The sequence below is a fragment of the Novipirellula rosea genome, assembly GCF_039541335.1.
In the GTDB taxonomy this organism is placed as follows: domain Bacteria; phylum Planctomycetota; class Planctomycetia; order Pirellulales; family Pirellulaceae; genus Novipirellula; species Novipirellula rosea.
Window position 1 is genome coordinate 1 of record NZ_BAABGA010000072.1, and the last position, 82,545, is coordinate 82,545.

The 82,545-nt window shown below is 54.8% G+C and carries 59 protein-coding genes; 19 read left to right on the plus strand and 40 right to left on the minus strand.

The window, feature by feature from the left end:
• Nucleotides 1-490 precede the first annotated feature (490 nt).
• The 4 genes from ABD971_RS25365 to ABD971_RS25380 form a co-directional block, all read right to left on the minus strand.
• Nucleotides 491-1,744: an MFS transporter gene (locus ABD971_RS25365; protein WP_345326685.1), complete on the minus strand. Its 1,254-nt coding sequence runs from the start codon at nucleotides 1,742-1,744 to the stop codon at nucleotides 491-493.
• A gap of 27 nt (nucleotides 1,745-1,771) precedes the next feature.
• Nucleotides 1,772-2,452, minus strand: coding sequence for an adenylyl-sulfate kinase (cysC, locus tag ABD971_RS25370; protein WP_345326686.1), 681 nt, complete (start codon nucleotides 2,450-2,452; stop codon nucleotides 1,772-1,774).
• Nucleotides 2,453-2,521: 69 nt separating this feature from the next.
• Nucleotides 2,522-3,307 carry an enoyl-CoA hydratase/isomerase family protein gene (locus tag ABD971_RS25375; RefSeq protein ID WP_339946933.1) on the minus strand — a complete coding sequence of 262 codons (786 nt, stop codon included), beginning with the start codon at nucleotides 3,305-3,307 and terminating at the stop codon, nucleotides 2,522-2,524.
• Nucleotides 3,308-3,558: 251 nt separating this feature from the next.
• Entirely contained in the window at nucleotides 3,559-5,652 is a 2,094-nt protein-coding gene (locus ABD971_RS25380) for a hypothetical protein (protein WP_339946934.1), read from the minus strand.
• Between the two features lie 1,224 nt (nucleotides 5,653-6,876).
• On the opposite strand from ABD971_RS25380, the gene ABD971_RS25385 reads away from it, so the two are divergent.
• Both ABD971_RS25385 and ABD971_RS25390 read left to right on the plus strand, forming a co-directional pair.
• Nucleotides 6,877-7,122, plus strand: a complete 246-nt coding sequence (locus tag ABD971_RS25385) for a hypothetical protein (RefSeq protein WP_345326687.1) — start codon at nucleotides 6,877-6,879, stop codon at nucleotides 7,120-7,122.
• A 566-nt stretch (nucleotides 7,123-7,688) separates the two neighbouring features.
• Nucleotides 7,689-9,512: a response regulator gene (locus ABD971_RS25390; protein WP_425571370.1), complete on the plus strand. Its 1,824-nt coding sequence runs from the start codon at nucleotides 7,689-7,691 to the stop codon at nucleotides 9,510-9,512.
• Nucleotides 9,513-9,527: 15 nt separating this feature from the next.
• Here the strand turns inward: ABD971_RS25390 and ABD971_RS25395 are convergent, their stop codons facing one another.
• The 5 genes from ABD971_RS25395 to ABD971_RS25415 form a co-directional block, all read right to left on the minus strand.
• Nucleotides 9,528-10,505, minus strand: a complete 978-nt coding sequence (locus ABD971_RS25395) for an alpha/beta hydrolase family protein (protein WP_345326688.1) — start codon at nucleotides 10,503-10,505, stop codon at nucleotides 9,528-9,530.
• A gap of 26 nt (nucleotides 10,506-10,531) precedes the next feature.
• Complete coding sequence (locus tag ABD971_RS25400; RefSeq protein WP_345326689.1) at nucleotides 10,532-12,373, minus strand: alkaline phosphatase D family protein; 1,842 nt, start codon at nucleotides 12,371-12,373, stop codon at nucleotides 10,532-10,534.
• A gap of 129 nt (nucleotides 12,374-12,502) precedes the next feature.
• Entirely contained in the window at nucleotides 12,503-13,630 is a 1,128-nt protein-coding gene (locus ABD971_RS25405) for an acetate/propionate family kinase (protein ID WP_345326690.1), read from the minus strand.
• On the minus strand, nucleotides 13,627-15,717 hold the full coding sequence (pta, locus tag ABD971_RS25410; protein ID WP_345326691.1) for a phosphate acetyltransferase: 2,091 nt from the start codon (nucleotides 15,715-15,717) through the stop codon (nucleotides 13,627-13,629). The genes ABD971_RS25405 and pta overlap by 4 nt, the downstream gene beginning before the upstream one ends.
• Before the next feature lie 65 nt (nucleotides 15,718-15,782).
• The gene (locus tag ABD971_RS25415) at nucleotides 15,783-16,859 is read right to left on the minus strand and encodes a Gfo/Idh/MocA family protein (protein WP_345326692.1); all 1,077 of its coding nucleotides are present in this window, start codon (nucleotides 16,857-16,859) and stop codon (nucleotides 15,783-15,785) included.
• Nucleotides 16,860-17,093: 234 nt separating this feature from the next.
• Here ABD971_RS25415 and ABD971_RS25420 point away from each other — a divergent pair, with 234 nt between their 5' ends.
• Complete coding sequence (locus ABD971_RS25420) at nucleotides 17,094-20,873, plus strand: glycoside hydrolase family 2 TIM barrel-domain containing protein (protein WP_345326693.1); 3,780 nt, start codon at nucleotides 17,094-17,096, stop codon at nucleotides 20,871-20,873.
• Nucleotides 20,874-20,951: 78 nt separating this feature from the next.
• Here ABD971_RS25420 and ABD971_RS25425 read toward each other — a convergent pair whose 3' ends face one another.
• The 5 genes from ABD971_RS25425 to ABD971_RS25445 form a co-directional block, all read right to left on the minus strand.
• A complete protein-coding gene (locus tag ABD971_RS25425; protein ID WP_339938553.1) occupies nucleotides 20,952-21,311 on the minus strand; it encodes a DUF2185 domain-containing protein in 360 nt (119 codons plus the stop codon).
• 146 nt (nucleotides 21,312-21,457) lie between these two features.
• Nucleotides 21,458-22,489, minus strand: a complete 1,032-nt coding sequence (locus tag ABD971_RS25430; RefSeq protein ID WP_345326694.1) for a methyltransferase — start codon at nucleotides 22,487-22,489, stop codon at nucleotides 21,458-21,460.
• A 107-nt stretch (nucleotides 22,490-22,596) separates the two neighbouring features.
• A complete protein-coding gene (locus ABD971_RS25435; RefSeq protein ID WP_345326695.1) occupies nucleotides 22,597-24,438 on the minus strand; it encodes an IRE (iron responsive element) in 1,842 nt (613 codons plus the stop codon).
• Nucleotides 24,435-26,330 carry an ABC transporter permease gene (locus ABD971_RS25440; RefSeq protein WP_345326696.1) on the minus strand — a complete coding sequence of 632 codons (1,896 nt, stop codon included), beginning with the start codon at nucleotides 26,328-26,330 and terminating at the stop codon, nucleotides 24,435-24,437. The genes ABD971_RS25435 and ABD971_RS25440 overlap by 4 nt, the downstream gene beginning before the upstream one ends.
• Nucleotides 26,327-27,304, minus strand: a complete 978-nt coding sequence (locus ABD971_RS25445; RefSeq protein WP_339938561.1) for an ABC transporter ATP-binding protein — start codon at nucleotides 27,302-27,304, stop codon at nucleotides 26,327-26,329. Before ABD971_RS25445 ends, ABD971_RS25440 begins: the two co-directional genes overlap by 4 nt.
• A 298-nt stretch (nucleotides 27,305-27,602) precedes the next feature.
• On the opposite strand from ABD971_RS25445, the gene ABD971_RS25450 reads away from it, so the two are divergent.
• Nucleotides 27,603-29,075 (plus strand): bifunctional folylpolyglutamate synthase/dihydrofolate synthase, encoded by a 1,473-nt coding sequence (locus tag ABD971_RS25450; RefSeq protein WP_345326697.1) that lies wholly within the window; start codon nucleotides 27,603-27,605, stop codon nucleotides 29,073-29,075.
• A gap of 15 nt (nucleotides 29,076-29,090) precedes the next feature.
• On the opposite strand, the gene ABD971_RS25455 is transcribed toward ABD971_RS25450, so the two are convergent.
• Nucleotides 29,091-29,606, minus strand: coding sequence for a hypothetical protein (locus ABD971_RS25455; RefSeq protein ID WP_339938564.1), 516 nt, complete (start codon nucleotides 29,604-29,606; stop codon nucleotides 29,091-29,093).
• A gap of 203 nt (nucleotides 29,607-29,809) precedes the next feature.
• Between ABD971_RS25455 and ABD971_RS25460 the strand changes: the two genes are divergently transcribed.
• Nucleotides 29,810-30,592: a 4'-phosphopantetheinyl transferase family protein gene (locus ABD971_RS25460; RefSeq protein WP_345326698.1), complete on the plus strand. Its 783-nt coding sequence runs from the start codon at nucleotides 29,810-29,812 to the stop codon at nucleotides 30,590-30,592.
• Between the two features lie 109 nt (nucleotides 30,593-30,701).
• Here ABD971_RS25460 and ABD971_RS25465 read toward each other — a convergent pair whose 3' ends face one another.
• From ABD971_RS25465 to ABD971_RS25500, 8 genes are all read right to left on the minus strand, one after another.
• Nucleotides 30,702-32,009: an amidohydrolase family protein gene (locus tag ABD971_RS25465; RefSeq protein ID WP_345326699.1), complete on the minus strand. Its 1,308-nt coding sequence runs from the start codon at nucleotides 32,007-32,009 to the stop codon at nucleotides 30,702-30,704.
• Entirely contained in the window at nucleotides 32,006-35,191 is a 3,186-nt protein-coding gene (locus ABD971_RS25470) for an amidohydrolase family protein (protein WP_345326700.1), read from the minus strand. The genes ABD971_RS25465 and ABD971_RS25470 overlap by 4 nt, the downstream gene beginning before the upstream one ends.
• Before the next feature lie 166 nt (nucleotides 35,192-35,357).
• On the minus strand, nucleotides 35,358-36,884 hold the full coding sequence (locus ABD971_RS25475; RefSeq protein ID WP_345326701.1) for a phospholipase D-like domain-containing protein: 1,527 nt from the start codon (nucleotides 36,882-36,884) through the stop codon (nucleotides 35,358-35,360).
• Between the two features lie 225 nt (nucleotides 36,885-37,109).
• Nucleotides 37,110-38,381 (minus strand): DNA-processing protein DprA, encoded by a 1,272-nt coding sequence (gene dprA, locus ABD971_RS25480; protein ID WP_345326702.1) that lies wholly within the window; start codon nucleotides 38,379-38,381, stop codon nucleotides 37,110-37,112.
• Nucleotides 38,382-38,439: 58 nt separating this feature from the next.
• Complete coding sequence (locus tag ABD971_RS25485; protein ID WP_345326703.1) at nucleotides 38,440-39,357, minus strand: DUF1559 family PulG-like putative transporter; 918 nt, start codon at nucleotides 39,355-39,357, stop codon at nucleotides 38,440-38,442.
• A 176-nt stretch (nucleotides 39,358-39,533) separates the two neighbouring features.
• On the minus strand, nucleotides 39,534-40,844 hold the full coding sequence (locus tag ABD971_RS25490) for a TCR/Tet family MFS transporter (RefSeq protein WP_345326704.1): 1,311 nt from the start codon (nucleotides 40,842-40,844) through the stop codon (nucleotides 39,534-39,536).
• A gap of 121 nt (nucleotides 40,845-40,965) precedes the next feature.
• Nucleotides 40,966-41,742: a hydroxypyruvate isomerase family protein gene (locus ABD971_RS25495; RefSeq protein ID WP_345326705.1), complete on the minus strand. Its 777-nt coding sequence runs from the start codon at nucleotides 41,740-41,742 to the stop codon at nucleotides 40,966-40,968.
• Between the two features lie 266 nt (nucleotides 41,743-42,008).
• Nucleotides 42,009-44,222 carry a protein kinase domain-containing protein gene (locus ABD971_RS25500; RefSeq protein ID WP_345326706.1) on the minus strand — a complete coding sequence of 738 codons (2,214 nt, stop codon included), beginning with the start codon at nucleotides 44,220-44,222 and terminating at the stop codon, nucleotides 42,009-42,011.
• Nucleotides 44,223-44,781: 559 nt separating this feature from the next.
• On the opposite strand from ABD971_RS25500, the gene ABD971_RS25505 reads away from it, so the two are divergent.
• The gene (locus ABD971_RS25505; RefSeq protein WP_345326707.1) at nucleotides 44,782-46,710 is read left to right on the plus strand and encodes a 3-keto-alpha-glucoside-1,2-lyase-like domain-containing protein; all 1,929 of its coding nucleotides are present in this window, start codon (nucleotides 44,782-44,784) and stop codon (nucleotides 46,708-46,710) included.
• A 197-nt stretch (nucleotides 46,711-46,907) separates the two neighbouring features.
• Here ABD971_RS25505 and bamJ read toward each other — a convergent pair whose 3' ends face one another.
• From bamJ to rplU, 3 genes are all read right to left on the minus strand, one after another.
• Nucleotides 46,908-47,564: a BamJ family beta-barrel-assembly machinery protein gene (gene bamJ / locus ABD971_RS25510; protein WP_339938586.1), complete on the minus strand. Its 657-nt coding sequence runs from the start codon at nucleotides 47,562-47,564 to the stop codon at nucleotides 46,908-46,910.
• A 199-nt stretch (nucleotides 47,565-47,763) separates the two neighbouring features.
• Nucleotides 47,764-48,792, minus strand: a complete 1,029-nt coding sequence (locus tag ABD971_RS25515) for a serine/threonine protein kinase (RefSeq protein ID WP_339938588.1) — start codon at nucleotides 48,790-48,792, stop codon at nucleotides 47,764-47,766.
• Between the two features lie 22 nt (nucleotides 48,793-48,814).
• The gene (gene rplU, locus ABD971_RS25520; protein ID WP_008706265.1) at nucleotides 48,815-49,126 is read right to left on the minus strand and encodes a 50S ribosomal protein L21; all 312 of its coding nucleotides are present in this window, start codon (nucleotides 49,124-49,126) and stop codon (nucleotides 48,815-48,817) included.
• A 377-nt stretch (nucleotides 49,127-49,503) separates the two neighbouring features.
• Between rplU and ABD971_RS25525 the strand changes: the two genes are divergently transcribed.
• Nucleotides 49,504-51,408: a sulfatase-like hydrolase/transferase gene (locus ABD971_RS25525; RefSeq protein WP_345326708.1), complete on the plus strand. Its 1,905-nt coding sequence runs from the start codon at nucleotides 49,504-49,506 to the stop codon at nucleotides 51,406-51,408.
• A gap of 30 nt (nucleotides 51,409-51,438) precedes the next feature.
• On the opposite strand, the gene ABD971_RS25530 is transcribed toward ABD971_RS25525, so the two are convergent.
• The 5 genes from ABD971_RS25530 to ABD971_RS25550 all read right to left on the minus strand — a co-directional run bounded on the left by ABD971_RS25530 (nucleotide 51,439) and on the right by ABD971_RS25550 (nucleotide 55,235).
• Nucleotides 51,439-51,789, minus strand: a complete 351-nt coding sequence (locus ABD971_RS25530) for a hypothetical protein (protein ID WP_339938595.1) — start codon at nucleotides 51,787-51,789, stop codon at nucleotides 51,439-51,441.
• A 201-nt stretch (nucleotides 51,790-51,990) separates the two neighbouring features.
• On the minus strand, nucleotides 51,991-52,683 hold the full coding sequence (locus tag ABD971_RS25535; protein ID WP_345326709.1) for an ABC transporter ATP-binding protein: 693 nt from the start codon (nucleotides 52,681-52,683) through the stop codon (nucleotides 51,991-51,993).
• Between the two features lie 33 nt (nucleotides 52,684-52,716).
• Entirely contained in the window at nucleotides 52,717-53,670 is a 954-nt protein-coding gene (locus tag ABD971_RS25540; protein ID WP_345326710.1) for a prenyltransferase/squalene oxidase repeat-containing protein, read from the minus strand.
• Nucleotides 53,667-54,260, minus strand: coding sequence for a thioredoxin family protein (locus ABD971_RS25545; protein ID WP_345326711.1), 594 nt, complete (start codon nucleotides 54,258-54,260; stop codon nucleotides 53,667-53,669). Before ABD971_RS25545 ends, ABD971_RS25540 begins: the two co-directional genes overlap by 4 nt.
• A 156-nt stretch (nucleotides 54,261-54,416) precedes the next feature.
• Nucleotides 54,417-55,235 carry an enoyl-ACP reductase FabI gene (locus ABD971_RS25550; protein WP_339938603.1) on the minus strand — a complete coding sequence of 273 codons (819 nt, stop codon included), beginning with the start codon at nucleotides 55,233-55,235 and terminating at the stop codon, nucleotides 54,417-54,419.
• A gap of 171 nt (nucleotides 55,236-55,406) precedes the next feature.
• On the opposite strand from ABD971_RS25550, the gene ABD971_RS25555 reads away from it, so the two are divergent.
• Both ABD971_RS25555 and ABD971_RS25560 read left to right on the plus strand, forming a co-directional pair.
• Nucleotides 55,407-57,434 carry a sigma-54-dependent Fis family transcriptional regulator gene (locus ABD971_RS25555; protein ID WP_339938605.1) on the plus strand — a complete coding sequence of 676 codons (2,028 nt, stop codon included), beginning with the start codon at nucleotides 55,407-55,409 and terminating at the stop codon, nucleotides 57,432-57,434.
• A gap of 186 nt (nucleotides 57,435-57,620) precedes the next feature.
• Entirely contained in the window at nucleotides 57,621-58,358 is a 738-nt protein-coding gene (locus ABD971_RS25560; protein WP_345326712.1) for an alpha/beta hydrolase, read from the plus strand.
• A gap of 46 nt (nucleotides 58,359-58,404) precedes the next feature.
• On the opposite strand, the gene ABD971_RS25565 is transcribed toward ABD971_RS25560, so the two are convergent.
• The gene (locus tag ABD971_RS25565) at nucleotides 58,405-59,040 is read right to left on the minus strand and encodes a hypothetical protein (RefSeq protein WP_345326713.1); all 636 of its coding nucleotides are present in this window, start codon (nucleotides 59,038-59,040) and stop codon (nucleotides 58,405-58,407) included.
• 345 nt (nucleotides 59,041-59,385) lie between these two features.
• On the opposite strand from ABD971_RS25565, the gene ABD971_RS25570 reads away from it, so the two are divergent.
• Nucleotides 59,386-59,952 carry a DinB family protein gene (locus ABD971_RS25570; protein WP_339938611.1) on the plus strand — a complete coding sequence of 189 codons (567 nt, stop codon included), beginning with the start codon at nucleotides 59,386-59,388 and terminating at the stop codon, nucleotides 59,950-59,952.
• Nucleotides 59,953-60,016: 64 nt separating this feature from the next.
• On the opposite strand, the gene ABD971_RS25575 is transcribed toward ABD971_RS25570, so the two are convergent.
• Complete coding sequence (locus tag ABD971_RS25575) at nucleotides 60,017-60,586, minus strand: hypothetical protein (RefSeq protein WP_345326714.1); 570 nt, start codon at nucleotides 60,584-60,586, stop codon at nucleotides 60,017-60,019.
• 35 nt (nucleotides 60,587-60,621) lie between these two features.
• Between ABD971_RS25575 and ABD971_RS25580 the strand changes: the two genes are divergently transcribed.
• The 4 genes from ABD971_RS25580 to ABD971_RS25595 are packed head-to-tail and all read left to right on the plus strand — an operon-like array spanning nucleotide 60,622 to nucleotide 64,066.
• Nucleotides 60,622-61,203, plus strand: a complete 582-nt coding sequence (locus ABD971_RS25580; protein WP_345326715.1) for a hypothetical protein — start codon at nucleotides 60,622-60,624, stop codon at nucleotides 61,201-61,203.
• 56 nt (nucleotides 61,204-61,259) lie between these two features.
• Complete coding sequence (locus ABD971_RS25585) at nucleotides 61,260-61,655, plus strand: DUF4112 domain-containing protein (protein WP_345326716.1); 396 nt, start codon at nucleotides 61,260-61,262, stop codon at nucleotides 61,653-61,655.
• 45 nt (nucleotides 61,656-61,700) lie between these two features.
• Entirely contained in the window at nucleotides 61,701-63,104 is a 1,404-nt protein-coding gene (locus ABD971_RS25590; RefSeq protein ID WP_339938619.1) for an ArsB/NhaD family transporter, read from the plus strand.
• Between the two features lie 14 nt (nucleotides 63,105-63,118).
• A complete protein-coding gene (locus tag ABD971_RS25595; RefSeq protein WP_339938622.1) occupies nucleotides 63,119-64,066 on the plus strand; it encodes a universal stress protein in 948 nt (315 codons plus the stop codon).
• A 58-nt stretch (nucleotides 64,067-64,124) separates the two neighbouring features.
• Here ABD971_RS25595 and ABD971_RS25600 read toward each other — a convergent pair whose 3' ends face one another.
• The 4 genes from ABD971_RS25600 to ABD971_RS25615 form a co-directional block, all read right to left on the minus strand.
• The gene (locus ABD971_RS25600; RefSeq protein WP_339938624.1) at nucleotides 64,125-65,105 is read right to left on the minus strand and encodes a type II secretion system F family protein; all 981 of its coding nucleotides are present in this window, start codon (nucleotides 65,103-65,105) and stop codon (nucleotides 64,125-64,127) included.
• Between the two features lie 113 nt (nucleotides 65,106-65,218).
• Complete coding sequence (locus ABD971_RS25605) at nucleotides 65,219-66,187, minus strand: type II secretion system F family protein (RefSeq protein ID WP_339938626.1); 969 nt, start codon at nucleotides 66,185-66,187, stop codon at nucleotides 65,219-65,221.
• A gap of 157 nt (nucleotides 66,188-66,344) precedes the next feature.
• Entirely contained in the window at nucleotides 66,345-67,664 is a 1,320-nt protein-coding gene (locus tag ABD971_RS25610) for a TadA family conjugal transfer-associated ATPase (protein ID WP_339938627.1), read from the minus strand.
• Between the two features lie 680 nt (nucleotides 67,665-68,344).
• Nucleotides 68,345-70,363 (minus strand): M13 family metallopeptidase, encoded by a 2,019-nt coding sequence (locus ABD971_RS25615; protein ID WP_425571371.1) that lies wholly within the window; start codon nucleotides 70,361-70,363, stop codon nucleotides 68,345-68,347.
• Between the two features lie 327 nt (nucleotides 70,364-70,690).
• Here ABD971_RS25615 and ABD971_RS25620 point away from each other — a divergent pair, with 327 nt between their 5' ends.
• Both ABD971_RS25620 and ABD971_RS25625 read left to right on the plus strand, forming a co-directional pair.
• Entirely contained in the window at nucleotides 70,691-71,341 is a 651-nt protein-coding gene (locus tag ABD971_RS25620; RefSeq protein ID WP_339938629.1) for a protein-L-isoaspartate(D-aspartate) O-methyltransferase, read from the plus strand.
• 422 nt (nucleotides 71,342-71,763) lie between these two features.
• On the plus strand, nucleotides 71,764-72,891 hold the full coding sequence (locus ABD971_RS25625) for a glycosyltransferase family 61 protein (RefSeq protein ID WP_345326717.1): 1,128 nt from the start codon (nucleotides 71,764-71,766) through the stop codon (nucleotides 72,889-72,891).
• Between the two features lie 161 nt (nucleotides 72,892-73,052).
• On the opposite strand, the gene ABD971_RS25630 is transcribed toward ABD971_RS25625, so the two are convergent.
• Nucleotides 73,053-73,592, minus strand: coding sequence for an AlkZ-related protein (locus ABD971_RS25630; protein WP_345326718.1), 540 nt, complete (start codon nucleotides 73,590-73,592; stop codon nucleotides 73,053-73,055).
• A gap of 539 nt (nucleotides 73,593-74,131) precedes the next feature.
• Between ABD971_RS25630 and ABD971_RS25635 the strand changes: the two genes are divergently transcribed.
• Together ABD971_RS25635 and ABD971_RS25640 are read left to right on the plus strand one after the other, a co-directional pair.
• Nucleotides 74,132-77,605 (plus strand): PVC-type heme-binding CxxCH protein, encoded by a 3,474-nt coding sequence (locus ABD971_RS25635; protein ID WP_425571372.1) that lies wholly within the window; start codon nucleotides 74,132-74,134, stop codon nucleotides 77,603-77,605.
• Between the two features lie 472 nt (nucleotides 77,606-78,077).
• Nucleotides 78,078-78,779 carry a transposase gene (locus tag ABD971_RS25640; protein ID WP_345326719.1) on the plus strand — a complete coding sequence of 234 codons (702 nt, stop codon included), beginning with the start codon at nucleotides 78,078-78,080 and terminating at the stop codon, nucleotides 78,777-78,779.
• Between the two features lie 191 nt (nucleotides 78,780-78,970).
• On the opposite strand, the gene ABD971_RS25645 is transcribed toward ABD971_RS25640, so the two are convergent.
• On the minus strand, nucleotides 78,971-80,155 hold the full coding sequence (locus tag ABD971_RS25645) for a hypothetical protein (protein WP_345326720.1): 1,185 nt from the start codon (nucleotides 80,153-80,155) through the stop codon (nucleotides 78,971-78,973).
• Between the two features lie 851 nt (nucleotides 80,156-81,006).
• Here ABD971_RS25645 and ABD971_RS25650 point away from each other — a divergent pair.
• Nucleotides 81,007-81,351 carry a hypothetical protein gene (locus ABD971_RS25650; protein WP_345326721.1) on the plus strand — a complete coding sequence of 115 codons (345 nt, stop codon included), beginning with the start codon at nucleotides 81,007-81,009 and terminating at the stop codon, nucleotides 81,349-81,351.
• Nucleotides 81,352-81,898: 547 nt separating this feature from the next.
• Here ABD971_RS25650 and ABD971_RS25655 read toward each other — a convergent pair.
• Nucleotides 81,899-82,545: transposase (locus ABD971_RS25655; protein WP_345326722.1), on the minus strand; the 647-nt coding region annotated here is incomplete at its 5' end.

An 82,545-nucleotide genomic window follows, 5' to 3' on the forward strand; every position in this document is an offset into this window, starting at 1 on the left:
CATCACAGCGAATCGACGTGAAAACCGGTCGAAACACCACAATGATCATATACTAGGGTCGGCCGCGATAGCGGCCGGGGAGGGCTATGAAACCATGCTTGCACCGTCCATCGCTAACACCCCGAGCCCCACCCAGCGTCGGCTGCCGCCGACTCTGACCTCCCCACAGGGGAGGTGAATTCTAATTTACCCTCCCTCCTGGGAGGGTCGTCCGCGGGGATGCGGCCGGGGAGGGTGGTGAAACCATGCTTGCACCGTCCGCCGCTAACACCCCGAGCCCCACCCAGAGCCGGCTACCGCCGACTCTGACCTCCCCACAGGGGAGGTGAATTCTAATTTACCCTCCCTCCTGGGAGGGCCGGCCGCAGGGATGCGGCCGGGGAGGGTGGTGAAACCATGCTTGCACGATCCACCACTAACACTCCGAGCCCCACCCAGAGCCGGCTACCGCCGACTCTGACCTCCCCACAGGGGAGGTTAATTCTTGTGCTCACGCTGGCTGTTTTTTGGCTGGAACGAGTAGCACAATCGCGGCGGACGAAATGACACAGAGAATCAGGATCGCCGCGGGGTATCCCAGGCGGACTTGCAGACTGCCTAGTAGCGAGGTGGACCAGGCCTCGCAAGCATTGGTGGCCGCCATAAATGCGGTGAATTGAGTAGCAGCCAACTTTGGCGACGTCAAATTCATCAGCCAATGATAAAGAGCCACTGTTAGCCAACCGATCGTGAAGGCCACTGCCGTCAAAAGCACGAGAATGTGAAATCCTTTTTGCCCCTCTAACCACCGATCCACGACCGCCAGCGAAACGATTGCGACCAGGTTGACGATCAAGGCGGTCGCGACAAATCGCGTCCCTTGCACGTGCCGCGAAATGCGTCCGGCAAAAAGAGAACCGACGATCATTGCGCCAATCATCGTCGTCGCCGTGAACTGACCGACCGCAAACTCGCTATAGCCATGATCGATCAACAACGGGCCCAGTACCGCTTCGAGCGATTTAAATGCGGCCGGGGCAAACAACGCGAACAGAAAGGCTCGTCCCATCCCTCCCGTCCGAATCGCGGTGAACAGCTCGCTCGCGAGCGTCCGCAGTCGCATGAAAAACGCAGTTTGCTTGGCACCATCCGCTTCCATCGCAAGAGCCGCGGCGAAACCGATGGAGCTCTCCCTTGCTCTCGTCAACGCGAGCGCCGAAACCATAATCAGAGCGATCAAAACGCCAACGACTCCGGCAAAGCCGATATAGCGTTCCAAAATTAACGACCCGCCCCCCATTGCCGCTCGCCCCACCATCACCCCGCACTGCATCCATCCATTCAGCGAGCCTCGCTCGATGGGCTGCGATTCATTCACACACAGCGCGTCGATAGAGATATCCTGCGTTGCAGCGGCAAAAGCATGGAACAATAGACACGCAGCAACCGCCGAAAACTGCTCACGAACATCCAACCACAGCAGAGGAAGCAGTGCAATCGCCATCACCGATTGGCTGGCGAGAATCCAGTGGCGAAAACCCCATCGCGGACCACGCAGCAGGTCGACCAGCGGCGCCCACAAGAATTTCAGCGTCCACGGCATGATCAACAACGCCATCAGCCATGTGATCTGATCCACCGGTATCTCCATCGCTCGCCAGCGAGTCGGCAATCCTAGCCAGATGAAGCCAATCGGAGCTCCTTCGCTCAGGTAGAGCAGTCCAAACAGTACTTTACGGCGTGGCGGCGTGGCGAGAAGATCCATGCGGTCGATTGTATCCGCCGCTTAACCTCAGCGGGCGGATGACGCGACGATGCCACGCCGAGTCAATTCAGCCAACACTTCGGCAGCCTGCTCGCTCGGCGTTGCCTCGGCGTGGCCGGCGAGATGGATTTCCGGCTGCTCAGGCGACTCGTACGGATCACTGATCCCGGTAAAGTTCTTGATCTCGCCAGCTCGCGCTTTTTTGTACAACCCTTTGGGATCGCGAGCTTCACAAATCTCAAGCGGAGTGTCGACGAACACTTCAAGAAAGTCCCCGACGGCTCCGCTCGCCTCGACGATCTTTCGCACTCGATCACGATCTCTGCGATAAGGACTGACAAACGCGGTTAATGTGATCAGCCCTGCGGATGCCATCAGTGCTGCGACCGAACCAATCCGGCGAATATTCTCTTCGCGGTCGATTGCACCAAAACCGAGTCCAAAGCGGTTGGCAAACTCCTCGCCGTGCTCTTCTTTCAAACCGCTCGGGGGCGCACATAAACCGTGGCGGATATTGTCGCCATCGAGCAAAATTGTCGCGCGTCCGAGCTGGTTCAGCTGATGTTCTAGCTCGTTGGCAACCGTACTTTTACCGCACCCGCTCAATCCAGTGAACCAAACAACGACGCCGCGCTGGCTAAGATTCGCTTCGCGTGCGGCGCGATCGACGGTCTGTTCGTGCCATACAATATCAGAGGGATTTGTCATTTGTCGCTAATGGTTTTCGTTTTAAATCGTGGGATGGTTAATCGGTAAGCTGAAGCCAGCCGAGGCGGTTCACCGCCATTCGGGGTCTCGTTTTTCTAGAAATGCGGCAACGCCTTCTTTAGCCGATTCGGTCGAGCACGCTGCTGCACTATAGGCCGTTCCGGCGGCGATTTGGCTAAGCAGCATTTCACCAACGCACTCGTTCAGCAGTCGCTTGGTTGCCTGCACCGCTTCGCGAGGCGCCTCGGCACACGCCGCAGCCAATTCGGACGCCGCCACCCAAATCTGAGCCGAGGGGACCGGCTTGGGACACATCCCCAAGCGATAGGCCTCGTCGGCATCGATCACTTGGCCGGTTAACAGCATCCGAGCCGCGGTGGCAGCCCCAAAGCGAAATGAAATCAACGCGCCCGTGGCACCGCTGACCAGACCACGACGGGTCGCTTCGGCACTGAGCGCGCCCCGCTCGGAAAGCACCAACAGATCGGCGGCGAGGGCAATTCCGAGCCCCGCCCCAATTGCGGCCCCATCGACCGCAGCAATCACAGGTTTTGGAAAGCGGAGAATTTGCTCGAGCAGCTCCGCATAACGTTGCCATAGTTTAAACAACTCGCCCTGAGACTCATCAACCGCCATCGCCGAGATCGCACTGAGCACGCTCAGGTCGATTCCGCTGCTGAAGTGCTCGCCACCGCCGGTGAGAATCACCGCACGAACTCGCTTTTCTTGGTGGAGGTCGGAAAATGCGGTCCGCAGATCTTCGATCAGCGTCGGGCTCAGCGTGTTATGCCGTGACGGGTGATCCATCAGTACCGTGGCGACGGCGCCGTGGATTTTGATTTCGACGTGTTGCATTGAATCGCTCTGAAGAAAAGAGCCATCAGGAATAAAAACAGGCAAGGCCTACGTTATCATCGCCGAACCGACCGCCGCGTGCTACCCGCGGCAAGCTCAGACGCTGCAGCCCCTCTGATCGATACGTTTCGCTCGAAAGAGAGAGCGGAAGCGTGAACGAAAAAACCCCGAAGAACTAGGTTCTCCGGGGCTCCTTCTGCTCTCACGCCTTGCGACGCTAGAGGTTTTCGTTAAGCAACTGGATCGATTGCTTAGTTACCACAGTTGACGCAACCAGCGCCTGTTGCCATGGGTGCAGGTGCTGCAACAGGACCTTCGCTGTAGACAGCGGAAGATGAACTGCCACCGCAATTGACGCAACCAGCTCCGGTCGAGTAGCCGGCTCCAGCACCGTATCCAGCGCCGTTACCGCCACCGTAAACAGGAACTTGAACCGTCGTAGGAACTTGACGGCAAACACGAACTTGAACTTCACGCATCGATTGCACAGGAACGCACACGGTGTAGGTTTCTGGCACTTCTTCCTGAACGGTGTCGTAAACGGTGACGTTGTACGAACGCGTACGAGTTTCAGGAACATTGACGGTGTAGTTAACTTCGCGAGTACGCTCTTGGTTTTCCAAGCGGGTACGGTTGACCGTGCGAGTGCGGGTCTCGGTGGTCATCGTCGTTTGAGGAACCGTACGGGTACGCGTTTCAAGACGAGTCTTGGTCACAGGCACCTTGCGAGTGCGAGTTTCCGTTTTCATGCGAGTCACAGGAACGCTACGAGTGCGAGTCTCGGTGCGGTAGCTCGTGACGTTGTATTCACGAGTACGTTCTTCTTGACGGCACTTTTGTACGGTGACCATACGAGTACGTTGCTCGTTGACCATTTCCGTGTAAGGAACTTGGCGAGTACGAGTTTCCATACGAGTGCGAGTCACAGGAACTTCGCGAGTGCGAGTCTCTTGACGGCATTTTGTGACCTGGATCGAACGAGTGCGTTGCTCGGTCGTGTACTTGGTCACATTGACCATACGAGTGCGAGTTTCGGCACGCATACGAGTCACAGGCACCATGCGAGTTTTGGTTTCGCAGGTGTAGCTAGTCGTCGTGTAGGTGTAAGGCACCTGAGTCGTTTGACGTTGGTAGGTCGTGTAAGGAACTTCGGTCGTCACAGGATTAGGAACGTAAACGCGACGGTAAGCGATTTGAGGACCGCATCCCGCACCGGCTGAAACGCCGCCGCCACCGCAACCGTTGTCACAACCGCTGTCACATGTCGAGACAGGCTTGCAGCAGCAGCACGATCCACAACCGTGATGGCCGTGACGATGACCGCCCAACAGGCCGCCACCGATGATTCCGCCACGGTGCGAATGTCCGCCACCGACTTGAACCGCTTGACATTGGTAGCTACCCATATCGCGGGTCACAGTTCGCATCGAGGTCACAGGAACGCACGTGCTAACAGTACGGTAAGCGGTGTGCGTTTGCTGAACAGGAACGCGAACTTGGTAAGTCTGAGCGACTTCTTCGGTGTAAGGAACCGAAACCGTATAGGTCTGCTCGACTTGCTCGGTGTGAGGAACCGAAACCGTGTAAGGCTGCTCGATGGTCTCGGTGTAAGGCACGTTAACGGTGTAGTTCTGAGTTACCGTTTCGGTGTAAGGAACACATACTTGATAGGAAACGTCACGCACCTTTTGTACTGGAACGCATACCGTGTAAGTCTGCTCCACTTGCTCGGTGTAAGGAACGTTAACCATGTACGTTTGGGTTTTAGTTTCAGTAACAGGAACTGAAACGTTATAAGTCTGGTCAACGTTCTCGGTATAAGGAACGTTCACAGTGTAGGTCTGTTCTACTTCTTCGGTATAAGGTACCGATACTTGGTAGCTTTGTTCGACCTGAGTCGTGACAGGCACCTGAACGGTGTATGGCACTTCTTCGGTGTATGGCACACTGACTTGGACGTTGTACGTTTCCGTACGAGTCTGAGTCTGAGGCACCATCACGGTGTACTCTTGTTGCTTCGTTTCAACGCGTGCAACTTGGCGAGTAACAGTTCGCATACGGGTCTGCGTTTGACGCTGGTACGTCGTTGTTGGAACCATGCGTGTTTCGGTCACATACTGTGAACGCATGACGGTTTGCGTTTGATACGAAACCGCAGGGCCACAAGCATCTGCACCGCCTGCGTAAACGGCGCCCGAGCCGCTACCCATGGCGACACCGCCACCTGAAACACATCCGGCGCCGCTCTCGCAGCCGCCACATGAACCACATCCTGCTTGGACATTTACTGCGAACACGAGCGTCGCAATCAGTCCAAATACATACTTAAGCATTTGAGCTTTCATCTTGGGGAACCCTCCAAATACGTCTCACAGCCTGTGAGGCAACAGAAGAAAAACGAGGAGCTTTAACGGCTGCGTAAAGTGGGCGAACCTATCGCCCTGAGACGTTGAATTTAAACTGTGCAATCCCACTGTCAACGATTACTTATTGAATAAAGGTCCCGAATCGTGAAATAGTATACTTACATACAAATATTGACATCAAATTGGGGTCACTGTGCCGCACACTTTGTCGTCTAAGCGAGCCAAAGAGTATGTGAAGCGATAACCTGCAATCCGATGCTAATAAGAATGTATGTGTGGGATTAATGTGCGATTCGATGGGCGGCGAAAAACGCTCGCAAAAGAAGGGGACCTAAGTGTTTATCGGGACGGTCTGAAATCGACCAAAGTGTTTGATTAGCTTCCAAGTTTAAATCGCACAAAACAGAACTCAATCCTTTTTTTAAAATCCTTTGCAATTTTAAAAACAAACGCTGTCGTTGAGGATTCTGTGTCATCGGTATCCGCCGTGTGAGACACGCGGTTTTGAACTGTTTGCCACTAGACTTCGGATGCCGCCAGGCATACGCATGTAGGGATCGACGAAGACCATTCACCGCCTCGTCATCATCAGGATGAATCGTCGATTGACAGACGATGTTTCCTGGTCCAGCCGACACTCGAACAACATCATGCATCGGTAGTTTTTTTGAGGCGGTCAGGAAGGTGGAGATCCAGTCGAGATTCGAGCGTGAAGCAATCCGCCAAGAGGTCTCTTTGGATCCCCATCGGTTTCCCTTTGCCGCGCTAAAGGGAGTCCGTCAAAGGTCGCGATGATGTGCTGCATTGGGGTCGGTCATGGATCAGCAGTATTGAACTGCATCACCGCGTCATCATGAGTAGGGCACGGTCATCGTGAGTAGGGCGAGACTGGTAGTGGGCCAATGCCGTCGCCGGCCGATCAAGCAAGACCTCCGCGAGCGTCGAAGATCCAGATGCCGATGGCGATACCCAAGAAAACCAGCCGGGCGAAAACCAGCTGCGTGAGAACCAGCCGGGCGGGACGTCGACCGGGCAGCAACCATTCGGGCAAGACGTCGATGGGGCGAGCCGGCCACGACAGCGGCGGACATCGCCGCCGCATTTTTTAATGAACTCAGTTCCCACGACGAGGCTCCGCAGTCGAGCCTCCGAGTTTAGCGCTGGCGACTTCGATGGAAGTGGCGTTAGTCCACGCCACTTCGGGTGAATCGGGATGACACATTTGCAGGCAGGCCATTGCTCGGGCTGCTATTGCTCGGGCCGCTATTGCTCGGGCCGCTATTGCTCGGGCCGCTATTGCTTGGGCCATTGCCGCTTGTTTCGATCAGTACCGATTTGCCAGCGGGCTGGGCGGGAAGCGGGCTGGGCGGGAAGCGGCGGGGGGGAACCGAGCAAGCGAATTGGCGGCCCAAGCAAATGGTCGGGCAAGTCGGACCAGGAGCCCATTGACGTGAAGCATCGCAAAACGCGTGATTTTCATCATTGGCGGGTGGCAGACCGCTTCACAATGAAGCGATTTAGCATCTTGTTCGGACGTGGACGGCGAAAAGTGTGCCGTAATGCCCACCGGGGGATATCTCTCTATGACAAAACGTCATCGATTCTTTATGATGCAATCCAGATAGTGAACGGCTAGGCAATATGAACACGTGAAGAGTTGCCAAACTCAGAATCGTGGTGGCGAGTTTTCGGGTAGCGTCCGTTTTCCGGTAACGGCCACGTCGAGCATGGGGGGCAATTTGAACGATTGCAAAAGTGGAGTGATCTGCCAGCTGAAAATGACTTTCAGTTGACAGGACGCACGGTAGTGGCTTTCCACGTGAGGTGATTTCGCGGATCATACGATTCCATCGATTAGTCCTTATGAAAAGCGAGACGCCGGATCCGTGAGCTTCGACTTCGCGTTCAAGCGAGTGGAGGTCGGAGCGATGATTCGGAAGACGAATCGCTTACGGTGCGTGTTGACGAACATATAATACAGTGCACGTTCATCTGAGTGGGTGAGGGAAAGATCGATGAATCGATCGACACAAACAACACAGAATCCAACCATGCCTCGCAAACTGATTTGTATTGGCGACCCAGACACACTTCCGGCGGACATCGTCGAGGGAGAGGTGGTGGTGGTTGATACGTCGGTGGCGGTGGTGGATCAGCTGGACGATCCCTCGATCGAAGGTGTTTGGATTGCCCGCGATCAATTGCCCAAGATCAGCGAACTGCGAGGCATTTCGCAAAGCGGCATCATGCTGCGAGATATGCCCGAGGGAGTGGCGTTACTCGATTCCGACTTGCGAGTGTTGTGGGCCAATCGCCGTTTAGTGGAATGGTCCGGCCGCAGCGAACCCTCGGTGGGTCTGAACTTCTACGAGATGTTGTCCAACCCCGAAATCATGGGGCCCGATTTCTGCCCGTTTCACACTGCACTTGCCACGGGCGACGAGAGCAATAGCACGCTGCACACCGAAGACAGCCGCTATTTTCAGGTTCATGCGGCGCCGATGGTGCATCCGGTCCATAGCCGCCAATTAGTGGTGACGGTCAGCGACATCACCGAAGAAATACTGCAGCAAAACAAGTTGGCAGCGATTCACCAGGCGGGACGTGAACTCGCCGATCTTCGCCCGACCGAAATCTTCATGATGGAAGTCGATGAGCGAATTGACTTGTTGAAGGAAAACATTCGCCATTACCTCAGCAACCTGCTGAACTTCAACATCATCGAAATCCGCTTGCTCGAACAAGCCACCGGGAACTTGATGCCGCTGCTGAGCGTCGGGATCGACCAAGACGCGGCGGATCGACAACTGATCGCTCATCCGCAAGGTAACGGGATTACTGGATACGTGGCCGCCAGTGGAGTCAGCTACATTTGCCACGACGTCGTCAACGATCCTTTGTTCATCCCCGGGGTAGCGGATTCACGCAGTTCGTTGACCGTGCCACTAATGCTGCATGACCAGGTTCTCGGAACAATCAATATCGAGAGTCCTGAGATCAATGCATTTGGCGATAGCGATCTGCAGTTCCTCGAAATCTTTGCTCGTGACATTGCGTTCGCGCTGAACACGCTGGAACTACTGGTTGCCCAAAAGGCCAATACCGCTCAGCAAAGCTGCGATGCGATTCACGGAGCGGTGGCTCTTCCGGTAGACGAAATCTTGAACGATGCCGTCAACGTGATGGAACAATACATCGGTCACAGCTCGGAGGTCGTCGATCGGTTAAAGCGGATTTTGCGAAATGCTCGCGACATCAAGCAAACGATCCAACAGATTGGCCAGCGGATGACGCCGCTCGAAGCGATTCCAGTCGGGGGCGAGTCGGCTCATCACGTCTCGCTACGCGGCAAGCGAATCTTGGTTGTCGATGCCGATGAACAGGTCCGCGAGGACGCGCATCAGCTGCTCGAACGCTACGGATGTATCGTCGAGACCGCCCACAAAGGTGATGAAGCCGTGTTGATGGTTCGCGGCAGCGATGATTCGACCATCTACGATGTGATTATCAGCGACATCAAGCTTCCCGATTACAGCGGGTATCAATTGATGCTGCGGCTGGGCAAAATCATGGACTATGTCCCGATGGTTTTGATGACGGGGTTTGGCTACGACCCAGGACACTCGATTGTCAAAGCACGTCAAAACGGGCTGCATGCCAAAGGCGTGCTGTTCAAACCGTTCCGCTTGGACCAATTGATCGACGTGGTCAAAACCATTCTCGATTTCAACGAAGAAATCAAAGCCAGCGGCGTCGTGCCTCCGAAACCCGTGGACATGGAAGAGCCAGCGGAGTCAAAACAACACTCCGATGGCAATCCTCCTTCGGATCCCAGCTAAAGCCCCCTCAGCGGCTCACTTCCACTGCCAATCATCGCTTGGTTTTAGCGTCCCGTCGGATTTGGGATTTTCCGATTCCAGCCACTTCTTCGCCTCGACGTCTTCGAGCAAATAGGCATTCCAGAACGCCAGACTAATTTTCTGGATCGCGGGATGATGATCTGGATCGCGATTGCGAGCGCGTAACCGTGGCGTGTCGCCAAAGGTGAAGTGATGACCTTCATCGAAAACCAACTGGAATTTATCTCCACTGGGAAGCGCCTTGAACACTTCTTGCCGTGATTCCGGCGTGGTTCGCGGATCGATCGGACTGTCGTCATGGGTGCCGGTCATGCACAACACGGGATAACGAATTTTGCCAAACGCATTCTCTGCCGAGATTCCCTTTGCCAAAGAAGGGCTCATCGCAAAAAAAGCATCGATGCGTGGCTCGTGATAATGATTGCGAGTGATAAAGCGGCGACCGGCAACCCCCAGCGTCGTCACGGCACCAAAACTATGTCCGCTCATCCCAATCCGATTCAAATCCAGCCTGCCGAATAATGGATGCTCGGCTTGCGTGTTCCATCGCTGCAATTGATCGATCACGAACGAAACATCGGTGTAGCGGTCGGTTGCGTTCTTGGCATTCGCCGAATCTTTTAACCTACTAAAACGCTGGCTTAATGATCCTGACTTTAGGATTTCAATATCGCTACCAGCATGCTGCATAAAGACACCGACGAATCCCCCCTTGGCCCAATGTTCGCCCAGATAACGATTGTTCTCGCGTGAACCGCCGAGTCCGTGCGAGAACAACACCACCGGCTGTGGGGCGTCTCGTTCTGCAACATAGATCCTGAGCGGAACCGTGCGATCACGCTGCTTGTCGATCGGATCGAATTCCATTTGTATCACAGTCGTGCTTTCCTTGGCGTGGACCATCGCAATCGGGGAGCTCGCCAACAGCAAGCACGCCAACCATCCTGCAAACCAATTCAATTCGAGTCTCATGGCAGAAATCTCTCTGAGTTGAAAAACTATCGATCAAGCGAGATGGCTTCGGCGTAATCAAGTTCACCGGTTCGACCATCATAGTACTGAAAGATCACCTGCGGATGCGGGTAGGCAACCAAGCGTTTGCCGCCCAGCTTCTTGGGCATGTTAAAGACATTGTTGATTTGCACGACACAAAAATGCGGGTACAGCCGCTGCAGCCGCGGCAAGTCGTCAAGAATATACGAGCTCCAGCGAATGTCACATTCGCGTGGCCCGAACTTGAATTTCCCCGTTGCCGGACGATCGCTTTCGTCGAGTTTTGGCACATGATTGACGCTGTTGTGCGGTCCGCAGCAAAACTCCCAAACGTTGTCCGTGACCTTGATTGCAAAGCTGTTGTGTAAGTCGCCGGTCATCACGAAGACCTTCTTGCCCATCTTTTCCCAGGCATCGATCAACAATTCACGCTCGTGGAAGAACCCGGTCCAAGCCTCTTCTTTATTTCCCGAAACCTCGTAACCGCCCGCCCCGCTGTGCGGGATCATGAAGGGAACGGTTGAAATCACAAAGAAGAAATCAGCATCACTCTCTTGCATGCTCCGCAGCAGCCATTCACGTTGCGGTAGCCCCAGGATTGAGACATCAGGTTTGTCACGCTGAGTGATATCGTGCATACCGCGATCGCCTCGGGTATCCAAAAGAAAGAATTCACAATTCGCGACGCGGAACTTTCCATAGCTTCGTCGACCGATTGAGTAACTAACGTTGCCGTCCACTTTCGCCGGCATGTGCAACCGCAACGTATGTGCATCGACGACTTCGCGAATCGAATAGACGTATGAATTTTTATGCCCCTCGTCGTTGTCGTACTGCATATCATCAGTGCCCGCTTCTTTGGTGCCCCAATGCACATGCAAACTCAACATTCGATCGAGCGGCAACGCGGTGAAATCAGTATGAGTATCGACCAACAAGTCGCTGCCGGCTTTCATCTCGGCTTTGCCAAAGTGAACGGGCTGCGAGTGCTCGACGGGATTCGCCCAACCGAGATAGTCGTACCAGGCCTGGGTGCCAATATCACGAAACACAGCCCGGCGATGCCGCTTGCCCGTTTCCGCGGCGCCCCAAATGTCGTTAATAAGTTCATGGTCATCAAACGTGAACAAGCTGGGCATGTTGCGGTGCCACGCCGCCATCTCAACGCCACGTTCCAAATACAGCTTGTAATTCTCCCACACACCCACGATGGTCGGCATCACATCGACAACGCTAGGCACCTGCTTGATGCCTTGGGTTAAACGCCAAGCTTCGACAGGATACTCTCGCTCTTCCTCGTAAAGCCAATCGCCATTCATCACGTGAAAATGGACTTTGTCGGCCCAGTCGCGGTTTAGCGTTTCGTAAGTAGGGGTGCGATGACCGATGCCATTGAGTGGATTTTGGTTCGCACACGATCCAATTTGAAAGCGAAAATTGAACAAGCCATCAGGATTGTGTTCTGGGTTGCGTGAATCGTCAGCACTTGGCAGCGTACGAAAAGAACCGGGAAGTCCGTGCGGCCGCTCGTTCACAACAATTTGGTAATAGTACTGTGTGTCCGCTTGCAGATCCGTCAACTCCACCACGCCGGTGTTGTCATTCTCGATGCGTGTTTGGGCAGCGGAGCTGATGTGATCCAAAGCATTTGCTGCGGTGCCGTACTGAACCCGAAACGAACCGGGATCCGAAGTCCGCCCCCAAACTTTGACACTGTGATCCGTCGACATCCCGAGCATCGGGCCATGCGTCAGCCGAATCGGGTCGCGTTCGGCCAGCGCGGTCGAGGCGTCGAATCCAGCAACAATGAGTGCGACCAAGAACAGAAAAGAGTGGGGGCGTAGCATGGTGTCCGGCGGTGCATGATGGAAAGAAGTGAACAGGAACGCTGCTCATCATCATACTCGCCCACACCTGTCTCGTGAGTTCCATTGGTCGCGGTCGGCCGCACAGCCCGCATCGACGCTCGCCGCAGACTACGAAAACAGGTGTTCGCAAACCTGTTTGGCGATCGCTTGCTCTTCATCGGTCGCTACCACCAACGTGCGAACGGTCGCGGAGGGATGTGACAGATCCAGGATCGACCGTTTGTCCCACGGCGATTCATTTACCCAGGTATCAATCACGATCCCCAGATGGGCCAGCGGTGCCGCAATCAGTTCACGTATTTCGGCAGCATTCTCACCAACGCCCGCGGTGAAGACCAAGGCATCGAGTCCGCCCAGAATTGCGAAATAGCCACCGACGTATTTCAAAATCCGGTGGACGTAGATCTCAATCGCTAGCGACGCAGTGGCATCGCCTTGGCTTCGACGGGTCAGGACCGTTCGCATATCCACATCACCGCAAAGTCCCAGCAAACCACTTTGTTTGTTGAGCAGGGCATCCGCTTCGTCCACCGACATGCCTGTTTGCCGCATCAGATAGAGCGGCACCGACGCATCGATGTCACCGGTCCGCGACGCCATGACCAACCCTTCCAACGGAGTCATCCCCATCGATGTATCGATCGCAACGCCATCGATTGACGCCGTCACGGAGGCGCCGCCGCCGAGATGCAGCGAAATGATACGTTTTGGCCGCGTTGCTGCATCAAGGTATTTGATGGCTTGTTCAGTCACGTATCGATGTGATGTGCCGTGCGCTCCGTAGCGACGCACGCCATGTTCAGTGTATGCCCATGTGGCGATCGCATAGCGGTAGGCTTTGGGCGGCAAACTCGCAAAATAAGCCGTATCGAAAACCAAGACCTGTGGGATCGGAAGTTTTAACGCTGTCATGGCTTCGATGACCGCCCGCGCCGACGGATTGTGCAGCGGCGCAAGGGTGTCGAGCGTTGCGAGTTCCACCAGCACATTTTCATCGACGACCGTCGGCACCGCAAATCGATCGCCTCCTTGGACCACGCGGTGACCGATTGCAGCCAGATCGAGATCCTTGTGCCGATCCAACGCGATCCGAGCGGCCGTCAGATGATCCGCCGCGTCACCGCCGACTTGACCGATGCGGTCGACCAGCCCCTCGGTCAATCGTTTTCCCGAGGCTGAATTGATACAGGCATATTTCAGCGTGGTGCTGCCCACGTTAAAGACAAGGATGTTCATGAGTCTTGAGCCTGAATCGCAGTGATGGCCACAGTATTGACGATATCGGCCACGGTACACCCTCGCGACAAATCGTTCACAGGTTTTCGCAACCCCTGCAGCACCGGACCAATTGCGACTGCACCGGCGGATCGCTGGACCGCCTTGTAGGTATTGTTGCCGGTATTGAGATCAGGAAAGATGAACACGGTCGCACGTCCGGCGACGGCACTGCTGGGCAATTTCGTGGCCGCCACGGCGGGATCGATCGCCGCGTCGTACTGCAACGGGCCTTCGACGAGCAGTTCGGGGCGTTTGCGTTTCAGGATCGCAGTCGCCTCGCGAACACGTTCAACATCTTCGCCATGCCCACTTTCGCCGGTCGAGTACGAGAGCATCGCGACACGTGGCTCGATGCCAAATTGCATCGCCGTGTTGGCACTGCTCGATGCGATTTCAGCGAGTTGATCCGCAGTCGGATTCGCAATCACCGCGCAGTCACCGTAAACCAACACGTCATGCTTTAGACACATCAAAAAGACGCTACTCACACAACCGACACCGTCACGCGTTTTGATGAATTCAAAAGCGGGACGAATCGTATTCGCGGTGGTATGGATCGATCCCGAGACCATCCCGCCAGCGAGTCCTTTTTCGACCATCATCGTGCCAAAATAACTGACTTCGAGCATGCGATCACTCGCGACGTCCATCGTCACCCCTTTGTGCTTTCGCATCGCAAAGTATTCACGAATAAAGGATTCGCGAAGCGGCGAATTTTTGGGATCAATGATCTCCACGCCCGTTTCGGGAATCGCAACCCCCACGTGACTTGCCGCAGCGCGAATCGCAACGGGGTCACCCAGCAAGACAATATCGGCAACATCACGGCGGCGAAGCACATCGACCGCTTGCAGAATGCGAGGCTCGCTTCCCTCGGGCAACACGATGCGCGCCCGCTTCTCGCGGGCACGTTGAATCAACGAGTATTCAAACAGCATCGGAGTGACGCGGTGCGTGTCGGGGGCCTGCAACCGCGTGGCAAGATCCTCGGCGTCGATGTACTGTTCGAACAGTCCGAGTGCGGAATCGATTTTTCGAGGCGAATGTTCGCCAATTTCCGCGCGAATCTTGGATGCTTCGGTTGCCGCGGTAAACGTATCGACCGATGTCAACAAAACAGGCATGCCGGACGTATTGCAAATTAGTTGCTGGACCGCCAGCGGTGGCAACATCCCGCCGGTTAACAAGATGCCTGCGGGCGAGGGCCCATTGGCGTCAAGAGAGGCCAGTGCACAGCCCGCCAAAATATCGCTGCGATCCCCCGGCGTGATCACCAAACTCGACGGGTACAAACGCTCGAGAAAGTCCGGCAACAACATTGCAGCGACTTTCAATCGAGTCACCTCGCGATCGAATGTTGTTTCATCACCACTGAATTTGGTCGCATTGAGTCCCACTTGGATCTCGCGAAGCGTCGGTTGACGTAGCAGCGGTTCTTCAGGAAGCATGTACAAGGGGGCTTGGGAAGCCGACGATGTCTTGTAGTAGGCCGACCGCAATTCCGATTCATTCGCAGCATCGATTTGGTTTAGCACCGTGGCAATCACCTGTCCGCCGCGGTCCGTAATACTGTCGTTACCAATGTAAATCGACTGCATACAGTCTTCGACACTTTTCCCACGCGCCGAATAGACAGGCATGATCGCGCAGCCAAGATTGACTGCGATATCCGAATTCAATTCAAATTCGATTTCTTGCGCCAATCCTTGAAAACTTGTCCCCTCGACAACCACAAAGTCACAGGTCTCTTGCAAGTGTTTGAATTGTTGTTGTATTCGTTGGATTAACGCGTCGTACCGATCTTCCGCCAACATCCGGCGTGCTTCGATTCGCGTCACCCCCGCCATCTCTTCCGGGGCCGTTGTGATCTGGTATCGCGATCGCATCAAGCGAATGCTCTGATCATCACTCGGGTGGGTGCGAACGACGGGACGAAAAAATTCCACGCGGTCAAAGCGACGCATCGCCAATTCCATCACGCCAAGGGCAACCATTCGCTTTCCGGTCGCGTTTTCATTCGTCGCAATATAGAGACTGTCGGGCATACCAAATTGCTGCGGGAAGAGAAATGCAAGGGGGATCTAAAACTGGAATTGCAATAAAGAACTGCCTAATCCAGCAGCGGCAGCGTTGCACGTGCTTTCGCGCTCTGCACGGCAGTATCGACGATTTGTTGACCGATCCGGCTGATTTCAGGACTCAACGGCCCCTCGACTTGCCCCCCGCGTGAAATCACATCCAGCATGTACTGAACTGGATTTTGTAGAGGCGGGGCCAATTTGTCGACTGCGACATCTTCACCGGCGGGGCAGGCTTCGGTTTGAACCCGAATCGTATCGGTATAGTCGTAGCTGGCTATCGTTCCTCGGGTTCCCACAATCACGAAGCCGCATTTGGGTTGCGGTTGATGTGTCCAGGGGTCGGTGAAGGTGCCCCAGCGGGTTTCGAACTTCGACAATCCCGTCTCGTAGCGTGCGATCGTGATACTGTGTTCATCGACCTCGAGTCCTTGGGGTTGATCCACCACACAGCTGACTTCGATTGGACGCCGACCATTCATGAACCACGTCCCCAGCGTGGTTCCGTAACCGGCGTAATCAAGCAGTGAACCGCCGCCATGGCTCTGTTTATAGAACCAACTTTTCGGCTTTTCGCGTTCGACTTCGCTGGCGGTGCGTTCCACTTTGTCAGCGCTGTGCCATAGCGGTCCACGGTTACCACCATAGTGATGCACTTCGAGCACATCACCAATCCTGCCTTCGTCGATCCAACGCTTGCTGGTGCGATGAGCGGGAACCCACGTCAACGGCCAATTGATCGCCAACCGACTTCCCGAGGCCTGCGTCGCCGCGATCATCCGGTCGGCTTCGGCGAGCGAGGCAGCGAATGGTTTTTCCACCATAATATCGCAGCCAAACGGAGCCACTTTTTCAACCCACTCGCCATGATGCGATGCGGCGGGACAGAGGATCACCAAGTCGGGCTTGGTTTGTTCAAGACACTGCACATGATCAGTGAAAATTTGATTCTCCGAAACGCTAAACGCCTTTGCCGCATCGGTCATTCGCTGAGGATCATCGTCGCACAATCCGACAATCTCGGCGTCAGGGTGCTCGTGCACCTGACGCAACAAATCACCCATATGAAAATGGTCAAAATTGATACCCGCGATTTTAAATCGAGCCATGTCCGAAACACTAACAGCAAGAGGGTGGGGGATGGAAAAAAATCGTGTCACCGGCGTCACCGTGAACGACGATCTATTGTAGCGTTTTGCAATGCCCTCAATGTGCGAGTGGATCGCAATTCCGTTAGACTGAACCAACCCCGAAAACGCACCGCGGCGTCCAAGCCGTCAACGATCTGCCGCTTCTGAGTTAAAAAGATTCTCCTGTCGCTGAAACCCCAGAGTGAGACCAAGATGCTTTCTGAAACGCAAGTCAACGGAGGCAACTCTCCGCGAACAAAACCTCTCGTTCGCTCGATCCTATTGGCCGCCTGTGTGGCCTGTCTTTGCTTTTGGAATACTCCGGCGATCGCAGAACCCCACGACTGGGAGAACGAACAGATTGTTTCGCGGAACAAGCAGCCGCCGCGTGCCACCTCGCTGCCGTTTGCCGATCGTGCGGGTGCGATACAGGCGACTCCACAGGCGACCCCTTATTTCCAAAGCCTCAATGGGATCTGGAAATTCAACTGGGTGAAACAACCGAGTGAGCGGCCTGCGGATTTTTTCCGCCCCGATTTTGACGTCCGGAACTGGGATGATTTGGCGGTACCGAGCAATTGGCAAATGCATGGATATGGCGTTCCGCTTTATACCAACATCCCCTATCCGTTTAAAAAAGATCCGCCTCGCGTGATGGGCGAGCCGCCCAAACACTTCACTAATTTTGAGCAACGCAATCCGGTCGGATCGTACCGCCGACAGTTTTCGATCCCAGACGATTGGAAGGATCGCCAAACGTTCCTGCAATTTGGCGGTGTCGACTCGGCGTTTTACCTGTGGGTCAATGGCGAAAAGGTTGGCTACAGCCAGGACAGTCGCACCCCTGCACTATTCAACATTTCGTCTTATCTAAAACCAGGCGACAACACATTGGCCGTGGAGGTCTATCGCTACAGCGACGGCAGCTATCTGGAAGATCAAGACTTTTGGCGACTCAGTGGAATCTTTCGCGATGTCTTTCTGTGGTCTGCAGCCCCGCTACAAGTACGTGACTTTTTTGTGCATACCGACTTGGACTCGGATTACAAAGACGCAAAATTGTCGGTGGATATCGAAATTGCCAATGCAAACGACACGAAGCAGAGCTTCACGGTCGAAGCCGAACTAATCGATGATCGCAATCAAACGGTCTTTAGCAATGTGATTGCGTCAGGAAAGGTTCCCGCCAACAGTTCAACGAACCGAACGTTAACGAAAGAAGTCATCGCGCCGAAGCTTTGGTCAGCAGAGAAACCCAACCTTTATCGATTGCTTTTGACGCTGCAGGATGACCAGGGAAAAGTCATCGAAGTGACGACCTCGCGAGTCGGTTTCCGCAAGGTCGAAATTAAACAAGGCCTACTGTATATCAACGGCAAATACGTCTACTTAAAAGGCGTCAATCGGCACGAACATGATCCCGACACGGGACACACGGTCTCGGTCGCCTCGATGATTGAAGACATCAAGTTGATGAAGCAGTTCAACATCAACGCAGTCCGCACCAGCCACTATCCCAATGACCCGCAGTGGTATGATCTGTGTGACCAATACGGATTGTATATGGTCGATGAAGCAAACATTGAATCGCATGGAATGGGTTACGGCGGTGAATCACTCGCCAAGGATCCCGCTTGGGGCAAAGCCCATATGGACCGCACAGTACGGATGGTCGAGCGTGACAAAAATCATCCGTCGGTAATCATTTGGTCGCTCGGTAACGAAGCCGGTAACGGCGTGAATTTCATGGCCGATTACGACTGGATCAAACAACGTGATCCATCGCGTCCGGTCCAGTACGAACGAGCGGGTTACCGTGACCGAAACACCGATATTCGTTGCCCGATGTACGCCGGCATCAACGAAATCGTCAAGTACGCATCAAACAATCCCGACCGTCCTCTGATCTTGTGTGAATACGCTCATGCGATGGGCAACAGCGTCGGCAATTTCCAAGATTACTGGGACGCGATCGAGTCTCACGATCACTTGCAAGGCGGTTTCATCTGGGACTGGGTTGACCAAGGCCTTCGTAAACCGATCCCCGCCACTTGGGTCGTGGCCGATCAACAGAATCCAGACCAAACCGCGAAAGTCCTCGGTGATGTCGATGCGGAAAAAGGAGTCACCGGAGCGGTCGTCGTCGACCGATCCGACGCCTTGCAGTTGACCCAAGCCCTGACACTCGAAGCGGTGTTTTACGGCAACCACGCGTCGGTCTATTGCCCGCTGATTTCCAAGGGCGACCATCAATACCTACTGCGGCTTGATGGCAGCGGGATCAACTTTACGCTGTACACCGATGCGTGGAAAGGATTGAGCGTTTCCTACGCGGACGCGAAGCTCAACAATGGTCTCAATCGCATCACGGCAACCTACGACGGCAACCACCAACGACTGTACGTCAACGGAAAACAAGTGGGTGAAAAGGCGTTACAAGGCAACGTCAGTCCAAGTGTTTTTAATGTCAACATTGGTCGCAACTCAGAAGTCATCAATCGCGTGACGTCGCTACCGATTCGTGAAGCGAAAATTTACGATCGAGCATTGTCGGCCGACGAAGTCGCGACCGTAAAGCAGCGGAGCACACAAGGACTCGTTTTGGACCTCGATCTAACGAAGACCCGCGAGCAGCCGCCACCAGCCAACAGCCCCGACACGTTCTTTGCCTACGGAGGTGATTTCGGAGACCAGCCTAACGATGGCAATTTTTGTATGAATGGACTTGTCCAACCCGATCGACGTCTCAATCCCCATATCTGGGAAGTCAAAAAGGTTCATCAAAACATCAAGGTGACTGCGGTCGATTTGGCCCAAGGCAAGTTCGAAGTCAAAAACAAGTTTCTATTCACCAATCTGAACGAATTTGTCGCTCATTGGGTGATCCGCCGTGATGGCGACGCCATTCGCTCTGGAACGCTCGACCGATTGAATATCGAGCCGCTAACAAGCCGACAAATTACGTTGCCTGTGGACGGATTGGACGACAAGATCGGTGAAAATCTATTGACGATTTCGTTTGAATTACCCGCCGCAGTCCCTTGGGCCGATGCCGGCCACCGGATCGCATGGGAGCAATTTGCGTTGCAGTCCCCGGCAGCGAACTCGACCACCGACGCAGTGGACGGCGAAAAAGTCGTGGTTGACCAAACCGAGACACAAGTGAAAGTGACTGCGAATCAAACCGTCGCCACGTTCAACGCAAACACCGGAGAACTAAGCTCGCTCGAGGTGGACGGACACAGCCTGATTACGGGGCCGCTAGTGCCTCAATTTTGGAAAGCCCCTAACGACAACCAATATCGCAATAACTACCTGATTCGGCTGGGCGAGTGGCGGAACGCGGCCGACAAACGGACGCTAACCAAGATGACCGTGCACGAAAAGAAAAACCAAGTCGAAATCGTCGCGGAATCCAGCCTGCCGGTCGGCAATGCTCGGTTGACGCTGCGATATGCAATTTTCCCGAGTGGCAACATCCACGTTGTCTCGGACTACGATCCTGGTAGCGGGAAACGGCCGCTGCTTCCGCGCTTTGGCATGCAAGTAAAATTGCCCCAAGCGATGGACCAAGTGAAGTGGTATGGCCGCGGCCCACAAGAGACATACTGGGATCGGAAAACCGGCGGCGAGATCGCCGTCTATCAGTCAAGCGTAGACAAGATGGTGCATCCGTATTGCCGGACTCAGGACGTGGGCAACCGAACCGATGTGCGCTGGATCACCCTCGTTGATAAATCAGGACGCGGACTGAAGTTCACAGGCGATCAACCCTTGAGCGTGAGTGCGTGGCCGTTCACGATCGAGGACGTCGAAGCTGCGTCTCATCCCCATCAATTACCACGTCGCGATTTCAATTTGATTAGCATCGACGCCAAACTGCAGGGAGTCGGCGGCGACAATTCCTGGGGAGCACGTACGCACGCCGAGTATACGATCCCTGGTGACAAACCGCTGCACTACGAGTTCACGATCTCGCCCATCACCCCCTAAGCATTGCCCATCATGCCCTAAGCATTTGCTGCGACCGCAGCAAAAGTGATGAAGTCGTACGCGAGGAAGTGGGGGTGATCAATCCTCGTCATCATCGTCGTCGTCGTCTTCCGAAACGGCAACAAACGCTCCGCTTTCTTCATCCCGCTCGAACGCAGAACCTTCGGGTGAATCAAGTAGCGGGATGATGTCCGGATCAAAGTTGGCGATTTCGTTGACGTCGTAGATGCCGGTATTGTTGGCGTCATCGAGGTACTTTTGAGATTCGACTCCCGCCAGGAATCGCCAGCCACTGTCTTCTTCAAAATCCGCTTCCTCGCGATACATGTACCCCACCGGATTTCCATCGACCGTGATGGCATCCGTAGCAAAACAACCTCCGAATCCCTCAGCGAGTGGTTGGATTTCGGCAGCGGAGAGGGCAAACTTTTTTTTCACGGCGGCAGCTTATCGAGATATTGGTGAATGACGTGGGGCACACGGCCCCGTTGCACTGAATCGTGCAATTCAATCTTTATTGTAGCGAAGCGGCGACGGGGGCCAAGTTTGGCTGGCACGAACATTGATTGCCCCGGCAGTTCCGCTTACTTATAGGCCACCGCCGCACTGGAAGGCCCCGCCAAGGGGATCACGTCAAAACGTTGAAACCCGACCTCCTCGCACCATTTGCGGAAGTCGGCTCCCGAATAGTCAAAAGCATCACCGAACTCGATCAACATGTTCAATGACATCAAGAGCCCGTGCACATTTTCTCGACGCGCATCATCGATCAACGCTTCGATGGCGATCAACGCACCGCCAGAGGGCAACGCGTCGTAAGCGGCACGAATCAAGTGCATTTTCTTGTCAAGATTCCAGTCGTGCAGGATCATGCCCATCGTCATCACGTCCGCATTGGGCAGCGGGTCATTGAAAAAGTCACCCCCAGCCGTATCAATCCGACCACTTAATCCTGATGCCGCAATATGCTTTCGAGCGATCGGTTGGACCGCAGGCAAATCAAAACTTGTGCACTGCAGATGCGAATGTTTCTTGGCGACCTCGATGCACAGCAATCCGCTCGCTCCCCCCACGTCACAGAGTGACTGGTAGTTCGAGAAATCAAACTTTTCAGCCAAGGCCTCAAAGTTGATCCGCGACAACCCCGTCATCGCGCCAATGAATTGTTCCAAGCGCGGAAGGTCCGAGTAGAGTTCCTCGAACATCCCTTTTTGACCGTGCTTGATTTCATTCTGTGGTTTCCCCGTCCGCAACGCTTCGGGAAGATCGTTCCAGAATTTGAACAACCGCGAATTCAGCATGACAAGGATACCGCCGATGTAACGGGGACTCGCCTCATCAAGAAACAACGCCCCTTCGGGCGTATTGAAATACGTTGACGTTGGGCCGTCGCCATCGCGAAAAAGAAACTTCATCGCCACCAAGGCGTCAAAAAAGTCGGCAATACCGCGTGGGTGTAATCCCAATTCGGCGCCAAGCTGAACGCCGGTGACGTGACGATCGCCGAGCTTGGTGAACACTCCCAACTCGACTGCCGTTAACAGCACTTTGGAGTGCCAAAAAGCAAACGCGGTTTGCAAGATCGCGGACGGATCCGCAGGGTGATTCGTGGTCAAAAGAGCGTCCCCCCCGATCCAAGCGGCCTCGTACAAGCGGTCTCGGTCAACAAGCGATCTCGGTCAACAAGCGGCCCCGAACGAAATGCGGATCCACTTCGAATCGATCACGAATCCTCAGCGGTCTCGAGCTCGGTTGGCGAATCGGTTTCGTCGGACGTCTCGACTTCCTTCACTTCTGCTTCTTCGACCTCCGCTTTTTCAACTTTAGAGACATCGTCGTCCTGCGACACCTCTTCGGTCTTGTCATCGCCGGACGACTCCGCCTTGCTTTCTTCTTCCTTCTTCATTTCGGCCGCTTCTTTCTCCTCAGCAGCCTTCTTCGCTTCGGCAGCCTTTTTCTCTTCGGCAGCCTTTTTCTCTTCGGCAGCTTTCTTCGCTTCAGCGGCTTTCTTGTCTTCGGCAGCTTTCATTTCCTCGGCCGCCTTTCGCTCTCGCTCACGCTCTTCGGCTTCCAATTCCTTCTTGCGTTGTTCGGCCTTTTCTTTCTGCGTGACCCGAATGTCCTCGTAGACTTCGGAGCTAACTTCGCGTCCACCGGCCATCATTTCGACAAACGCATTGAGCGGGAAATCCTCTGGCAATTCTTCGCTATCGATTGCAACCGAGTAACGTCGCACCGACTGCATCAAATCTTCGGCCGAGTCATCAATCGTCAGGATTGGATAATCGTCAAAGATCTCAGCCCAGATCGCAAACGCTTGCTCGTACAAGTCGATCGCCTTATCCAGTTCGGCAGCTTCGTTGGCCTTTTCGGCTTCATAGATCAAGCGACGTGCTCTAACCGTCCGCTCCTCTTGCTCCGCAAGCGACAACGTGTCCCAGTAGGGATAATTGATCTGTTTGCGGTAACCATCGGTCTTATTACGACGTTGTTCGAGGTCCGCGATTTCGCCGGCCAATTCGATCGCTTGCAATCGCACTTTGGGGTCGGCCAGTTTCGCCAGAGCCATAAAATCGGAATGTTCGTTCACTCCGGCGGCCGCATCGCCGACTGCCTTTTTGAACTCTTCGATTCGCAGTGCCTTTAGCCGGACGAGTTCATCCAGCTGTCCCAATTTGATCGTAAATGGCGATGTTGTTGGCACACTTCGCTCGCCGAATCGACGCCAACCTTCGGATGCCAATTGCCACGCATTCTGGGCTCGGTCATCCAACACGCCTTCTTCTTCGATCGATTCAGCGTGTTTGATTCGCCACTTTGGACCGGTTTCAAAGAAGTTCAGCGGGGTTTGACGACGAATTTTCACGCCTGAATCGACAATGTCATAACCGTGCATCAACCACAGACGTCCGACCAACCAATTGTCAGGTTTGAAGTACGGTCCACGAGCTTCGGGGCTATCGACTGCGATCCCTTGTTGCATCAATGATTCATGCAGCACTTCGTCTTCGGAGAACAATTTTCGGAACTGAGTCTTCTCGTCAGACATCCCCATCTTGTTGCCGTAGAACCATCCGGTGTACCAGACCAAACGGGGTGCATTTCGGTTCTGGCGAACTCCCTTGGAAAGAAACTCCGTTCCCTCACGCACCATTTCGTAGCGTTGACGGTAATCGTCGAACTCGGTCGAAACGTTATAGGCAAGATTGTGAGCTTGGTGCTCCCAAACTTTGTCAAAGTGCGGCTGCAGCAGTGCAATGTTATTGAGCGTCGCCTTCAGGCGGTCCCATTCATGCAGCACTTTGTAGTGATGAGCCTTGTTCCAAAGCAGCGTTGCCGCCACTCCGCGAAGCCCCAACGAAGCAAGCTTCATCGTTTCACTGGCCGGACTGATTTCGCCAAGGTCGCTTTCGGCGATGTTAAACTTATCCCGCATCTCGGTTAGTTGACCGCCGGTATCCCCGCTGCCACCGCTCGGTTGACCGAGCATGTACAAGGGGACCACCATGGCCAACAGGATGACGAGGTAAATAAGTTTGCGACTGAGGACAGTAGTTCGGTTCATGCCGCGATCTCACGCGATTTCAAGAAGAAGTAACTGACAACAAATGCCAAAATGCAATAGCCAAGCGTTGCGGCGGCATGGCGTGCCAACAACGCACCAAAGATATCGAAACCGCTAGCCGCATACTCCGCCGTGCTGACCATCTTGGGCAAGTTCGGCAGCGCCGTTGCGATCGCATCAAGCGTATAGACAATCCCCGCATCGACCGCCTTGATCACCTTGCCGGCCAACGCATCAACGTCCAACTGGGTCGTCATCGCATCCTGTTTCAGAATACGAACGACCGATTCAATCGGTCCTCCACCTCGCTCGATTCCCGAATCGATGTAGTAGCGGGTGTCGTAGACCTGTTCGGCCGAGAATCCCAACAACACGCACACGGCGGTCGCGACCATGGCCACAGGACCACTAAGGAACGTACTGAACATTACCCCAAATGCGATAATCATCGTCATCTGTAACCAGATCGAGATATAGGCCTTGGTCAAGTTCCAAGCAAAACTGTTCTCACCTGGACGCAGGTAAACGCCGCTCTTGGTGACCCCGAGGTACTGGCTACGGTCCAAACAACGGATTTGCACCATCATTTGACCGTTCTCGTCCACCAAATCGTCGAACACGTTCAACATTCGCGTTTCGTTGCCGTCGGTGCCTTCGATATTGAGCGGCAACAATTTTTCGTCAACAGTGTACTCGTCGACAATAAAGGTGATCGGGTTGCTGCTGATCGCTTTATCGGGATGTTTCATCGTGATCGAACCACGAATCCCGGTCACGATGTCGCCTTTGAACGAGCGATAGGCTCGAATCGACATATCCAGTGGCAGCCCATCGACATAACGCTCCGGCGTCACATCCGAAAACGTGAACTCGGCAACACCCAAGGTTCCGCCTTCGATGTAGCCATGTTCGGCGCGACGAGGGCCTTGGGTCACGCCGACCAAACGGGCGATCCCGGCACTCCCGTAACCCTCTTGGACCTTTTCATTACCGACGTCGATACCGGCGTCCTTTGCATCGCCTTGGCGATCGTAGAACTGGACCTCACCGTAGGATGGAATTCGAGCACGCAGGGCACCGGTCGCTGGCCCAATCGTGAACGTGCCGTCATCGGCTTGCGTGACCACATGACGGTGCCCACGAACCATGTCGGTAAGCCCCAGGCCTCCGGAATCAGGGTCGATCGAAAACGTGTGTTTGTGACCGCGAATGTAATCGGTTTCGCCTTCGAGTCGGCCATTGCTGAGTTCACGCACATCGGTCACCTCGAGGTGCGTGTGGCGCAAACCACGCGTGACGAACAAGTAGCTCGCCAATCCCATCGGAACCATCATCATGGTTCCCACGGCAACAAAGCCGAGCATCCGGCCGAGCACAATTTCGGTGGGACGCACCGGCTTGGTCACGATCGTATAGATCGTCTTGCTCTTGATGTCCGCAGGCAGCGAAAACGCACTGATGAACAACGCCAAGGCGAGGATCAGATAGTTCGTTGCGGTCAAAACAAAGCTGATGTAAAGCCGCGCGGGATCGTCGCTTTCAGGGTTCAAGTACCAACCGGCCAGCAACAATCCGACCACAAACAAACCGACCACGAACAAGACTTTCCGCCGAATCGCTTCTTTGAACGCCAACCGGGCCAGCGCCATGACGCGGCGTGCCGAGGTGCCAGGCAAGTCGAAACGAATCAGGTCGCGAACGGTGCGGGCGACCGCATAAAAACCTTCGCTCGGCCCATAGCGGGCAGCCGAGACCATGTATCCAACAATCAATCCCAGCAAAATCGCGAGCACGAACAACACGATGCCTTGCAGCAACGCACTTTCGAGGAACGCATTGGGACGGACAAGCCACTCATAAAATGACCAGAAATCCTCAGGTTGTAGCGTCATTGACCAGCTTCCTCCGTCACATCACTTTCGCTCGTCACGCGACGTGCTCCGGGACGATTTTCACTTTCACGAACAATGTTCAAGAACAGGTCTTCCATCGTTGTCGTCGGGTTGTCGATCGATTCGACCGTTCCGCCATGCCGTTTGATCACATCGGCAATCTCGGTCTTGGCCGCTTCGCTGAGTCCGCGAGCGTGAACTTCGGTGATGTCCTGGACCTTCAATAGATCGGAAACACGCCCGAGTTCCTTCAGCTCGCCCTGATGCAGAATCGCAACCCGGTCGCAAACGTCTTGAACGTCAGCAAGTTGGTGGCTACAGAGCAGAACGGTCTTGCCTTGGTCACGCAGGGCAAGGATCAAGTCCTTCATTTCGCGAGTCCCGATCGGGTCGAGCCCCGTGGTCGGTTCGTCCAGCAAAATCAGGTCGGGATCGTTGATCAGCGCCTGTGCCAAACCGACTCGTCGCGTCATCCCTTTACTGTATTCGCGAAGCTGGCGGTGTTTGGCGCCTTGCAGCCCGACCAACTTAATTAATTCGTCAACGCGTTTCTTTCGCTGAGCGCCCGACATATTGAACAGCCGGCCGTAGAAATCGAGTGTTTCCTCGGCGGTCAAAAATTTGTACAGGTACGATTCTTCGGGCAAATACCCGATTCGCTCGTTCTTGCTCGTCTCGGTCGCGTCCTTGTCAAACACCAGCACTCGGCCGCTGGTCGGGAACAACAACCCGAGGATCAGTTTGATCGTCGTCGATTTGCCGCTACCGTTGGGACCGAGCAGACCGAAAATTTCGCCACGGCGAACTTCGATATCGAGCGATTTGAGCGCGTGGACCTTCTTTCGGCCCCAAAAGTCGCGATAGATCTTGCTCAGGTTTCGGGTTTCAATGACCACCCCCGAATCGGTGTCCGCAGAACTATTCGGAGCGGGTTGGCCGGCAGACTCAGCGACCGCAGCAGCATCGGTATCCACGAGCAAACGCTTTCTGTGTTGAGAAGAAGAAAAATGGGATCGTAACGATTCGGAATCCCGGGGAATAAAATGCCGGGTTCCAAAGGTTTTTACGTTACGGCGTCGTCCTGGAAAGGGTTCGAATTTTTAACCATGGAATACTTTAGGTTTGTGTTGGACACTGCCAAAACCGCGATGGCGACGCATCACGGATTGCCAATCCGCTACTCGAAAGCCTAAAAAACACGCTCTGGCTTCGGAAGCCAGTGCCGCAGAGCCTCCGTCGGCTGCATCCCTCGTCTCGTGTCGTTTCACGTTCATGACTGCCCCTGGCTACCAAGACTCGCTCGATTTCCTGTACGAGCGGATCAATTACGAACGGATTTCGACAACGCCGGCGAGGTATCCATTTCGGCTGCGCCGCATGGTCGAATTGGCCCAGCGGATCGGATTGGGCGACCATGTCCACGCAAATTCGCCGATTCCCCCCATCCCGCTTGTCCATATCGCCGGCACGAAGGGCAAAGGATCGACTGCCGCCATGGTCGCCGGGATCCTCAGCAAAGCGGGCTATCGCACCGGGCTGTACACGTCGCCCCATCTGAACGAGCTGGAAGAGCGATTTCAGATCAATCATGTTCCTTGCACCGCCAACGAAATCGTCAGCTTGGTCGAGCGGATTCGCAGCGTGGTCGAGGAAATGGATCAAGAAGCGGGCTCGGGACCGACGTTTTTCGAGCTGACCACGGCCATGGCGATGCTGCATTTTCAGTCCCAGGCGTGTGATGCCGTCATTCTTGAGGTCGGACTCGGCGGACGACTCGACAGCACCAACGTGTTTTCATCGTCGGTGACTGCGATTACCAGCATCGGACTCGATCACCAACACGTGCTGGGCAACACGATCGCCGAGATCGCGGCCGAAAAAGCAGGGATCATCAAACCGAAAGTCCCTGTCGTCTCGAGCGTCGTCCGCCCCGAAGCGATCGAGGTCATCCGGCGGACGGCCGCAAACCAAAACGCCCCGCTGTACCAGCTAGGGGAAACCTACCAACCAGGGGAAACCACCGCCCCCGCCGGGGAGTCTCGTGCGGCCGCCGTGCAATCCGCCGGCGACTTTACCATTTCAATCGAGCCAAACTCCGATTGGGGATCCAAGCTCTGCTACCAAGGCCGCACCGCACCGCTTCGCGATTCCCACGAAGTGGCATTGGCGATGGAGGGCGACCACCAAGCTCGCAACGCCGCCGTGGCGATCGCTGTGGCCGACCTGTTAGCCGAGTCCGGGCTCTCGATCCCCGAAACCGCCTTTGCGTCGGGATTGGCCTCGTTGAACTGCACCGCACGGATCGAGCGTTTCAATTTAGACGATGGCGTGATCGCGATTGTCGATGCCGCTCATAACGAGGACTCCGTGGCGGCTTTGATCAAAACGATCAACGATCGTTTGCCCGACCGCGAAATCACGATTGTGTTTGGAACCAGCCGGGACAAGTCGGCCGAACCGATGCTGGCGGCTTTGGCCCCCAAGGCGAAGCATCTTGTGCTGACCAAATACAGCGGCAATCCTCGTTACCGCGAACCCGACGAGATGTTAGCGATGGTGCCCAAAACCGATTGTTCCAGCACTGATCGTCCTCACACGCATGTCATTCCCGATGCGATTGATGCGTGCCGACGTGGACGGGAACTAGCCAGTCCCGGCGGTGCCTTGGTGATCTGCGGCTCATTCTTTCTCGCCGCCGAAGCGCGAGAGTGGATCCTCGGACTGCAACGTCCTGGAACCGCCTAAATCACAAAGCGTGTGTTATTGATTTTGCGAGATCGGGCTGGCCCCGAGCATCAGCTCGACGTCACCGACGGGCATTTCGAGCTTCTCGCTGATCTCTTGAGCCGTCAGTCCCGAGTGACTTAGCGCGGCGATTCTCAACTGCGACACCGAGCGTGTCGCGGCAGCTGCATCGGTGCTGGAGCCTGAAGCTGCGGACTCTGCGGTCGCGAGCGTCTCGATCCGCTCGTCCACCTGTCGCAATAACGTCTGCACAACCGCGATGCGGGTATCGAGTTCGGCGGTCAATTCACGCTGCAGATCAAACATCGCGACTTGCCAGCGCTGAGTTTCCACGGGCGCATCGGAAAGGGGCGCCACAGGATCTTTGCGTTTCTGAATCGACTTGAGCTCCCGGTTCGCGGCTCGCGAATCCTGGGTGACCCGTTTTCGCAACGCGATCTGGCGGCGGGCTAGCACCCACCCCAACATCACGAACCCGGCCAACATCAATAGCTGAGCCTGCTGCATTTGGGCTAAAATAATCGTTTGCATTCTTCACCCAAGAAAACCGTGTTATCTAATTCAACCGACCCGAGATACGGTTATCATTAAATCGACCGCCACCCCCGGCCCTCATTGAACCTTTTCAATCGATTTCGTTTACGGCGACTTTAGCACTCCTTTCGCCTATCGCGGTTTTAACGAAAATAGTGGCCATGCTCCCCTCATCTCACTCCTCCGCTCGTCTCACTGCGATGTCCTCTGTGCGTGCTCCAGCGAACTGTTCAAACAACGAAGCGGTTGTTCGCGTTTGGCATGCGACGAGTTCGTCCGCACAACCAGGTCCGATCGAAACGTACTGCCATCAATGGCTCGATGAATCCGAGTGCGAGCGGGCCGACCGATTCCGCGTGATGACCAGCCGCAATCAACACATCGTCGGACGTGGAATGGCGAGACACCTGTTGGGCCAATCCGCAGGGTCAGCCAAAGTATCACCCAAGTCGATCGAGTTTTGTTGTCTGCAACATGGCAAACCCGCGGTCAAATCACCGGCGGAAATTTCGACCCCATTTAATATCGCGCACACCGATGGCTTGGTGTTGTGCGGGATCGGTCATGCGAAACATCAGCTGCTAGGAGTCGATGTGGAACGACTCGAGCGACGCACCGATCCCGAACTCGCAACACGCTATTTCTCGACGCCTGAAATCGAATACGTGCACTCGTTCTCTGACGCGACTCGCCGCAAATTGGCATTTTTGAAAGTATGGACGCTCAAAGAAGCGTTCATCAAAGCGATTGGCACGGGGCTGAACACGCCGCTGTCCGATTTTGCGTTCGAAAACATTGACGACGACACCCCCACGATCCGGATGCTCAATCCCGAACTGGAAAGCGAGCATCAATGGAAATTCTTCTCGTTCCATCCACGCGAATCCTTTATCGCCGCGATCGCAGTGGCAACGGAGGAATCAGCCGACCACCTCTCGATGCATCTAAATAACTTTGACGAAGTTGTGGCTGCGAATTCATAGCGTGCAAGCACAACGCTGTGAAGCATCTCGTAGCGAAACTCGCCAAGAGTTTCGGAAGGCATGCGTCATGGAACGAAAGTCTTGACGAGTTCCGCTACGCAGTGCTTCTCTAGCGACCGCGGTTGTATTTCTGGCGATACTTGTCGAACAACATCGTATGTCGACTCGACAAATCGACTTTGCGTCCTTGGATGTAGGCATCGATCACGTTGCTCTCGGTTTCCAAAATATCGCCGTCCGCGATGATCAACGTCGCATCTTTACCGGCCGTCAACGAGCCCACACGGTCGCTGACACCGAGAATCTCCGCCGGCGACAGCGTGATCGCGCGAACGGCATCCTCACGCGGCAACCCGTAGGCAACCGAGCACCCAGCGTGGTAGGGCAAGTTGCGAACATTCGACGCGCCGCCTGGATAGCCAGGCCCTTCGCCGCCGATGGCATACTTCACGCCCGCCGCATTTAAACGCTGCGGAAGTGTATAAGGATGATCAAAAGGGTCATGCCGACGTAGCGGCAAACGGAGCGTTCCGGCAATGATCACGGGAACATCATAACGCTTCAGCAAATCGGCACAGTCCGCAGCGTCGTACCCGCCATAGATCACCAGCTTCAATTTTCGACTTTGAGCATACGCGACAGCGGACTCGATCGAGTCGCGACGATCCGCGTGAACCATCAAAGGCAAACGACCCTCGATCACCGGCAAGAGGGCCTCGAGTCGAATATCCTCAGCGACTGGTCCCGCTTTGCGTTGTTTGGCATAGCGGACGGCTCGATCAAACCACTGGTCCAGTTCCTCTAACTTCTGATCACGCTTCTTAGCTTCCGCCTTGGGGTCGGCGTCGCTGACTTGGGTCGCTCCCCAAGAAACGCACATCGCGCTAGGCGCGGACAAATTCATCTCACTGGCGGTCCAACCATCCAATTGCATCACAGCGGATTGCCCTTGAAAAAACCGTCCGCCGGGAGCGACATGAGCCAACAACACTCCGCTGGCCCGCGCCACGGGGATCAGCTCGCTGTCGGGATTCACCGAGACCCACGAGCGAACGTTGGGATTCTTCTCGCCTCGTTCTGCATGGTCCACGGTGACATCAACTGCCGTGATCTCGCGCAGCCCCAGATCGGTCATCGCATCGAACAACCCCGGATAGACATGCTTTCCCTCGGCCTCGATGACTCGCGTTCCCTTTTCGACTTGGACGTTCTTTCCAAGCGCAACGATCCGTCCTTCGTCGAACAAAAGATCGCCCTCGTCGATCACATCGCCGTCGACCGGATGCAGCGTTGCACCGCGTATCAGGATCGGTCGTGATTGCTCGGCCCCGGGAATCTGGTCATTGGCTGGCAATTCGCGTCCGCCCGCCAAGCTTAACAACACAACGAAGCAACTTGTGATTTGCAAAATTCTCATTGTACACCTCCGGCGTTTCGCCCTGCGTTACAGAACACGTCGATCCGTGTCCAACGATCCTCTTCCTCGACTTTGTCTTCCTTTTCTTTTGCCTTTTCCTGCTTCGGTTCCTGCAAGGCGATTTGAATGATTCGCGAACGAAGCTCGCGATCGCGTTGTCTCAGCTCGCGATCTTGATCGACATCAAAGTAACGACGACCGTCGATCCAAGTCTGCTCGCAGCGTGACGTGGTCGACAGCGGACGTCCGCTCCAGACAACAAGGTCGGCATCTTTTCCGACTTCGATTGAACCGACACGGTCCTCGATGCGAAGCTGTTTCGCAGGATTTAAAGTCACAAATTTCAGTGCTTCCTGCTCAGGCACCCCGCCATACTTGGTGGCCTTGGCAGCTTCGGTGTTCAAGTGACGTCCGAGCTCAGGATCGTCGCTGTTGTACGAGACCACGATACCGGCATCGTGCATCAAGACGCCGTTGTAGGGGACCGCGTCATAAACTTCGAACTTGTACGCCCACCAATCGGCAAACGTGGACGCCATCGCGCCATGTTTGGCAATCCGGTCGGCGACCTTGTAGCCCTCCAGGATATGCTGCAGCGTTCCGATCCGGATGTTGAATTCTTCGAGCACATCAAGCGTGGCCACAATCTCGTCTTGCCGATAACTGTGGCAATGAATCCAACGATCGCCTCGTTGTATTTCGACAAGGGCATCAAGTTGTAAATCACGCCGCGGAGGCAATTGATTGCGGACGCCATTGTTCCAAGCGGTGTTGGCGGCTTCGTATTGCCGAGCGGCTAAAAATTGATCCCGCAAAATTTGCTCGACGCCCATTCGCGTATTCGGGTAACGCGAAGAGATGCGTTTGACATTTTCCCCCAAGGCGAACTTGATTCCAAGCGGAGCACCGTCAAATTTCAACTCTTGCATTGTCCCACCCCAACGCAACTTGATCACCTGGCTTTGTCCGCCGATCGGGTTCGCCGAACCGTGCAGCACATTGGCGGCAGTCACACCGCCGGCCAACTGCCGATAGATCGTGATGTCAGTGTTATCGATAAAGTCTTCGACACGCACTTCGGATGTTACCGCTTGCCCCGATTCGTTGATTCCGCCATCGGTCGCCATGTGCGAGTGACAATCGATCATCCCCGGAGTGATGTGTTTCCCCTTGGCGTCGATTTTCACACAGTTTTTAGGAACGGTTAGGTCTTGCCCAACTTCGGCAATCACGCCGTTTCGTACCAAGACGTCACAGGGACTGATGATCCCTTCGTCGCCACAGGTCCACACCGTCGCTCCGCGAAACATCACCAATGGCGGCTGCTCGGGTTGTTCCGTCAGCCCAAACGCGCCGAGCGGATAGACCAATTCAATCGGGTCGGATGTGGACGCGAGTTCTTGTTTTGCCTCGGGCGACTCTGTTTTCTTCGCGGGTTCCTTGGACGATCCCTTCGCCTCTTGCTTCGCTTCCTCAATGCGTTTCAGCGTCAATTTTTCCGATTGTCCGCTTGGGAAGAGAATCGTGGCCATCAGTCGAGGCGATTCCTGGTCATCTTCGTCAACCGTCAGCACGGTCAACTGCCAGACTCCCTGATCAAACCGATCCGATAACGAGTGAAGTTTGACCGAGGCCGAGACACGATCTCGTTGCCGAATCAACTTTTCGAGTTTGGCTTTTTTGTCGCTCTTCTTTTTTGCCAAGCGAAAATAGCCCGAGAATGACTTGTCATTTTTCTCGAACACCAACTCTGCCTTAACCTTCTTGCCATCGATCGCCAGCGTGGTGGCCCATTTACCCAACAAGGCATCGTCGCCCGCAGTCGTGTCCTCGCCGATTTTGTACTGAGCTCCGGCGACCCAGGTTTCAAGCACTTTGCTCGAAGCGTCCAGCAGGTCACCCTCGGTAATCACCAAATTGGCAAGCATCCCGGCTTTGACTTCTCCTACACGATCCTCAACCCCCAGAATCTTTGCCGGAGTGGTTGTGATTGCGGCCAGGGCAACGTCACGAGGCAGTCCTCGATCGACGGCCACACGAATTTGCTTCAGAAAGGTTCCCGGATCCTCTAGCCCATCGGTGGTCAAGGCGAATTGGATTCCGGCGGCGTCTAAGCGTTTGGGATTTTCGGGAGCGAAGTACCAATGCATCCAATCGCTGAGTGTTGAATCGTTGATCGAAGCGAGCGTCTCGGTCGCCAACACTTTGGGAAAATCGACGGGTAACAGAAAGGTCCGCCCGGTTGCCGCAATCTCGTCCAAACTGCGGTACTCGCGTCCCGAACCACGCAACAGGATATCGAGAGAGAATTCATCGGCGATCGCTTCGGCACGGATCGCCATCCGTTCATTGTCCGCATCGAACAAGAAACGCCCCTCGGCAATTTCGCGGGACAATCGCTCGAGTGCCAGCGACGGTTCGGGGCGATTCAAATTCGTATTCCGCTGGTAAACTCGATTGGCATCGCGATACCAAACCGCGTCATACAAGGCTTGCCGCAGCAGTGCTGTGGCCCCCATCGGTGAATTGGGATAGCTGTCCCGTTTCTTGCCGCGTGGCACGGTCAACGTGGCATGCTGGAAAGCATCGGCTTTGAGCAACCGCTGCGGATGATCGGCATCGGTCAGCAGCACCACACAACTGCGGCCTTTCAAAATGCCGCCACTCGGAGCGAGCAGTTGCGTGGTAATTCCCTGGCTGCGACGTTTGCCGTCGTCGGCTTGTTTGTCACCACTCACCCAAGCGGCATGGTACTCGGGCGTGATATTGCGGTTCCAATACCCCGTTCCCTCGACCGCTGGATTCTCAGGAAGATCCACCTCGTGAAATGCATCGATCAAGCCAGCGTAAATTCGCTTGCCCGAGACATCCACTCGTTTGGCACCCGCAGGAACTTCCAAATCGATTCCCACACGGACGATCGTCGTCCCCTGGATCAATAGCGACATAACCTTTGGCGTCGCACCGGGATGGGTGACAACCTCTGCCCCCACAAGCAACGTCGGCGATGGATCGGCTTGCCGTAATTGGTCAATCGGGCGTGTGCTGGCGGCACGCAGACCATCCCCCCCTTGAGCGGACAGCGAAGAGGGATCTGTAAACCCGCAACACAGCAACGCAAGTAAGCAGGCGAAGGGCAATGCTTGCCGCGGAGAGTTGTTTTTCAGACACGTGGAGATCATCTGCACCGCTTTCAGGACGCACAGCAGGAAACAAGGAACGAGCCCGACTGGGGGCTCGCGTCAATGTTAGTCGCTGAACAGAAAATCACCAGGGAGTTGGCAAACATCCCCCTTTGTCACCTTTCTCGATCCATCGAGCGGCAGGAAAAGATCCGTAACCGACGCTCTAAAGTTCCGATCCAAAGATCCGAGCGGCGGTACTAAAGAAACGGCGACGAAGCGAGTCAGGCTCTTTGCGATCATCACACTGGGACTCCATCGCGGTGTACCAATCCTCGAGCTGCTTGAGAACGCGAGGATCATGAATCGCCAGCAGCACTTCGTAGTTAAGAAAAAAGCTGCGCATGTCAAAGTTCGCCGACCCGATAAACGCGACCTCATCATCGACCAATACCGCCTTGGTATGCACGACGCCATCGTGGTACCGCAGCACACGGGCGCCCGCCTCATGCAAATCACGACTGTATTCGAATCGAGCATAATCCGCCGGCATCATGTCGCTCTCGTTGGGAAACATGATCCGAACATCGATATCGCGTCGACAAGCCATTTCGAGCGATCGCATTGCGATGGACGAAGGAATGAAGTAGGGGGTCACGATCCACACCCGCTTGGTGGCTCGTTGAATCGCCGTGATCAACAAGTCTTCCATGACTTCACCGGGCCCATCCGGACCAATCGGAATCACTTGGACACGGCTCCCACCGTCCTGTTCAGATTTCGCGGTTCCCGAATCCCCTTTTTCCAAGTCGCTTCTTTCCAAGTCGCTTCTTTTCGGGTCGTTCGTTTCCGAGTCGCTCTTTTTCGATGGCAACAACTTTGGTTCGCATTGCTTTGATTCAAAACAACCATGGCAGGGAGACTCTTCTTGCAGGTCCGCTTCATCGAGCGAATGATCTCGATTGACAAACCGCCAATCGGATTGAAACACCGCTTCGATTTGGCACGCGGCGGGCCCTGTGATTGCCACACACAGATCGACCCAAGTATCGTCATCGGGATTTTCAGTGATTTCGTACTGCACCAAGTTGGCTCCTCCGACAAGCGCTCGTTTGCCATCGGCGATCACCAGTTTTCGATGATTACGAAAATTCAAATAGGCAAACCGCGATAATCGCGAAACAGGCTTAAACGTCATCGCTTCGCCACCCGCATCACGAACGGTGTCGAGCATTTCGTCGGGCATCAAAAACGACCCCACGCCATCAACCAACAACTTCACGTCGACGCCATCTCGGGCTTTGGCCGCCAGCTTGTCCATAATTTTGTGACCCAGATCATCGTCCGCCATGATGAAGCTAAGGACGTGTAGCGACTCGGTCGCCGAGTCGATCAGCTCAAAAAGATGCTGGTACATTTCTTCGGGCTTGGCCAACAGCTTGACACAATTGCCAGGCGTCGAGGGGGCCAGTCCGCGACGAATACCAATGCTCGACAATCCACAGCGGTCGTGCACTTCGACACTTGGACAAGGTGGCATTTGCACGATGCCACGCAATTCGTGCTCGGCGGATATCTTTTTCCCGGCAAAGATCAGAAACAGGGGAAAGCCAAGCGGAGGACAGAGCAGGATAATCACGATCCAGCCAAACCGTCCGACATGCTTTCGCTCGTCATGACGCATCGCCGTCATGGCAACCAGCATCAACAAGGCACCAATAACCGATCCGACATACCACCCCACGTAGACCATCTTGTTCCCATTTGTGTTCGTTATTTATTGCCCAGTTCCAGCAGGGCGACAAAGACAAGGAGCAAAGGGCATGCCAGATGAAAGACGGGCAAATTACCGAATAAGGGGCTAATCAATGAATGATTCGCTGCCCCCCGGCGTTCGTTTTCGACCGGGCGGCTTGCACTGGACCGCTACAAAACTATCTAGTTTGTGGTGTCGCCGAGCGGGCGAGATTCACAGCGATTAGATTCGCGAGACGTATTGGCCACTCAATCGGCGGATCAGCGAACGCATTTCCAGAACGCTGATCGTGGCCATCACGCGGTGGGCGGGAAGTTCCGTTTTGACAATCACTTCATCGATCGGCGTACTCGATTCACCCACAGCCTCGAGCACCGCTCGCTCGAGTTCATTGAGCAGCAAATCAGCGCCACTGCGAATCGATTGGCCATCGCCCGCATCGATTGGGTTACACATCGGCCCAATCCCTTCGAGCACGTCTTCAATCGTTTGCACCAACTTGGCACCATCACGAATTAATTGATTACATCCGCGTGACATTCGACTGGTGACCGGACCGGGCAGTGCCAGTACCTCGCGATTCAACTCGCACGCCAAGCGGGCCGTGATCAGGGCGCCGCTACGATCCGGAGCCTCGATCACCAAGGTGGCCAGCGACATCCCGGCGATCAACCGGTTTCGCTGTGGAAACATGCCAGCGTGAGGTTTGGCATGGGGTGGATATTCGCTAATCACCGCCCCGGCAGCCGCAATCGTTTTGGCCAATCCCTTGTGCTCGCTCGGATAGATCTCGCCCAATCCGCTGCCGAGAACCGCGATCGTTCGGCCGCCACCGTTGAGTGCCCCTTCGTGGGCGGCCGAATCAATCCCGCGGGCCATCCCGCTGATCACGGTAATCCCCGCTCGTGCCATGGCATAACCAAACCGCTCGGCTTGCTTTAATCCATACGTCGTCGCGTGACGCGTCCCGACAATCGCGACAGCAAGCTCATCGGTCGCCACCAGGTTACCGCTGACAAACAGGATCGGCGGCGCGTCAGGAAGATCAAAAAGCGGTTGGGGATAATCTTCGTCCTCCGACGAGACGATCGTCACATCCTGCTCGGCACACCACTGGATGATCGCGTCGACATCAATATGGTGCGACGCGGTTCGGATCACGTGCACCAATTTGGGCCCGACCCCATGCACCGACGCCAGCTGAGCATCCGCGGCTTGCAGCGTTTTTTCCGCAGACCCAAATCGATCCAGCAGCCCCGTCAAGATCCGCGGCCCCACCCCGGGCAACATCGAAAGCCGCAGCATGGTCTTCGTTTCATCACTGACGACGCGAGATTGTCGCGGGGCTGCGTCCTGGACATCGTCGGCATAGGTCGCCGATAACGCCCCGTCGTCCTGGTGATCATCCGGATCGGGATCGTCAACTCGAATCGGAGCGTCGCCAGGTGTTCTCCCTTCACCCTCATCGGCGTTCAGCATGGGTTCGAATGCCATCAACACGCTCCTCGATCCACTTTGCCATTTTGCGATATCGTGTTTTGACCGCTAACGATTAGAAATCGGAGACGATTTCGTGTCCTTGATACGTAATCAGCGAAGCATAGATCTCCGCATCAATCTGTTCCGAAACAAAGTGGGTGCTGCCATCGGCGAGATTGATTTGCAGTCCACCTACGTGAAACGAATACGCTTCGTTATTGTTGGTCTTGTTGATCACATAAGGTCCCGAACAACTCAGCCCATCCGCCGAGAAACCGTGCATGGGAATATAGTTGCCGGGGTTAGCCCAACCGCCAAGTGAGGCTCGCGAGTTGCTGACATTCACATTGCCGCAGCCATTGTTATTGGTAGAGGGTCCAAGTCGCCCCATCACGAAATACTGGGGACGCCCCGCACACTCGACTAACAACATCGTGTTAGAGAGTCCGTCCAATACGTCACGAAATCGAGTGACTCGCGATGCATGGAACAGCCCTCGGCGATTGACTCGCGGTTTGACATAGCCTGCATCAACAATGTTTTTTGTTATCTCGCCATGAGGAACGTAATCGGTCGTTGCGGTATCCATTCCGGAACCAAGTCGATCGGGCTCGTGGTTATCAGGAGCAGAGGGACACAAATAGGTTTCTACGTGAGTGGCAATCGCATCTTTGTTGCGTACATCGTTCCAATTGACGCCAAAGTCGTAACTTTCGAACAGGGCGGTTTGCTCGACAAAGGGTAACAGCGACGCGGCCCAGGTATGGCTGCGAGGACTCGGTTGACTCTTGCGTGGCAATTGCTGATAGAGGGAATGATAGTTGTGTGACGCCAATCCGATCTGACGCAGATTATTGGAACAACTCATTCGCCGTGCTGCTTCGCGGGCGGACTGGACCGCTGGCAACAACAGTGCGACTAACACGCCGATGATCGCGATCACAACAAGCAGTTCGACCAACGTGAACCCGCTGCGAGACCGCGAACGCATGAACAGCCTAGGGAATGCCCCAACAAAGTTTCCGCAAACTGGACCTGTCGCGCGCACGTGTCACCCCCGTAACTGCGACAAATCCGAAGAAGAAAAGAGTCCACAAGCGACCTGCCGCCCATCCCCCGTGAAGCGTCAAGTATAAGGCGATCCAACGGGCAAAGTCGAGCAACAAATCAAGTTGCGTCGTAATTCGACTCGGTTATGACCGCTTCGGTTTTCGGAAAACGGTAAAAAACCTGGATTGCCACGACCAGCGAAATGGTGATCAACACCGCGCCGGCCAAAAATGGAGCTCCCGGAATCTCGACGGGAGCGGAATCGCCGGTGAAATAATTGAACAAGCCTGCGGTGAAAAAGATCGGGGCGATCACGTTTGTCAAACTGACTAATGACGTCAGCGCGCCTTGCACTTTGCCTTGATCCGAATCGCTTACCGTTCCCGAAATCAAACTTTGAATCGCCGGGCCTGCCAAACCACCGAACGAGCCGAAAATGATCAAACAGGGCATCATCCAGGCTTGATTGGCCAATCCGTATCCTGCAAACGCCACCGCTGAAATCAACGTCCCAAACAGCACTGCGTTGCGTTCGCCATAACGCTTGATAAAGGGACGGACCAAACCACCCTGAACGACAATCGCGGTAATGCCGACCAAGCCAAGTGCTTTGCCATTGGCCGCCGCATCCCAATCGAACTGGTATCCCGTGTACAGCACCCACACATTTTCCAAACCGCGTTGGGCAAGTGACTTGCACAGAAAGACGACCGTCAATCCGACCACAAACGGGTAAACCTTCAAATGGTTCAAAGTGCGGAATGGATTGCCATGAGACAACAAAAATTCACTGCGTCGTTCCTTGGGAAGCGACTCAGGCAAAACGAAGTAGCCATACAACCAATTCACCAGCGCAAGTGCCGCTGCCAAGAAAAACGGCCAGCGCAAATTGTAACTGCCGAGCAAGCCACCGAGCGCCGGACCGATCGTAAACCCGAGTCCGAACATCATCCCGACCAAACCAAAATTGCGAGCACGATTGGCGTCGGTCGAGATGTCGGCGATGTAGGCGTTTGCGGTCGTGATGCTAGCGCCCATCACTCCGGCCAGCAAACGGCCTACGAACAACCACCAAATATTGGGTGCAAAACCTTGAATCAGAAAATCGATACCGAGCCCAAACAGCGACACCAACAATATCGGACGCCGACCAAAGCGATCCGACAGCGCCCCAAGAATCGGCGCGAATAGAAACTGCATCAACGCATACATCGCGCCGATCACCCCGACATAAAAGCTAGCGCCGGACTCTTCCGCTCCGATCAATTCTTGGATCAACTCGGGCAACACAGGAATCACGATTCCGATGCCAAGAATATCAATAAACAGCGTCAGCAGGATAAAGGCGATCGCCGCTTTGCGTTTCGGATGCGGTAGCGGCGATCCGGGATCATCCGAATCTGACAAATCGTTTTTCAAGTCGCTCAATGAAGTCTCGTGGTTTTACAGAGGCTTACAATTGCCCCTTGAATGGATTCAATAAGTTTGTCGCGATGCCGTTTTTGACGATACAGGATTTAGCAATACAATCGCGTCAATCGGTCATGCTTTAGGATACAGCGGTGAACCAACGAGCGACGTCACGCAGCCCTTCGTTTGGATCGTGCTTGGGCCAATACTCGAGCCCCACGTAACCGTCGTACTCGCTTGATTGAATCGCGGCGAAAATTTGCTCGTAATTCAATTCGCCCACGGTCAACTCATGACGCCCTGGGTTTCCCGCGGCATGAAAGTGCCCAATCTTGTCGATATTCTGCATCAGATTATGGATGACGTGTCCCTCACTGATCTGTTGGTGATAGATGTCAAACACCACTTTCACACGCGAGCTGTTGACAGCATCGATAATTTCAAACGCTTCGTCACTGCGGACAAGATAGTACCCAGCATGATCGACCAATTCGTTCAGCGGCTCGATCACAAGCGTGACGCCAGCCGCTTCGAGCATCGGGGCGGCCGCCTTTAATCCATCGATCAGCGATTGGTGCTGCTCTTGACGCGACACGCCGGGGCGAAAGTCGCCGACCTGTGAAATCAACACGGGACAATCAAGCTGTTTCGCTGCCGCGATCGATGCTTCGAGCCCGGCCAAATATTCGCTGCGTTTTTCGGGATCCACCAACGAAATAAACTTGGTGCAGCAGGCCGAAATCGACATGCCATTGGCGTCGCGGTGTTGGATCAATTCGTCGAGATTTTTCTCCCACCAACACCAGAACTCAAACGCCTTGATTCCCGCATCGGCCACGGACTTGACCGCGTCACCCAACGGAACATTCTCGAAAACGGCGTCGATACAGACAGAGGGTTTCAGTTGGTTTGGCATGAATCCGAATTACCTAATTTTGAATTTCAAAGTCGACGATTGGGGGGCGACTCCCGAATGCGACTCGCTTTGCGGCCGCTGAAACCCGCGGCTCGCGTTGGGGGGCAACCGCGTCGGGAGACAATCGAGCTCCGCTCTAAATCCACTTGCGACGCGACATCCCCCTGTTTTCATTCCAACAAGGGCTTTCAAAACATCGTGGCTAGCGGGCGAGTGAATCGCCAGAGTCTACACGAATGCCGACAGCACGCACGAGGGTGCAGCCACTAGGGGGTGGGCAACTCGACGACCAATTTCGGAGCTTCGGCCGGATCGCGTTCGCGGCTGGAAAACGCCAACAAGCTGTTATCCGCCTGCCCGCCAGCGAGAATCAGCGTCACGGAGCGGCTCTTAGCACTCCGCAAAAACTCGGTCAGCACTTCACCTCCGATCGACACCAGACGATCATTGCGGTTCTCCTTGGCGGTCAATTTCGCCTCGGCCAACACAGGCAGCGAGTCCAATCCCCGCTTGGAATACGAGTTCCCCCATGTCAACGCAAAGCGACCCGATTCTTGCCAGCGCTCGGCCGCCGGCGTGTCCACGCCATACAAACGCAACGTTGCATCGGAAGGCCACTCGTCGCTGGGTAGCGTGAGCACCAATTTTGCATCCTGTATCTTACTTCGATCCTTTCCGATCGCCGCGAGATCAAATCGCATGTAGGCATGTTCCAGCTCGGCGCCATTTCGCGTCTGCACCGCAACGCCTGGATTTGTCCCCATCGGATCGCCGCCCCCGGCACCACGACGGACTGACGAATCGGCTCCGTTGCCATCAGCAGAACTGATGGTGATCGCGTTGACGGGAATCGAGGACGACTTGGGTTCGGGAACGGCTGCCGCGGCAGGCACCACATTTTTCATTGAAGCCGAATCGGGTGGCACGTCCGCCAACTTCTCGCGCATGGTCTCCTGTTTGGGAGAGTCTGGTTTCGTGACCGGCGCCGACGACTGCGGCGCCGCGACTTCGGCCTTCGCTGGCGGCTTGGCCGACGGTTGCTTTGCCCTGTTCTGGTTATTGCTGTTCTGGTTATTGCCGTTCCGGTTGCCGCCGCCCGCTTTCTTGTTGTTTTTTTTCGCAGACGCCTCTTTTTTCGCAGGAGGCGAGTCGACTTTTTGGACCGCAGGCTTGGCGTCGTTGGGCTTTGGCTTTGCTGCAGCAGACGCCGCTGGCACGGCGGACTGGGCGACCGGTGATGGGGCACTCGATCCGCTTCCAACGAACACATAGATCGCCACCACGATCAACAGCAATGCCAAGACGGCGATGGCAATGAACGGCCCCACCAGCTTCCAGTCAATATTAGTTTCGGCGGGCGCCGTTTTCGCAGCGGGTCGCTTCGCCGCCGCACTCAGCGGACCTTGGGTCGCCGGGGCGGTCATCGGACTTGGCATCGCCGCCGGAGTCGCTGGCATCGAGGGAAAGGCAAACGGATCGGGAACCTCCTCGGTGACCACTTCGATCGAACTATCACCAAAGATATCGTCGTTCTGTTTTTTGCTGACGACTTCGCTCAAGCCAAGCTGCAATTTATTGATCGCTTGCGCCACTTCGGATTTGGCATGACACTCGACCTCGACACGCTGCAATTCTTCGAGCAACAAGCTTGCCGACGCAGGCCGCTCACGGGCCTCTTTCGCCAACAAACGATGGACCAAGTCCGCAAGCGGTGCGGGGATCTCGGGGTTCAGTTCGCGGATGGGCTTGGGTTTGTGCGATAAAATCGCGACCAATTGCCCCGAGACCGACGAAGACGCAAGCGGCAATCGTCCGGTACACAACTCGTACAAGACCACCCCGAGACTGTACAGATCGCTTCGATCATCCAAGGGATCCGTCCGCGCCTGTTCAGGCGACAAGTACCCCGGCGTGCCGATCACCGAACCAGTACCAGCAAGCCGATCCACCGGAGTCTGTGCGAGTGCCAGACCGAAATCGAGAATCTTGATGCGATCGTTTCCCTCTTCGATCCAAATATTCGCGGGCTTGATATCGCGATGGACAATTTGCTTGGCGTGGGCAGCGGCTAGCCCGCGAGTGATCTGTTTGGCGAAGTCGAGTATTTTTTCGAAACCCAGCTGCGTCTTGTTCAAGTTCAGTGCTTCGAGCGTCTGCCCTTTAAGCAATTCCATTGCCATAAACGGGGTGCCGTTGCGTTCGCCGACTTCAAAGATCACCACGACATTGTCGTGATGAACCGCCGCCATCGCACGAGCTTCTTCGATAAATCGAGCCCGGCTGTTAGGGGTCGCCGCGATCTTTTTGTTCATCACCTTCAAGGCGACGGTGCGTTTCAGACGCGTGTCCTCGGCGCGGAAAACGTATCCCATTCCCCCCTTACCCAACTCACTGATCACTCGATACGAACCGAGCATCCCCAGATCATCCGGTTGCGATGCAGGAGCGAGAAAGTCGTAGACTTGCTGAGTCGTTTTCATAAATTCGCGGTAGGAACGATAAGTTTCTTGTATCCATCCGGGCGGGTTAGTTTAACACGCAAAGCAGTAAATGTGTGCAGGGGACCGGAAAACCCCAGTCTAAATCCCCCGCAAATCGCTTGCTCTGATAAATCGAGGCAATCGGCAGCATCGCAGCATCCTGTCTGACCAGGGCGAGCTGCCACTCCTAGTTTACATTCCATTTCAGAAATTCAGAATGCAAACGACATGCCAGCTCCAACTCGCGTCACGGAGGCGGGGGACCGAAACCAAAGAATTCAACGTAGTGATCCCTCGACATGTTGTCGACGCTGCCCTGGCCAACGATACTGTGAAACCTCCTTGAGCGGCAAAAACCCCCTCAACGGGACACCGATTGACGCTCCAGCTACGGTTCCTCCGCGTAAGGACGGTTCCACTGCGTTCTCGTTCGCCAGTCACTCTCGCTTGCCTGTTTCGCATCCGAGCCTTGCCCCGCATCCACCCGTGGCCTGAAAACCAACCTTGTCCTGACACCTTACCTGTACCTCTTTCCATTCCCTTCACCCCAAGTATCAAGATGAAAAAGCGGCTTAGCCTCACAATCGCCAGCCTTTGCCTGGCATGGCTCCCCTTCGGTTCGCGGCCTGCGGACGCCTTGGATTCCAACCCCACCGACAACGCCAACCAATTGACCGAGTCCGAGAAACGCAGCGGGTGGGAACTGCTGTTTGATGGATCGAGCACCGACGGATGGCGAAACTACAAACGCGATGGCGTTTCGGATGGCTGGAAGGTCGAAGACGGAGCCTTGATCCGTCACAGCAAGGGTGCTGGAGACCTGATCACCGAGGAAAAATTCGACACGTTCGAGCTTTCGCTGCAATACAAGATCAGCAAAGAGGGCAACAGTGGGCTGATGTTCCATGTTGTCGAAGGCGATGGACGCCCGTACTACACCGGCCCCGAAATTCAGATCCAAGACAACAAGGACGGGCACGATCCGCAAAAGGCGGGCTGGCTGTACCAACTCTACAAACCCGGCAATGCTCCTGGCGAAGACACTCCGATTGACGCCACCCGCCCGGCTGGCCAATGGAATGAACTGTACTTGCGTATCGCTAACGACCAGTGCAGCGTCTGCATGAACGGCGTGCGATATTACAACTTCAAACTCGGCGACAAGACCTGGAAGGACCGTGTAGCCGCAAGCAAGTTCGCCAAGTGGGAGGGCTTCGGCGAAGCGGGCAAAGGCCATCTCTGTCTGCAGGACCACGGCGACGTGGTGGCGTACCGCAATATCAAGGTCCGTCGACTCACGGATGGCCAACCTGTCAAGCAACCGATCGACGGAAAACTTGGCATGAAGAGCGTCTTGGCATTCCCAAATTTGCAGTGGGATCAATGGGAAGCCGTCGACGACGCCGGCCAAGTTCGCCCCTTGCGTTTGATCGAACTGACCTATGCCAAAGATATGCCAGAGCGGCTTTACACCATCTCGCAACGTGGCATGATCTGGACGTTCGAAAACAAGCCAGACGTCACCGAGTCCCAGCTCGTGCTGGATTTGCGTGACAAAGTTTACGACTGGCAAAAACGAGGCGCAAACGAACAAGGGCTGCTGGGGCTCGCGATGCACCCCGAGTTCAAAACGAACCAAAAGTTCTATGTCTACTACTCGTTGGCGGATGCAAAAAAGTCGATCATTTCTTGCTTCACAATGTCCAAGGACAATCCCCATCAAGCCGATCCTGAATCCGAAGTGGTGTTGATGGAGATCGACCAACCGTTCCAAAATCACAATGGTGGCAGCATCGAATTTGGTCCTGATGGCTTTTTGTATATCGGACTCGGCGACGGCGGACTTCGCAACGATCCGCACTCCGCCGGCCAAGATCTCGGCAAGATTCTCGGCAAGATCCTACGGATCGATGTCGACAACGCGGGCAACGGCAAAGCCTATGCGATCCCCGCAGACAACCCGTTCGTGAAAACCTCGGGCGCGTTGCCGGAAATCTATGCCTATGGACTTCGCAATCCATGGCGAATCGCGTTTGACCCCGCCTCGGGTCGCCTGTGGGCCGGCGATGTCGGGCAAGAATTGTGGGAAGAAGTCGACGTGATCACCAAAGGCGGCAACTATGGCTGGAGCAGCCGAGAAGGAACGCATCCGTTTGGCAACCAACCGGTTCCCGAAAGTGGCAGCGAACCGATCGAGCCGGTATGGGAATACGATCACGAGATCGGCAAATCGATCACGGGAGGCCGTGTTTATCGCAGTGATCGCAATGCGGATCTGAAGGGCAAGTACATCTACGCCGACTACGTCACCGGCAGCGTATGGGCATTGTCGTACGATCCGGAAACGGGCAAAGCAACCCGCAACGATCAAGTCCTTCCCGACAGCATCCCGGTGCTGGCGTTCGGGCAAGATGCAGCGGGCGAGGTCTATTACCTGACCAACAGCGTCCGCGGCGAGTGCATCTACCGCTTCGACGCAGCCAAGTAAGCAACACTTTAGCCCCGTGCCTGCGTCGAGGGGAACGGCCTGAGAGGCCCAGGATGCGAAGCAAATAACCTAGCGTAGTGGATCTTGCTAAAGATCCTGCATGCGGGATCTTTAGCAAGATCCACTACGAAGAGGCTTATGTTACGAAAAAAGCCGAGTCGTTTGACTCGGCTTTCACGCGTGCGGGCTGCTTACGACTACAGAATGTCGAGCAATTCGACTTCAAAGACGAGCACTTCATTGGGGCCAATCGCCCCCTGGCTGCCGCGTTCGCCGTAGGCCAGTTCCGAAGGGATGTAAAGCATCCACTTCGATCCCACCTTCATTTGCTGAAGCGCCATCTGCCAGCCTTGGATGACTTGGCCGACCATGAATTCCGCGGGGGTTCCGCGAGCGACCGAGCTGTCAAAGACCGTGCCATCGATCAGTTTGCCGGTGTAGTGAACCTTGACCTTGTCCGATGCGGTGGGCGAGGCACCTTTGCCTTCTTTGATCACCGAATACTGAACGCCACCTTCAAGAGTTTTCACTCCTTCTTTCTTGGCGTTCTGCTCAAGCCATAGCTTGCCCTTTTCTTTGTTTCGCAGCATTGCTTCTTCTTGGCGTTGGCGAAGCATCGTTTCCATCTTGCCTTGGACTTCACGCAATTGGTCATCGCCCATGGCAGGCTCGTTGCTGGCCAATCCATCTTTCAGACCCGCAATCAGCGTTTCGAAATTCATGTCTTCGGCTTGGAAGCCTTGGTTACTCATTTGCTGGCCGAGCGAAACGCCCAAGAAATAGCCGATTTCGTCAGCCTGTTTTTCGTATTTTCGCGGCGCATCTTCTGTTTTAGCGGCGTCGTCTTGTGCCATAGTCGAACTCGTCATTAGTGAAAGAGAGACGAGAGCCAACCCGCCAAACTGTAAAAAGGATTTTGTTGCATTCATCAGGTGGGACATTGGTAGGGTTCCTGCGTTTGATAGAAAGGTCATCGACGTGCTTTATACAAAAGCGACTCGAGTTGTGTTACCACGCATCCGAGAGATTCACGCGGCATCGACCGAGATTGCGTTACGGTGCAAATACGATTGCGGCAATTACCATGCCGCCAATCACGGCCGCCACCAACACCAACCGGCCCCAACTGACCTCGGGATTGGTCGCTCGGTTCAGCCGGTCACTGATTTGCTGCTCGAGGATTTGGCGTCCCTTTTCGGTGACCGATTCCGCCGCCACATCCCCCCCTAACGCATCGGGAAGCAACTCCGCGTGCAAATCGTACTTTTCGCCCAACTGCAGCATCACTCCTTGGACCGAGCGAGCGTTGAAGGGACGATCGTCGGGCAATTTCTGCAGCAATTGGTCGATGACCTCGTCGAGTTCGGGGGGGCATTCGGGCAGCAGATCGCGAACTCGCGGCGGTTTGGCACGCAGATGCTGCTCGAACAATTGAGCAAAATTCTCGCCCAAAAACGGCTTCCGACCCGTCAACATCTCAAACAAACAGCACCCCAGGGCGTACAGATCGGTCTTACCCGAAATCATCGCGTCCCCGGTAATCTGCTCAGGCGACATGTAGGCGTGAGTGCCGACGGTCAGCCCGGTGGTCGTGATATCGTTGTCGTGCAAATCGCGGGCGATTCCAAAATCGCCTAATTTGACGACCGCAGACTTGGTCAGAAAGAGATTGCCGGGCTTCAAATCGCGGTGAATGACCCCGTGATTGTGAGCACACTGCAGCGCCGAACAGATTTGCCGAGCGACATCGACAACCACTTGCCAAACAAGTCGTCCTCGCGTCTCGAGCAATTCACCGACCGTCCCCCCTTCGACCAGCTCCATGATGTAATAGAGCTGACCGTCGTCGGCTTCGCCTCCACCGAAGGAGGCGATGATGTTGGGGTGACGCAAGCGTTCCAGAATCGTGACTTCACGGCGAAAGCGAGCTCGGATCAGCTTGTCACGGCTAACACCGGGGTGCAATTTCTTGATGGCAACCCGCTCGCCGGTCTCTTTTTCCGTCGCCTCGTAAATCGTACCGACGGTGCCGACACCCAAAATGGTCCCAAGCACGTAATCGGTGATTTGCGGAGAAGGCACGTCGATTTTCGCTTAACCGTCCTTAGACAGCGATCTTTTCGATCTTGACACGCGTGTGAATTTGGCGATGTCCCGTACGACGCTTGCTGTGCTTGCGCCGGCGAAACTTCTGGATATAGATCTTCTTGTCTTTCTTAGGGCCAATCACCGATGCGGTAACCGAGGCACCATCCAAAGTGGGCGAACCAAGCTTCAAACCGTCGTCAGCGCTAACCGCGAGGACTTTCTCGAAGGTAATTTCGGAACCTTGGGAAAGATCGCGGAAGTCAATGTCAACTTCCATGCCAGGTTCGACGCGGTATTGGCGGCCACCATCTACAACGATAGCGTACATTTATGCACTCTCAAGTGAATTCAAGCGTAAGGGCGTTTTGTCGAGCCGCGTAGTGTATCGATCGATTCACGCCACGTACAGGCCTGTGTTACGCTACAGCCGACTATTTTTCCGCCGTCGTCGCACAAACGAAGCATTTGGGCGGATCAGGCAACCTAATCCTCCCATCGCGTCCCCGAATTTAGCCCAATCCGCCACCGAATTTCCTTCCGCCGGCCCCTCGATCTCGCCGCCCCCCGCCACATCCTGGGCTCCTTGGATTACCATACCCACTGGTTAACGCGAATGAATCTTCTCTTCATCGCCAAGCCGCGATCCGCCCATCCCCCCACCGGTTGAACGCAAGAACCGCTTTACCGCAAGGAACCGAAAACTCCATGTTGCTCCATTGCTCCTCGATTCGATCGACCTGCTGCAAGCGACTTGTCGCCCTAATCCTTGTCTTTGCGGGAACCGTCTTGGCGGGAACAATGCTGGCCATCCCCGCTGCGACCGCCGCGGATCGACCCAACTTTGTCTGGATCATGTCCGAGGACAACTCGAAACATTATCTGCGACATTTCGATCCTGACGGGGCGCCCGCGCCCAATATCGAAGCGTTGGCCGAGCATGGCATCACGTTTGACCGCGCCTTTTCGTGCGCCCCGGTCTGCTCGGTGGCCCGCACCACGCTGATCACCGCCTGTTATGCACCGCGGATTGGCACCCAATTTCACCGCCGCTCGAAAATGGCGGCGATGCCCGAGGGACTTAAAATGTTCCCGGCCTACCTGCACGATGCCGGCTACTACACGACCAACAACAGCAAGGAAGATTACAACGCCCAGAAGTCGCCAGACACTTGGAATGAATCGTCCAGAAAGGCGAGCTGGAAAAAACGACCTGACAAGTCGATGCCGTTTTTCCATGTGGTGACCACTGGATTGTCACACGAAGGGCAGCTGCATTTCCCAGAAAAGGCGATGGCCACTCCGACGCAAACCAATCCTGCGTCGGTCAAATTGCAACCGTACTTCCCTGACACCGACACCTTCCGCTACACCCGAGCCAGCTATCACGACCGCATGACGGCGATCGACAAGGCGGTTGGCGATGTCGTCCAGGAACTGCGATCTGACGGTCAACTTGAAAACACGTTCATCTTTTACTTTGGTGATCACGGTGGCGTTCTGCCTCGCTCCAAAGGCTACACCTACGAAGCCGGGCTGCATGTCCCGCTTGTCGTTCGCGTCCCCGAGCGATGGAAAGACTTGGTCTCGCGAGAGGCCGGATCTCGCACCAATGGCTTTGTCGAGTTTGTCGACTTTGGCCCCACCGTTTTGAACCTCGCCGGAATCGATGTCCCTAGCGGCGTCGATGGCAAAGCGTTTTTGGGCGACGGAATTGACGCCGCCGAAGTCGACGCTCGCAACGAGACGTTCGGTTACGCCGATCGCTTTGATGAAAAATATGACTTGGTTCGCACGCTGCGAATCGGCAACATCAAATACATGCGTCACTTCGAACCGTATTATCCCGACGGACTGCAAAACAATTATCGCTACAAGATGCTCGCCTACCAACAATGGCGACAATTGCACGGCGAAGGAAAACTGAACGAAGTGCAAAGCCAATTCTTTCGCCCCAAAGCGGTCGAAGCGATTTATGACTTAGAGCATGATCCGCACGAGACCCGCAATTTGGCGAGCGATCCGAATACGCAGACGATTTTGAAAAAGATGCGGGCTCGACTGGACCAGCGACTTAAATCGATGCCCGACCTGAGTTTTATCCCCGAAGCAGTGCTGTACGAATCGGCAATGGGGAACCCAACCGCGTTTGGCCAGCAGAACAAGACTCGCATTGCCAAGCTGATCGACACCGCAAATCTAGCGTTATCGCCATTCGATGAATCGGAGGCACAATTACGCAAAGCGATTTCGAGTGACGATTCCTGGGTTCGCTATTGGGGCTTGGTGGCAGCATCTAGCATCGGACCGGACGCCAAGCCGTTGACGAGTCTTGCCAAGAACCATCTATCCGACAAAGAACCGCTGGTCGCGCTACGGGCGATCGAGTTCATGGCATTGATGAGCGACGAAGACATCCGTCCCCAGCTCTATCAAACGATCGAGCGTGCGAGTAACGAGCCTGAACTGCTGCAAATCCTTAACACTGCAGCCTACCTGAACGATTTCTTTGGCGATCGATTCACGATTGACGTAGAAAAGGTGAAATCAAGCATCAAGCTGAGCAAGAAAGGCGAAATCAAAGATCGCCTGGACTATTTCTCGTCAAAGTGATGTGCCGCGCGAGACGACGCAGCAGAGCACTCACCAAAATTTCCACCAAGGTTTCTTCGGTGGCGGGGGTGTCGCTCGCATTCCCAACACGCCGTACTCGTCGCCGTCACCCGATCGCACTTGAGCCACTTTGACCATGGACGCATCGATCAGCTTGGTTAATAGCGGCATCGTCGAATCGTTCTTGCGAACATGCAACTTGCATTTAAATTGTTTGGATGCCGCCATCATCGCCGAGATCGCTTGACGCGGCCCGGGAGTGTCGCCGAAATCAGTGATCACAAATGTGCCGGTCCCTTTTTTGTGGCCCTGCACTTCGGCAAATTTGTAATGGCCTTGCTCCGCGTCGAGCTCATCCCAGCCGTGATACTCCTCCTGCATCTTGACTCTCCACCTGTTGAGTCTGCCGAACTCTTCGCAGCCGCGTCCAACTCAAAACGCTGCCAAGGATTCGCTAAGGAAATAGTGGCGGACGCCGCGCGCTCGCCCTCGATGACATCTATCATCCTTAGGCCTGCCCCTTTAATGCAAGCGAATCCGAGGGCGACCCGATCACTTCACGGCAAAATTAACGTGGACAGATCAACACTGTACCAATTGACCATCGCGAAGCTCGCGGCTTTGCTGAAGCGCCTCGGCAAGCGAGTGGCTGTGGGTGACGACGACCAAGATAACGCCCCGGCTGGTCGGTAAATCAAGCAGCAACTCGGTGACCGAGTCCGCAGTGCGGCGGTCCAAATTGCCGGTTGGCTCGTCCGCCAAGACCAACGAGGGCTGCATCAGCAGCGCCCGGGCGATCGCGACTCGCTCTCGTTCGCCCCCGGACAGCTCGCTGGGCAGATGAGCTCGACGATCGACCAAACCGACACTTTCAAGCAAATGTTCGGCATGCTGAAAACGTTCGGCCGCAGGGCTTCCCTGCGCCAATGCGGGGACCAACACGTTTTCGAGCACGGACAATTGCGGCAACAAATGATGGTCTTGAAAGACAAATCCGACGTGCTGGTTGCGAAACCCTGCCAGCTCTTTCTCGTTTAAGGCAAACGGATCCTGACCATCAATGCGAACGGTGCCCTGATCGGGATGGTCAAGCGTCCCGAGAATTTGCAGCAGCGTACTTTTCCCACAACCGCTCGGGCCTACGATCGCAAGCGAGTCGCCGCCGGCCAGCGACAGCGACACGTTGCTGAGCACCTGCAGCGGGTCGCCCGCCGTTGGATACGACTTCGAGAGATTTTCGACCTGCAAAGAAGTGTCGGTAAGAGGCGTCGTCACGGTTGTTGCTCCCTTTGTGGCCACTTGCCACGCTTAGCCTCGAATCACGTTTTCACATAACGCGAGGCTTGCGATTCCATAAAACGTGTATTCGACATCGGTGGTATCATCGAGCGACAAACCGACAAACCCGCCAGGACTGCGCTGCATCATACGTGCGTACTGCTGCATCGCCCCGACATTCACGACCGACGTCGCATCGAGATCCACCAATGTGATCAGCCCCGTGCATGTACTCAATAGATCCGCAAATGGGATCCGCGTGTTGGCGGTCATGCCCCCTTCGTCGGATTGCATCTCGGACAAAAATTCGATCGTCGCAGTGTGATCCATCGCATCGAGTCGCCCGAGAGCTTTTAGCGTCCCAATCGCCGCGGCAGTCGGATTCACCCCCGCTCGTTTAGCGGCACGAATTTCCAGAAAACCACCCTCGTCGTGGGCTTGAGACTCGAGAAAACGAAGGATCCCATCGACATCGGGAACTGGCACCTCAATCAATTCGTGACACAACACGGACAAAAAAGTTTGATAGGTGCTGCCGGCTCGGCCTTCGGGGGTTTTTGCGAAACCACCATCAGCGGTCCGTAGCGTCGCAAGCAAGTCGGCAATATTGTTTCGCCAAGAATCGTCTTCGTCCGCAATCACCACGGCGCCCACCGACAATTCACAAATTGCGGCGGCAAACACGAGCGAAATCAAATCGATAATCGATTCACGGCGCTGCATGCAGCCACGCAGAAAGCGGGCCGCTTTTTCACCCACCTCGGGCGTCAACCCATCCAGAATCCACAACCCGCGCAACGCAAAGGCGGTGTAATACGGATCACTTTCACCTTCGCGCCCCGCGAAACCGCCATCGTCACGCTGTTGCGTGACAAGCCAGTTCGCGTGAGCCTCGCGGAGTTCGGGCGATAACCCCAGCGCCCCGATCGCCAAACGCAGGGTCAACTCGTGCAGGTAGCTTTGCGGAGCCTCGTTGTCGCTCACGCAGTACCTTGCGGATTGAAGTACTGAGGCTCATTGCCCTCTTTCCACTTGATGTTGCAACCAAGCGAAGGCGTCTGATTCTCACTCGGCTTCTCGCCCGCCAACACGGCGTCCAAAGCGGCTCGCAGATCTTTACCCGTCACCGGTTGGTCGCTCTTGGGACGACTGCTATCGAGTTGGCCTCGGTAAACCAATTTCACCTGATCATCGAACAAGAAAAAGTCCGGGGTGCATGCCGCGTGATACGCCTGAGCGACACTTTGGTCGCCGTCAAACAGATAAGGGAACGCGTAACCACGCTCCGATTTCTCCTTTTGCATCGCCTCCGGATTATCATCCGGATACTTGTCGGCATCGTTGCTGCTGATTGCGACCACCGAGACGCCTTTGGCCATGTATTCATCGGCGAGCGACTTGATGTGATCGGCAACATGCTTCACGTACGGGCAATGGTTACACATGAAAATCACCAGCAGCGCTTTGCCGCCCGACACGTTCACCAACGACACTTCGCCTCCGCCACATTCGGGAAGCTTGAAATCGGGTGCGGCGGTGCCGAGGGGCAACATCGTACTTGCAGTTCTTACCATCAGAAATCCAATCGAGTCACAGGATTGAGGAAACGGCTCGGGCCCCCAAAAAAGCCATCGAGCCGATGTCGTGCGGTGAAAACAATTCCGCTTCGAAAAAACCAGTCGTGTCCGGCGGGGGGCGTATCGAAGCGGGTGCGAGGGGCAAATCGCAGTTTAGGACTGCTGCAATTGATCCAACAAACGTCCAGGGCTACCCATGGCGTGATAACCTCCATCGACGTGCAGGATATCGCCGGTGATTCCGTTGCTATCATCGCCAAGCAAGAATGCACCGGTCCGCGCGACTTCGTCGTGAGTCACGTTGCGGCCCATCGGCGCCATGTGCTCGTACATGGTCAACATTTTTTCAACGCCCGCAGCACGACCGGCCAATGTCCGGATCGGGCCTGCTGAAAGGGCGTTCACCCGTACTCCTAATGGCCCCATATCGTAAGCCAAATAGCGGACCGTGGCGTCCAATGCTGCCTTGCAAATCCCCATGACGTTGTAACCGGGAACGCACTTCTCCCCCCCAAAATAGGTCATGGTAGCTATCGCACCCCCCGGGTTCATGATACCCTTAGCAGCGTTAGTACAAGCGATCAAAGTGTAGACACTGACGTCCATCGCCAATTTAAATCCGGCGCGACTTGTCTCGACGGTATCGCGAGAAAGGTCGTCGCGATCAGCAAACGCGATGGAATGCAGCATAAAATCGATTTTTCCAAATTGTTCCTTAGTGTGATCAAAAACACTGCGGATATCGTCGTCATTTTGCGCATCCATGGGTACAAGAAACTTAGCGTTCTCATACTTGTCGGTGAGTTGCGAAACCCGACGGCGATTTCGTTGCCGTTCGTCATCCGCACGGTCGGGTAAATGAGTAAATCCACATTCACCACCTTGATCCATGATCTGTTTTGCGATGGCCCATGCGATCGAATGGTCGTTCGCCACGCCCAGAATCAGACCTTTTTTGCCTTTGAATTGCATCGTCACTTCATTCCTAAAAATCTTGGCGGTCACGTACAGAGACCGAGTTTTGCAAATATCGCATCAACAGTTTACGCGATTCAACTTCGCGCCGCGTGGCAACGAAGTCACAGGATAACGGGTAAGTACCATCCTCGTCTATTTGTCTAATTTCGCTTGGGAAACCTTTCAATGACCGAGACACCTGCATTGATCGAATCTGACCGGCTCGAGAATGAGTTATCGATTGATATTTTGAAGACATTGCAAGCTGACCATTCCCGCCACGATTTTTTAGATGTGGCAATTCCCGGGGTTTTACAGTCGATGGGAGGAACCTTGGGCGGTTTGGTCAGCCAACGCAGTGGCAAATGGACACCGGAATGTTGGGTCGGCGAAAAATTGCCGTTTCCTTCCGAATTGGTCGGGGAAGCCTTTGATCGCGGCGTCACGATTTCAGCCGACGGATGGCATGCGATCCCGCTGGCCCAACCGCAACGCGGATCCAACCCGGCGGGCGAACCGTCGCCCAGCTCGGCATTGGTGATGCGATTGTCTGACGACAGGAGTCGAGTCGAACCGACCGAGTCGGCTCCGCACACTCAGCCGATCGCAGACATGTTGTCGGCGGCGCTACACCGAATTGACACCCATGACCGCAATCTACAGCGAATCGATCAGTTGTCTTCGGTGCTGCGCGCGGCCGCGCAGTGGCAGCAACTCGACGATGATGAAGCCCTGTTGCAGCGGATCGCCGACACCGCAACGAAGCTGCTGCACTGTGAACGCGCCAGTATCTTTCTGTGGGACCGACGACGCAAAAAACTCGTCGGACGTCCGGCACTCGGTGTTGAAGGCAAACCGCTCGAAGTGGACGACAAAGCAGGCGTGGTCGGTGAAGTGCTCAGCACCGGCGAAGCCAAAATCTGGAACGGCAACAGCGACGATGACGAATCGCGAGTCAACCGCACGGTAGACCGCACGCTCGAATTCCAAACGCACTCGCTGGTGGCTGTGCCGATGTGCAACCCGGTTGCTCATTTTGGTGCAAACACCAAACCGACCGCCCATGGCCGCGAAGAAATCGTGGGGGTGTTCGAAGCGATCAACCGCCGCAACGGTTCGTTCGATCATTCCGACGTCGTGCTGTTGTCGGACTTGGCACTGCATGCCGCCGCTGCGATTCACAGCTTGCAAACGAGGAAATCGCTGACCGATTCGCGTGACCGATTGGTCGACGACGCCGCCTCGAAAACCCAACTGATCGGCAACCACCCTTCGATTGATCAGGTGCGAAAAAATGCACAAAAAGTCGCCGCAACCGACCTCACCGTGCTGGTCCTGGGCAGCAACGGCACGGGCAAAGAAGTGCTGGCACGGCACATCCATTACGAAAGCAATCGTCGTAGTGGGCCGTTTATCGCTGTCAATTGCGCAGCCCTGGTCGAGTCATTGTTAGAGAGCGAGCTGTTTGGCCACGAAAAGGGATCGTTCACCGACGCCAGCCAAACTCGGGTGGGCAAGTTCGAATTGGCAAATGGCGGAACCCTATTTTTGGACGAAGTGGGCGACATGAGCCCCGGTGGCCAAGCGAAACTGCTGCGGGTGCTCGAAGACAAAGTGGTCATTCGCGTGGGCGGATCGCAAACCATTCCCGTCGACGTCCGCGTGATCGCTGCTACCAATCAACCGCTCGAACAACGAATTATCGAGAAACGGTTTCGCGAAGATTTGTTCTTTCGGCTGAACGTTGTTTCGCTGACACTTCCTTCGTTAGCCAAACGTGGCGACGACATTTTGATGTTAGCCAACCACTTTCTGCAGCACTTCGCCTATCAAATCGGGCGGACCGTTCCGACCCTCGATGCCAATGCAAAATTGACGATGTTGTCGCATCCATGGCCTGGAAATGTCCGCGAGCTGCGAAACACAATGGAACGCGTTTGCTATCTGTGCAGCGGGGATCGGATCGGGGTTGATGACTTGATGTTGACCGGAACCTCATCGCTGACCTCGGGCGGGAATCGAGAAGCCTCGTTTTTGTCCAGCGCCCCCCCGTCACTCTCCGATGCGACCCGAATCTACCAAGTCGCCCATATCAACCAGGCGATCGAAAACTGTCGCGGCAATATGACCGAAGCGGCGGAGCGACTCGGACTGCATCGCTCGAACCTGTACCGCAAAATGCGTCAGCTTGGGATGCCCACCTCGGGCGAATAAACGCGAGCATTTCGCTTGGCCAATGCGTGCATGGGACCTCGGCGTCCCTGGGCTACCACCTTTCCCAAGCATCTCGGATCGCCTAAAAACGGGGCTCTGCGGCCCATCGTGAGCCGTCCGCAACGCCAAATCCACCCATCTCATGCTGCGGTGGAGCGTCCCCTCTCAACAAGCCCCCCATCGGTCATGCTCGAACCTCGCCGCACGCTTTACGGATCTCTCGACTGTATCGTCATTGACGGAGGCCCGTCGCCGAAAGTCCTGGTCGTTCTGTGTCACGGCTACGGAGCCCCCGGCACCGACCTCGCTTCGCTTGCGTTTGAATGGATCACGCTGCTGGGTGAGGACGCCGGTGATTTCCGCTTTGTTTTCCCTGCCGCTCCGCAAACGTTGGCCGAAATGGGGATGCCCGACGGACGTGCGTGGTGGCCGATCAACATGGCTCAACTTGCACAACATGTTCAATCCTCGTCGTTTAGCGAACTGCACACCGCAGTCCCACCGGGAATCGATGAAGCTCGACAAACGCTGAGCGACAGTATTACGGCGATGAAAGCAGAGATGGGCGTCCCCGACGCTCCGCTTGTGCTAGGCGGATTTTCACAAGGCGCGATGTTGACGCTCGATACGGCACTTCGCGGGACAATCGATCCTCCACAGATATTGATCCTGTTTTCTGGAACATTGGTCTGCCAATCTCATTGGAACGCGTCGCTCAGCCGACTGCAACAAACCCGCGTCTATCAATCCCACGGCAACGTCGATCCCATCCTGCCTTATTCCAGTGCCGTCGCATTGTCACAGTGGTTGAGCGAAGCGGGCATCGAAACCGAATTTCATTCGTTTCGTGGAGGTCACACCATTGATGGTGAATCGATCGAGACGACTGCCCAGTGGATGAATGCCTTGCCGCGTGATGCCTAGCGGACTCGTGCCATCGCCGTTGAAATCGGAACGACGCGACTTAGAATTAGTAGTCGCATTCCATGCTGGAACTGCTCGATTCGGGAGTCCAATCGATTAGAGGTCGATGATGGGAGTGAGATCGCAACATCACGCAAACCAGCGAGGGGATGGGAAGCTCACGATGGGTGGCCATCGAGATCACCGCCAAGTTGTACGAGACCATTGCAGCGTGCGATTTCTCTTGCGCGGCAGCAAGACCTTGGATACACCCTCGGATCGTGCCGCGATGCGCCAGGACTTCGTCATCCTCAACCTGTTTGACTAATAACGAGGATGTGACCACCAATTGACGCTGCTCGTCGGCCAAGGCTCTTGCCGAAGCGCGGTTTGAACGATCCAAACGCAATTTACTTAATGCGTTCTCCGATTTTCGGAAAGCATCCGCCAATTGAATCTGACGAGCGGTCTCAAAGTCACTCGGCAAGGCGTCGAGCAGATGTCCGACGATCAAATGCTCTTTCGCAATCGCTTCGACCAAGCATTCAAGTGACGCATCACAGTGCCGCTGCATCTTGGCTAGTTGACGATATCCCGCAGCAAGCAAGGCGAGACCAGCCAACATCGCCATCGCGAACATGAACGCAATGATCTGTAGCAAAATCCCCCCCTTGATTAACTCAGTGCTAATTTGAAATATCATTTGTAGCAGATCCTACTCCTCGACGTAATTAATTGAGTTCCTTCTTTTTGACCGGTTTGCATAAAAAAAATCTTGCTCGTTCGCAATGAAACCGGATCACGCCCCCCCTCTCGTTTTGCTGCAGTAACGGCAAGTCACACAGGCCCCCCGTGATGACGACGGAAGCCGCGAAGTCGAATCGAGAAACAATATAAATCTTGGTATTATTTCAACCTTGGTATATTTTCATCACGTCAACTCAGCGATCGTCCTGTCATTGGCCTTTAGCACTGCTCATTGGGCTTTAGTACTGCGGGGTAGATCGCTGCTAAAACATTCCTCCCACGCCATTACTCAGTTTTGAACATGCCTCAAATTGCAAGCCGGCGTCCGACGCCCGCTGAAACCACATCGCCCTACCATCGAGAACTGATCGAGCGAGTCACCGGTGACTGTGTCTTGAAGGCGATGGACAACCAATTGTTTACGATTTGCGAGCTCGCCGGCAGCCTTTGCGCCGAACAGCTCGACAAGATCCACCCGCCGTATGGATGGACAATTCGCCAAGTCTACGAGCACTGCAGCAATGCCGAGCGAGTGTTTGGTTATCGCATCATGCGATTTGCTGCGGGCGATGCGACCGAGCTTCCTGGATGGGACGAAAACGCGTATGCCGACAGCCGCTTTGGGCTCGGCAATTTCCATCAAATCGTCGGCGAATTGGGGGCGCTTCGGCAAGCCAATGTGGCCTTGTTGCGGCGAATCACTCCCAACGCCTGGGATCGCAGCGGTGTCGCCGAGAAACAAACGGTCACGGTCCGGGCGCTCGCTTGGATCGCGGCGGGGCATCTACAGCACCATTTAGAAATTGTTGCCGATCGCTGCAACGTTCCGCTGAAAATGCAACCCGCGATGGAGACGCGTCTTCCCTGAAACCGGGTAAGCCGCTGAAAAAACGGATGGCAACATGACAGACGGGGGAAACGCAAAATTCGCGTTATCCCAGGGGCGATTGAACCGTACTGGATTCCTTGGGCCCATCGTGGATTTCAGGCCCGTCTTGATCTTCATACTCGCCCTGCAGATCCAGGTGCGTTTTCATCGTTGCCAATAATGCGAGCAAGCGGTCGGGGTGTTCTTGTCGATCCATCAACGTGTAAATCAGCAACAACTCGCGTAGCCGCAAAGACGCGTACAACGGATCGGGCAGCGAGACCTGCGACAAATCAAGATTCGCGTGATAAGCCAACAGATGAGCGGCATTTTGTCGGTCACAAACGCCAAAACCATGCGTCTTAGGATACAGAAAGTGATTGCTCAATCGCCACAACAACGCGATGATCACGGCGAGTATCGCCAGCTGGAAACCGGTGGCGATGACCAGCGGAATCGGACCGGACGCCCCCGCACCGTACAAGATCATCGTCCGCAATTGATACGCGGCCATGATCACGATCATCACAGACAACAATGCAAACACGGCTGCAATGAATCGTGTCGCGATCCCCAACGCTCGGTGAACGACGGGACGATTCGGCAGCGGCGGCGGTGAATAGGGTGACGACAAAAATCCCTCCCCTTTTAGCAAACGGCTTAAACACGATGTCGACGAAAAATCGCTCTCGAACTCCTCTTGCCGTGCTCTTGCTGGGCATGCTGCTGTGCGGTTCGCCGGTCAACGCAGCGACAATGGAACGCTATTCGCTCACGTTTGGAAACTCGACTGGTAACACGACGGGTGGTAACACGACGGGAAAGCTGGGTGCGAAGAAAAAGTCGGATGACCGTGGCGAGATCAAGCTAACGGACAAACAGCTTCAAATTCAGATTTTTTCCTCCGTCGGCATTGGCCAGCTGAAACTGCATCGCAGCGCCGCGGAAACATCTTGGCCGAAAACCGTGCTGTTGTTGATTCAACACAAACCAGGAAAGCCGCTCGCTGAACTCGAAGGATTCACACTACGAGGTAAATCCATCCTGATTCAAGGGTCTCGGCGAACCAGCGGTGCGATGGATCAATTCATTCTGACCGACGAGGGTACCAAATTCCAGAACTTACCGTCCCAAAAAGCCAAGATCCGAGTTTCGCGTACGAAAGACGCGATGCGAGTGGAGATCCCCGGCGAATTGCTCTCTGCTGAAACCGAGATCGAAATCCAGTGGATCGATTACTATCGCTCTTGAGCGTATCCCCGCTTCCTTTTTCACCAACCTTGTTCGATTTTCACCAGCCTTCTTCGATGCCAAACGCCGCCCCCAACGATCGATCTCAAAACCCCGACCTGGAAAAACTGCATCGTTTCGCCTCGATGCTCGATGATCGTTTCCACATTCCAGGAACCAATATTCGGTTTGGTTTGGACAGTTTGATCGGCTTGATTCCGGGAATTGGCGATGCAGCGACCGCGGCCAGCCATGGTTATCTGTTTTGGCATGCGTTCCGGCTGGGCGTTCGCAAGCGAGTGTTTTGGAAAATGTTGTTCAATGCACTGCTGGATATGTTGGGCGGAGCGATTCCGGTGGTCGGGGACATTTTTGATGTTTATTGGAAAAGCAATCGCCGCAACGCCGACCTGATCGTGCGAGAGCTAAAAAAACAAGGGCAACTCGGTGGTGGACGATCACCCAAGACGTGATAGGTTGTGGGGGCTCGTCATATCCTATCTGCCTGCTCCGCATTGATGAACTATCCGATGGACTTGCTCGCTTCAGCTGTGGAAGAAACGCCGATCGAACCCGCATCGGCCGGAATCATGTTGTTATTCGCGGCGGTGATGATGGCGACCTACGTCGGCGTCGCGATCGAACGGTTTCACAAAACCGTCGCGGCGCTCTGCGGGGCCGCCGTGCTGGTGGTGCTTGGCATCACGTTGGATCTGTTTCCCTACCCCAAGATCTACGACTTTCTAAAAGAAGATCTGAATATCTTTGGCGTGATCATTGGCACGGGAATCCTTGTCGACGTCGTCGGCAAAAGCGGATTGTTCCACTTTTTGAGTATGTGGATCGTGCGTTTAACGGGCGGCCAAGCGAGCAAGTTGTACCTGACACTGTGTTTGGTGACGTTCCTGTTCGTTTCAGTGCTGACCATCGTCCCAGCGATGTTGATCCTCAGCTCGTTGGTGCTCGTGATTTGCCGATCACTCGACTACAAACCTGCTCCGTTACTGCTGAGCGTCGCTATTTGTGCCAACAGCGGTGCGATCGCCACGTTCGCAAGCGGATTGCCCAACATCATGATCGGGACCGCGGCGGGGATTCCGTACATGCAATTTTTGAAAGTCTCGCTGCCCTACGCGGTCGTCAGCCTGTTCATCGCGATTGCATTTTTGCGGTTCTTTTTCCGCAACGAATTGCCTTGGAAACAATCCGCCGAACAAAAGGCGGCACTGCAAGATCAAATCGATACGTTTGATCCGTGGGCACTGGTCGAGGATCGCAAAATTTTATTGCGAAGCGCGACCATCTTGATTTTGACCGTCGTCGGCTTTGCGCTCGCACAGCAATTGGGCGTGGGCATGGATTTTGTCGCCATGGTCGGCGCGACCGCCGCGCTGCTGTTTGCCGGCAAGGGAGTCGAGGATGCGATTCACAAAGTCAACTGGACCGTGATCCTGTTCTTTATGGGATTGTTTGTCATCATCGGATGCGTCAAACAAACCGGCGCCCTGGGTTGGGTCGCCGAGCAAGTGATCGCGTTGTCCGACAACGAGCTGTCGTTGCTGGTACCACTGCTTGGCATTTTTTCAGCCGTCGCCAGTTCGATTGTCGACAATATTCCCGTCGCCGCCACTTTGATCCCGATCGTCCAAGACATTTCGGGCGACGCGGTCCCCGCCGAACCGTTGTGGTGGACACTGATCATCTGCTGCAACCTTGGTGGCAATGGAACGCCGATCGGATCGATCTCGTGCGTGATTGCGATCTATGCATTAAAACGCGAAGCAGGGGTACACATCGGCTGGGGAACGTTTCTAAAACTCGGCGGCAGCATCATGTTGGTTCAAGTTGCCGGGGCGATCGCCTACGTGATGCTGGCTTACAACTTGGGCTGGATCCCCGACTTACCACCTCTCGCCCATTGATCGATGGAAACAAAATGAATAACGAATCTGAATCCAATGACCTCGATCGCGAAGTCGATGCATCGATGCGAATGTTCGAGCGATCAAAAGTCGGTCAAGCTGCCGCGATCACGCCGATCGTGCCCGCGCGAGTGCTGTGGGTTCTCGATGGGTCGCCACAAGACGAAACAGGATTGGCGTCCGCGACTTATCTGCGTGAACGCTTCAACATCGAAACGCTTGTGCTTGATGCGCGTGACAGCGTCAGCGGTGAATCGGAATTGGCCGCCAGCATGTGCAACAAGATCTCGGGAGCTCGCCCGATCCGTTCGGCCGAAGGCGAAGCTTACGAAAAGATCCTCGCATCGCTGGATCACCATGATGTTGATCTGGTGATCGTCCCGTGTCCGTTCGGACGCTCGTTCGACCACGTTGGTACCGACAGCGCTGGAACGGTGATCGACGTGCTACTGAGCCGTTGTCCTAAACCCATCCTCGTCAATCGACGTGGCGACCAAACGCTCGACGAATGCTGTCACACCGTATCGATGATCGTGGGCAGCGAATGTGACATGGAACAACGTGCCGCCGGTTGGGTGTTTGGCATGGCAAATGAAAAAGCGACCGTGACCCTCAATCTTGTGATCGAGAAAGAACATTTCGAAAACATCCGTAGCATTCTCGAAGCGATCGATCCGGAAAAACCGTTTGAGCCCGAACAATTCAGCGACGCATTAACCAAGACTCACCAAACGATCCACGCGGCCATGGCCAAAACGGCGACCCAGCGCAGCCTGAATTACCGCTTGTCGCCTCAAGCCGGCGAGATCGCACCACCTAATCCACTGAGTGACAAGCACAAAATGTTGCTCGTCATGCCGTTGGAAGTCGACGATCGATTTGGCCAGGGGTTTGTTCAAGACCGCATTCGTCGCAGCCCGCACCCGGTGTTGGTCGTCCCGGGACATATCGCAGCGAACTAACCCCTGGTCCTTTGGTAGATGCCGCCCAAACGGCGATCATCCAGTGATCCGACGTGATCTACTGGCTCAACATATTGCGATACATGCTGATCCCGGCAGGCCCCACCAGGACCACAAAAATGCCTGGGAAGATGAACAAAACGAGTGGAAAAATCATTTTCACCGCCGTTTTGGCTGCTTTTTCCTCGGCAATTTGGCGTCGTTTTGTTCGCATCGCGTCACTCTGAACACGCAACGCGCTACCCACGCTTGAACCAAACTTATCGGCCTGAATCAGAATCGAAGCCAACTGCTTTAGATCATCCACGCCGCTTCGTTGTCCGAGTGCACTGAGCACCTCGCTTCGCGGGCTACCAAACTGCAATTGTTGGTTGGCCACGTTGAACTCTTCACCGATTTGACGATGACTCTTCTTCATCTCTTCGGACACCTTCCGTAGCGCCTGGTCCATCCCCAGACCGGCTTCGACACAAACCACCATCAAATCCAACGCGTCAGGCAGTCCTAGGAAGATTTTCTCTTTTCGTTTCTTCGCCAAATGTCCGAGCACGAACTTGGGCAGCATAAAGCCAACGATCAAGCCGCCCAGCAATTTCACCAACATGCCTTGGGTCAATCCATCCGTAAAAATGCCCAGCACGCCCCCCAAAAACAAGCCGACACATGCGATGATCAGCTGAATTCCCTTGAACACCACTGGCGCGGTATCGCGGCGGAATCCGGCGTTCATCAACTCGACTCGCAACGCTCCCATCTCTTTCTCGGTTCCGGTCACGGTATCCTTCAGCGGTGACGTGGCCTTCTCGAGCGCCGCAGCAAGCTTCGCGTTCTTATCTCGTTTCTTGTCGGTTTCGGACAACTCGCTCGGTGCACCTCGCGTGCTACGCATCGCATCAAGTCGAGCTTCGGCGCGAGGCTTGCTGTCGCCGCTAACGCGTCCGAGCACGACCCAAGCTACACCAGTCACCCCCACAAAAATTGCGATCGACGTTAGCGTCACTGGATCCAAAGCGAAGGCGAGAATCGTGAATGTATTCATGATAGACAGTTCCTTACAGAACTCGTTCAATGAGATTTAAAATTCAAGAGGACTGAGTTGCAAACCGGTTGGAAAACCACCGCAACGTTCGGCTGCGGCAATGACTTAGGACGCTACACTTTGATCGTGATAATTTTCTTGATCATCAACGCACCCAACAACTGCGAGAAAAGTGCACCGCCGAGCATGTATTGACCATATTCGTCGGTGAACAACATCATCACGTAGTCGTAATTGAGTTTCAGCATCACGATGAACAACACAGGAGGCAGCGCGAGCAACACCGCACCACTCATTCGTCCTTCACCGGTCAACGCTTGGATTTGACCTTGAATTTGCAGTCGTTCGCGAACCAGATGGCTGATCTTGTCGAGAATTTCAGCGAGGTCACCCCCGGTTTGACGCTGCAAGATGATAGCCGTGGCAAAGAAGCGAAGGTCCATGTTCGGCACACGAGCCGCCATCCCCTCAATCGCTTCCTCGAGCGGAATGCCAAAGTTCTGCTCTTCAAAAGCGCGACCAAACTCGACCGACAACGGCGCTTCCATCTGCTTGGAAACCAGATCAAAACCGGCGTTCAACGAGTGTCCCGCACGGAGCGAACGCCCCAGCAATTCGAGCGCCTCGGGCATTTGGTTACCGAATTTGTTCAACCGCCGCTTGCGTTTGAAAATCAGCCATCCAATCGGCAATGCAACAAACGCCAAACCGACGATCGGTGCCAACAAAACGGGTAACGGTGAAACTACGGTCACGACGACTCCGGCACCGACCGCAGCAAAGCAAATCATCGCGAACTGCATCGCGTTCATGTTGATTTCAGCTTGCTCGAGATAGTCGTTTAACCCCGGCACTTCTTCCAAGAACTTTGCCAACGGGTTGGTTGAGTTCTCGCCACCGTTGAGCAACAACGATTTGAAATCGGATTCCGGGTTGTTCGTCGCCCCACGGCGCGAAGCCATTGCAGCCAGTCGGTCTTCTGCAGACGTCGAGTCCGAATTTGGCATCAGAACGTTGATGGCAAATGCAACCAACGATGCAACAAAGACACCCACGGCGACAATGATGACGATTCCGCTCATGACAAGTAAGCTTTAATTCTCGAGGAAGTGGTTCAGATGTGCTCCGGTGTTCGCGTCAACGCGGCGGGCACTTGAATACTCTGTTTACTTTGTTTTTTTCAGTCGGGAATGTCGGCGAGGAATCAACCCTCGACCGACACGATTCCCCCTAAGGGGTTTATGCAGGCATGATCACGCGTTCGCGGAATGCACTCGCGGGCAAACGCACGCCGGACGATTCCAATTTGTCCATAAACGATGGCCGGACTCCGGTGCACTCGAAGTGACCGAACGCCTTGCCATCTTCGTCCACGCCTTTTTGGACGTAGCGATAAATGTCTTGCAGTACGATCGTGTCCTGCTCCATGCCCACCACTTCGGTGATCGCCGTCACACGACGAGGACCGCCTTGCAAACGGTTTGCTTGAATCAAGACGTCAACCGCACCTGAGATTTGTTGGCGAATCGCTTTCACGGGCAAGTCAAAACCGGCCATCATGACCAGCGTTTCCAGACGAGCGATAGCGTCACGAGGTGTATTGGCGTGAATCGTTGTTAGCGATCCATCGTGACCGGTGTTCATCGCTTGCAGCATGTCCAACGTCTCACCACCACGACACTCACCGATAATGATTCGTTCAGGACGCATACGCAGTGCATTTTTGACCAAGTCGGTCGCGGTCACCGCACCGGTGCCTTCGATGTTCGGCGGACGTGTTTCCAATCGCACCACGTGGTCTTGTTGCAGTTGCAATTCCGCCGCGTCTTCGATCGTCACGATACGGTCTTCGTGGCCAATGAACGAGGAAAGCGTGTTCAGCAGCGTCGTTTTACCAGAACCGGTACCCCCGGCGATAATCATATTCAAACGTGCTTTGATACAACCTTCTAACAACATCACCATCTCAGGTGTGAAGGCTTTGTAATTCAACAAGTCTTCGAGTTTCAGTGGATTGCTACCGAAACGACGAATCGAAACCGCAGCTCCATCAAGCGCAAGCGGAGGAATGATCGCATTGACACGCGAACCGTCTTCCAAACGAGCGTCCACCATCGGACACGTTTCGTCGACGCGGCGTCCCACTTTACTAACGATGCGGTCAATGATTTGCAGCAGATGCTTGCCGTCACGGAACTCGACGTCCGTCTTTTGCATCCGGCCGCCTTTTTCGACGTAAATGTTCTTGGGACCGTTAATCAGAATATCGCTGACCTTGGGGTCTTTCAAAATCAACTCGAGCGGCCCGAGTCCGAGTACTTCGTCAAGCACTTCGTCAATAATGCGATCGCGTTCCTGACGGTTCAGCAGCGTGTCTTCGGCATCACAAAGGTGCTCGACCACCAGGCGAATTTCGCGAGTCAGCGTTTCGCCCTTCAGTTCCCCCACACGCGAAAGGTCTAGTTTGTCGACCAATTTCCCGTGAATGCGACGCTTGATCTCTTCGAACTGATGCTGACGATTGACTTCAGGTTTGGCTGTTTGTGTACCAGATCGCATGACTGGAAGTTCCCCGGTGAATGCTCAGACAATGTTTTATTCGACTTCGACTGCCATCCCTGTTTCCAAAACAAGGCTCAGATACGAAGCACGCCGCGTGAGCCATCCCGTGCCATGATCCGCTCGCCGCCCGCCAACAAATCAGTGGGGGGGGGGTGCGGTAACGTCATGATCGAATGACCCACGAAAACATAGACCACGATTAAGGTACAGGTCGCCCAAACCGCACAAATTACGCCAGAAGGTTCCGGATAGGGAAAATTTGCCGAAGCAATCCGACGTGACTCCACCACAAGTCACGTCGCATTGTTCCGGTTTGTTCCGGTCCTAGCGAATGCAACGACAGCCCCAGCGAATGCCACCATAGAACAGCCCCCCAACGAAAAGCCCCCTAAAGGAAAGGCACGCTCATGGCCAGACACAACTCGGTCGGTAGCGGGCAGTTGAGAATTGGGGGGGAGGATGTATTGGCGATGCGACTGCCAATATCCAAGAAGACGCTTTAGCGAAAAACGATCGGGCGAAAAGCGATCGGGCAGCAGGGCGTCGCGTGCGGAACTTGAACCAAGTCACCGCCGCGACCGCCATGCGAAAGTCGTTGCGACTTTCGTTACATCATTTCTTTCGATGGCACCGATGGCATCGTTCACTTTTTTCGGCAGCACCGATGCCGCGTGAACTTACCAGATGCGGACACGTTCCTCCGGCGGCAGGTACAAGGGATCATTTGGCTTGACGTCAAACGCCTTGTACCAAGCATCCATGTTGCGAACGATTCCGTTGACACGATACTCACTCGGGCTATGTGGATCGGTGATCAATCGCTTTAACAACTCTTGTTCGCGATACAAACGTCGCCAAATTTGCGACCAGCCTAAGAAGAACCGTTGGTCCCCGGTCAACCCATCGATCACGGGCGCCTCTTTGCCTTCAAGCGATAGTTGGTAGGCCTCGTACGCCAGACTCAATCCGCCCAGATCGCCGATGTTTTCACCCAGCGTCAAGTCACCGTTGACGAAGTTGCCTTCGACCGGTTCGAATTCGCTGTACTGTTTCGAAAGGACGGCGGCACGACGCTCAAATTCTTCGCGGTCACTCGGGGTCCACCACATTCGCAAGTTGCCATGGCCATCGTACTTGCTGCCTTTATCATCAAATCCGTGGCTCAATTCGTGGCCGATCACCGCTCCGATTGCACCGTAATTGACGGCATCGTCCGCAGCCATGTTGAAGAACGGAGGCTGCAAAATCGCGGCCGGAAAAACGATCTCGTTCATCGTTGGGTTGTAGTACGCGTTGATCGTTTGCGGCGTCATGTGCCACTCGTTGCGATCAATCGGCCCGCCCAGCTTCTGCAAATCTCGCTCGTGCTCGAAATTAGCCGATGCGATCACGTTGGATGCCAACGAATTGGGATCGATACTCAGTTTTGAATAATCTTTCCACTCGTCGGGATAACCAATTTTGGTGGTAAACAATCCCAGCTTCTCGATCGCTTGTTTTTTCGTTCCTTCGCTCATCCAATCTCGCGATTCAATCCGTTTCGCGAAGGCTTGCTTCAAGTTTTCGACCAATTCGTTCATCCGTTCTTTTGCTTCAGGCTTGAAATGCCGCTCGACATAAACTTGGCCCACAAGCTCGCCCAACACGCCGCTGGTCGTGTTAACCGCTCGTTTCCATAGCGGCTCTTGCTCGGTGATCCCGCTGATCGCAGTGCTATGGAAATCGAAGTGACGCTGTTCAAGCGATTCGGTCAACTCCGATGCGTAGGCATCAATCAAATGAAATTTCAAATACGCTTTCCAAGCTGCCAAATCGGTCTCGGCAAACTGAGTTGCAAAGGCATCGATGTAACTCGGTTGGCGGACGACGTACTTGTCTTGGTCCTCAAGCCCGGTCGCTTTCGCATAAGCGGCCCAATCGAAATTGCCAAATTTCTCGGCCAGTTCAGCAGCGGTCGTCGCGTTGTAGGTTTTGTCGGGATCGCGATTCTCGGTCTTCGACCACTGAGCCTCTGCGATCGCATGTTCAATTTTGTAGACGCTTTCGACATCGGCATCACTTACCGAACCAAACTGGCTTAGCAAATCGCGAATATAGACTTTCAGCTGCTCGCGAAGCTCGATGTAACGTGGTACGTCTTCGAGATAATAATCGCGATCCGGTAACGTCAAACCCGCCTGAGTCACGTACACGGTGTACTGATCACTCTTTTTCGCATCCACGCCGACGAAGGATGCAAACGGACCGTATACGCCGTTTCTCGACAAACGGCCAAGCACCTTGGCAAGGTCTGCTTTGGATGTTGCCGCATCGATCGTGGCAGCCAGAGGCTCGATCGGCGAAATCCCCGCCTTGTTTCGCGATTGCATGTCCGTCACGCTGCGGTACAAGTCGCCTACCTTCTGGGCGGCCGAGCCCTTGCTGCTATTTTTTGCCGCCGACTCTTCTATCAACTCGCGAACTTGCTCGCGAGTCTGATCGTTCAAAATCGTGAAGATGCCGTAGTCCGACTTGTCTCCAGGAATCTGGGTTGTTTCCAACCATTTCTGATTGGCGTATTTGTAAAAGTTCTCGCCTGGCGAAACGTTCTCGCTAAACAACGACTTGTCGATCCCGGAAACAGCGGACGTCGCCGATGGATCCGTTTGCTGCGCATGAAGCGTTGCCGATGTTATCGGACTCGCGACACCCCACAAGCACGCGCTCGCTAAAAGCGAAATTCGATTGAAACCTATCAATGGTAGTCTCCGACTGGATTGAATTGAAACGTGAGCGGTCCAGAGCGTCCGCAGTGCCAATAGAGCCGAAATCCAGTGCAGCCGAAATCTCGTCGCGTTTGCTCGAAATCATCGTCCACCTTGGCTCTCGGGAACGCCGCCCCCCTGACCAAACCGAGGCGGCATTCTATCCGAAAACGCCGAATCGCTTTATCCGGCGACGCGAGAATCTTGACAGTTTGTTTGCTGTGACCGCCAGCGGTATGATGAATAGACCACCCGGGGACGCAAGGGAGTGGCCATGTGATGGGCGACGACGATTTTCAACATCAGCGAGAACAATTGATCCGCGACGAGTTGCCGCAGCTCGGCATCCGGGACGAAGCGGTCCTGCAAGCGATGATGTCGGTACGCCGTGAAGATTTTGTGGATGACAAGAATCGCGAATTTGCTTATCGCAACGCCCCGCTGCCGATTGGTTTTGGACAAACCATTTCGCAACCTCTGATCGTCGCTTACATGATCGAGGCGCTGCAGTTAGCACCGCACGAGCGAGTGCTCGAAATCGGTACCGGTTCAGGCTACGCCGCCGCCGTGCTGTCGCGAATCGCAAACGAGGTACTGACGGTCGAGCGACACCCCAAACTAGCCGATTCAGCACGAAAGCGACTGAAACAACTCGGGTACGACAATATTCGCGTCTTCCAGTCCGACGGGACACTCGGCTTACCCGAGCACGCCCCGTTCGCAGCGATCATTGTCGCCGCTTGCGGACCATGCGTGCCGCCCCCCTTGCTTCAGCAACTCGATCTGGGGGGACGTCTGGTCATTCCAGTGGGCGAAAAACAAGGGTCCCAAAAACTGATTCGCGTGATTCGGCGAGACGAAAACGAATTTAAGCACGAAGAACTCGGGTTCGTCCATTTTGTCCCTCTGGTGGGTGAAGCGGGTTGGTAGCAATGTGTCGGCGGCATGTGTCCGTGACTCCATCGCGGTGACACGCAAGCGGCGAGTCAAGTCGCCTGAACCGAGTCGTCGCCCCGATCCACTTATTGAGTTGCATGTTCGAGTTAAAAACGCGTTCCTTAAGTCGTTTGTGGCGAATACTTTAGAACCTCCATCGAGCGAAGCATGGGGTGGGAAGATGAGACCTAAACGATTGTGAATTAACGACTCAACAGCCACACGAACGGCTCGGTCGACGAGGGCAGACCCCAGGTTGGTCTTGAACCGGTCCCACGGATCACGATACACAAGAGTCGCAGCAACGGGTTTCACCGTAACCGCCCGCATCGCGAGGTGTGCCGCCGGGTGACAATGAGAAGAATTTCGCCCGCTTGCTTGGCCGCCTCCGAATTGCCCTCCTTGGATGGACAAAAGTGAAGATTAGAGAGTACGAGACACCGCTTTCGGGTGAAATGGTCGATCGGCCTCTTCCTTCGAATTTAGATCCACGTCATCGAGCACGATTTATTGCGCTCCAGCATGAGCGTTTAGCTCATCCCAAAATTGCGAATTATGAAGACGCGGAAGTCCGAGGCCGAGGTCCCGCGTTTTCGCAGGGGCGTCCGATCGCCGAATCGCTTGCGGCAATCCCCTGTCTTGATCGCTGGTATCGTCGACACGGGCCCACCAAGGCTGCGATCGAATCATGGCTCAGCCGGCCCCAAACTCTCGACTCGCCTGCGGTTTGGATCACCGACGACTGGTGTTCCAATTACTATCACTGGATGTGTGACGCCTTGCCGCGACTTGAATTGGCAGCGATGCACTGTGACCTTCAGTCGATGACGCTGTTGTTGCCCGCACAGCTTCGACGCATGAAGTTTGTGGCGGAATCGCTGCGCACCTATGGGCTCAAAGAAGTGCGTTTCCTGCATCGATTTGAGCGAATCCGCTGCCGCGATCTCACGATGCCCTCGCACGTCGCGTCGTGCGGCAATGTTCGTCACACGATGATCCAGGCGTTGCGAAAGCGGTTCTTGAACCAGATCTTCTCCGGCGAAGCGACGAACGCGTCTTTAGCAGCGGACATGACTTTAGCAAGCGGCTCGCCAATCGAAACATCACGAATCTACGTTAGCCGTTGCAACGCTAAGCGTCGACGCATTGAAAACGAACAAGACATTCTTCCCGTCTTAGCCGAGCATGGTTTTCGCACCGTAGTGGCAGAAGATCTTAGCTGGACACAACAACTACAAATTTTCTCTCAGGCTCACTGTGTGGTCACAAACCATGGTGCCGGTCTGACCAATATGCTGATGATGCCTCCGGGATCGAAAGTACTTGAAATCACTGGCGATGAAACCTTCAGCGTCCCTTGTTTTCATTCACTCGCTGCTGCATCCCAACTCGATTATTGGTACTTGATCGCCGACAAAGCGAACGTACGAAAATCGTCGCATGATGGTCACTTGCGGGTAGCCCCGTCAACGCTGGACCGCACGCTCACCGAAATGCTGCAGGCTCGCAACGCCCACCATCCTCCGCAACGCCAAACGGCCTAGTGGTTTGCCCGAAGCTCAATCCTAACGTAGTGGAGCTTGCTAAAGCTCCCTGCAGCTTGAGCACATAGAGGATCCTTCGCAAGAACCACGACCTCAAAGATTCATCGCTGGACGTGCCCTGTTTCGCGATCCCTGCCTTCGTGAAAATTTGCGGGTGATCCTCACTCGTACTCGCGAACGATGTCCAGGTGCACTTCACGCATCGGAAGCCAAAAATCGTTTTTCAGTTTCGGGTCGTTCGAGCGAACAATGTTCAAACTCACCTGCAGTTTTTTGAGCGCCGTATCAAACTGGCTCTTCGTGCACCCCAGTCGCGTGATCGCTCGCTTGCGAAGCGGACCGGTGTAATCAGGTTCCAGTCGGATGAATTCGTAAACTTCTTGGACCAGCGGATCTAGCTCGCCAATTGGCTTATAGGCGACGGGATAGTGATGTTCACGAAAATGCTGCATCTCCATCAGCACCGCATCGCCACCGGGAACCTTTCCATAGAACACCGCATCGGGATAAGTCTGCGGAATTCGCGTCTTCCAGTCCCAAACGGCCATGACCTTCGGACTCCAGCCTCCTGCCTTGGGTTTCTTTTCAGACAATCCCGTGTTGTCCCACAACGAAGTGTACGGAGATCCTTTGCTGCCGAAGATCGTACAAACCTTCTGCTCCAGTACAAACTGGTAGGCCTCATCGAATGTCTTGATCATAAAAAAAATGGCTTTGCTGCAGAAAGAACGGAAAGCCTGGGATCGGCAGAGCCCCTCGGTTTTACAACCTAACGGCGGGCTCATCCACGGGGAACCACAATCCATCCCGCAGCAGGGGCCGCGATCAATCGTATCGACTTCGGGACAAATTCGAGGGTGTTGTCGCGGAGCGGCGAGGGGCCGCCTCGTCTCGATCGGCCTTTTTTTCACACATTTAGCGGACGATTTACGCCGCGAGCGCACCCTGAGTCGCTGAGATTTGGGTGCAGACGACAAAGTGCCGATCGCGATCGGGGTTACCCTCGGATGCCTCCGCGCAAACGGCGCATGAAGCCATCAAACCTAAGAAGAATCGGTGTGTGAGACGATTCTGGTTCTCGTTTCGCACCCATCTAGGTTACAATCTTCGTACCTACCGTCGGGGAACGCCCCGTTAATCGCACCTTTCCTAGCCCCCTGTGTCATTGTGCGAGCTTGTTCGCATGACAGCCCAGACAAAACCAAGCGACATCCAGAAAATGAATCGCAGCTTCTTTGCAATGCTAAAACACCCCCTGTCTGTACTCCTGATCACCTGTTTTATCTCATGGACGATCGCGACCCCATCGGCCAGAGCCGACCAGTCCTTCGGCTTCGAGCCCAACGATGTGGTCGCCGTATACGGCAATGGTCTCGCCGACCGAATGCAGCATGACCCATGGGTCGAAACGATTCTGCAGAGCCATCTGAAAGGGATGAACGTCCGCTTTCGCAACATGAGCTTTTCAGGCGACATGGTCAACAAGAAACCTCGTAGCAAAGGTTTCACCAACGATGACGAGTACCTGCAACACGTCGCGCCTGATGTTGTATTCAGTTTCTACGGATACAACGAGTCGTTCGCGGGACCGGGCGGCGCGGATGCCTATCAAGCCGAGTTGGTCAAACTCGTTCAGCGATATAGCGCACTGCGGCGTGAACAGGGCGAAGATCTCCGATTTGTTCTGTTCAGCCCCATTGCCTATCAAAATACCGGCAATCGGCATCTTCCCGAGGGTACCGAGCTGAATGCGAATTTGGCGGTCTATACCGAAGCAACACGCAAAGCGGCGGAGGAAGCGGGCGTCACCTTTGTCGACCTGTTCAACCCCACCATGCAGTTGTTCACATCCAGTGCCGAAACGTACACGATCAACGGCATCCATCTGAACGCAAACGGTTATTACCAACTTGGCGGAATCATTTCGCAAGCCTTGCTGGGTAAGCCGGCTGCCGAGAAAGACGAGCTTGGCGACATCTATGCCGCAGTCAAAGACAAAAATTGGCATTGGCACAATCGCTATCACGCCACCGATGGCAACGACGTCTGGGGCAGCCGATCGACGTTAACCTTTGTCGATGGCCAAAGTAACGCCGACGTGCTGAAGCACGAATTGGTGATGCTAGACGTGATGACCGCCAACCGCGACAAGGCGATTTGGGCAGCTGCCGAAGGCAAAAAACATGTGGTCGACGACAGCAACGTCCCGCCACCCGTGAAAGTAATCTCCAACGTCGGCGGAGGTAGCAAAAGTTCGAGTGCCGAGAAAGAAGGCAGCATTGATTACCTGAGCCCCGAAGAATCGATGGCGCAGATCAATGTTCCCGAAGGTTATCAGCTGAACCTCTTTGCATCGGAAGTCCAATTTCCGGACTTGGCTAATCCTGTGCAAATGCAGGTCGACGCCAAGGGGCGATTGTGGGTTGCCAGCTGGAACACCTACCCCAAGTGGGAACCCGGCAAAGAGATGAACGACAGTCTGATGATCCTCGAGGACACCGACAAAGACGGCAAAGCCGACACTCGCAAAATCTTTGCTCACGTCCACAACCCGCTTGGATTCGAATTTTGGAATGGCGGCGTCATCGTCACCTCGGGCCCCGATCTGTTGTTCCTGAAGGATACCGATGGTGACGACAAAGCGGATTTGCGTTACCCCATTCTGCAAGGACTCGGAACCTCCGATACGCACCATGCCGCGAACAATTTGATTTACGGTCCTGACGGCGGAATCTATTGGCAAAGCGGTATTTTCTTGGTGCACAACCACGAAACGCCATGGAAACAAAACCTCACCATCGGCGATTCGGGGATGTACCGTTTCGACCCTCGCACCTTTGCCATCACGCCGCATGCGGCCAACGCTCCGAATCCACACGGCACCAGTTTTGACCGCTGGGGTTACTGCTACGCCAACGATGGTACCGGGGGCCGATCCTATCAAGTGCGTCCCGAAGGCAAGGGTTTCAAGATGCATACCCTGCTGACCAAAGAATTCCGTCCCGTTGCGGCCAACGCGATTCTTTCGTCGGCTCACTTTCCTGAGGAATTGCAGGACGATTTCCTGATCTGTAACACAATTGGTTTCCTTGGCGTCAAACAATACTCGCTCGATCGCGAAGGAAATGGCAAGGACCGAGCGTTCGGAGAAGTCTGGGGAACCCCGGGGCTTGAATTGCTCAACAGCGATGATCGCAACTTCCGACCGACCGATGCTGTCGTCGGTGAAGACGGCGCGTTGTACGTTTCCGATTGGCACAACGCCATCATCGGTCACATGCAGCACAACATTCGTGACCCCAATCGTGACCACAAACATGGTCGTATCTTCCGGTTGACCGTGAAAGATCGACCACTTCAAAAGCCAGTCGCGATTGATGGTCAACCGATCGCCGCACTACTGGAAAACCTGAAACACCCCGTCGATGGCGTTCGTCATCGGACCCGGGTCGAACTGAGTGCTCGCGACTCGGACGCCGTGATCGCAGCTGCTCAGCAGTGGATCAAAGATTTTGATCCGAACGATGAAACCGAAGCCCACCATCTTCTCGAAGCCCTGTGGTTGCACCAACAACATGGCGTGCGAAACGAAGAACTGCTCAATACGCTGCTCAGTTCGGACGTCAAGCACGCGGTCGTCGCGGCCAAGACGGTGAAGCATTTCTGGGAAAACGTGGACGCCACGGGAGCGAGTGGATTTGCGGCGAAAGCCGAAGTCGAGTTTGTTAAGTTCAATCCTCCGAAACACCTCAAAGGGGCCGACCGCAAGGCATACAAGTTGGGGGCAGAGGTCTATCAACGTGAATCACACTGTGCGACTTGCCACCTAACGCACGGTCAAGGAAGTGCGAACGTCTATCCACCGCTGGTCGGCAGCCCCTGGGTCAACGGCAGCGAAGAGCGACTGATCAAGATGGCACTGCACGGCGTGTGGGGAAAAATGACGGTCAACGGCAAGACGTTTGACCCGTCGCGTGGCGTGCCACCAATGACCGCGTTCCGTTCGTTGTTGAAAGACGAAGAACTGGCAGCCGTGTTGACGTTTGTCCGCAACACGTGGGGCAACCAGTCGTCGCCTGTCAGCGCCGCCAGCGTCAAGAAGGTTCGCGAGCAAACGAGTGATCGCAGCACGTTCTGGAAACCCGAAGAACTGCTCGCCGAGCATCCTTTGGAAGAAGCCCTCGAATCGAACAGCCCGGAAACCAAAGAGTTTTCCAACGAAGCTTTGGAAGCCGAACTGTTGAGCGCATCGCCTGCCGAACTGGCCAAAATTGCCATTTCCCGCGGCAACGTTCAGCGAGGCAAGAAGCTGTTCTTTGAATCAGGTGCGGCCTGCTTCGCCTGTCACGAACCGCCTAAGGGCGCCGCTCGACTCGGTCCCGACTTGGCCAAGATCGAGACCAAGTTGACGGCCGAGCAATTGGTGGACTCGATTCTGCGTCCATCAAAACTGATTGACAAGAATTATGCTCAAGTCAGTGTGCTCACCGTGGAAGGCAACGTCTATACCGGCGTTCGTGTCTCGGAGAACAAGGACGAAATGGTGTTACAAAACCTTGCTCAACCCGAGCCGATCAAGATCAAGCAGGATGACATCGAAGAGGTCGTCGAGTCCAAGGTGTCGATCATGCCCGAAAACTTGACGCGTCAGCTGAGAACCCGCAAGGAGTTCGACGACCTGATGAAGTACATCCTGGAAATCCGCAAGCGGTAATCGCAAGCGGGCCGATGAATTAAACAAAGCGGCGCGGGGACTAGTTCCCCACGCCGCTTTTTCATGCGCGGTCGATAGGTGAATACAATCGCAGCCGCGATGGATTATCTAAAACAAATATTATCTCACCTCCGAGCAACACGACGAGGAGACACTTTTGTTCGACAAACGGCTCGGCATACCGTCTAATGAAAGGCAGCCAAAAAGGATGTCACGGAAGATGCATTTGCATCGGCGGTGATGGTAGCGATTGCTGCTCGGCCCCCATCCCGGCTTGTCCGGTAGGTGCCCGCGTTTTTTTAATTAACACACACGGTGGCAACAAACACACTACCCCGGTTGGCTCGCCCAACCGGAATGGAAAGTTTTCCTGATGCCCAACCCAGTCTATTCCCTTGAGCAACTTAAGCCCGCTTTCCATCTGCGGTACACGTGGACTGGGTGGCCCACTTCGGGGACCAAATTTCCTTCAATGCCAACCGAGATCTTCTTTGATCCGCTCGACAGTGCTTGGAAATCAGACAGTCTTCGGCGAATCGCGACCGTTTGGGAAACAGACAAGATTCAATTCACTTTTGCCACAGTCCCCACCGTCGCACCCACGCTATTTGTCGCTCGCGTCAAAGGACGCTTACAACATGAGCTGCGATTAAGTGGAACGCCAGTGAAATTCAGCCGTAAGGTTGCATTTCGAGGAATTGGAAAAAACCATACTCGCGAAGTTACAAACTATATTCACAAACAAGTCGAGAAGGACGCATTCATTGACCGACGTCTTTTAGAAATACTCAAGCAATTTACAGTCATTGATCGCTCAGTAGCACTCGATAAACCGAGCGAATCCAACAGTGGGCGTTATTGGTACAACCTGCATATTGTTTTGGTCGTTGCCAATCGACGGCGTATTCGACTGGAACACGAGTTTGCAAAACTGGACCGTGCAGTGCAGGCGACTGCAACAAAACATCGTTACGGAATAGCGATTCGCGCATGGATGCCAGACCACTTGCATGTAGCGCTGCGTGGCCCCATCGCAGAGAGCCCGGCAGAGATCGCTTATGCAATCATGAACAATACCGCATTCGCAATGGGGCAAAATGCAATATGGCAACCGGGCTTCTACGCAGGAACTTTTAGCGAGTACGACGTTCACGTAGTAGGTGGATCGCACTGACCAGCAAAACTTGTTTTCCGGTTGGGCAAGCCAACTGGGGAAAAGGTTTGGCGACCGAAATATCTAATTGCAAAACGTTTGCTCCTGCCAGCAAGCTGGCAGGGGGCTTTTGCAATTCTGTGGCGGCTCGCATCTTAACCGCAACGAAAAATTGCCTAAATGTTACTTCGCCTCCACAAAAACACGTTGCTCTACTGCGCCACGGCTTCGAAAATTGCGATGCGTCCGTCGTTGCGTTTGCCCTTGGCGTTTTCACCGCCATTTGGCCATGAAAGGACAACGCCGTACAGCTTGCCGTCCTTTTCCACTGGACAGAATCCGTGCATGTGGTGCATGTACTCAAGCTCGTCGTAGGTTGCTGGAATCAGTGAACCGGCGGGCTTGCCGTCATTCATTACCAACACGGGAGCGACCCCGTTGGTCATCGACAATGGATTCAGCAGCGGCAAAAACATGCTCGAACCGTTATGCGAGATATTGCAAGGGTTCGATCCCTTAGGCAACTCGACGTAATACTGTTTGTCTGCTCCGGGTGCCTTGATCTGTGCTCCGCTGGCGGTGAAAGCATAGACGCGGCCATGGGCACGCGATGCGACTTCGACAATTTCTTGGCCACCCTCGGTAGCGACTTGAACACCGTGTGCGGTGTTAAAAGGTCCACCCACATTCTCTTTTCCGCCCCACGCTGGACCGCCCCATTGCCACTGGCCGTCACGCAACTCGGCCGACAACGCGTAATCGCCCGGAGCATAGCCGATCACGGTGACCAGTCGTTTTGCTTCAGGAAGGTAAACGACATCGCAAGGAGTGAATCTGCCACCGGCAGCGAAATACGAATTGACGGTCGGATTGTCAAACTCAGTGCCTTTGGGTTGTTTCAGATTGGCGACCACTTTGCCACGCTGCGAAACAACTACTTCGCCGGTGTTGGTCGATGCAAACGCCCAATACGACTGGCCATCCATCACGAAGCAGTCGGCTCCGTGAGCGTTCATGCCACCGGCGAAGACCGAATCTTGATCCTCAACAAGTTTCCATTCTTTCAATTTGGCATCCAGCGTTACCAAACCATGTTTGGCAACCACCGTCACGATCTCGTGGGTCGTCTGATCGACGTCCGCATTGTTGTGCAAACCACCTTTGGCCGCAGCAATCATCGCATCGGACTGCTTGCCCAGTTCGGGACGATGCTCCCAGCGGTAGGTCTTGCCGTTCGCGTTAAAGGTGTTTTTGGCAGTGGCTAAATCAACTGCTGCGGAAGGGTGATTTCCAGATGCATCATGGTCATGGTCGTGTCCCTCGTGGGCCATCCCCTGTGAGGAAATTCCAAATACGAATGCGATGGTGAAGCAGAAAGCAGCTCGGGTGTATGGCACAGTAGCAGACTCAATTGAGGAAGGAGAAGGGACAGGCAGAGGGGGCATTGTGATCAAAACCACGCCATAAATCAATCACCGCCTCCGTCCGCCCCCAACGCAGCGACATGCCGGAAGCGGCCGATTATCAACAATTTTGGCGAAAGTCTCAACAATCTCAGCACCGCTTCGCTTGGCTCAATTTTCAAGGGCAACCAAGCCAGCAGGGACGCAGCACCATCCAGAAAGCCCGCCCGCAACCTTACCCATTCTACCAAAAAGGTGTCCGACACCTTTTTTCACGCCGATTGCTCACATCGCCGCTATCATTTGCAGCGGCAAGCCCGTGAACTGCGGACCACGCCGGGTTAGCGGGTACTCATCCCGTTTTGTTCGCAGTGAACGAATGATCGCATTCGATGAATGACGCTGCGTACGATCGCCCCAAGCCAGAGCCAAACGTTGCCATTTTGAGCTAGCAACCACACAACGTTCACCGAGCTTTCAAAGGCAGCACTGCCAAGGTAGACTTTAACGCTCCGACCAAGTGACTTGTTCCTTCGCCTCTCGCTTTGCCTCTCTTCTCTCGGCTGCTGCGTTGCCTTCTGCTGGATTCCCAATTCTCCTTTCTCGCGAATGAAAAATAGACAAGGAAGATTGCGGTGGTTGTGCGGATTGTCGGCGGCAGGGTGCAAGAGTTTCAACGAATTGCGACGGTAACACAGCGAGTCCCCCGTCATCGCTCGTTCCCGCGTCCTAATCTGGTTGCAGATCGATATCCCCGCCCCAAGAGCAAGTTGCACTCGACGACTTGCCTTGGCGTTCGGCGATCACTCATGCAACACAGCCAGCTTCATGCAATAGATTCGAAAATGACAATCAAAAAGTTTCTCACACTCACTTGCGGCGTGATCGTGCTCTCTTCGGTCATGGTTTCGATGCACGAAATCCGTCCGGTTCAGGCGGCGACACCGAAAAGCTTTGGGTTGCCCGATTTTGAGATGAAAGGCACTTGGGTGTTCGCAGAATCAACGACCGACACCGGCATCCCCATCGAAAATCCGAAGATCGTGTACATCGAGGGCGTGCCGTTTGTCGTGGGTAAACGCAAAGGTCGATTCGAGACGTTTCAAGAAACCATGTTTGCAGGCGGCGACACCTACATCCGCCTGAAAACGATCAAGCTGATTCAGCAAGTTCCCGACTCGAACCAGTGATGTCGACCGCTAGTGCCCACGCCCCCGAGACACCGAGAAAGGTTAAAAGATGATCGGTTAAAAAATGAAGACAACGCAAGTCTTGCAGACCCAATCGTGACTCGGCATGGCATTCAATTTTTTTCTGTCGCACCAATTTTTCTGTCCTTCAGCTTACGGCCTACCGTAACGGAACGGGAGGTGAGAACCAGTGCAGCAAATCCAACCGAGGTTTACGAACGCAAAAGCCATACCAGCAGTGGCGAACAATCCATGTGGTGTGGGGGCTGCGAGCATATCGAAAAAGAGCCGGTAGATTCCCAAAAGTAAAAGGCAACACATGCCCCCAGCAAGAAATCGAAATATCGGTCGGACACCGTTTGGTTTCATGCGTGTGGGCTTCGGCTTGATTGAAAGGATCGAGGTCGGTTCGTATGGATTCAAAACAGGAAAGTTTTTTGCATCAAGCAGTTCGGATAACGAAATGCGATCTATGGAGGCACAGGAGGTGCATGCATAGATCGTGCGTTGAACTTTGTCGCCGCACTGGAGTACGCTGCGGCTCGGATCAGGACGGCTGATCCGCGAGAAAGAGTCTACTAGATAGGACTCGGGACAGGGGGCAGAGCGAAATTCCTGGTAGGGCCAGTTGAATCGGTGATGACAGTTGCGGCTCGATGTGCTTTGCACTTTCTACCTGCGTTTCGATGTACCAATCGTAAAAATCCGAACCATAGCAAGCGGTCCAGAACTGGCGATGGGACGACTGTTGCCGCTGGGCGTACCAGCTCGGACATCGCTTGTGCTCATGCCAGAACAACTCGCTCCAGGAGGGTTTGGGGCTTTCGCTGATCAGTTCCATCCGGTCGCTGCCGCACTGTTCACACAATAGGGCGAACTCGCTATTTAGCTCGGGTTCATCGTCTGTAGCGAACGAAGTTTCTTGCGTCTCAAGCTGCTCACGACAACGTGATAGATAATCGCTTCGGCGATTGTTACTCCAGCCGCCCCAGTAGCGAGTCTTTGTCAACTGATCCGGTTGAATGTGAAGACTCCAGCGCCGCATGAACTCGCTCACGCTGAGGGTGACCTGTTTGCAAGCCTCTTGGTGTGTCGTGTCCGCCAGTCTTGGGCTATCGCAAAGGTCCAGGGATTGGAATTGCCCACGAAAAGTTGACAGTGGACCGGTCTTAACGGGAAGGTAAATGGTGCGTC

What these genes read in the sequence shown, in the direction of transcription:
- ABD971_RS25365 (WP_345326685.1), bottom strand. Translation starts at nt 1,744, where the DNA reads ATGGATCTTCTCGCCACGCCGCCACGCCGTAAAGTACTGTTTGGACTG.
- cysC (WP_345326686.1), bottom strand. Translation starts at nt 2,452, where the DNA reads ATGACAAATCCCTCTGATATTGTATGGCACGAACAGACCGTCGATCGC.
- ABD971_RS25375 (WP_339946933.1), bottom strand. Translation starts at nt 3,307, where the DNA reads ATGCAACACGTCGAAATCAAAATCCACGGCGCCGTCGCCACGGTACTG.
- ABD971_RS25380 (WP_339946934.1), bottom strand. Translation starts at nt 5,652, where the DNA reads ATGAAAGCTCAAATGCTTAAGTATGTATTTGGACTGATTGCGACGCTC.
- ABD971_RS25390 (WP_425571370.1), top strand. Translation starts at nt 7,689, where the DNA reads ATGAATCGATCGACACAAACAACACAGAATCCAACCATGCCTCGCAAA.
- ABD971_RS25395 (WP_345326688.1), bottom strand. Translation starts at nt 10,505, where the DNA reads ATGAGACTCGAATTGAATTGGTTTGCAGGATGGTTGGCGTGCTTGCTG.
- ABD971_RS25400 (WP_345326689.1), bottom strand. Translation starts at nt 12,373, where the DNA reads ATGCTACGCCCCCACTCTTTTCTGTTCTTGGTCGCACTCATTGTTGCT.
- ABD971_RS25405 (WP_345326690.1), bottom strand. Translation starts at nt 13,630, where the DNA reads ATGAACATCCTTGTCTTTAACGTGGGCAGCACCACGCTGAAATATGCC.
- pta (WP_345326691.1), bottom strand. Translation starts at nt 15,717, where the DNA reads ATGCCCGACAGTCTCTATATTGCGACGAATGAAAACGCGACCGGAAAG.
- ABD971_RS25415 (WP_345326692.1), bottom strand. Translation starts at nt 16,859, where the DNA reads ATGGCTCGATTTAAAATCGCGGGTATCAATTTTGACCATTTTCATATG.
- ABD971_RS25420 (WP_345326693.1), top strand. Translation starts at nt 17,094, where the DNA reads ATGCTTTCTGAAACGCAAGTCAACGGAGGCAACTCTCCGCGAACAAAA.
- ABD971_RS25435 (WP_345326695.1), bottom strand. Translation starts at nt 24,438, where the DNA reads ATGAACCGAACTACTGTCCTCAGTCGCAAACTTATTTACCTCGTCATC.
- ABD971_RS25440 (WP_345326696.1), bottom strand. Translation starts at nt 26,330, where the DNA reads ATGACGCTACAACCTGAGGATTTCTGGTCATTTTATGAGTGGCTTGTC.
- ABD971_RS25450 (WP_345326697.1), top strand. Translation starts at nt 27,603, where the DNA reads ATGACTGCCCCTGGCTACCAAGACTCGCTCGATTTCCTGTACGAGCGG.
- ABD971_RS25455 (WP_339938564.1), bottom strand. Translation starts at nt 29,606, where the DNA reads ATGCAAACGATTATTTTAGCCCAAATGCAGCAGGCTCAGCTATTGATG.
- ABD971_RS25460 (WP_345326698.1), top strand. Translation starts at nt 29,810, where the DNA reads ATGTCCTCTGTGCGTGCTCCAGCGAACTGTTCAAACAACGAAGCGGTT.
- ABD971_RS25465 (WP_345326699.1), bottom strand. Translation starts at nt 32,009, where the DNA reads ATGAGAATTTTGCAAATCACAAGTTGCTTCGTTGTGTTGTTAAGCTTG.
- ABD971_RS25470 (WP_345326700.1), bottom strand. Translation starts at nt 35,191, where the DNA reads ATGATCTCCACGTGTCTGAAAAACAACTCTCCGCGGCAAGCATTGCCC.
- ABD971_RS25475 (WP_345326701.1), bottom strand. Translation starts at nt 36,884, where the DNA reads ATGGTCTACGTGGGGTGGTATGTCGGATCGGTTATTGGTGCCTTGTTG.
- dprA (WP_345326702.1), bottom strand. Translation starts at nt 38,381, where the DNA reads ATGGCATTCGAACCCATGCTGAACGCCGATGAGGGTGAAGGGAGAACA.
- ABD971_RS25485 (WP_345326703.1), bottom strand. Translation starts at nt 39,357, where the DNA reads ATGCGTTCGCGGTCTCGCAGCGGGTTCACGTTGGTCGAACTGCTTGTT.
- ABD971_RS25495 (WP_345326705.1), bottom strand. Translation starts at nt 41,742, where the DNA reads ATGCCAAACCAACTGAAACCCTCTGTCTGTATCGACGCCGTTTTCGAG.
- ABD971_RS25500 (WP_345326706.1), bottom strand. Translation starts at nt 44,222, where the DNA reads ATGAAAACGACTCAGCAAGTCTACGACTTTCTCGCTCCTGCATCGCAA.
- ABD971_RS25505 (WP_345326707.1), top strand. Translation starts at nt 44,782, where the DNA reads ATGAAAAAGCGGCTTAGCCTCACAATCGCCAGCCTTTGCCTGGCATGG.
- bamJ (WP_339938586.1), bottom strand. Translation starts at nt 47,564, where the DNA reads ATGGCACAAGACGACGCCGCTAAAACAGAAGATGCGCCGCGAAAATAC.
- rplU (WP_008706265.1), bottom strand. Translation starts at nt 49,126, where the DNA reads ATGTACGCTATCGTTGTAGATGGTGGCCGCCAATACCGCGTCGAACCT.
- ABD971_RS25525 (WP_345326708.1), top strand. Translation starts at nt 49,504, where the DNA reads ATGTTGCTCCATTGCTCCTCGATTCGATCGACCTGCTGCAAGCGACTT.
- ABD971_RS25530 (WP_339938595.1), bottom strand. Translation starts at nt 51,789, where the DNA reads ATGCAGGAGGAGTATCACGGCTGGGATGAGCTCGACGCGGAGCAAGGC.
- ABD971_RS25545 (WP_345326711.1), bottom strand. Translation starts at nt 54,260, where the DNA reads ATGGTAAGAACTGCAAGTACGATGTTGCCCCTCGGCACCGCCGCACCC.
- ABD971_RS25550 (WP_339938603.1), bottom strand. Translation starts at nt 55,235, where the DNA reads ATGCAATTCAAAGGCAAAAAAGGTCTGATTCTGGGCGTGGCGAACGAC.
- ABD971_RS25555 (WP_339938605.1), top strand. Translation starts at nt 55,407, where the DNA reads ATGACCGAGACACCTGCATTGATCGAATCTGACCGGCTCGAGAATGAG.
- ABD971_RS25560 (WP_345326712.1), top strand. Translation starts at nt 57,621, where the DNA reads ATGCTCGAACCTCGCCGCACGCTTTACGGATCTCTCGACTGTATCGTC.
- ABD971_RS25565 (WP_345326713.1), bottom strand. Translation starts at nt 59,040, where the DNA reads ATGATATTTCAAATTAGCACTGAGTTAATCAAGGGGGGGATTTTGCTA.
- ABD971_RS25570 (WP_339938611.1), top strand. Translation starts at nt 59,386, where the DNA reads ATGCCTCAAATTGCAAGCCGGCGTCCGACGCCCGCTGAAACCACATCG.
- ABD971_RS25580 (WP_345326715.1), top strand. Translation starts at nt 60,622, where the DNA reads ATGTCGACGAAAAATCGCTCTCGAACTCCTCTTGCCGTGCTCTTGCTG.
- ABD971_RS25585 (WP_345326716.1), top strand. Translation starts at nt 61,260, where the DNA reads ATGCCAAACGCCGCCCCCAACGATCGATCTCAAAACCCCGACCTGGAA.
- ABD971_RS25590 (WP_339938619.1), top strand. Translation starts at nt 61,701, where the DNA reads ATGAACTATCCGATGGACTTGCTCGCTTCAGCTGTGGAAGAAACGCCG.
- ABD971_RS25595 (WP_339938622.1), top strand. Translation starts at nt 63,119, where the DNA reads ATGAATAACGAATCTGAATCCAATGACCTCGATCGCGAAGTCGATGCA.
- ABD971_RS25600 (WP_339938624.1), bottom strand. Translation starts at nt 65,105, where the DNA reads ATGAATACATTCACGATTCTCGCCTTCGCTTTGGATCCAGTGACGCTA.
- ABD971_RS25605 (WP_339938626.1), bottom strand. Translation starts at nt 66,187, where the DNA reads ATGAGCGGAATCGTCATCATTGTCGCCGTGGGTGTCTTTGTTGCATCG.
- ABD971_RS25610 (WP_339938627.1), bottom strand. Translation starts at nt 67,664, where the DNA reads ATGCGATCTGGTACACAAACAGCCAAACCTGAAGTCAATCGTCAGCAT.
- ABD971_RS25620 (WP_339938629.1), top strand. Translation starts at nt 70,691, where the DNA reads ATGGGCGACGACGATTTTCAACATCAGCGAGAACAATTGATCCGCGAC.
- ABD971_RS25630 (WP_345326718.1), bottom strand. Translation starts at nt 73,592, where the DNA reads ATGATCAAGACATTCGATGAGGCCTACCAGTTTGTACTGGAGCAGAAG.
- ABD971_RS25635 (WP_425571372.1), top strand. Translation starts at nt 74,132, where the DNA reads ATGCTAAAACACCCCCTGTCTGTACTCCTGATCACCTGTTTTATCTCA.
- ABD971_RS25640 (WP_345326719.1), top strand. Translation starts at nt 78,078, where the DNA reads ATGCCAACCGAGATCTTCTTTGATCCGCTCGACAGTGCTTGGAAATCA.
- ABD971_RS25650 (WP_345326721.1), top strand. Translation starts at nt 81,007, where the DNA reads ATGACAATCAAAAAGTTTCTCACACTCACTTGCGGCGTGATCGTGCTC.